This is a genomic window from Streptococcus sp. 2579 (assembly GCF_013277195.1).
GTDB lineage: Bacteria > Bacillota > Bacilli > Lactobacillales > Streptococcaceae > Streptococcus.
In genome coordinates this window covers 1-84718 of the sequence record NZ_VMMM01000006.1, presented here as the reverse complement: position 1 = coordinate 84718, position 84718 = coordinate 1, and the positions used below count along the sequence as shown (strand labels likewise).

Below are 84718 nucleotides of genomic sequence, written 5' to 3'. Positions count from 1 at the left end.
GCTCTTTGATTTTCATTGATTGTTAAATCATTTTATTTTCAAAGTATATCTTTTTTAGGAACAGAAAGCAAGAAAAATTTGACTGAAAGTGTCTCAGCCGATTGGAAAGGCGCGCTTTAGGCTAGAAAACATCTTATTTTCCAGATTGAAAAAAGGCTTTCTTTCTGCTATAATCGTATAAAATACTTACTTTAGGAGTTCTTATGAAAGTTGTTAAATTTGGAGGTAGCTCTCTTGCCTCTGCTAGTCAATTAGAAAAAGTTTTAAACATCGTAAAAAGCGATCCAGAGCGTCGTTTTGTAGTTGTTTCTGCACCAGGAAAACGCAATGCTGAAGATACTAAGGTTACGGATGCCTTGATTAAATACTACCGCGACTATGTTGCTGGTAACGATATTAGCAAGAGCCAAAGCTGGATTATCGATCGCTATGCCGCTATGGTTAGTGAACTAGGTCTTAAACCAGCTGTGCTAGAAAAAATTTCTAAAAGCATTCGTGCCTTGGCCACTCTTCCTATTGAAGAAAATGAATTTCTCTACGACACTTTCCTAGCAGCCGGTGAAAATAACAATGCTAAATTGATTGCTGCCTATTTTAACCAAAATGGTATTGATGCACGCTATGTGCACCCTCGAGAAGCTGGTATTGTGGTCACAAGTGAACCTGGTCACGCTCGCATCATTCCATCAAGTTATGACAAGATTGAAGAATTGACAAATGCAAATGAAGTCCTTGTCATTCCTGGTTTCTTTGGAGTTACCAAGGAAAATCAAATCTGTACCTTCTCACGTGGAGGCTCTGACATCACTGGTTCTATCATTGCTGCAGGGGTTAAGGCCGATCTCTATGAAAATTTTACGGATGTTGATGGTATCTTTGCAGCCCACCCTGGTATTATCCACCAACCACACTCGATTCCTGAGTTAACCTACCGTGAAATGCGTGAGTTGGCCTATGCAGGATTCTCAGTTCTTCATGACGAAGCTCTTCTTCCTGCCTACCGAGGAAAAATTCCTCTAGTTATCAAGAATACCAACAACCCTGACCATCCAGGTACTCGTATCGTTCTAAAACACAGTAGTGATGAATTTCCAGTTGTGGGAATTGCTGGTGACTCAGGCTTTGTCAGCATTAATATGTCTAAATACCTTATGAACCGTGAGGTTGGATTTGGACGCAAGGTTCTGCAAATCCTTGAAGATCTTAACATCGGTTGGGAACATATGCCAACCGGTATCGACGATCTTTCAACCATCCTCCGTTCTCGCGAACTAACTCCTATCAAGGAAGAAGAAATCCTGCGTCAGTTGGTTCAAAAGGCTGAAGTAGACCATGCAGAAATCGAACACGACCTTTCAATCATTATGATTGTTGGAGAAAAAATGAAGAGTCATATCGGAGTAACTGCTACTGCAACTCGCGCTTTATCTGAAAATAAGATCAACATCCAGATGATGTCTCAAGGTTCTAGTGAAGTTTCTATCATGTTTGTTGTCAATAAAGACCAAGAGAAAGCAGCTATCAAAGCCCTCTACAATGCCTTTTTCGGTGAAAGTAAGGAAGACTAATCATGGCCCAATCGCTTAATAAAACAGTGCTTCTCAGCACGACAGGCACTTCCTACCTCTCTATAGCTGGGAAAGTTGGGAAATTCCTTGTCGGAGATCAGGCCTTGGAATTTTACCCAGATGTCAATGTCGAACAATTTATCCAGATTCCTTGGAGCCATATCAATCAGATTGGAGCCAATGTCACTGGACGAAAAATCAGTCGCCACTTCGAAGTCTTTACAGACAAAGGAAAATTCCTCTTTGCTTCAAAAGACTCAGGTGCCATTCTCAAAATTGCACGCGAAAATCTGGGAAATGACAAGGTCGTCAAACTTCCTACCCTGATTCAGACAATTAGCCAAAAATTTAAAAATCTATTTGCAAAAAAGTAGAAACTTTAGTATAATCATAGCAACGGATAAGTAGGTTATCTTCTTCTTTCAGAAAGTCTGCGGGTGCTGCGAGCAGATAGGAGGGATAGGTGAAATTCTACCGTTGGTAACAATTACATAAACAATCAAGTGCACACCTGTGAAGTTGGATGGAACCGTGGCCCTGCCACTCCAACGCTTTGTCAGGTGTGCTTTTTTCATAAAGGAGTTCTTATGTTAGATATCAAACGTATTCGTACAGACTTTGATGCTGTCGCAGAAAAATTGGCTACACGTGGTGTAGATGCTGCTGTCTTGAATGAGATGAAAGAAATCGATGCTAAGCGTCGTGACATCTTGGTCAAGGTTGAAACTCTCAAGGCAGAACGTAACACAGTTTCTGCTGAGATTGCCCAAGCTAAGCGCAACAAGGAAAATGCAGATGACAAGATTGCTGCCATGCAAACTCTATCTGCTGAAGTCAAAGCCTTGGATGCTGAATTGGCAGAAATAGATGCTAAATTAACAGAATTTACAACGACTCTTCCTAACATCCCAGCTGACAGTGTTCCTGTTGGGGCTGATGAAGATGACAATGTGGAAGTTCGCCGTTGGGGGACTCCACGCGAGTTTGACTTTGAGCCAAAAGCTCACTGGGATCTCGGTGAAGACCTTGGTATCCTTGATTGGGAACGCGGTGGTAAGGTAACAGGCGCTCGCTTCCTCTTCTATAAAGGCCTCGGTGCTCGTTTAGAACGTGCTATCTACAACTTTATGTTGGATGAACATGGCAAAGAAGGCTATACTGAAGTCATCACACCTTACATGGTTAACCATGACTCTATGTTTGGTACTGGTCAATATCCAAAATTCAAGGAAGATACTTTTGAATTGAGCGACAGCAATTATGTCCTTATCCCTACAGCTGAAGTTCCTCTGACAAACTACTACCGTGATGAAATCCTTGACGGCAAAGACCTGCCAATTTACTTCACTGCTATGAGTCCATCATTCCGTTCTGAGGCTGGTTCAGCTGGCCGTGATACTCGTGGCTTGATTCGTTTGCACCAATTCCACAAGGTTGAAATGGTCAAATTTGCCAAGCCAGAAGAATCTTACGAAGAATTGGAAAAAATGACAGCCAACGCTGAAAATATTCTTCAAAAACTCAACCTTCCATACCGTGTCGTTGCTCTCTCTACAGGAGATATGGGCTTCTCAGCTGCTAAGACTTACGACTTGGAAGTTTGGATTCCAGCACAAAATACCTACCGTGAAATCTCAAGTTGTTCAAACACAGAAGATTTCCAAGCCCGTCGTGCCCAAATCCGTTACCGTGATGAAGCAGATGGCAAGGTGAAATTGCTCCATACCTTGAATGGTTCTGGACTTGCAGTTGGACGTACAGTGGCTGCTATTCTTGAAAACTACCAAAATGCAGATGGTTCTGTGACCATCCCAGAAGTTCTTCGTCCATACATGGGTGGAGCTGAAGTCATCAAACCATAAAAAATAAGGTTTAGCTATTTCTAGCTAGACCTTTTTTCGTAACCAAATCAGATAAGCGCCTAATACAAAGAGTAAAATAATTAAGCAAATAGCGGTTTCAGCCACTACCAAATAATCCAAAAATGGAAGTTTCAAGATTCCCTGAGCCATCTTAAGCGAAGTAGCTGTGATAATGGTCGGGAAAGTGAGGGCTGAGAAGGCTGGTTGAAAGCCTTGCTTTAAAATATTGGGTAGGCGAGTCAAAACAAAGAAAAAGAAAGATTGAGAAGACAAGATCATGACAATCAAGAGCCAAGTCGGTAGACTGGCTCCTCCAACTCGAACTAGAGAAGCCAAGAGTAGAGAGAAGGGAGCGCAATAGATTCCTTCTTGTCCAAGCAAGGCTAGTGGGAGTGGATGTTTCTTTAAATCGCTATAAATAAGGGGATAGAGATAGAAGGTCAAGAGAAAACCAAAACTCAAGGTCGCATAGGCAATTTCGATGATGCCTACCAGAGGATAGGTCAAGGCAGCCACCGCTATCCCCACATAGAGAACCGTCCAGCTAGGAGTCGCATGAACCCTACGACCTGGACAGGCAAACTTGATGGTGAAATCAGCAATCAAGGCCAAGTCCAAGAAAAATGAAAACCACCAGAGCCCTTGCGCTACCAAAGGAAGATGAGGGAATACGCGAAAGACATAAGTTGATAAAATCATCCCAGCCATGGGAAAGGTTGCCATCCCTGATAAAAGAGGGGGCTTGGTCAATTCTTGCTTGGTTTCCTTCCAATTAAAGAGATGAAGAATCAGAAAGTAAATCCACAAAATCAAACCTGTCAGACTCAACAGATGGGACAGAACCGGCAACGTATCTAAAATAAGATTTCCAGCTCCTGCCAAACCTAGCAAACAACCTGAAAATACTAAGGGGAGTTTTTTCATCCTAACCTCCAATAATCATGTTAGTTTCAGTATATCATAAAAGTGCTTAAATGAGGACTTAATACTCATCGAAAATCTCTTCAAACCACGTCAGCTTCTATCTGCAACCTCAAAACACTGTTTTGAGCAACCTGCGGTTAGCCTCCTAGTTTGCTCTTTGACTTTCATTGAGTATTAAAAAAAAAAAAACGAAGTCCGATTATTTCAGACTTCATTTTACTCAGATATGAATTAAGCATAAGGTTGCAATTCTGGGTTAATTGGGGTATTAGCTAGATTGTTGGCATAGTTACAGAGGCTTGCTAGACTGACACCAAGAACCACATCCAAGGCATTTTGTTGGCTATAACCAGCTTCTAAAAACTCAGCTAAGGCTTCATCTCCTACACGACCCTTGGTATTGATAACTGCCAAGGTAAACTTAGCTAGGGTGTCCAATTTAGGATCTGTTTCAATTGGAGTACGATTGCGAAGGGCTTGAAGCAGATCATCATTCATCTGGATTTGTTTGATTGAAAAGGCTGTGTGACCTGCAACACAGAAGGCACAACCATTGGTCACGGCTGCCGTGATTTGCACGACTTCGCGCTCAACGGGTGTCAGGCTATTGCGACGGTTGATAGCTCCGACAGTACGATAAGCCTCTAAAGCAGTCGGTGCATTAGCCAAGAGACCGATTAGGTTGGGAATATAGCCATTGTTATCTTTTTCTACTGTTTCAAGAACCTCTTTCACTTCTGCTGGCGCTGATTCTACTGTATGAATTGTAAATGTTGTCATCATAAAACCTCTTTTCATGTTGTTGAAATCTAGTCTATCACAGATTCTATACCTTGTATAATATATATTTTAAATTACACTGATAGAAATTTTTTATGAAAGCAAAAAATCACACGCGGTGTGTGATTCCATTATTTATCAAAATACTTTTTAGTTTCAGCAATAACGACTGGCGACAAGACCAAGAGGGCAATCAAGTTTGGCAGAGCCATCAAGGCGTTGACAATATCTGCGATAATCCAAACCATATCCAACTCGATAAATCCTCCCAGCAAGACCATGAGCACAAAAACCACACGGTAGAGCCAGATAAAGCGAACCCCAAAGAGGAACTCAAAACAGCGTTCTCCATAGTAGTTCCAACCTAGAATCGTTGTAAAGGCAAAGAGAACAAGGAAGATGGTTAAGAGGGCAGGTCCAAAGTGTGAAAAGACTGTTGAGAAGGCTGACTGAGTCAAAGCCACTCCATTCAAGTCACCACTCCAAACACCAGTTACCAAGATGGTCAAACCAGTCAGAGTACAGATAATGAGGGTGTCAATAAAGGTTCCTGTCATGGAAATCAAACCTTGCTCTACTGGTTCATTTGTCTTAGCCGCAGCAGCTGCAATGGGAGCAGAACCCAGACCAGATTCATTTGAGAACACACCACGCGCCACACCATTTTGAATAGCCATCCGAACGCTAGCACCAGCAAATCCACCTACCGCAGCAAGGGGATTAAAAGCTGAGGTAAAGACTAAAGCAATTGTAGAAGGAATTTTCCCGATATTAAAGAAAATAACTGTAAGAGTTCCTAAGATATAAATGATAGCCATAAAAGGCACAACAGTAGTTGAAACCTTTGAAATGGACTTGAGTCCGCCAAAGACTGCAATCGCTACAAAGACAGACAAGACGAGAGCAGTGATAGCTGGCGAAATAGTCGTTGTATTCTGGATAGATTCTGTAATCGAGTTAACTTGAGTGAAGGTTCCGATTCCCAAGAGAGCAACCAGTACTCCTGCTACTGCAAACAAAACAGCAAGTGGACGCCACTTTTTTCCCATCCCTAGAAGGATATAATGCATGGGACCTCCCGCTACTGCACCATGGTCGTCCTTGGTGCGGTATTTGATGGCCAAGAGTCCTTCCGCATACTTGGTAGCCATTCCAAAGAAAGCCGCCATCCACATCCAAAAGAGGGCTCCAGGCCCCCCCACCTTGATAGCCGTCGCAACCCCTATGATATTCCCTGTTCCAACGGTTGATGCCAAGGCTGTACACAGAGCTGCAAAACTGGATACATCCCCATGTCCCTTATCCTGGATAAAAATAAGCTGAAAGGCCTTGGGCAGACGCAAAACCTGCAAGAGTCCTAGCCGAATAGTTAGGTAAAGCCCTGTTCCGACCAATAAAATCAAGAGGGGCGGTCCCCAAGCAAAAGCATCGATTGATTTAAGCAATTCTAACATTTCCTTCTCCTATCTTTTCAACCCCAAAAGAAAGAGCACATGCAAGATACATGTACTCTGGAATGCTTAGATAAATGCTAAAAAGCGGTCTATCCTAGCTCTGTCCTTTTACCTGAGAGTTTGAGCAGTTGCCTGCCTTGCCCCTTCGGTGCCTTTACGGTCTCTCCAGAGTTCCGTCCATTTACAGTCATGGAAAATCAAACGATTCCCCACTTCTATTAAACTTCATTCGGTGTTGGTATTTAATTGATTCTTATTTTACAAAAAATGTTGGCTTTTGTCAATGTGTTTATTAGTAAAAATTAGTTCAACAGTTTTTACTTTATAAAGTCCAGAATACTGCTATCCTTTAAAAGTGACAATAGTTGCGCCACTCCCTCCAGCATTTTGTGGGGCATAGCCGAAACTCTTGACATGTTTGTTTCTTTGTAGGTATTTGGTGACACCTTCACGGATGACACCTGTTCCAATACCATGAATGATATCAACTTGAGCCATATTATTAAGCAAGGCTTGGTCGATAAAGGCATCTAGCTCATTCATGGCCTCTTCATAACGTTTGCCTCGAAGGTCCAGTCTGGCTTGTGGGCCACGACCAGAAGTTCGTTTCACGACATTGACCTGTTTCTTCTTGACTTGCTTTTCTTGCTGGGCTTGAACAAGGTCAAACTCTTTCTCTTCCAAGGTCATCTTAATCAAGCCAACTTGGGCTTCCCAACGGCCATCCTTAAGTTGACTGGTCAGGGTACCACGCTGTCCATAACTGAGAACAACGATATCATCTCCCACCTTTGGAGCACGTTTTTTCTTGGCCTTTTGAAGGACCTTGTTTTTAGACAAGTCCACTTTTTCAGGAGCCAATTTTTTCAGCTTGGCCTTGGCTTCAATGATTTCATGAGGTTTGAGCTGGGACTTACTGTGGAGATTTTTGAGAATCTGGTCACTCTCACTGAGGGCCATGGCCACAATCTCAGCAGCCTGTTCACGCGCCTTATTAAGCTCGGTTTCCTTTTCACGATTGAGTTCATTGTAGAGTTTTTTTAGCGCACGATTCATCTTGAGATTTTCTTGCTCCACCTCACGGATATTGTCCAAGCGTTTGCGACTCTCTAACGTCTGCTCTTCCAGTTGCTCAATAATCCGATTGACATCATTGTCCTGATCGACCTGCTGGCTTGCCTCCCCTACAATAACTTCAGATAAGCCTAAACGTTTAGCAATTTCAAAGGCATTGCTTCGGCCAGGAACTCCCTGCATAAAGCGATAGGTCGGGCGTAGAGTTGCAGTATTAAACTCCATGCTGGCATTTTGCACAAAGGCTGTCTCAATACCGTAGGCCTTGAGTTCCGGATAGTGGGTAGTCGCCATAGTCTTGACTTGACGCAGGCGAAGGTCCTCCAGAATAGCCATGGCAAGGGCGGCTCCCTCTTGGGGATCTGTACCAGCCCCCAACTCATCCAAGAGCAAGAGCGAATGCTGGTTGACCTTACCAAGAATATCCACAATATTGGTCATGTGGCTAGAGAAGGTAGACAAGCTCTGTTCAATAGACTGCTCATCGCCAATATCGGCAAAGATTTCTTCAAAAATACCAACACGACTTCCCTTATCTGCTAAAATCGGCAAACCTGACTGAGCCATAACCTGCGTCAATCCCAGAGTTTTAAGCATGATGGTCTTCCCGCCCGTATTGGGACCTGTAATGACAATGGCTGTTAAATCTTGGCCAAAATGGACATCATTTGCGACGGCATTTTTGACCAAAGGATGACAGACATGGAGCAGTTGAATCTCTTGATTTTCTGACAGCTGAGGAACGACTGCTTGCCTTTCTTGGATAAAGCGTACCTTGGCACGAATCAAGTCCAGATGGCCGATAATCCAAGCGTCATTAGCAATCTCAGCCGCATGAGGTCGGACACGCTCAGAAATTTCTTGAAGAATTCGAAGCATTTCATAGCGCTCATCTGCTCGCAGACTAGCAATTTCCTCGCTCAGTTTGACCACCTCACGGGGTTCGATATAGACGGTGTTTCCGCTGGCAGAAATATCATGAACAACACCTGCAATCTTATTGCGGTAGGTATTTTTAACTGGTAAAACCTGACGGCCATTTCTGCTGGCAACGATTCCTTCCGTCAACATCTGCGACTTTTGCTTGAGCAAATCTTGCAAGACATCGCGTACCTGACTCTCACTATCATGGATTTTTCGACGGATGCGCGCCAATTCTTCACTGGCAAAATTTTCAATAAAACCTGCATCATTAAAGGCTTGGAGATTTCCTTGTAATTGCGGAAAATCGTGTAATTTCTCAAACCAAAGGGCTAACTCTTCCAAGCTGACATTTTCCAGATTGGCATAAAAACTTTGCAGTTCTCGGCTAGCAAGAAGCACGCGCTTCAAGAGGAGGAACTCCTCGATATTGAGATCTGCCCCCATCTCCAACCGCTTGCAGACTCCTGCGATTTCCTTAATTGCGAGAATGGTAAAATGCGGTTGCTCGATAAAGAGAGCCTGCATTTCCTTCATCTCAGCAAAAGCCTGTTTAATTTTATCTGCCTTAGCAGTCGGAGCCAGCTGTCTCAATTGCTCCAAGCCCTGCTCGGTCAACAAATGGGGTTCAAACAAAGCCTTGACCTTATTGAACTCTAATGTTTCTAATATTTTCTTATTCATCTTTATTTCCTTGTCTTTGAATGTCTAGGTGTGGTAGCTTTTTATATTCTGATAGATTCGAGTCAAATCTGTAAACAAAGGGCTAGGAAAACTCCTGCCCTTTTTATCCGATTAAATTTGTCACCCAGATTTGTTTGAGCCAACTAGTTGTTACTGGTATGCTCTGGATGATGTGTTTTGCGACGATACTCTTTTCAAGAGGATTTTGTATAGCTGCCATGGGAATGGTTGCTAGTATGGTCAAGGCCATTTGCAAGACAAATAAGGTCACCAACATGGACAAGATCCCTGCTGAAACTTGGAACAACTTGCCACCCAGTTTTTTACTAGGAATTAAGTGTAACAAGAGACCAAGTAAACGACCGATGCTATAGACAATCCCAAATACAAGCAAGTAGCCGATACCTGCGTAAAAGACCTTATCCAACTGGAAAAGTTGATCCGATGGGAAAAAGAAAGTTCCCTGACCTTCCTGCGGATTTGCATAAGGGAGCAGCAAATGAAATTGCTCTCCAATTCCCTTGTAAAACTGGCCGGCCACAAAAGCCGATGCCATGGCTGAAATCAGGTAATAAACCTGTAAGAGCAGGCCTCTCCGATAGCCGATATAAAATCCCCAAGCCAAGACCAATAGAAGAAGGAGTGAAATCATAAGGAATCCTCAATCTTGCTCTGTTCTTGCTTGCAAGTCACAAGCTTGTGACGGAGTTCTTCTAATTCTTGCTCCTTATCATCAAATTCAATCTCACGGCTGAGCTGAGTTGATAAACAGTTGACTGCCAACAAAAGAGCGATTGTTTCATCGTCTGCACTAGGCATTTGTTCTTTAATTGCTTGGTATTTTTCTGTCGCAACCTTGGCGATTTCCTCCATAAAAAGGTTATCATGCTCGCTTGTCAAAGTTAATGATTTTTTCCCGAATGTAAATTTGAATCGATTTAGATTTGCCATAAAATTCACCTCACGATATTATACCAAAATTCGCTAATTTTGTCAGTTTTTACAAATTTGCCTGCTTTTATGGTACAATAGAAACTATGGCAAGTATAACACTCACACCAAGTGAAAAGGAGATTCAGGCTTTTCTTGAACACTATCAAACCAGTCTGGCTCCCAGCAAGAATCCCTATATCCGCTACTTTTTGAGGCTACCCCAAGCAACGGTTTCTATCTATACTTCTGGAAAGGTCTTACTTCAGGGTGAAGGGGCTGAGAAATACGCTCGTTTCTTTGGCTATCAAGCTGTAGAGCAAACCAGCGGACAAAATCTCCCTTTGATTGGGACAGATGAGGTAGGAAATGGTTCCTACTTTGGTGGACTTGCAGTTGTGGCTTCCTTTGTCACACCTGACCAGCATACCTTCTTGCGAAAACTCGGTGTAGGGGATTCCAAGACTCTGACCGACCTAAAAATCCGTCAGATTGCCCCTATCCTCAAAGAAAAAATCCAGCACCAGGCACTGCTTCTCTCACCAAGCAAGTACAACGAGGTCATCGGAGACCGCTACAATGCTGTTTCGGTTAAGGTTGCCCTCCATAATCAGGCTATCTATCTCCTCCTTCAAAAAGGCATCCAGCCCGAGAAAATTGTGATTGACGCCTTTACCAGTGCTAAAAATTATGACAAGTACTTGGCGCAAGAGGCCAATCGTTTCAGCAATCCTATTAGCCTAGAAGAAAAGGCCGAGGGCAAATACTTGGCCGTCGCAGTTTCTTCTATCATTGCGCGTGATCTCTTTCTAGAAAATCTTGAAAATCTGGGACGAGAACTGGGCTATCAACTTCCAAGTGGAGCTGGAACGGCTTCTGATAAGGTAGCTAGCCAGATTTTACAAGCCTATGGTATGCAGGGACTCAACTTCTGCGCCAAACTGCACTTTAAAAATACTGAAAAAGCGAAAAAACGCTTAGAAAGGTAAATTATGAATTCATTTAAAAATTTCTTAAAAGAGTGGGGATTGTTCCTCCTGATTCTGTCATTACTAGCTTTGAGCCGTATCTTTTTTTGGAGTAATGTCCGCGTAGAAGGACACTCCATGGATCCTACCCTAGCGGATGGCGAAATTCTCTTTGTTGTCAAACACCTCCCTATTGACCGTTTTGATATCGTGGTGGCCCATGAGGAAGATGGCAATAAGGACATCGTCAAGCGCGTGATTGGAATGCCTGGCGATACCATCCGTTACGAAAATGATAAACTTTACATCAATGATAAAGAAACGGACGAACCTTACCTAGCTGACTACATCAAACGTTTCAAGGATGACAAACTCCAAAGCACTTACTCAGGCAAGGGATTTGAAGGAAATAAAGGAACTTTCTTTAGAAGTATCGCTCAAAAAGCCCAAGCCTTCACAGTTGATGTCAACTATAATACTAACTTCAGCTTTACTGTCCCAGAAGGAGAATACCTTCTCCTCGGAGACGACCGCTTGGTTTCGAGCGATAGCCGTCACGTAGGTACCTTTAAAGCAAAAGATATCACAGGGGAAGCTAAATTCCGCTTCTGGCCAATCACCCGTATCGGAACATTTTAAGAGACCTAAGAGGCCGAGAATCACCAATCTCAGCCTCTTCTTCTATCGTGAGAATATGATTATTCACTATCCAGTTTGATTAAGATAGAAACAAAGTTATACTCAATGAAAATCANNACTGACGAAGTCAGTAACATATATACGGCAAGGCGAAGCTGACGTGATTTGAAGAGATTTTCGAAGAGTATTAACTCTCACCTATTCATGCAAAGGAATTTTATGGAAGTTTATTTTTCAGGAACCATTGAACGGATTATTTTTGAGAATCCCAGCAATTTTTATCGCATCCTCCTCCTAGAAATCGAAGATACGGACGCAGAAGATTTTGATGATTTTGAAATTATTGTCACCGGCACCATGGCTGACGTGATTGAGGGAGAAGACTATACTTTTTGGGGGCAAATTGTCCAGCACTCCAAGTATGGGGAACAACTGCAAATCAGCCGATATGAACGCGCAAAACCAACTAGCAAGGGCTTGGTCAAGTACTTTTCAAGTAGCCATTTCAAGGGAATTGGTCTCAAGACAGCTCAGAAAATTGTGGATACCTATGGCGACAATACCATTGACGAAATTTTGCAACACCCAGAAAAGCTAGAAAGTATCTCAGGACTCTCTGCCAAAAATCGCGAGGCTTTCGTCTCCACTCTTCGTCTCAACTACGGAACGGAGATGGTTTTGGCTAAACTAGCCAACTACGGCATTCCCAACAAACTAGCCTTTCAGATTCAAGACTTTTACAAGGAAGAAACCCTTGATGTGGTTGAAAATTATCCCTACCAACTGGTTGAAGATATCAAGGGTTTGGGCTTTACTATTGCTGACCAATTAGCGGAAGAACTAGGCATCGAAAGTCAAGCCCCTGAGCGCTTCCGTGCCGGTCTGGTTCATAGTCTTTTTCAGGCCTGTATGGAAACAGGGGACACCTATGTTGAAGCACGGGATTTGCTGGAACAAACTCTTACTCTCCTTGAGTCTTCCCGCCCCGTGGAACTGGATCCCAGCCAAGTGGCCCAAGAGCTCTCCTACCTGATTGAAGAAGACAAGGTCCAGCAGATTGATACCAAGATTTTTGACAACAGCCTCTTTTTCGCGGAGGAAGGCATCCGCAGTCACTTGGTTCGTATCCTTGAAAAAGGAAAACAGAAGAGCCAGGATTTAGAAACCATTCAAAAACATATCACTACTGTCGAGGAAGAGCTGGGAATTGAGTATGATAGCATTCAAAAACAGGCTATTTGTGATGCTATCCAGAATAAGGTCTTTATCCTGACAGGTGGACCTGGTACTGGTAAGACAACTGTTATCAATGGGATTATCGCTGTTTATGCCCTTTTAGAAGGACTTGACCTCAGGAAGAAAAGCAACCTGCCGATTCTTCTTGCTGCTCCAACTGGACGAGGCGCTCGCCGCATGAATGAATTGACAGGCTTGCCTAGCGCGACCATACACCGCCATTTAGGAATGACAGGTGACGATGATACCAGTCATCTGGAAGATTATCTGGATGCCGACTTTATCATCGTGGATGAATTTTCCATGGTGGATACTTGGCTGGCCAATCAACTCTTCTCAAACATCTCTTCTAACAGTAAAATCCTCATCGTGGGTGACAGCGACCAGTTGCCTTCTGTCAGCCCTGGACAAGTTCTAGCTGACCTCCTTCATATTCCTTTGATTCCTCAGACTCGTTTGGAAAAAATTTACCGGCAAAGCGAAGAATCAACCATCGTCACCCTAGCTAGTCAAATTCGACAAGGCATCTTGCCAGCCGATTTCACCCAGAAAAAAGCTGACCGTTCCTACTTTGAAATTGCTAGTGGCCATATTCCTGCTACGATTGAGAAAATCTTAGGCGCTGCCCTCAGAAGTGGCATTCCTGCCCGTGATATCCAAGTTCTGGCTCCCATGTACCGAGGGACAGCAGGGATTGATGCCATCAACCAGCTCATGCAAGACCTGCTCAATCCACCACAAAAAGACCAACTCAGTTTTGAAGCTCCCCAGTGTCACTATCGTAAGGGCGACAAGGTCATTCACTTGGTCAATGATGCTGAAATCAATGTCTTTAATGGAGATTTGGGAGCTATCACAGACCTGATTCCGGGGAAATACACCGAGTCGAAACAAGACGAGATTGTCATTGATTTTGATGGCAACGAGGTCTCTTACCCACGTAATGAATGGTACAAGATTCGCCTGGCCTATGCTATGAGTATCCATAAATCACAGGGAAGTGAGTTCCCTGTTGTCATCCTACCGATTACTAGTGCTAGTAGGCGTATGCTGGAGCGCAATCTCATCTATACAGCCATTACACGTGCCAAAAGCAAGCTTATCTTACTAGGTGAATTACAGGCCTTTGACTATGCTACCCAGCACATCGGAACTGCCCGAAAAACCTATCTGATTGAACGCTTCAGTGATCTACTGGAGAATGTTGAAGAAAAGCAACAAGCTATCTCTGAAACTGCCACATCAAGTGCATCTGAACAATCCTACATCCTAACCGAAGAAAACTGGGATAGCATCCCAGCCATGATTGGGATTACAGACGCAGAGCTCAAAGAGATTTTTGGAAAATAGTGCATAAGAAATCCCACCTAATCAGGTGGGATTTTTGTTTATTAAGATTATTTAACTGTTGCTGTGCTTGTGATCAATTCAACAGCTTTTTTGATTGTGATATCATGTTTCAACATATCGGCTGAAAGCAAGCTTTGTACTTGTGCAACTTCCATGTTGTAGTCTGCAGCCAATTGCTCGATTTCTTTTTGGATTTCTTCTTCTGAAGCGTCAAATCCTTCAGCTTTCGCAACTGCTTCGATAACAAGGTTAGTCTTAGTACGTGACTCAGCTTCTACTTGGTATTGATTGTGAAGGTCTTCTTGAGTAGTTCCAGTGATTTGGAAGTACATGTCAGGGTTGATACCTTGACGTTGCAAGTTTCCAAGGAATTCGTTTACTGAACGGTGAACTTCTTCGTGAATCATTTCTTCTGGAAGTTCTACGATTTCAGCGTTTTCTACAGCTTTATCAATTGCTGCACCTTCTACTGCATCTTTGTAAGCTTCTGCTTTAGCTTCAGCCAATTCCTTGCGGTATTTTTCTTTCAATTCAGCAAGTGTTTCAACTTCTTCATCGATGTCTTTTGCAAGCTCATCGTCAAGAGCTGGAACTTCTTTAGCTTTTACTTCGTGGATAGTTGTTACGAATTTAGCTTCTTTACCTGCAAGGTCTTCTGCTTGGTAGTCTTCTGGGAATGTTACAACTACATCAACAGTTTCACCAGCTGAGTGACCTACCAATTGATCTTCGAAACCAGGGATGAATTGACCTGAACCAAGTCCAAGTGAGAAGTTTTCACCTTTTCCGCCATCAAATTCAACACCGTCGATAGAACCAACGAAGTCGATAACAACAGTGTCGCCATTTTCAGCAGCAGCTTCCTTGATAACCAATTCAGCCAAGTTGTTGCGTTCACGTTCGATACGCTCTTCAACGTCAGCGTCAGTTACTTCTTTTTCTACATCAACTGATACTTCAAGGTTTTTGTAGTCACCCAATTTTACTTCAGGTTTTGTAACAACTTCAGCAGTGATAACCCAGTCTTGACCTTTTTCCATTGAAGTTACGTCAATTTTTGGTTGAGCAACCACTTCAAGACCAGCTTCTTTTACGGCTGCTTCATAAGCGTTTGGCAAAAGAGCGTTCATAACGTCTTGGTAAAGTGACTCTTCACCAAATTTTTTGTCGAAGATAGGGCGTGGAAGGTGACCTTTACGGAAACCTGGAACATTAAGAGATTTCTTCACTGAGTTGAAGACACGATCCAATTCTGGTTTGATTTGGTCTTGAGAGATAGTGAAAGTCAAGACACCACGGTTTGTTTCTTTGTTTTCAAATGATACAGACATTCTGTCATTTCTCCTTAAAATTTTTTAAATACAGTCTATTATAACATAAACGAGCGAATTTTTTCAAGTAATGACTGCGCTTTTCAATCATGCTGGAAGTATGGTTTCTTCTTGTTTTTCTTTAGGTTTCGAATATAATCTTATAAAAGATGTTTAGTGATGGCTGATTACAGTAAAAAACGAATCGCCCACACATCCCTCATTAGGCGATTCGTTTTGTATTATTTAACCACAAGAACCTTGTAATATTCATACTTATTTGGCTGTGTAATCTTAATTTTTTGACCATAGAAACCATCGATTTCTTTATCAAAATAATCTGAAAATCCTGATGGCAAGCGTTTCATCTTAAGAACCTCACCAGATTGGTCTGCATATACAAGGAAATGATAGTGGGTTGTAGACATACCGTCATCAATCAATACAAAGTAACCTGTTTTAAGCTTACCTTGTCCATTATCTAAATGGTATAGTTTATTGTTATTGATTGTGAAGTTAGTAGATGGAAGTCTAAGTCGTACACCTGGGTCTTCTAGATAAAGATCATTGCCAACTTTTTTGATTTCTGATCTAGTTGTCATCTCTGGAAGTGGTAATACTCTACGACCATCTGCTCCAAAGTAATATCGACCTGGTAGATTTTGGAAATTACGAATAACAGCTTTAGGATCAATTTCTTGTCCTTCTTCTTTATTATCTACTAAAGCTAAGATTGTATTTGAAACTTCATCCCCATATTTGTCGGAAAACTTCTTGATTTCAGGCTTGATATACCAAGTGTTTTTAGCCACGATAACATCAGTAAAGTTATTTCCGTCAAATTTTGATGTAATCAGATACTCATATCCATCACCTAAACGGACAATATCATCATCTTTATAAGGGCTATTTTGTAAAGTGAACATATGGCCATCCTTGCTGAGAATATAGCCTGTGCCATCACTAGAATTTACAACTCTATCAGAGGCCATTGCACCTGATTGTTCGAAATAATACCAATTATTATCTATGCACTCCCAACCTGTCTGCATAGAACCACTAAAACGAAGATAGTACCAAGTAGACCCTTCTTTGTACCATCCAGTGCGCATGGCGCCACTATCTGCTAGGGAGTACCATGTGCTACCTTCTTTGTACCATCCAGTACGCATAGCCCCGCTATCTGCTAGTGAGTACCATGTATTACCTTCTTTGTACCAGCCTGTCTGCATGTTACCAGAACCGTCGAAATGATACCAAGAGCCAGCATTTTGCACCCACTTATTTTTAGCTAGGCTGCCATCTTGAGAAAGATTCCAATCAGCGCCATTTTTAACCCAAGTATCTGCAGCCTGTGCTTGGTTGATTGACAAAAGCAGACCAGCACCTGCAAGCAAACCAAGTGTGAGTAATTTAGATTTTTTCATAGCCATTTCCTCCTTTATTGAATAGCTATAGGAGGACTTACCCTCTTTATTTAGCTATATTCTAATACTGTTCATTATGAAAGATTAGACAATATTACCAATATCTACGGATTGTATTTTGATCCATTCCGTATTGATTCATATAAGAAACTTTCTGACCTTCAATTGGGGCATGAACAACTTTTCCACCTCCAACGTAGATACCTACATGTTGATTTGAACCTCGGTCGGTATTGTACAATATTAAATCTCCAGGAAGTTGTGAGCCACTATATATAAATTTCCCTCCTTCAGCTTGTTCTCCAGTTGTTCTACCAATATAAATATCGAACTTAGCATGAATAGCCATCGTAAATCCTGAGCAATCTACACCCTTATCCAAGTCTGCCCCACCCCAAACATATGGGATTTTACCTACAAAGGTTTCTGCACACTCAGCGATTGCCTGCCCCTGATTTTCTACGCAAACACCGTTAGGTCTGAAGAAATAAGGTTTCCCATTAACTCTATTGTAATCAGTTAGTATGGAACCATCATTTGAAAGATAGTACCAATTACCATCTGGGTTAATCCACTCATTTGATTTCATCCAACCTTGATCATCAAAATAATACCATTTCTTATCTAAGTATTCCCAATGTTTAGCATACCCACCTGAAGTATATTTGAACCACCAGCGACCATCTGTTAGCATCCAAGTTCCTTTATCATCTCGGTTTTGATTAAATGCTATTTTTTCTTGATTACTTTCTTCTTGAGTTAATTCTCTAGGAGAAAATCCTACCAACTTAACTTGTTCTGCATCTTCAACCTTAATTTTACCTTCTTTAACAAGTTGATCAATTGCTTCTTTCTCGCTTGTATACTGTGAAGTTGTTTGTGATGTAGTCACTTTAGTGGTAGACGTTGTAGTTTCTGCACTAACTACATAAGTAGTTGATAACAAAGCTCCTGAAGTAAGTAATAAAGCTGCATAAGTAATATATTTTTTCATGACAAAAATCCTTTCTTCAAAATTCCTTAACGCTCTAGTGACCTTATTTTGATAATTTACGGAGACATGATTTTAACCTCCTTTTGGATTTTTTATACTTTATAATATATATGTTAATCTAAATATTTCTAACTCTATTCTACTCCTCTATAAAATGAATGTCAACAAATAACATAAAAATATTGTGAAAAAATTATTTTATCACGCTAGAGGTGCTTACTCGTTTCTTTGGTACTAAATCAAGTCATTTCTCCAACATTATTTTATATAACTACTAAAACTCTTCATGCCCTACCAAATGATGCTGAAAGGCATAGACCGCAGCTTGTGTACGATCGCTAACCTCAAGTTTGGCAAGAATGTTAGACACGTGCGTCTTGACCGTCTTGAGAGAGATAAAAAGTTCGTCTGCGATGCGCTGATTTTCGTAGCCCTTGGCGATGAGTTGGAGAACATCTCGCTCACGCGCAGTCAGGTCCTCATGTAGTTCTATGTGATTGCGGTGGTATTCGACCTTCTTGCTGACCTCTTGTTCAATAGCCAGCTCGCCAGCAGCCACCTTACGGACGGCATGGAGCAGTTCGTCTGCACTAGAAGTCTTGAGCATATAGCCTTTGGCACCAGCATTCAAAACCGGCATTATTTTTTCATTGTCCAAGTAAGAAGTCACAATCAAAATCTTGGCTTCAGGCCATTCTTTGAGGATGGCCAAAGTCGCGTCAATTCCATTCATTTCGGGCATGACGATATCCATGACAATAACATCTGGACGCAATTTCAAGGCTAAGTCAATACCCTGAAACCCGTTGGACGCTTCCCCTACAACTTCTACATCATCTTGGAGGTCAAAGTAGCTTTTCAAGCCCAATCGGACCATTTCATGGTCATCTACTAGTAAAATTTTCATCTTCACTCCTTTATCATTCCTTATCGAGCAGGGGAATACGGATATCAACTGCCAGTCCTTGCTTGGGAGCTGTTAATAACTGAATCGTCCCTGCCATATCTTCAACCCGCTCTTTGATATTGCGTAGTCCATAACTCAAGTCGTCTAAACTCCCTAACTGAAAACCAATCCCATTGTCCACCACCTTCAGTTGAAATTCAACATCTGTCTGATAGAGATAGACATCCAGACAAGATGCCTGGGCATGGCGAAGGGTATTGCTAATCAACTCTTGCAGGATACGGAAGATATGCTCCTCGATTTTCTTAGGCAATTTCGTCACGTTTTGCTTGAAACCAACCTTAAGATCACTCTTGTCCTCAAGCTCTTTTAAAAGGATTTGAATTCCTTCAACCAGACTCTTCTGCTCCAGCTCAACTGGTCGCAAATGCAAGAGTAAGACTCTCAAGTCCTTCTGGGCAGTTTCTAAAATAGCTGTGATACTCTGCAACTGGGTCTGCATCTTTTCTCTATCCGGTTTCAAAGCCTGCTGGCTGACACCTGATAAAATCATGTGAGCCGCAAACAACTCCTGACTGACGGTATCATGCAAATCCCGAGCAATTCGCTTCCGTTCCTTCTCGATGATTTCCTCTTCCTGAGCAAGACTCTGATTTTCAACTTTTTGAAGAGCTTCTGTCAAGAGGTTAAGTTTACCTGACAAGGACTTGAAACTGGCATCCAAATCTGGATCTGCAAGCTGAACCACTTCTTGCCCTGCCAACAAACGCTTGAGATTAGCCTGCATTTTTCTTAGAGAAAGCTCTTCGATACCTCGCCAAAACAGGGCCAAGAGACAGGTCATGGACATGCTGAAGACCAATAACAAAAAAACAAATTTTTCTGTTTTTTCGACATCGTGCAAGAAAATAGACCAGTCAAAGTCAAGGATGTCCATCAAGCTGTGGGAGAAAAACAAGACAAATAATAAGGAGGTGAGAGCAATGATTATATAAGCTTGTTTTTTCATCCTCTAACCACCTCAACATCCCCAATCACAGTAGTCAAGAAAATCTTGACACTCTTATTACTCTTGAGATAGTCTTTCGTTTCCTGATGATAGTGTTCATTGCGGAGAGCACGCTTGGGCTGATTGAAAAAAGTCAAATCCCCATAGAGACAGTTAACACTGAGACTAACTTCTACATCTACGGGCACAATGATTTTAGTTGTTCCTACCATCTTTCTGAGGATAATGACATTGTCATGATTGGTTAGGATGACCCTCTCCAGATGAATAGTGTCCTTGCCCATGAGACGAAAGAGATTGATATCATCAAACTGGCAAGTCTGGTAGCTTGAAAAATGATGAAGATTTCCAAACCAACGATTTTTCTCCTTCTTAACCGTCACCACCTCTTCAAACACCAAATTGGTTTGCTCTTTTTCCTGATTCATCATTGGATAAAGAAGAAAGAGGCTATAGATAACCGCAACAAAAATAGCTAGAATCACAAAGGGATTGAGCATGACGATGAAAAAGAAGAGAATGGTTGCCACTACTAAAAGAAGATTATTTCCCTCTTTACCAGTGTAATAGCGAATCAAAAGTAAAAAGAGGAATAGAATCAGCAGAAAACGTGAAAAATGCTCTGAAACCATCAAAATCAGAGCTCCTGTCAAAAGACAGGCTTCGATAAATAAAAAGATTTTAAATTTTCTCATAGGTTCATCCTCTCCCTTCTATTTTATCACAGTTCAAAAAAGTCACCTCGGTCTGAAGATGGAAAAAAGGCGGTGGTTACGCCTTTTTCATCTGATTTTTTGCTTCTTTTAATTTTCCATAAAGAAGATAGTCTACTTTTTGCAGATCTGCTATGGTGGCACAATTAAGAGCACACATAATCAAGCGTAGATCTTCTTTCCAACCTTGGACAATGCCAATCACTTCTTCGACTGAATAGGTTTCAACCAATTCCAGAACTGTTCGAGACAGTCCTACAGCCTTGGCACCAAATACCAAGCACTTAATCATATCCAGCGGATTCCGAACCCCTCCGCTAACCAAAAGTTCGACCTTGTCTTTCCAGTCTTGGGCATTGAGAAGGGCTTGCATAGTAGACTGGCCCCATTGATTGAGATAATCACGCTGACCACTGCGACGATTTTCGATATAGGCAAAGCTGGTACCACCACGACCTGACAGATCAACAGTTCGAACGCCTAGTTCATAGGCTCTTTCGATGGTCTTGGAATCCATTCCAAAGCCCACTTCCTTGAGGACAATCGGAACAGGGATTTGCTTGCTATAGTCTGCTAGATTCGATTGCCAGCTTCTGAACTTCCTTTCTCCCTCAGGCATGAGCAATTCCTGCATGACATTGACGTGCACTTGTAGGAGAAGAGGATTCATTTCTTCTACCGTCTGAAGTCCTAACTCGACAGGCTTGTCTAATCCAATATTGGTTCCAAGAAGGAGATTTGGATAACCAGACTTGACAGAAAAAGAGGCATCTGTTGGATCCTTGAGGGCTGCGCTATAAGATCCTGTCACAAATAAAATCCCACAGGCTTCCGCTACCTGAGCCAGCTTTTGATTGATTTCTCTTCCCTTATCGCTTCCACCCGTCATAGCATTGATATAGAAAGGAAAGTCCCACTTGCGACCTGCAAATTCTGTCGACAGATCGATTTCATCCAGGTCGTAAAGAGGCAAGGAAGAATGAATCAGCTCCACCTCATCAAAGCTATTATAGGAACTTTTCTGCTCAAGAGCATAGCGGATATGCTCGTCCTTACGATTTGTCGTCATGCCCTATCCTTTCTTGATATAAGAGCTCAATCCCCAGATTGGCCCAACGATTTTTTAGGGTTTCAGTTGAGTGCTCATCAAAACTCAAGGCGATGCCACAGTCACCACCACCAGCGCCGCTACTCTTGGCAACAGCCTGCAAATCTTGACTAGCTTCTTTCAACTGTCTAAGCGAAGGCGTGTAAATATCTGCGCTCAAGCCTTCTAAGAGCTTGCTGGCTACTTCTACTTGCTCGATAACTTTTTCGGCTTTCCCCTGCTCCAAGGCTTCTACCAAAGTAGCCACCATTTCTTTTGAGGAACTTAAAAAATTCTGATTGATGTTTTGCTTGATTTGCTTGACCATATCACTAGATACGGCCACTTCCTTGGTCCATCCCACTAGGAAATCACATTCTAGGGCTGGTTGCACTTGTGAGATGGAAAAGCCCCAATCACGCTCCAAAACTGTCGCCAAGTTTTCCACTTCCAACCAAGTAGCCACTTTCTGGCGATCAAATGACTGGTAAAGAACCAAATCCTCTGCCACGATACAGGCAAGGTCTCCCATAGAGCCATTGTCACCTCGCTTGAGCAAGACAGCGCTGGCTAACTTGAACAAGAGATCATGATCAACCGAAAGCTTATACAGAGCTAGCAGAGCCTTGATGACCAAAACAACGACGCTACCACTAGAGCCTAGACCAAACTTTTTCCCTTCTCGTTCCATTTTTCCTCGAATTTCCAAAGAAAAAGGTCGCAAGGTTTGCCCACGATCAGCGAGGAAGTCATTCATCAAAGCAATCGTTTCTTGAATCAAACTGTAGTCAGGATTGGGCGTCAAGTCCACTGCGAAATCAAACAGATCTGAATAGATACGGTAACTATCAGAAAAAGCAATCTTGCCCTTCATATAGATGGGAATGGCCTTTATCAAGGCCAACTGCTCTGGCTCTAAAATAGCATATTCGCCTGCCCAATAGAGCTTTCCGCAAGTTTTAACAGCAATCATCTTGGCTCAAATCCTTTGTTTTTGACACAATCAAGCGATAACGTTGACCGAAGATTTCTGATAAATGCTCCAAGTCTTTCTCCTGACAAAGGACCTTGACATTGGGACCAGCATCCATAGTAAAGTAGCAGGCTTCCCCTTGCTCGCGAAGCTGACGGACAAAGTCCATAGCCTCATAAGAAGCATCCGTCAGATAAGAAAAGGCTGGTGATGCTGTTTTGGTCGTAGCGTGCATAGCTAGGGCATTTTCCTCCGTTAACTCCCCAACCTTGGGAAAGTCATTTTCCTTGAGATAAACCAGCATATCCTGATAATCCTTCTCAGACTGACGCACCCAGTCATCAAAGGTCGTCGATGTTTCCACACAAAGTTTCATCCCGTCACGGCTAGAAATTGGTTTTTTCTTGTCTTCTAGCACCAACATCATCATAGCTAGCTTCAAGTCTGTCTCTACCGGGTAAATCTCTCCGCTATCCTTGTCCCAGGCTCCTAGCGGTCCATAAAAACTCCGAGAAGAAGAGCCTGATGCAAACTTAGCCTCCTGTGCCAACTGACTTCTATCCAATCCAAGCTTGAAATAAGCATTACAAGCCTTGACCAGGGCGGACAAACCACTAGAACTTGAGGACAGACCCGCCGCGGTAGGCATATTGTTCTGAGTATCAATACGGACAAAGCCCTCACCATCTGGACGATAACGATCAATAATCTTACTCATCTTGGCATGCTCCGCCTCATTTTGTAGCTGACCATTGATATAAAAGGCATCAGTTGTCGCATGGGCTGGTAGAGGTGACAAAGTCGTCTCTGTGTACATATTTTCCAAAGTCAGAGAAATACTGCTAGTAGCAGGTACCATCTCTTTTTCTTTTTTCTTTCCCCAATATTTGACAATAGCAATATTTGCGTAAGAACGTACTGTTACAGGCTCTCTATCCATGTCTGAACAGCTCCTTTCTCTTCTAATCTTTCTGCTAGTTCTTGTGCGTGTGTCAAATTGTCTGCCAAGGCTATGATACAGCCTCCAAGCCCACCACCACTCATTTTGGCACCCAGAGCACCATGGTTAAGAGCTGTTTCAACCAGATGGTCTGCCTCAGGGCTACTGACCCCAATTTCTTTTAAATGTAAATGTGCTTGACTGAGGATTTGCCCTAGTCCTTCAGCATCTTTTTGTGAAATCGCTTTTTCTGCTTGCTGGGTTAATTCTCCCAAGGCATGCAAAAACGGTAGGGCATCCTTGCCCTTACTTTGAACCACTTGGATGGCTTCACGAGTGTGACCATAAACGCCCGTATCTGCAATGACCAAATAGGCGGATAGATCCATCTCAAGCTCTGTAAATCCAACGTTTTTAATAAAGCGAATAGGTTGGTCACTGAGACAGGTCTTGGCATCCAAACCACTCGGATTCATATGGGCAATCATCTCAGCCCGATTGACCAAGATTTCTAGTACATCATGAGGTAGTTCTGCCTTATAGTAGTCAAATACCGCACGAATGGCCGCTATGCTGATAGCTGCTGACGAACCCATTCCCCGTTTTTCAGGGATAGCCGAGTCAATCTCACAGCGAATGCAGGCTTCTTTGATATCCAAATACTCGAGCGAGGCATAAACCGCCATAGACAAGGTATCCTCCTCATAGAGGCGCCAAGGACTCGCTGCAGGAACCACCTTACAAGTCACCTCCACCTCTAAAAGAGGCAGGGAAATGGCAGGATAGCCATAAACGACCGCATGCTCCCCTATTAAAATAATCTTACTATGTGCCTGACCGACACCAACTTTTTTTGTCATATTTTCCTTTTACTAGACGAAAAAGCCGTCTCATTTTTTCATACAAGTATTGCTTCTCTCCTATCTATTTTATTATATTTTCACAAAAAAAGCGATTGTTTCCATTCACAATCGCTTTTCCCATTATAAGGATATATTTACATCATTTTATTATTTAAACGATTTTTATCATATCCTATTCTTCTCGTTTTTTAGAAAATACCGTCAAAGCACCTAGGAGAGATAAGCCACCTAGAGCTACCAACCATTCATCTTGTTGACTACCTGTCTGAGGTAGTTCATCCCGCTTGTGCACTTCAGTACTTCCTTGATCCCAATTCTCTGAAGGAGTTGGGCTTGGTTTTGGTTCCGGTTTAGGCTCTGGCTTAGGCTCCGGTTTTGGTTCTGGCTTAGGCTCTGGTTTTGGTTCAGGTTTTGGCTCCGGCTTCGGTTCTGGCTTAGACTCCGGCTTAGGCTCTGGTTTTGGCTCCGATTTTGGTTCTGGCTTAGGCTCTGGTTTCGGTTCTGGCTTAGGAGTCGGTGCGTTAGCCACGAATACCCATGTTCCTACAAACTCTACATCTGCTTTATTTACTACTTTATTTTCAGCATCGTAACTCTTGAATACCCATTTACCATCGTTTTCTGCATCTACGTACTCTTTAGTTGTCGGTTGTGTTGGTGTTACATTTGCTTTATCTGCATAACGATTTTGGTCTGTTGGTTTATAGCCTTCGATTGCTGCTGGCAATGTCTTACCCGGGGTTCCACTTTCAAATTTGTAGGTTACACCGTATTTATTAGCTTCGAATACCCATGTTCCTACAAACTCTACATCTGCTTTATTTACCTGTTTATTTTCAGCATCGTAGCTCTTGAATACCCATTTCCCATCATTTTCTGTATCAACATACTCTGTTTTTGTTGGTTGAATTGTTGTTACATTTGATTTATCTACATAACGGTTTTGGTCTGTTGGTTTATAGCCTTCTATTGCTTCTGGCAATGTCTTACCTGGTGTTCCACTTTGGAATTTGTAGGTTACACCGTATTTATTAGCCTCGAATACCCATGTTCCTATAAACTCTACATCTGCTTTATTTACCTGTTTATTTTCAGCATCGTATTTTTTAAATACCCATTTACCATCATTTTCTGTATCAACGTACTCTTTAGTTGTTGGCTGAATTGTTGTTACATTTGATTTATCTACATAACGGTTTTGGTCTGTTGGTTTATAGCCTTCTATTGCTTCTGGCAATGTCTTACCTGGTGTCCCACTTTCAAATTTGTAGGTTACACTGTATTTATTAGCTTCGAATACCCATTTTCCTATAAACTCTACATCTGCCTTATTTACTGCTTTATTTTCAGCATCGTAGCTTTTGAATACCCATTTTCCATCATTTTCTGTATCAACATACTCTGTTTTTGTTGGTTGAATTGTTGTTACATTTGATTTATCTACATAACGGTTTTGGTCTGTTGGTTTATAGCCTTCTATTGCTGCTGGCAATGTCTTACCTGGTGTCCCACTTTGGAATTTGTAGGTTACACCATACTTATTAGCTTCGAATACCCATGTTCCAATGAACTCCACATCTGCTTTGTTTACTTGTTTTTTAGCTTCATCATAATCTTTGAAGACCCATTTCCCATCGTTTTCTGCATCTATATACTCTGTAGTTGTCGGTTGTGTTGGTGTTACATTCGCTTCATTTTCGTAAGTAGCTGTATCTTTTGGCTTATAGTTTTCGATTACTGCTGGTAATACTTTTCCCTCTGTTCCACTTTGGAATCGGTAGGATACATTATAAAATGTAACATAACCTAGTTCTAAAACGTTAGCTTCTACTTTGTCAATAGGTAAATTTGTAGCTGAATTAAACCAACCGATTTTACCTGCATTTGGGTGAACATTACCCTCAACAGAACCTGTTACTTTTAAAACTGTTGTACCATTTGTATCTGCTAACTCTTTGGCTTTTTCTTGATTAATACGAACAACCATCTGATTGATTTCTTCATCACTCTTATTAGGGAATAAAGCTTTAAGTTCTGTTGATGTAAGAGAGCGAAGTGTCATATTGCGCATAATTGTTTCAGCAACAGACTTCCCTTCATCCGGTTTTACTACACTCTCAGCTATACGCTCATTACGTTCACCTTCCGGTCTATTACTATCATTTCCGTTTAAAGATCTAAGAATCATTCTAAATGTTATATTATGGTTACCTTTAGTTTCAACACCAAATGTGACTCTAGGGTCCGTATTACTAACGATTGAATTAAAGCTATCTTTTGCATTTCCTAACGCTGTTCCATCTTTTGAATACACATTTAAGATTTCCTTCGTTCCATCTTCCTTAATTCCAAGAGCATATAAAGGTCTCCATGAATAACCATTAAACTCTGCATATAATTTTTCCGGAACAACTAAATCTTTGTCTAAATTCACATTTAAGTCTACATAGGTGTAAGTTTTTCTCCTTTCGCCCAATTCAAATTGATTCCCTTTATATGAATTAGATAAAACAGGACCAACATATCCTATATGAGGATTTCTATACACAGTCATCGCTGTAGTTTTATCCATTTCAAACTCAGCTTTTAAAACCACTTCATTCACTTTTGTAGTATCATTATTGTCCGGTTTATACTCATCGATGATACGACGTGTATTTTTTTCTTTATCTTCTGTGTCTTTGTTTAACTTAGTATTGGGTAATACATCATCCGATTTTACATTTGTATCAATATTAACCTTATTATCGTTAATTTTAAATTTATTCATTCCACCTATAATCGCAAATCCCATAGAAAATTTATCTGTAGGGAAAGGCTCATCTTGATCATTTAAACTGGCATAAACACCATACAGCTTGGAATCAGCTTTCAATCCATCTGGAAAGGCAGTGGCTAAAGTGTCTTCTGGGGAGAACAGTCTTGCTCCTTCTGCAATTTTTCCATCTACAGGCGGCTTGTCAGACCAACCAAGAAAAGTTTTTGCAGCAGCACGGAAAAGACCGGTATTTGGTAAGGGACTCCCTAATTTATCTGTAGCATTCTTATATGTATTTTCAGTATCTTTTTTTTCGTGTGATTCACTTGTCCATTGACCGATAAGACTTACTTTACCATCATAATTTGCTGGTTCTGTTGCTCTTTCAAGCCCTCTAGGTTTCTCATTATTATTTCTTGCTTCAACATTATCTTCTGGCTTAATAGGCCCATTTTCTGTTAATGCAGCTCTATTATTTCCATTACTCTCAGTTGATGCAGCTGTATTTGTATCTGTATTTGTATTTTCTATTTCTGTGTCACCAGTATTAGCACCAGAAGTGCCTAGTGTGCTTGTTGTACTTGCTGAACTTGCTGAACCTGGTGTACTTGGTGGGGCTGGTGTGCCTGATACTGGTTCACCTGCTCCTGGTCCATCCGCTTGCACAGTCGCCACACCAGTTGCAAAAAATAATACCGAAGCTACTGCTACACTAGCTACTCCCAAATGATGCTTTCTAATAGAATAGCGTAAAACTTTTTTCCCGTTTTCTTCACATTTTCTTGACTTAAAGTTCATTTTCAACCTCATTTCTTTTTTACAAATGGGTACTTATACCCCCCCCCTTAAATATTTAAGTATTTAAAGAAGGTTCGATTTTTAAGCCTAAAATTGTAATTGTTGTGATGCTTTCAAAAAAACACTTGATATTACACTAACATTATATACCTTTTTCTAAAACATGTCATGTAAAACTGGGCAAAACTCAATTTTGTTAAAAATAAGTAAATCTTTCCACAATAAACCGCATATTATCAAGGTTTTGCCAATTTTTTGACGCCTGATAATATGCGGTTTTCTGATTTTAAAAACTTTTTATCCAGTATCACTTCGTGAAGCTGCACTCTTACTTAAAATTTATCTCAAATTACAAAATACTATCATTATTTATTGAACCCATTCGCCATTATAATTGACAGAATAGCCATCTACAGTCGTATTTACTGCCAAAGTACCTGAGCTATAGGCGTAATACCATTTACTACCGATCTGGAACCAGCCTGTCGCCATAGCTCCTGATGAACGGAGATAGTACCACTTGTTGCCAAGGTTTTGCCAACCCGTTTTCATATCACCATTTGACTGGTCTAAGTAGTACCAAGTTGAACCTTCCTGATACCAACCAGTTGCCATGGCCCCCGATGAACGAAGGTAGTACCACTTATTACCTAGATATTGCCAACCTGTTCGCATAATGCCAGTTTCTGGGTCTAGGTAATACCATGGAGCAGCTTTTAATTTATCTTCATCATATGTAAGAGGAAAATCCTTAGCCCAACCACGTGCTAGCTCCCCAACAGTCAATCTGTTGATGCGAGAATCAAAGCCACCATCCTTCAGTAAATAATACCAGTGCCCCTCATCATAAACCCAACCAGTTTTTAAGGTGTGATAACTACGTTGATCTTCAAAATAATAGACTCGTTTCTCTGCTGGACTATTATATTGTTCCCCATGATGCTTGTTGACATTTGTAGCTGTTTTTGCTTCTAAAACTTGCTTACCAACAAATTCTTGTAGTACCCCATCTTGACCAAAGTAAAACCAATCTGGTCTAAAAGCAATATCTTGCCTTATAGAAGAACCAATCGTAACCCCTTCGTGTGGAGCAGGTATATATTGCCAGCCGACAACCATCTCTCCAGATAAAGGATCAAAATAATAGTACTTACCATCAATCACTCGCCAGTCCGTTTCTTTGAGGTTCCCCTTCTTGTAGTAGGTTCTACCATTTTCTTGGACAAATTGCCAACCTTCTGAATCAGCATCATCCGCCAATACTGTACTTGTCGCTAGCAGACTGAAGAAAAAGATTGCTAATGCGATTGACATCAATTTTTTTATTATTTTCATTAGACCTATCCTCCATAACTGATTGTAGCAAAGACCCGACTGCATGTCAATATATAGAAAACCTCCAAAAAAAGCAGTTACACAACTGCAACTGCTTTTCTATTCTTGCATGGTGTAACCAACACCACGCACGGTTTTAATGTAGCTTTTTTGACCTTTTACATCAAGCTTGCTACGTAGATAACGGATATAGACATCCACGATATTGGTCTCTGTCGCACTTTCGTACTTCCAAACACTTTCCAATAACTGCTCACGAGTCAAGACTTTCTTGCTTCCCATAAGAGTAGCCAAGAGGTCATACTCACGACGCGTCAGAGCAATCATCTCCTCGCCACGATAAACGGTATGATGTTCTACATCCATACGCAGATTGCGGTAAGACGTTGGAACCTTCATCTGACTACAGTGTTGATCGATAAAGTCCCGACCTCGGAAAATCGCTGAAATACGAGCTACCAAATTGTCAATAATAACTGGTTTATAGATGTAAGAAACGGCAAAGCGTTGGATTGTCTCAAGCTGGTCTTGCAATTCTTCACGATGGTCCAAGACCATGATGACTGAAGCTGGCTTAGTCCGACTCAGCTTGTCTGCAAAATCCTGGGCTGTCATATCCCCCAGATGAGCATTCAATAAAATCAAGTCATAGTCTGTCTGAAGAGCCACGGAGAGGGCTTTTTGCCCCTCCTCAACCTGATCAACTCGGTATTGCTCTTTTTGGAGTTCCAAACTTAAAAAGTGAGCTAGATTTCGTTCTTTCTCAAGTAATAAAATCCGTTTCCCCATGGCAGACCTACTTATTTTTCGTCATACCAAGAGTAGTGGAAGGTTCCTTCTTTGTCTTTACGTTGGTAAGTGTGGGCACCAAAGTAGTCACGTTGCGCTTGGATCAAGTTAGCTGGAAGGTCAGCTGAACGGTAGCTATCAAAGTAAGTAATAGCTGCTGAGAAAGTTGGCACTGGCACACCAGCTTGAACTGCAAGAGCTACGATATCACGCACTGCTTGTTGGTACTTAGCAGTAACATCCAAGAAGTACTCATCCAAAAGAAGGTTAGCAAGATCTGCATCACGGTTGTATGCATCTGTAATCTTTTGCAAGAAACGAGAACGGATGATACAGCCATCACGCCAGATAGATGCGATGTCCGCAAATGGCAAGTTCCAGTTGTTTTCTTTAGAAGCTACACGCAATTGAGCAAAACCTTGTGCATATGAAATGATTTTTGAGAAATAAAGGGCTTGACGGATCTTTTCAATCAACTCAGCCTTGTCTCCTTCAAAGTTGAAAGCAGCTGGTTTTGGAAGAACCTTGCTAGCATGTACACGTTCTTCTTTGTATGTAGAGATGTAGCGAGCAAATACTGACTCCGTGATGAGTGACAATGGCACACCAAGATCAAGTGATGATTGGCTAGTCCATTTACCAGTTCCCTTGTTACCTGCAGCGTCAAGTATGTAGTCTACGATTGGTCCATCTTGACCTTCATCGTCTTTACGGCTCAAGATATCAGCTGTGATTTCGATCAAGTAGCTGTCCAATTCTCCCTTATTCCACTCAGTAAAGATTTCAGCCATGTCTTCTGCAGAAAGGCCTAGCAAGTGTTGCATCAAGTCATAGCTTTCTGCGATCAATTGCATATCACCATACTCGATACCATTGTGAACCATTTTCACATAGTGACCAGCTCCGTCAGGACCGATGTAAGTCACACATGGTTTGCCATCTTCTGGTGCTTTAGCTGAGATTTCTTCAAGAACATCCGCAACCAATTCATAGGCTTCTTTTTGTCCACCAGGCATGATAGAAGGACCTTCAAGGGCACCTTTTTCACCACCAGAAACCCCAGTACCGATAAAGTTGATACCTGAGTTTGCCAATTCTTCATTACGACGGATTGTATCTTTGTAGAAAGTGTTTCCTCCATCAATCAAGATATCACCCTTGTCAAGGTGTGGAAGAAGGGCTTGGATAGTAGCATCTGTACCAGGTCCAGCTTGAACCATCAGCATGATACGACGAGGTTTTTCGATTGAGTTTACAAAACTTTCAACATCATAGCTTGGTACAAAGTTCTTTTCAGGATGGCAAGCAATTACATCTTCAGTTTTTTCTTTACTACGGTTGTAAATAGCAACTGTGTAACCACGAGATTCAATATTAAGGGCAAGGTTACGACCCATTACGGCCATACCTACGACACCAAAGTTAGCTTTTGTCATTTGACACTCCTCTTGTTTGATTTGTTTTATTTTATCATTTTTACTTTTGAAAAGAAAGAATTTTGTAACGACTGCTTAGTAGTCCAAGTCATCCGCATGACCAGCGCCATTTCCGACAAAGTAGCCTGTCTTACAGTTAAGGGTAAAGAGATAGGTTCCATCTGGCTTGTAGAGGTTGTAATAACCATTGCCATTAACGATATTGACACGTTCAAGGATATATTGGTCTCCAGTGATATAGCCACGTGAACGTGAAGTCGCTAGAATTTGTTCCAAGACACCATCCGCGAAATCCCAGGCAGAGTTGTTACTATCATCAATAGCAGACTGGTTATAGGCAACACGACTGGCACTTCTTTGAACAGCAACTCCTGCACTCGAGAGACCCATATTGACTTCACTATGAGAACTTCTAGTTTCATTTGATGCCGTATTTGAACTACTTGGGCTTGTCTCACTAGTCGTATTTGAGCTTGCTTGACTAGAGCTTGAGCTACTAGTTTCACTTGAACTTGAGCTAGAAGTACTTGTTTGCTGGCTCTTACCAAGGCTGATAGCCTTATCTAGCACTTTATCAAGCTCCGTATTTCCAGTTTTAATATCTGTAAATTTAGCATCCGATTTGGCTTTGGCATTGGTATCCAAGACACCATCCACAATAGCTGGTTTTTCAAATTGTGCATTGACGTCTTGAATGGCCTTGATTTGCGTTGCTAGACTATCATATTTAGATTTGGCAAGCGTATGTTCACGACTACCTTCCAGTTTATCAAGTAAGGTCTTGAGTTGACTCAACTTATCAAACTGGCTATTTTTCAAAGCCGTTTTATTGCTGTCTGTGTAGAAGGCGTCATAAAGTGTATTAAAATCATCCACATCCGATTGATTGGCTGTAGTTGATTGAGAAGTTTCAATCTCCTTGGTCGAGCGATTCACTTGACGATAGACATAATAAGCACTGACACAGATAATTATTGATACAAGCGCCAAAGCGGTTAAAACAAAGCCTTTTTTGCTTTTCTTTTCTGAGTCTTCTTGTTCCAGACGAGAAAGACTCTGCTCCTCTTCCACTTCTTCAGTCATTTCTGTTGGATTTTCATCCTCTAGCAATAGAGGATCCAAGTCTTGCTCCTCATCGTCCAGAGGCAAGGGTGGTAAGATGTCTTCAGAAGATGGAACTTCCTCCGAAGAAGCTTCTGACTCTTCTACAGCCTCACGCACTTCTTGGATTAAATCATCCAGACTCTGAGTTTCAACTAGCTCCTCTTTTTTGTATTGACGAGTCGCAAACTTATCCGCCTCAATTTCATCTCTGTGTTGCTTAACATACTTGTCCAAAATGGAATCCTCAGGCAAGACTCCTGCTTCCACTTCCTCATTTTTACGAATAGCTTGACCAACTGTTAGCTCTTTTGCTTCATCAAAATCAAATTGCGGTTCTTGACCTTCTTTTTTATGACGATTTCGTCTTTTCTTACTCATGAGTATCCCTTTCTATTTTACCTCTTGCCGTTTGACACGCTGACCAAAATATTGATACAGATCCACTTTCAAGGTTCCGTTGTATAACTTACGCTTCTTATCTGCTTGGCTACCATACTTACTTTCAAAAGCTTCATCACTAGTCAGGATAAATTTGCTCCAAGTTTTCAGTGGTGCAAATACCTGACCCATCTCAGCATAGAGCTTGGTCACCCCTGCATCATCTGATAAACGCTCCCCGTAAGGCGGATTGGAGATAATCACACCATTGATTTTATCGGAACGCAAATCCTGCACGCGCATCTGCTTAAAGGTAATGTCCCCTGCAACACCAGCTGCCTGAGCATTGGCCTTAGCAATTTCCACCATGCGAGCATCAATATCACAGCCCATGATATCCAGTTCCAACTCACGATCTACTTTCTTAGCCGCTTCTGTACGCACTTCCTGAATCAAGCGATCGCTGACCCAGTTCCACTCCTCAAAGGTAAAAGAGCGACGAAGTCCTGGTGCCATCTTTCTGGCAATCATAACTGCTTCAATACAGAAAGTCCCCGAACCACAGGTCGGATCAATCAAAGGCTTGTCTGGATACCAGTTAGAAAGTTGTAAAATAGCTGCTGCCATGTTTTCCTTGATAGGAGCGCCACCCTTTTCGGTACGATAGCCACGTTTAAAGAGACTGGAGCCTGTCGTATCAATCATGACAGTTGCCACATCTTTGAGAATAGAGACCTCAATCTTAAACTCTGGGCCATTCTCCATCAAAGGAACCCCTTCTGGGCGGGCGTAGTGTTTCTGTAATTTCTTGACAACAGCTTTCTTAGAAATAGCCTGTACACTTGGCTCATTGTGAAGTTTGGACTTAACACATTTGGCTTTTGAAATCGGGAACCGAGCTCCGAGTGGTAAATAATGTTCCCAATCTAAAGCAAAAACTCCCTGAAACAGTTCTTCAAACGTCTTAGCTGGGAAGGTTCCTACGATAATTTTGATACGATCTGCTGCCCGAAGCCAAAGGTTGGTTTCGATAATCGCTCTCACGTCTCCTTGAAAACGAACACGTCCATTTTCAACCTGACAATCGTAGCCCAGCTCTCGTACTTCTCGTCCTACAACAGCTTCAAGTCCTGCTGCCACAGTTGCAATTAAATTAAATTCTTTTTTCATGTTACAGTCTTGCAAGACCTTTCTATATGTCCACTTTAAAAAATGAGGTTGAGAAAATTTCTCAGCCCCAACCTATATGCAATTTTCTATAAGCCATGTTTTGTTCCAGAAGTGACTAGGACCACTTCCTTCGATAATCATCTGTCTACCACTAACAGCTCTAGCTGATAGCAGTCAGAATACTACGTTCGTTTCCGCGTACTCCATGCCCCGACCAAAATTTGGGTTGCTAGCTTGAGGGGTTTACCGCGTTCCACTCTCTCTGTTTCCAGAAAGACTCCGTCACTGTGGCACTTTCAAGCTTACTCTGACTTATCCAAGGACTTAGCCATTTCAACTGCCGTAACGATTTCTCGTCCCTAGGCTTATGGTTTCGCCTAGCACAAACACTACAGGCATCACAGCCTGTGCTAGCATGGACTTTCCTCATGAGAAGCAATTCTCCTCACGCGATTATCCAAAAATTGCATGTAACAAGACCTGAATTACAAATCAGTATTGTCTAAAATTTGTTTACCAAAAACTTCTTTTTCAAGACGATTCAAGCGTTTCAAAATATCAAAATTCGTCATAGAAGATGAAGCTGCCACATCAATTGGATCTGGGTGACTAGGACTTGGAGCCGAACTCACTTGCGGTTTACGAATTAATTCTTCCTTCAAATCCGCAATCTCCTGACGAAGTGACTTGACCAAGGCAGCATAGGTTTCATAGTCCTTGATGACATCGTCTAAAAACTCATCAACTTCTACCTTACTATAGCCACGGACTTCACGCCCAAACTCTTGTTCAAAAATATCTTTTGCTGAAAAAATAATACTTGCCATGTCTCTCTCCATTCTCGCTTGCTAGTATTATTATATAAAAAAAGGCAAACAAAAATCAAGGTCAAAGCTTCAATTTTCGGAAAAATTTTCAGCAAGTTCATTTAATTGATCAAATGTTAATCTCTTTATAAAATAGTCCTCTTGATTTTTCATCTTTTGGTAAAAATAAGCTAGTTTCGTCTCATTTTCTTCATCATAAAAAAGATAGGAACTAGTCGTGTTTTCCAGTAAAAACTGCTGGTAATCTCTTAACTGCCCCTTGTGTTCATAGCGAGGATAGGCATATTTGACAAAGTCTACCTGCTTAAAACGACTCAGTTTCATCTGATTGCCTTCATTCCAATTTTCCCCATGGGTTTCAAAAGCAAAAATGGTCGCCAACTGGAAACCGTATTCGGTCTTCATTTCCTGAGCAACCTCTAAAACCCAATATTCAAAACCCAAACTTCCTGTAAACACAAGCCAAGACAACCCATCTGCTGCCATAGCCTCTAAATCTTTACGTATCGCTTTTTTAATCAATTTAAGACGAGGATCCTTGTCAGAAAACAAACCCAAATCAAAAGCAGAATAGCCTAAAACCAAAGCTGTAGCCATTTTTAACCCTTTCTGTGCAAATTTATGGTATAATAGAGTGATGTTATTGTACCAATAAGGAGAATTATGGTCAACTATCCACATAAACTTTCATCACAAAAAAGACAAACATCTCTTTCTCAACCCAAAAATTTCGCAAATCGAGGAATGTCTTTTGAAAAGATGATCAATGCTACCAACGACTACTATTTGTCTCAGGGCTTGGCTGTTATACACAAGAAACCAACCCCTATTCAAATTGTACGAGTGGACTATCCACAGCGAAGTCGTGCTAAGATTGTTGAAGCCTATTTTCGACAAGCTTCAACGACGGACTATTCTGGCGTTTATAATGGATATTACATCGACTTTGAAGCCAAGGAAACAAAACAAAAACGTGCGATTCCGATGAAAAATTTCCATCCACATCAGATTCAGCATATGGAACAAGTCCTTGCCCAACAAGGAATCTGCTTTGTCCTTCTTCACTTTTCTTCTCAGCAAGAAACCTACTTATTGCCGGCATTCGATTTGATTCGCTTCTATCATCAAGATAAGGGACAAAAATCAATGCCACTTGGATATATTCGAGAATATGGATATGAAATCAAGGCTGGTGCCTTCCCTCAAATTCCTTATCTCAATGTTATCAAAGAACATTTATTAGGTGGTAAAACAAGATGAACAAACCAACGATTCTGCGCCTAATCAAGTATCTGAGCATTAGCTTCTTAAGCTTGGTTATCGCAGCCATTGTCTTAGGCGGAGGAGTTTTTTTCTACTATGTTAGCAAGGCTCCTAGCCTATCCGAGAGTAAACTAGTTGCAACAACCTCTAGTAAAATCTACGACAATAAAAATCAACTCATTGCTGACTTGGGTTCTGAACGCCGCGTCAATGCCCAAGCTAATGATATTCCCACAGATTTGGTTAAGGCAATCGTTTCTATCGAAGACCATCGCTTCTTCGACCACAGGGGGATTGATACCATCCGTATCCTGGGAGCTTTCTTGCGCAATCTGCAAAGCAATTCCCTCCAAGGTGGATCAACTCTCACCCAACAGTTGATTAAATTGACTTACTTTTCAACCTCGACTTCCGACCAGACTATTTCTCGTAAGGCTCAGGAAGCTTGGTTAGCGATTCAGTTAGAACAAAAAGCAACCAAACAGGAAATCTTGACCTACTATATAAATAAGGTCTACATGTCTAATGGCAACTATGGAATGCAGACAGCAGCTCAAAACTACTATGGTAAAGACCTCAATAATTTAAGTTTACCTCAGTTAGCCTTGCTGGCTGGAATGCCTCAGGCACCAAACCAATATGACCCCTATTCACATCCAGAAGCAGCCCAAGACCGCCGAAACTTGGTCTTATCTGAAATGAAAAATCAAGGCTACATCTCTGCTGAACAGTATGAGAAAGCAGTCAACACACCAATTACTGATGGACTACAAAGTCTCAAATCAGCAAGTAATTACCCTGCTTACATGGATAATTACCTCAAGGAGGTCATCAATCAAGTTGAAGAAGAAACAGGCTATAACCTGCTCACAACTGGAATGGACGTCTACACAAATGTAGACCAAGAAGCTCAAAAACATCTGTGGGATATTTACAATACAGACGAATACGTTGCCTATCCAGACGATGAATTGCAAGTCGCTTCTACCATTGTTGATGTTTCTAACGGTAAAGTCATTGCCCAGCTAGGAGCACGCCATCAGTCAAGTAATGTTTCCTTCGGAATTAACCAAGCAGTGGAAACAAACCGCGACTGGGGATCAACTATGAAACCGATCACAGACTATGCTCCTGCCTTGGAATACGGTGTCTACGATTCAACTGCTACTATCGTTCACGATGAGCCCTATAACTATCCTGGGACAGATACCCCTGTTTATAACTGGGATAGGGGCTACTTTGGCAATATCACCTTGCAATACGCCCTGCAACAATCGCGAAACGTCCCAGCCGTGGAAACGCTAAACAAGGTCGGACTCAACCGTGCCAAGACTTTCCTAAATGGTCTCGGAATCGACTACCCAAGTCTTCACTACTCAAATGCCATTTCAAGTAACACAACCGAGTCAGACAAAAAATATGGAGCAAGTAGTGAAAAGATGGCTGCTGCTTACGCTGCCTTTGCAAATGGTGGAACTTACTATAAACCAATGTATATCCATAAAGTCGTCTTTAGTGATGGGAGTGAAAAAGAGTTCTCTAATGTCGGAACTCGTGCCATGAAGGAAACGACAGCCTATATGATGACCGACATGATGAAAACTGTCTTAGTATACGGAATCGGACGTGGAGCCTACCTACCTTGGCTTCCACAAGCAGGTAAAACAGGTACTTCTAACTATACTGACGAAGAAATTGAAAAGTATATCAAGAACACTGGTTACGTAGCTCCAGATGAAATGTTTGTAGGGTATACCCGCAAATATGCAATGGCTGTATGGACAGGCTATTCTAACCGTCTGACACCACTTGTAGGCGATGGCCTTACGGTCGCTGCTAAAGTTTACCGCTCTATGATGACCTACCTGTCTGAAGGAAGCAATCCAGAGGACTGGAATATGCCAGATGGCATCTATCGAAATGGGCAGTTTGTTTTCCAAAATGGAGCAAGACCGACTTGGACTGAAACGACATCCCAATCATCTTCAACCGAAAGCTCATCAACAAGTGCAGAAAGCTCTACTAGTCAAGCACCAGTAACAAGTCCTGATGCTAGTACTAATGGTCAAAATCAAGCACCAAATGCACCAGGAGCCAATCAAAATCCAGCTCCACAGACTCCTCAAGTCCAACAACAACCACAACAGTAAACGAAAAATCCTGAGAACTCTAAACTCAGGATTTTTTCATTGTCAAAATGAAATACAGAAATCAAGTACATTTTCCCACAATAAAACGCATACGATCAAGGCTTTCACCTGACAATATGCGTTTTGCTTTTAAGGACTTTTTGCTCAGTCTCTTTTTGTTTTATTTGACATGTTTGGCAAGTTCTTCTTGCGCTTTTTTATTGGATTCTGCTTTTTCTTTCATCCATTTTTCTTGAGCTTTTTGGTATTCATCTGCAGTAACTGCCTTGTCTTGAATTTCAAGGTATTTATACAAGACTGGGTCACTTGTACCTTTATTTCCTGACAATGCAAATGGTATTGTAAATGGTACCATCTTAGACAAGATTGGACGACCAGTTTTAGAAGTTGTTGGGATGATCAAAGCACTGTCGGTCAACCAAGCTTGGGCAGCAGCATATTTTTCATAGCGTTTAGCAACGTCTATAGCCTCATCACCAGCCTCAGTAACCAATTTTTCGTAGTCATATAGACCTACTTTTTTAGCAGCTACATTATCTTCCCCTGAGTCAAATCCTAAATATGTTTTAGTACTTTCTCCTACAGAAGGTTTGATAATATCGAGATAAGTTGATGGATCGGCAAAGTCTGGACCCCAACCGACATTATCTGATAAATCCCAGTCTTCGCCAGCAGCATTTTCAGCAAATAGAGTTACATTAAGCAATTCATCTTTTTGCAATTGTTGGATATCAATAACGACATTATCAGTTCCTAAAGTTGCTTCCAAGGATTGTTTCATAGATTGGACGCGCTGAACTTTTGTAGTTGCTGTCTGATCAACAGGCATATCTAGGTGAATTGGGAATGTCACACCTTCTGCTTGTAAAGCTGATTTAGCTTTAGCAAATTCAGCCTTGGCTTTTTCTGGATTGTAGAGACCATCTTGTGAATCGGCAAGGTTCACATCCTTCCATTCATCCCCATAAGTCACCAATTTTTCTTTGACCATATCGCCAAAGTTTTTCCCATCTGCTTGAACAAATGTTGGTGGCACAAAGAGATTGCGCAAGATTTTGCTTGCTCCAGTTTCTCCATTCAACTGAGAGGCATAAGCTGTACGGTCAAAACCAAAGGCAATAGCCTGACGGAAATCCTTGTTTAAGAGAGCCTTTTTAGTAGATGTCTTTTGTTCTTCGCTAGTCTTAGATGTGTGCTTATAAGATTGACGATCAATATTTGTTCCCACTAGATAAGTCGTAGAGTCTTGTTGAGTATAGACAATATTGTCTTTCATACTCTTCTCGAGCTCTGCGAAACTTGCACTTGTTGGATAAAGACGAGCTGCTGTAAGGCTACCATCTTTAAAGTTTTCTGCTGGTTTGCTGGTATCTTGCCCATCCCAGAATGACAATTTAACTTTGTCAATATGCACATTGTCCTTATCCCAGTAGTTCGGATTCTTCGCAAATTCAACAGAGGATTTAGTCACAATGGATTTCAACAAATAAGGACCGTTATACAAGAGACTACTTGGATCCGTAGCTTTGGCAAAATCATCCCCTTTTGAATTCAAAAACTCTTCATTGACTGGCGCAAGCACACCCATGGTTGTTTTTGAGTTCCAAAAAGTTTCAGGTTTGTTCAAGGTGTATTGGATTGTTTGGTCGTCAAGGGCTTTAATCCCGACTTGAGCGAAGTCTGTGATTTCACCTTTGGCATAGGCATCCAGACCTTTGATTGAATCCTGTACCAAGTAAAGGGCTTCTGCTTTCTTATCTGTTGCATATTTAAGTCCTGTTACAAAGTCCTGAGCCTTAACAGGAGCGTACTCTTCTCCCTCAGATGTATACCACTTGGCATCTTGACGAATCTTATAAGTATAAGTCAAGCCATCCTTAGAGACCGACCAGTCTTCTGCCAATGAAGAAACAAGGTTCCCGTATTTATCATTTTCAAGCAATCCATCGATCACATTACTAGTAATCTCAGAAGTTGCTGCCTTACCAGTTGTCAAATAGTTGAGATTATCCGGATGTGTCTCGTAGGTAAATGCAAAGGTTTTTTCACCTTGAGCGCCTGAACCCCCAGAACAAGCAGCTAAAACACCAGCTGCTAATAAGGTTACTCCCGCAAGAGCCAATACTTTTCTTGTTTTCATAGTATTCTCCTTTGTTTTTTTATTCATTATAGACTCTTTTTCAAGTCCTGTCAATAGAATTTTCTGAATTTTAAGAGTTATTTGTTATATTTGATATATTCTGAAAAATAAAATTGTTCATTTATGCCAAAAAAGCCAACAGAGATTCTCTTCTGATAAGCAGAAAAGAATCTTGTTGACCTTACTTCTAAAAATCTTAAGTAGCAAAGATTCTAAAATAACGGAATCCTTGCATTATTGTCCCAACTCTTCCTCGACCACTTCCAAAGCCCGTTCAATGACCACATGCATGTCGTAGTATTTATAATCAGCCAAACGTCCGCAGAAAATGACCTTATCATTCTGTGCCGCTTCTTCCTGATATTTGGCAAAAATAGCATTGTTTCTCTCATCATTGATTGGATAATAAGGCTCATCCCCACGTTTCCAATCAGCTGGGTATTCACGAGTAATGACCGTTTTAGCTTGTGCTCCGTACTCAAAATGTTTATGCTCAATAATACGAGTATAAGGAATTTCTCGCTCTGTATAGTTTACAACTGCATTTCCTTGATAGTTCTCTTCATCAAGAACTTCATGCTCAAAACGAAGACTACGGTATTCTAACTCACCATGTTTATAATCAAAGTATTGGTCAATCATCCCCGTAAAGACAACTTTTTCAGCAGAAGCTTCTAATTCCTGACGATGGGCAAAAAAGTCAAGGCCAAGTTCTACTTCTACATCTTTCAGCATATTTTCGATGATAACGTTATACCCCCCAATTGGAATACCTTGGTAACGGTCATTAAAGTAGTTATTATCAAAAGTCAAACGAACTGGTAGACGTTTGATGATAAAGGGTGGAAGGTCAGTCGCAGAACGCCCCCATTGCTTTTCAGTGTATCCTTTAATCAACTTTTCATAAATATCTGGACCGATCAACTTGATAGCCTGTTCTTCCAAGTTTTTAGGTTCAACGTCCTTCATGTGAGCCGTTTGCTCAGCAATCTTATCTTTGACCTCTTGAGGAGTTTTTGTCCCCCATATAGCATAGAAAGTATTCATATTGAAAGGTAGATTATAAAGGCTACCCTTGTAATTAGCTAGAGGCGAGTTGATATAATTGTTAAACTCAGCAAATTGATTCACATAATCCCAAACTTTTTTACTAGAAGTATGGAAGATATGAGCACCGTATTTATGAACATTAACTCCTTCTACATTCTCACAGTAGATATTTCCACCAATGTGGTCACGTTTATCAATAACTTTTACTTTTTTTCCACGCTTAGTCGCCTCATAAGCAAAAATTGCTCCCGACAAACCAGCACCAACGATTAGATAGTCGTACATAGTCTCTTCCTTATCATTTACCTCTCATCTCCTTAACTATAGCAAAAGAGAGGATCTTTATACTCTTCGAAAATCTCTTCAAAGCACGTCAGCGTCCATCTGCAACCTCAAAACAGTATTTTGAACTGACTTCGTCAGTTCTATCTACCACCTCAAAGCTGTACTTTGAGCTAACTTCCCAGTTACTCTTTGATTTTTATTGAGTATTCGTTTCAATCTATTTTAGCACAAAACAAATCATTTCTCAGTTTTCAATAGCCGAGTGATTTAAAAAGACAAGCACCAAAACTGATGTTTGTCTTTATGATTTTGCTTGAAAAGGCTATTTCTAACTATTTAACATGTTTTTCTGCTTCTTTTTGAGCTTTTTCGATTGCTTTTTTGCTTTCTTGCTCCCATTTGGTCTTAGCTTCTTCAAACTGTTTGGTCGTCACAGTGTCTTTTTGCAGTTTCATGTACTTGTAGTTATTGCCATCACCCTTGATACCAACCAATGAATACCCTCTTGTAAATGGCGTTACTTTGGTTACAGATGCTGTACCACCACTTGACATGGCTGACATAATCAGAGAATTGTCAATCATCCAAGCCTGTGCTTCAGCATATTTTTCATAGCGTTTGGCTACATTTTTATTTTCACTATCTGCATCTTTGAGCATCTTAGTGTAGGTATCCAGACCTAGGCTAGTGATTTTTTCCTTGTCTTCCTTGGCATCTAGTCCAAAAATCTTGAGGTAGAATCCATCCTCTGCATTGAAAGGATTGAGATAAGTTGATGGATCTTGGTAGTCACCTACCCAACCATCAAAGTTCAAATCATAGTCACGATCAGCTGCTGTTGGCGCTAAGAAGGCTACGTTATTAAAATCATCTGTTGAAAGTTGCTGAACATCAATGACAATGTTATCATCACCCAAAACTGACTCAAGGGTCTGCTTAACTGAGTTCATACCTGTTACGGCATTTTTACTTGTTTGATCAACAGCTACATCCAAGTGAATTGGGAAGGTCACACCTTGACTTGTCAATTCTTTTTTAGCTTCCGCAAATTTTGCTTGGGCTTTTTCTTTGTTGAAATAGGCATCCTGAGCATCTGCTAGGTTTATACCTGACCATTCTGTGCCATAGTTGACCAATTTAGAAGCGACTACTTCTCCAAAGGTCTTGTCTCCAACTTGGACAAATGTAGGAGGCACCAAGGTGTTCCGAAGGGTCTTGCTAGCCGCCTCTTCTCCATTTGACTGGGCAGAATAGGCTGTGCGGTCCAAGGCAAAGTTCACTGCTTGGCGGAAGTTCTTGTTCAAGACGGCTGTCTCAGTCGACTTCTTCTGCTCATCTGTCGTTTTAGATGTATGGTTGTAGGCCTTACGATTGACGTTGAAATTGAAATACCAAGAGGTCTTGTCCTGCAAACTATAAATGATATTATCCTTATATTTCTCCTTTGTCTTGGCGAAGTTAGAACTATTTGGATAAACCCCAGCGATTGAATAAGCTCCACTTTCAAAGTTACGGATAGTCAATTCTTGGTCTGAACCATCAAAATAAGCCAATTTCACATGTTCAATTGATACTTTGTCATGATCGTAGTAATGCGGATTCTTCACATACTCGATAGATGATTTTGATGTGAAATCTTTTAACAAATAAGGTCCGCTGTAGAGAATACTACCTGGAGATAGGGTCCCAAAATCTTTCCCTTTTGAATTTAGAAACTCTTCATTTACTGGGAAAAGAATACTGTTGGTTGTTTTTGAATTCCAGTAAGGTTCTGGGCGCACCAAAGTATACTCAACAGTCTGATCGTCAATGGCCTTCACACCAACCTTAGAAAAGTCAGAATCCGTTCCTGTAACATAATCATTCAAGCCCTTGATCGAGTTTTGAATCAAGTCAATGGCCTGTGATTTATTATCCACTGCGTACTTGATACCTGTCACAAAATCCTGTGCCTTGACTGGGGCGTACTCTTCACCGTCAACCGTGAACCATTTGGCATCTTTTCTCAGTTTATAGGTATAAGTCAGACCGTCGCTTGAAACAGACCAGTCTTCTGCCAAAGATGGAACTAGGTTTCCGTGATTGTCATTTTCAAGCAAACCATCAACTAGGTTAGTAATAATAGCTGTATTATCAGCGTAGTAGTCTAACAAGTAGTTAAATGTAGTTGGATTTCCACTAAAGGTTGATGAGTAAGTTTTTGTATCTGAACCTGATTGTCCGCAAGCAGCTAAAAGCAAAGCAGCCGCAAAAGTCAGGCCTGTACTAAGGACACGCTTTTTTGTATTCATCTTCTTTCTCCTTTATGTCAGTTTTTATAACATAAGTTTATTTTACCAAAATAGCCAGGATTTGTAAAGTTAATTGAATTTTGAGAATGAAAGTTTATAAACCTTGGTTATAAAAAAACAAAGGATTTCTGTCTTTCATACAGTCCTCCCTTGTTTTTATGCGATTTATCATTTAAATATCAATAAATTAACTGATAACCTAACGAAAGCAGGATTCTCATTCACATTATTTTATGTGCTTTTCTAAATCCTTTTGATACTGAGCATTCGATTCCAGTTTTTCCTTTTGCCACTTTTTGAAGGCCGCATCATACTCTTTAGTTGTCACAATATCATTTTGAAGTTCCATTCCTTTAAAAATAAATGGATCCCCCTTAATACCGACCTGTGAATAAGCTTTGGTAAATGGAACAGTACGACTAACCATAGGAGAGCCCCCTGAAGAAGCAACTGGAATAAGAAGTGAACTATCAGTAACCCAAGCCTGTGCTTTGGCATACTTTTCGTATCGTTTATCAAGATTACTTGTCTCAGAAGCCGCATCATCCAAGAGCTTCTTGTATTCATCCAAGCCAACTTTCGCCACAACTTCAGGATCCTTGCCCTTTGTTATACCTAGATGTTTCAAGGCAGAACCCTTCTTAGCATCTAAAATATTGAGATAGGTTGCTGGATCTTGGTAATCTGGTCCCCAACCTGTTCCGTTCAAATCATAATCTTTTTGGGTTGGAACTTTAGCTTGAGAAGTAATACTTTCCTTCTCATTATCTGTCATTTGAAGAACATCTATAATGACATTCTCCGTTCCAAGCGTTTCTTCAATTGATTGTTTTAGCGAATTGGTTTGTTGAACCGCAACTACATCTGTCTGTTCTACTGGCACATCCAAATGAATCGGGAAACTCACTCCCTTAGCTTGCAATTCTGACTTCGCTTTTTCAAATGCAGACTTGGCCTTTGTTGGATTGTAAATTGTATCCTTACCATCTGTGAGAGTCACATCTTTCCACTGTTCTCCATATTTCAGTAGTTCATCCTGAGCCAGTTGTCCGAAGGTCTTCCCTGCTACTTGAACGTAATTATCTGGCACTAGACTATTACGAATAATCTTATCCGCACCCTCTTCACCGTTTAATTGAGCTGTATAGGCGTGGCGATTGAAGGCAAAATTAAGAGCCTGACGGAAGTTCTTATTGAGAAGAGCTTCTTTTGTTGATGTTTTTTGTGACTCATCTGTTTTAGCTGTTTTATTGTAAGACTGGCGGTTTACGTTCACAGTGAGGTAGTAGCTTGTTGCCTCTTGTGGACTATAGACAATCTTATCTCCGTACTCTTTCTTAGTTGACTCAAAGTTTGAGCTTGCTGGAAAAAGACGTGCAGTGGTATAGGCACCTTGTGTAAAGCTACGAATTAAGGATTCTTGATCTGAACCATCATAGAATGTTAATTTCACATTATCAATCTTGACATTTTCCTTATCCCAATAGTTAGGATTTTTTTCATATTCAATCACAGATTTAGAAATCAAAGATTTCAAAAAATATGGGCCATTGTAAAGAATACTTGATGGAGTTGGCGCTCCGTAATCCTTACCTGTTGCATTCAAAAATTCTTCATTTACAGGAAGCATGGTTGCTGTGGTTACTTTAGAGTTCCAAAAACTTTCCGGGTTATTAAGGGTATATTCTACCGTATAATCATCAAGAGCCTTCACACCTACAGTTGAGAAGTCGTTTGTCTCACCACTAACATAAGCCTCCAATCCTTTGATGGATTTCTCGACCAAAGAAAGACCATCGGATTTTCCGTCTGCTGCATGTTTCAGACCTGTAACAAAATCCTGAGCTTTAACTTCCGCATACTCTTCTCCTTCTGAAGTATACCACTTCACACCTTTACGTAATTTGTAAGTATAAGTCAAGCCATCTTTAGAAACTGACCAATCTTCTGCTAGAGAAGGAATGAGATTCCCATATTTATCATTCTCTAAAAGACCGTCGACGACATTACCTATTACGTCAGAAGTTGAACTTTTACTTGTAAGGCTATAATCCAAGGATGATGGATCAACTGCATAAACATAAGAGAATGTTTTGGGAGCATCTGCATTCTTTTCACTTTTCCCACAAGCTGTTAAAAGAATGGCTGTGCTCAAGGTCACTCCTGCTCCTAAGAGCCACTTTTTCGATTGCATAAATAATCTCCTTCAAAATAGTATTTTCACTATTATACCCTATTTTTTTATAAATGCAAGACTTCTTGTAGAATTTGTTAGAAAATTCTAACAAATGTTTTTAAAAGAGTTTTTACACAACTTTTAGCAAAAAGAGGCTGGGAAAAAAAATCTTTAAAACAAAAAACGCATAATATCAGGTCAGTACAATGAAAACCTTGGTACTATGCATTTTATTGTGGGAAGATTTACTTCATTTTCTCCTGAAGTCGAGTTTTTGCCCAATCTCTCTCATTTTAGTCAGTCAATTCCACACAGAAAGCATCCCATGGAGCTAAGATTTGTTTTTCAAATGCTTCTTGAGCCGTGGTGTTTTCAATCAAGACAGATTTAGCTTTTCCTTCTACTGTCAAGTCTTGTTCTTCATTGGACAAGTTTGCCACAACTAGGAAACGACGGTCGCCATCTTTACGGATATAGGCAAAGACCTTGTCAGCCGTATCAAGCAATTCAAAGTCAGCTCGAACCAGCCAGCTGTTTTCCTTACGGATTTGAACCAACTTCTGATAAGTATAGAAAATAGAATCTGGATTTGCCAGCGCTTCTTGAACGTTGATTGCTTGATAGTTTGGATTGACTGCCAACCAAGGTTGACCTGTTGAGAAACCAGCATTTTTGCTCTCATCCCATTGCATAGGAGTACGGGCATTATCACGTCCGATAACACGGATACTGTCCATAATTTCTTGCATCGGAACGCCTTTTTCAAGAGCTTCACGCGCATAGTTGATAGATTCAATATCCTCTACTTGGTCCAGTGTTTCAAACGGATAGTTGGTCATCCCAATTTCCTCACCTTGGTAGATATAAGGAGTCCCTCTCATGAGATGAAGCAAAATTGCAAAGGCTTTGGCAGATTTTTCGCGGTATTCTTGGTCATTTCCCCAGATTGAGACGATACGAGGGAGGTCATGATTATTCCAGAAGAGGGAATTCCAGCCGTCCTCAACTCCTAATTCTGTCTGCCATTTGTTGAAAATCTCTTTTAACTTAGCGATATTCAGCTCTTTTTGATAGTGCCATTTAGGCTGACCTTCCTGATACTGAAGACCGATATGTTCAAAATGGAAGACCATAGACAACTCTTGCCCCTTTGGATCAGAGTAGAGCTTGGCAATCTCTGGCGTTGCTCCCCAAGTCTCCCCTACTGTCAAGAGATTCTTATCTCCAAAGGTCGCTTGATTCATCTCCTTGAGATAGGGATGGAGCATAGGACCATTATTGACTACTTTCTCGTCAGGAATTTTGCCAATCATGTCAATAACATCCATGCGGAAACCGCCAATGCCTTTATCAATCCAGAAATTCATCATCTCGTAAATTTTCTGTCGAAGTTTTTCATTTTCCCAGTTGAGATCAGGCTGTTTCTTGCTGAAAAAGTGGAGATAGTATTGACCTGACTTTTCATCGTATTCCCAAGCAGAACCACTAAAGATAGACTCCAAATCATTGGGCTCATCCCGCCAGATATAGTAATCTCGCTCAGGGCTGTCAGGATTTTCACAGGCCTCGACAAACCAAGCATGTTCATCTGAGGTATGATTGACCACCAAGTCCATGATGATACGAATATCACGCTTCTTGGCTTCTGCGATCAGTTGGTCCATATCCTCCATGGTTCCGAAAATAGCTGCAATCGCTTGATAATCAGCAATATCGTAGCCATTATCATCCATAGGGCTGTCATAAACGGGAGAAAGCCAGATCGCTGTGATTCCTAACTTAGCTAGATAGTCTAACTTACTGGTAATACCTGGCAAATCGCCAATTCCATCTCCGTTGCTATCCATAAAGCTCTTAGGATAGACTTGATAAACCACGGCATTGTGCCACCATTTTTCTTGCATCTTCTTACCTCATTATTTTCATAATCTACAATCTATGATAGCGCTTTTTAGAATTTTGTGCAAGCGTTTGCCTAATCTTTTTAATTTCTTTTTTGACTCCATAGTTTCCTAACTTCCAATTTTTTATTATAATAGAGGTCAGAGGTAAAAAAATGAAAAAACAAGCTTTTAGTTCTGAACAATATTTGAATCTACAGCGCGATCACATTTTGGAGCGCATTAACCAATTTGACGGCAAGCTCTACTTGGAGTTTGGTGGCAAAATGCTAGAAGATTTCCACGCTGCTCGTGTCCTTCCTGGTTATGAGCCTGACAATAAAATCAAGCTCTTACAAGAATTGAAAGAGCAGGTTGAGGTTGTGATTGCTATTAATGCTAGCAATATCGAGCATTCCAAAGCACGTGGTGACTTGGGCATTTCTTATGACCAAGAAGTTCTTCGCTTGATTGATAAATTCAATGAATTAGGGATTTTTGTCGGCTCTGTTGTCATCACACAGTACGCTGGTCAACCCGCTGCAGATGCCTTCCGCAACCAACTTGAGAAAAACGGAATTGATTCTTATCTTCATTATCCAATCAAAGGATATCCGACGGATATGGATCACATCATTTCTCCTGAAGGTATGGGAAAAAACGACTACATCAAAACCAGTCGTAACTTGATTGTCGTAACCGCTCCTGGACCTGGTTCTGGAAAATTGGCAACCTGTATGTCCAATATGTACCACGACCAAATCAATGGTATCAAGTCTGGCTACGCTAAATTTGAAACCTTCCCAGTTTGGAATCTTCCCCTTCATCACCCAGTCAATTTGGCCTACGAGGCTGCCACAGCTGACCTTGATGATGTCAACATGATTGACCCTTTCCATCTTCAAACCTATGGAGAAACCACTGTCAACTACAACCGTGATATCGAGATTTTCCCAGTGCTCAAACGTATGTTGGAACGTATCCTAGGAGAGTCTCCATACGCTTCTCCAACAGACATGGGTGTCAACATGGTTGGTTTCGCTATCACAGATAACGAGGCTGCCATTGAAGCCTCTAAACAAGAAATCATCCGTCGCTACTATCAGACTGTTCTTGATTTCAAAGCCGAAAAAGTGGGCGAATCTGCTGTCAAGAAAATCGAGTTGCTCATGAACGACCTCGGCATCACACCTACAGACCGTAAGGTTGCTGTCGTTGCCCGTCAAAAAGCAGAAGAAACTGACGGACCAGCTCTAGCCCTTGAATTACCAAATGGGGAAATCGTCACAGGTAAGAACTCTGAACTCTTTGGCCCTACAGCCGCTGCTCTTATCAACGCCATCAAGAAATCAGCTGACATCGCTAAAGAAGTAAAACTAATCGAACCTGAAGTTGTTAAGCCAATCCAAGGTCTTAAAATTGATCATCTCGGTAGCCGCAATCCACGCCTTCATTCAAATGAAATCCTGATTGCACTTGCTATCACAGCTACAGAAAATCCTGATGCTGCTCGTGCTATGAAAGAACTTGGCAACCTCAAAGGAAGCGAAGCCCACTCAACCATCATTTTAACTGATGAAGACAAGAATGTCCTTCGCAAATTAGGTATCAACGTAACCTTTGACCCTTACTACCAATACGACCGCTTGTATCGTAAGTAACGATTCGAACCTCTCCACTCTCGGAGAGGTTTTCTCTCTGCCTCAGGAGCCAGCTTTGTGTTATAATGAAAGAAGAAAACTGAAAGGATTTACCATGTCAAAAGAAGTTATTGTCGAAAGTTTTGAACTTGACCACACTATTGTTAAAGCACCTTATGTCCGCTTGATTGGGGAAGAAACAGGGCCAAAAGGAGACATCATCTCCAATTATGATATTCGCTTGGTGCAACCAAACGAAGACTCTATCCCTACTGCTGGTCTTCACACTATCGAGCACCTCTTAGCAAAACTCATCCGCACCCGCATTGACGGCATGATTGACTGTTCACCATTTGGGTGCCGTACAGGTTTCCACATGATTATGTGGGGGCGTCATACCAGCGCTGAAATTGCGGCTGTTATCAAGGATTCGCTCAAGGAAATCGCTGAAACTACTACTTGGGAAGATGTTCCTGGAACAACCATCGAATCTTGCGGAAACTACAAGGATCACAGCCTCTTTTCTGCTAAAGAATGGGCTAAACTCATCTTGGAACAAGGGATTTCAGACGATGCCTTTGAACGCCATGTGATTTAAACGTAAAAAAGAGGCTAGGCAAAAAAGTCTTTAAAACCAGAAAAACGCATAGTATCAAGTGTTAAAAATCTTGATATTATGCGTTTTATTGTGGAAAGATTTTCTAAATAGGAACTAAACAAATCTAAACCACTTCATCTAATCCTCTTTTATGCCATTATTTTCAATCAAAGTTAATTTTGATTTAATCTGTTTTGTAAAATACCTGTTCGGAGCTATTCGGAGCACTTTGTCCAGCTACGATTCTATTTTTGCTTAAATCAGAATCAACCCATTTTATAGTAATGCCAATTGGATAAACACTCATACCATATCCTGTAGGTCCTGAGCTCACACTAAAATCTATATGTCCATCGCTTCTCATTTTTGCCTTAATATTTGTACTTACTTACAAATAATTCAATCCCTTCAACACTGGCTTGACTTGCATTCGGTAATCTGTCATATGCTGTACCATTTGTGAAATAAGTGAGATTGGGGATTGTTTTAAATCCTACAGTTGTTTTGAAGTTATTCCAACTTGTCTTGTCTATATGCTCACTATCCAAGTAATACACAGTTGTCCCAGTTTTATCTACTGCTTCCGCAAGCTTTGGAACAAATTCTTGGCAATATGGGCAACTCTCTCTCCCTGTGTATAGGTAAAAGCTTTCTTGATGTTGTATTTTTTGTTCCACAGCCTCTAAACTTATCATTTGGAGTCTGTTCACAGCTATCTGGTAGTCTGTTTGAGGCAGAGTGGTTAAGTATGCTGTGAATGTGACGATTATAATAAGTAGTAGTGACAGTAGAGTAAGAACTTTTTTACTATTCATCACATCCGTATCCGTCTTTGTCTCTATCTAACCATGGACCATATTGTGGGTCACTAGCAGGTATGTTTACACGTCCTGCTTTTCGTGCTTCCGTACAGTTTTTGAACGGTCTTAAATTTGATTGTGGAGCAGGTGTAGACGATTGTGTAGGAGTAGTTGTAGTGTGAGATGAAGCTTGTTCTTGCTCTTTTTCTCGTGAAGATGCTTTCCTTTCCTCCTCTTTTGATTTGGAGGCTTCAATACTTGCTTTTTCCTCTTCTTGTGCTTTTTCTGTTTTTCTCACTTCACTGATTACTAACGAACCTTTATCGATTGAATCATATTTTTCTAAAGATACTGTATTTCCTGTATAGACCATAAGTTCATTCATTTTCACAGCTAGTGATTCAGGTGTACGAATAAGAAGCTTCTTGCCTGTTATGCTGTACTCACGATATTCATCTTTTTCTTCAATCCCAATTACCTCGGCTTCAACTTCGTAGAGTTTATCTGTGTTAGAGAGTTTATGTGCTACCTCTCTCAGTGCTTTGGCTCGCAGTATGATTTTAATTTGTGGTGTGTTTAGATAAGCATCTACAGCTATATGTCCAGTTGGAGACCATTTCTCTATTTTAGAGCTAGTTTCACTACTGGATGATGAAGTAGAGGAAGATGAACTAGACTGTTTAACTTGTGAAGACTGTTTGACAGAATCACTAGCCTTAGTTTGAACTTGTGAGTGTTTAGTGCTACCGCTAGTTAATAGTGTGAAGAACAGAATAAGGATAAACAATAGTACAATACTACCTATAATCTTTTGTTCTTTGCTTAATTCCTTAAGTTTTTTAAGCATATATATCCTCCTGATATTTAACTTTATTTAATGAAATAAAAGAAATGTTTCCTAATAGTTATAATTATATCACATAAATTTTAACAATAGAATATATTTTTAACAAATATTAAACTATAGAGAATGTAAACCTGATTGTTTAATCTATAAGATAGATAGTAGATTTAACTTAGGGGTGAAGGAATGGATGATATATTAGAAAATATAAGTAATCAGATACGAGACTTACGAGCTTCAAAGAAGATTACACAGCAAGAATTAGCAGAAAAAACAAATCTAAGCGTTCCTTATATCAGTCAGATAGAAAATAATCACAGAAATATCTCTTTGGAAACTTTTGTGAAGATTGTTGATGCTTTAGAAGTTTCATTGAGTGATTTTTTCTTACCTTATTCTGTGCCACAAGATACAGAAATGATGGAACTGTTATTGAAGATTCAGAAACACCCACAGCATAGGATGATTGTTCATAAGGTGATGGAAATACTTGATTTAAGCCAAGATAGCTAGTGATAAATTAAAAAGAACCTAAAGTGTAATTTATACTAAATCTATCTAATCGTAGACGGTTACGTTATTCAGATAAGGAATGAGGTATAGGTTGTAATTTTAGAATGATTTTTCTTTGTTGAAGAAATTGATTAAAAAACAAAAAGAAAATAGATAAGCACTGAATCTGAGTATCCAGTGCTTATCTATTACCTTAAAAAACGTGTTACCTCTTACTAGAATGTTAAAAGTACTCTAACGGTTATTGCTAGGATTGTCGCAAATATTGTTGCTCCTAATATCAAAGTAGCACTATCTTTCTCTCCTTTTTCTTTTAGAAGGCGATACATTACTGAGGGGATAACAGCAAAAACAGGGTGCCATACCAATATAGCAAAAACTCCAAGCCATGCATAAAGCTTAATATTTCTAACTGTCAGAAATCCTTTTTCTTCTTTTTTCTGTTCTGTGGGAACTTCACTAGACTTTTTAGTTATGATATAGGTTCCTTCAGATTGATATACCTCTACTATATCCCCTAGTTGTGGTACAAAATTAAAAGAAGTCTGTTCAACTTTTAGCAAAGTTCCATCATCTTTACCTAAATAGATTAGAGTTTCTTCGATTTTAATAACTTTATAAGTATTCATAACCTCTCCTAATTGTCATACATGTAAGCCACCATATAAGGCAGTGTTTTTGTAGCTTTAAAGACCGTTTCATAACTTTGTCTTCCTTGTGCTAGTCCGTACAATGTTATATGGTCATCTTCAGCTATAACTCTATTATTGTACTCCGAAGGAATAGAAACTAAGATAATTTTATCATAGTCATCATTTATAGCTACACGAAGAGTATAGGCTTTCCTATCTTCCATAGCTTGTAAAACTTTCCCATATACTCTTACTTTAGTATTTACGGCTACTTCATCATGATTCCAACTATTATAATCCACTTCACCATAATTTGCTTTATCATTGTCTACAGTAATCTTAGGTTTTGATGGTACTGAGGAAGATGAACTAGGGCTACTCTCTTTAGATGATGAAGGTGTAGTAGAGCTACTTGCCTTTGAAGACGATGAAGAGCTAGAACTATTCTTAGATGACGACGTAGAGGACTTAGAAGTGCTCTGTGATGTAGTCTTCTTTGAATTTGAAGGGGTATTATTTACATACTGAGCAAAAGCAATGGATAAAATAACAGTTAAAATACCTACAATAAAATATTTTATAGAACTTTCTTTATTAACTTCACTCTTCTTAATAGATGAAATAATAATAAATATAAGATTTAATACTATCATCAATACCGAAACTACAAAAAACAATATTGCTGTAGCTTTCAACATGCTTTCTCCCACATAGAAAGCAGCACTTAGGATTATCATAGCCAAAACTACAAATAAAATCAGATTTATCTTGCTAACTAATGATATTTCTTTAGCCTCTGATTTTTTAACTGGGGTACTTTCATTACTTACTTCAACCTTTATAGCAATATCACCATAAACCTCTACATAATCACCCATTTTAGGCTCAAAGTCACAAGATTCAATAGGAATTTCCTTTAAACTTCCATCTTCATAACCTATGTACACTGTGTTCTCAGTTATCTTTAAAATTTTTCCTTTATTCATACTTTACCTTTTATCAGTGAAATTTGTCTTTATCTATCTGGTAAGGTCTTATATCTCCTTGTAGTCTCACTATATAATAATCTTCATATTCAACTACCTGTGAGACTATCCCTGTAACCTTAACAGATTCAAATTCTTCAGTATCTAAATTCTGTTCTACAGTCCAAAAATAGATTTCATCTCCAATTTCAATACGGTTTAGAGAACTTCTACATCCTGACAGCAAAATAAGAAATGTGATTACTAAAAGAAATTTTAATAACCTCTTAGCTTTTCCTAACTGTACTAACATTATTTATTTTGTATTCTAACTCCTGAATACTCTTTATATAGTGATTTTCTATGACTTTTGTTTAATGTATAAGTCATAGTAATAGTTATAGAGTCAACTTTTTTAGTTTTATCACTAGCTGTCCATTGTATCTTGTAAATAGACTTATCTTCAAGACCAATAGCAACAATAGCTTCATTTTCTTTTAATTCATTTTTATCAGCATTGTTTGGGAAATAATACTCCCGCTCACTTTTATTAAATTTGTCAGCGTCTTCTTTGAAATCTATATAACCAAACCCCTCAAAACCAACTAGTTTTTTATCCTTACTTATAGTTATAAGTCCTAAATCTGTATTATAGCTTCCCTCAATCATTTCAATTTTACTTAATTCTTTCTTGCTACAACCAGCCAATACAAAAAGAATAGACAATAATATAACTCCCAATATTTTCTTTTTATTCATAAAAAGCCTCCTGTTTTATATTTATGTTTAAAATATTATTAAACACTACCCTAATTATACCACAAATAAATATACTTTAGTTAATATTTTTTAAATTATTTTTAACTAAAGTAAATAAAAAATATACTCTTAACCTATAAATAGCAAGACTTATCACAGAGGTTAAAGCTATGAGAGTTATTCTACATTCTGTGCCACAAGATACTGAGATGATGGAACTGTTATTGAAGATTCAAAAACACCCACAACATAAGAGGATTGTTCATAAGGTGATGGAAATACTTGATTTAAGCCAAGATAGATAAGCGTAAATAAAAAAAACGAATAAACTAGTTTTCTGAAAATCAGAATTCTGTTTTATTCGCTTTTTTGTTTCATCTATTTATTCTCAGAATTCATAACAAAGAATTCCAAATACTCTTCTAAATTCAAATATCAATCTACATTGCAATATCTTGCCTCAGATTTGTTACTGACTTTGTCAATATTATCTAAAAATGAAGTCACCCCTAGTTCTATTTTGATTTTTCTTGAGTATCAAATCCAAAATCTTTTTACCCAGCCTTTTCTTTTTCTCCTCAAAATTTTCTCTTAGGCTTTTTCTCGAATGACCAAAACACCATCTTCCATATCTGCTTCCAGATGTTTGGCATCTAGATGATCCAAGTGGAAATCTGTCACCTTATCACGAATTTCTTGTTCAACCACGCGACGGAGAGGACGAACACCCATGACTTCGTCATAGCCTTCTTCTGTGATATAGTCTTTAGCCACTTGACTGACTACCAAATCAATGTCTTTCTTAGCCAAGGTTTGGTTGACTTCAGCCAACATCAAGTCCACAATCTTAGAAAGGTCTTCCTTCGTCAAGTGTGAGAACTCGATAACTGCGTTAAAGCGGTTAAGGAATTCTGGACGGAAGAATGGTTTCAAACGATCCATCAATTCTGGTTTATCCGCATCTTCTGTCAAGTTAGCTTCATAGCCAAATCCAGCATTTGATGTCGCAATAATGACAGTGTTCTTGAAGTTCACCGTATTTCCTTGACCATCTGTCAAACGACCATCATCTAGAACTTGGAGGAGAAGGGTAATGACTTGAGGATCAGCCTTTTCAATCTCATCCAAGAGAATGATAGAGTATGGATTGCGACGAACACGTTCTGTCAAGGTATTGCTATTGTCATCATAACCCACATAACCTGCTGTTGTACCGATTAGCTTAGAAACAGCTGTGCGGTCGCTGTATTCAGACATATCCAAACGGATAATCGCATCCTTGGTTCCAAACATATCTAGCGCCAATTGCTTAGCTAACTCAGTCTTACCAACCCCAGTAGGACCTACAAAGAGGAAGCTACCGATTGGACGATTGCCTTCATCAAAACCAGCACGGTTACGACGGATAGCACGAGCTACAGCTTCTACCGCCTTGTCTTGGCCGATCACCTTGTCTTGCAGACGATGAGCCATATCTTTCAAACGTTCGATATCTGAGGCTCCCATTTGTGACACTGGGATACCCGTCATTCGTTCTACAGATTCAGCCACATCGTTGACACTTGCAGTCACCTTCATATCTTCTGTGTGGTTTTCGATTTTCTTTTCTAATTCTGCAATACGTGTTTTATAGTTTAGAGCTGCTTCAAAGTCTTCTGCCTCAACAGCTTTTTCTTGCTTGTCTTTTTCCGCCTCAATTTCCCGTTCAACAGCATGCACATCTGTTACTGGATGTTGAGCTGCCAAGTGAGCAGCCGTTACATCGACAAGGTCAATAGCCTTATCTGGCAAGCTACGTTGAGGAATGTATTGAACAGAATAATCCACTGCTGCTTTCAAGACTTCATCTGGCAAGATGACATTGTGGTGTTGTTGATAGAGATCACGAATTCCTTGAAGAATTTTATATGTATCCTCTGCTGAAGGAGCATTGACCTTCACTTCGTTGAAACGACGAGCAAGAGCGGCATTCTTCAAGATGGTGTTACGGTATTCGTCTTGAGTCGTTGCCCCAATAACGGTCAATTCACCACGAGAGAGAGCCGGCTTGAGAATGTCCGCAAGCCCTTTAGAACCACTGTCTCCACCCGTGCTACCAGCACCAAGAATTTGGTGAATTTCATCAAAGAAGAGAATAATATTTCCTGCTTCTTTCACTTCATTGACTAAATTTTGGACATTTTCTTCAAAGCTACCACGGTATTGAGTACCAGCCTCAAGACCTGAGATATCAATGGAGATAATTTCCTTGTTCTTAATGGCAGCTGGAACATCGCCATTCACAATGGCTTGTGCTAGGCCTTCGACAACGGCTGTCTTACCAACACCTGCATCTCCAACAAGTACAGGATTATTTTTGGTACGGCGTGAAAGGATTTCAGATGTTTCTTGAATTTCCTTGTTTCGTCCGATAACAGGATCCAACTTGCCCTCGCGAGCTTCCGTTGTCAAGTTTCGACCTAGTTTAGCAAGGACACCGTCTTGTTTCATACCTGAAGCCTGTTGTTGCATTGGTCCATCAGCTTCTGCATTTCCTGGCAATTGACCCGTTGCACGATAGTGAGCAAATTCCTCAGGTGTCACTTCACGACCATTAATCAAGTAGCGACGGTTTTCAGAACTGTATCCTCGCATACCACCCATCAATTGGTTAAATAAATCATCCATGTTGTTAAAATTATTAAAGTTGTTGTTCATATTCTTTACCTCTTTTTGTTTACTTAGTTATGATTACTGATATTGACTATCTTTGACCTTTGTTTTAAAAAATTTAGACTAGCTAAATCGCTACTCTACGTACTATTTCTGGTTTTTCTTTTTCAAGCAGGAGTAGACTATCTTTACTTCTGAATATTTCTAGATTAAACATAGACCCCACCTCTTTCTATTTTACTTTAAATAAGTGTTCTAGTAAGGCTTTCATTTACCTTACGTTCATAATATACTACATTAGTCAGAAAAGGTCAAGGATTTTGACTTTAATTGACCAATATTTTTTAAAAAGCAAAAACACCCTGAAACATCAGGGTGCTATTCTTACATCAAATATAAAATTGCTAGGGTCAAAAGACTCGCTAGAAGCCCCACTCCCCAAAAGAAGAAATCAACCTTCCATTCACTCCAAGGATTTCCTTTACCAGAAAATCCTCCAAGCTCAAAATGGTGATGGACAGGCGTCATACGGAAAATACGTTTGCCACCAGTCAGTTTGAAATAACTGACTTGCATCATGACCGAAGTTGTTTCAAAGACATAAACAATTCCAATAATCAAGAGAGTCCATTCTTGGTGGAGGGCCATAGAGATAGCTGCCAGCATTCCACCGAGAGCCAAACTTCCCACATCTCCCATAAAAACCTTAGCAGGCTTATGGTTAAAGACAAAGAAACCAAGCAAACCACCAATCACGGCAAGAATTACTAGAAGAATATCCATCTGACCTTGCACATAGGCAATAACTCCATAGGCAGACAAGCTAATCACAACGGAAATACTAGCTAGACCATCAATTCCGTCTGTCAAGTTTACTGCATTTGAAAAACCGACTAGCCAGAAAAGAGCAAAGAAAATATAGAAAAATCCCAAATGAACTGGATAACCAAATACAGAAAGCATATCGCCACCGCGCTCATAGAAAAGGTAGAAGATAACTCCGCCTAGAAGCTGAAGAGCCAATTTTTGCTTGGGATTTAGCCCCTCATTGATTTTGCGGAAAACCTTGAGAAAGTCGTCCAAAAATCCGACAAGTCCATAAAGGACCAAGATGAACAAAATCATTCCTACATTATTGCTGAATTGGTTACTAAATAGGGCAAAAAAGAAAGCAACCAAAACAGAAGCAATTAAGAAAACCAAACCTCCCATAGTTGGCGTGCCAGCTTTTGCCTGATGCTGTTTGACATCCTCATGCATCTGCTGGCCTGTAATTTGCGCCTTTCTATAAAATTGGATAAAGGCTGGAATTCCTACCAAAGTTAGTAAAAATGTCACAATTCCAGCACTGATGGAAATAAACATATTAGTCTCCTAAAGTTAATGTAATTTTTTTAATGTCCTTGATGGCTGTATTAGCACGAACATCCTGCTTCTGCACAGTAGAGCCTAAACCTTCAAATACAAGTTCTATATTTAACCACTTAGAAAAAGCTTCTGCGGTTGCTTTTGTCCAACCATACATATCTGGAACTTCCTCTGCTTTATCAGATAAGAGGAGAACTTGCTGGTTAGGTGCAAGATCTGTCCCTTCTTCTACAGATGATTCTTTAATCTTTGTTCCTGTTCCTACAACGATTGGTTGCACAATATTGCGACGTAAGGCTTCCGCCAAATCACCGGGTGAAATATCCTTGATGCTAGGCATGGCATAAGCGCTTTGATTGGTTACCTGATCTAACGTTTTAGCGGTAGATTGCAGGTTAAGGGAATCTTTCATAGCCACCGCTCTTTCCAAGATAGGATTGGCAAATTCTCCCAACTGGATACCTGAATAATGTTCAGGTTGTTGAACCGTTACATACAAGATAAAATCAGGATTTTCAGCAGGGTTCATCGATACAGCCGAAAAAATGTAATTGGTCGTACCAACTAAGTAACCTCCATTTTTCTCATCGGCAATCTGGGCTGTACCGGACTTGAGGGCAACATTTTGACCAGGAACAGTTACAGTTGGCTTGCCTGTGCTGTGGTTATGCATGGTTCCATAAACTGGATCTGTTCCTACCAAAACCATGTTGGTTCGAGTTAGACTGGCTGCATCTTTAGAAACAGGATTTCCTACAATCTCTTTTTGAGATTTCCGAACAGATTGGTCATTTGGGTCATACAAGGCACTGATAAATTTAGGTTCTAGCATGACTCCATCATTGGCAATAGCCGTGAAGGCACGAATCATTTGCGTCTGGGTCACTGAAATCCCTTGTCCAAATGAACTCTGAGCAATATTTACGATATTGTCAGCCGGAAGTTGACCTGCATATTCATCCGTCAAACCAAAACGAGTCGGAACACCGAATTTAAAGCGATTTAGATAATCAAGCCAGGTAGCATCTCCCATCTTTTGCTCAAGGAGGGTCATCCCAACGTTACTTGAGAGTGCAAAACCTTGAGAAAAAGTCATCATTCTGCCACCAGTCAATCCTTCATTGACGTCCCAATCTCGAATCGTGACATCTGCAATTTTTAACTCACTACTATTGAAGACTTCTCCTCCTGGAAAGGTATTATTATCAATAGCAGCAGCGAGCGTCATAACCTTCATGGTTGACCCCGGCTCATAGTTACTTTGATAGAGGATATCACGCCAAACAAAGTCCTTGGTAAGTCCTTCCTTAGTATCGGCATCAAAGGTTGGTCTCTGCGTCGTTGCAAGAATCTCCCCCGTTTTAGCACTAACCAAGGTAGCCGTCATATACTTGCCTTTTACTTTTTCTTGAAAGGCATTCATCTGTGTCTCCATGAAGGACTGAAGGGTGCTGGAAATAGTCGTATAAACATCCTTGCCATCTACTGTTTGTTGGGAAACTTGTTCTGTTCCGGGGACAATATTACCCAGACGATCCTTTTCATAGGTAATGATACCGTCTTTCCCTGCAAGAATACTATTCAAGGAACTCTCCATCCCAGAAGTTCCCAGCAAACTCTTGCTGCCATCTTCATTTTCATGGAGCTGAGCTAGTCCGATAAAACTAGAAGCAAATTGTCCGTTTGGGTAACTACGATTGGGACTGGTTGTAAAATCAATCCCCTTGACCTCTGCAGTTTCCAACTCTTTTTTGATAGCCATCATATTGGCATAGGTAATCCCATTGCCCTTCGAACCAAAGGAAACTTGCTTGAGATTAGGTTGCGAGAGTTGCTCTCTTACATAGGATTCTTCCATGTCCAGATACTTATGAAAGACCTCTGCCACCTTGTTAAATTGTGTTTTTTCTACGTAGAGAATCTTACCCGTTGCTGACTTATAGTTCTCATCAATGACCGCATAGACATTATAAGATGTCGCATCCTCAGCAATCGGGACTCCATTTCGGTCATAAATAGTCCCACGTTTGGCAGGAACTGTACGGGTGGTTTGATGAACCTTCTTAGCTTCCTTCGCTAAATCTGTTCCAAAGCGAGTGCCCGTCCCAATAATGACTGCAAAATTGACTAAAAAAACGGCAAAAACAAAGACAGATAATAAACTCAGACTTTTTCCAACTCTGCGTCTGTTTTCAGCCGGCGATTTCCGATTTTTGGTCGCATAACGGATTACTTTTTTTGTCCACTTCATATCTTACTCCGCTATTCGAATATTTTCATTGTTTAATTGCAAATCGTGTGAATTGGCAATTTCTTTCAAACGTTCTGCACGTAATAGTTCATTGACCTCTTGCTTGGCATCGTCCAATTCGGTCTTCTTTTCCTCTATTTGCGCATTGATTTTTGTCAAATCATTCTGCACTTGCAAGAGCTTGGTCTGCATAAAAATAATACTAATGGCTACAATAAGAGTGGTTACAGCAATGGAAAAGTAAAAAGCTTTTTCCACACGCGAAAACCGTTTAAGTTGCATCTGTAGTATTTGACCTGTTTTTTCCATTCTTTCTGCCATCTTTTTTCCTCTTACTTGTGAATTTTTCTGGCCACGCGCAACTTGGCTGAGTGCGAGCGGTTATTGGCTTCTAATTCTTCTGCACTTGGCAAGATTGGCTTACGGGATACCAATTCCATCTTGGGCTTGAGATCATCTGGGATGAAAGGCAAGCCTTTTGGAACTTCAACTGTTGAAGCTTCCTTGAATAACTGCTTGGTCAAGCGGTCTTCCAAGGAATGAAAGGTAATCACTGAAATCCTACCATCCAGAGCCAACATATCCATAGCCTGCTGGATGGACTCATCTGCCGCTCCCAGTTCATCATTGACTTCAATTCGGATAGCCTGGAAAATCTGCTTAGCAGGATGACCCTTCTTCTTGAGTTCCTTGGCAGGTTTGGCCGACTTGATAATCTCTGCTAACTCAGTCGTAGTCTCGATTGACTTGACTTCCCGAGCTTGTTCAATCTTACGCGCAATCTGTTTAGAGAATTTGTCCTCGCCATACTTGAAGAAAATACGAACCAAGTCATGATAGTCATAGTGATTCACCACTTCATAGGCTGTCAGACTAGCATCCTGATTCATCCGCATGTCCAGTGGCGCATCCTTTTTATAAGAAAAACCACGCTCACGCTGGTCCAATTGAGGACTAGACACTCCCAAGTCATAACAAATTCCATCAATTTCTTGAACACCAGCTTCGCGCAAACGTGCCTGTAAATGACGGAAGTTATCCTTGATAAAGGTCACCATTCCCTTCTCAATGTAGGGTGCCAAGCGTTTTTGCGCATTGTCAATGGCATTCTGGTCCTGATCAAAGGCATAGAGATGGCCCTTTTCACTTAATTTACTTAATAAATACTCGCTATGGCCTGCTCCACCCAAAGTCGCGTCAACGTAGATACCGTCAGGTTTTACGTCGAGCATATCAATCGTTTCGTGGAGCAAGACCGTTACATGATGAAATTCTTTTGTCATATCCTATCTATTTTACCACAAATCCGACCAGCTTGCACTAGTCAGACAAATAGGCCAAAAACAAGTAAGATTTCTTTAAGAAATATGTCAAATATGCTTGACATTCACTCTATAGAAGAATATAATGTAGTCAAATATATGCGACACAAATTAGAAAGGAGACCAGATGAATCGTGTGAAAGAATTTCGCAAGGAATTGGGTATTTCCCAGCTCGAGCTAGCCAAGGATATCGGTGTCTCGAGACAAACCATCAATATGATTGAAAACGACAAGTACAATCCAACCCTGGAACTCTGTCTCAATCTCGCCCGCAGCCTCCAAACTGACCTCAACAGTCTCTTTTGGGAGGATAATTTTTAAAAAAGGAGCCAACTTATGAAAAAAGAAACCTTCACTGAAAAACTGATCAAGCGCACATACGGTATTTCTGATCCCCTTGACGAATACAAACGACGCGAGGCTGATCGTATCGGCAATCAAGTCTTTATCTTCCTCTTTTATCTGATGATTTTCGGCAATCTTATTCCGCTCGTTCTGGCCTATAAATATCCTCAACTAGTGGCTCTAGTCTATCCTCCTCTAATTTTAGTGATTGCCCTCATTGCTGCTGGCTATCTCACCTACCAAATGCAAAAAACAGGGATTACAACTATTGAACCAGATATGCTGAGTGAGAAAGAAAGTAAGCAACTACACTACCCAGGTCTTAAAGCAGGTTTGTTCTTTGGTCTATGGATGTTTTTTATAACTCCTCTTCTCAGTATACTCATAGGTGAAAGTCAGGACTATTTTCATTCTCTCCTCACTATAAGAAATGGTGTATCAAGCATTCTCGGTTCTATCTTCTTCGGAGCAAGCATACAGTTCTTCATCTCCCGTCGCATTGCAAAAGCCAAGAAAAATCAAGATGAGAACTAGGAGGTGCCCTATGAAAAAAGAAAAGAAACAATCACGTTATCCTGGTCTGAAAGCAGGTTCGATTTATGGAACAGTGATATTTTTTATAATTCCACTAACAAGTGAAAATCCAAATTTTATCACTTCTCTTCTAAATACAAAACATATTTTTAAAACTATACTGGGAGCTTTCTTTTTCGGAGTGATGATGCATATTGTCGACTCACTTCGTATTGCAAAAGCTAATACTCTTCGAAAATCAAATTCAAACCGCGTCAACGTCGCCTTGCCGTACTCAAGTACAGCCTGCGGCGAGTTTCCTAGTTTGCTCTTTGATTTTCATTGAGTATAAAAAAGACCAGGATTAGGAGGTACCTATGAAATCATTACTAACTTTACTTACCTATCATCTTTTGTTCAGTTCTCTGCTCATCTTCATCATCATTTCAGGGAACTTGCCAATCAGAGAGATATTCCTCGTGCTAGTCTTTATTCCAGCACTTAACAAAGGACTGACTTATCTAAAGATTGACTCCCCAAAAACGCGCATACTCAACTTAGCACTATACTTTATAATTCTATCTTTTCCACAACTGATGCTCATCTCAAGCGGTTGGAAATATTATTTACTGTTCACTATCGCTATCCTTTCTTCTATCACTTATCTTTATTATCTCTATCAACTCGTAAAAGAAAGTCAGTAAAACCACTCATTTAGGAGGTTACTAACATGAAAAAAGAAGACTTCACCACTCGCCTACTTCGAAATCTCTTTCACATTCAGGGCCCTTTTGATGAATGCCGACAAGAGATTATCTACAAGGCTTGTGCCCGTTCTATGGTTCAAATCGTTTATTCTTCCTTCTTTCTCTTCTTGTTTTATCTGTTATTTGGACGCTTCATAGAGGCCGTTCGCTATGCCATGCCCTACGTTTACACTGGACTCATTTTTTTCATTACTTTAAAAACTCAAAGAGCCGTCAAAGAACTCCATCTGGAAAAAGATGACAAGTCAGAAATCATCCTCAAAACCTACAGCAAAGCCCAAATCAAATTTCGAAGCTGGGTTGTGTTTATCGGTCTTCAGATTGTCCTCTTTACCCTACTCATCTTTCATAAAGTCTTCGTTCAGCAGATGTCCCTTCCAGATTTTGTGAAATTGCTCATGCAATTTGATAAAAGTGATCCTTTCCTGATGTATGGCCTGATTATCGGTAGTATTTTCGGAACCCTGACATACGGATTTCTATCATTACAGGAGGAGAAAACTCCTAAAAATACCAAACAGAAGGAGAAAAGCAAGCAATGACTTCACTATACGATTTTTCAGTCTTGAACCAAGACAAGCAAGAAACTCCACTAAATGCCTATCGTGGGAAGGTTCTTTTGGTTGTCAATACTGCTACCGGATGTGGTTTAACGCCCCAGTACCAGGGACTTCAAGAACTCTATGACCGCTATGAAAAACAAGGCTTTGAGATTTTAGACTTCCCTTGCAATCAGTTTATGGGACAAGCACCAGGCAGCGCAGAGGAAATCAACGCCTTCTGTAGCCTACACTATCAAACCACTTTCCCACGTTTTGCCAAGATCAAGGTCAACGGTAAGGAGGCAGATCCCCTCTATGTGTGGTTAAAAGACCAGAAATCTGGCCCACTAGGAAAACGAATCGAATGGAATTTCGCTAAGTTTCTCATTGGTCGTGATGGGCAGGTCTTTGAACGCTTCTCTTCAAAAACAGACCCCAAACAAATTGAAGAGGTCATACGAACCCTACTATAATTTCACAATCTCACTATGATTAGGTTTCCTTTAACCTGATGAATAGTGAGATTTTTTGATTGGCTTTGACTTATACTCTTCGAAAATCTCTTCAAACCGCGTCAACGTCGCCTTGCCATATGTATGGTTACTGACTTCGTCAGTTTCATCTACAACCTCAAAACAGTGTTTTGAGCTGACTTCGTCAGTTTCATCNNACAGTGTTTTGAGCAGCCTGAGGCTAGTTTCCTAGTTTGCTCTTTGATTTTCATTGAGTATTAAATAGAACAAATGAATAAATGTCTACTAGGAATATCATAAACATCATGAATTTTCATCAAACAAAAAGGACTTAGCTCTATGCAATACAGAACTAAATCCTTTGAATAAATAATTGATCTAACTTTTAGAATCCCTACAGAAATTCCAGTTTTTCTCTATTTGATACCAGACATTAGTTTTTCAATACGCGGAACGTAGAAGAGTAAGATAATACTGAATACAATCGTAATTCCTCCAACAATTCCATAGTAAGCGACTTCAGTTTCGCTTGTATAAAATTTTACAATTTGAGCATTGATAGCTTGGGCAGCTGCATTACTCAAGAACCAGATAGACATCATTTGTGCTTGGAAAGATTTTGGTGCTAGCTTAGTAGTGACTGATAGACCAATAGGCGAAATCAACATTTCCCCCACAATCACAATAGCCCAACTCATAATCAACCAGAAAGGACTGACCTTAACATCTGTCCCAAAGAACATCCCTGGTAACATCATCCACAAGAAGGATAAACCTGCTGCTAATAAACCGTAAGCAAATTTCTTAGAAGAGGACGGTTGCTTTTTACCCATTTTCCCCCACAACCATGCAAAAATCGGCACATAAATCATAATGAAAAGTGGATTGATACTTTGGAAAAAGCTAGATGGGAAATGAATCTGATTCCCAAATACATTAAAGTAAAGTCGAGTTTGATCATCCGCAAATAGAGCGAGAACAACAGACCCCTGCTCCTCAATAGACCAGAAGAGTACTCCAGCGATAAATAAAGGAATGTAGGCAAATACTCGGGATCTCTCAGTAGCAGTTATTTTCTGACTAGATAAAATTTTAAAGAAATAGTAGATTGGAATGATTACCGCAATTACTGTAAAGATATTAACAATCATATCCACGTTAAACTGGTGAGTAAAGACTAAACCTATAACCACAAGAATAACCATGACAAGTGTAATCAGCAAGCGTTTAATCAAGGTCTGCCGGTCCTTCTGTGAAAGTGGATCAGTAGGGTAAAGACTTGATTCAGGCAGGTATTTCTTCCCATCTAAAACATACTTCACCAGACCAAAGAACATCCCAATGGCAGCTAATGAGAAACCTAGATGGAAATTGACTTCCTGACCTAGATAACCTACTAAATAAGGGGCAACGAAGGCACCTAAGTTAATACCAAAGACAAAGATACTAAAACCTGCATCCCGTCTATCATCCTCTTTCTCATAAATTCCCCCCACCATATCTGAGATATTGGGTTTTAAAAATCCAGTTCCAAAGATAATCAAGGCAATAGAAAGATAGAGAGCCACTTGTCCAAAAGGTGTTGCCAAAGCAATATGCCCTAGCATAATCAGAATCCCACCGTAAAAGACAGTCTTACGGCTTCCTAAAATACGGTCACTGACAAAACCACCAATAACCGAGGACAAAAATACCAGCGAGCCATAAATCGCCATAACCGATGCAGCTGTGGTCTTATCCATCCCCAACCCACCATCTTGCACACTATAGTACATATAGTAAAGTAGGATAGCTCGCATCCCATAGTAAGAAAAGCGTTCCCACATCTCTGTAAAGAAGAGGGTGGACAAGCCCATAGGATGTCCAAAAAATGTTTTCTGTTTTTCCATATATACTCTCCTTAAAAATATAATAACTTATTTTACAGAATTTTCAAACGAATGTCAAACAAATTATGTTTATTTTAGAAAATTTTCTGAAAAAATCACACGTCTCATACTTAATTCCACCATAAAAATCCATTTCAGACTAACTTCCACTTCGATCAGGCAAGTGGAAGTTACTTTGAAAAATCACCTTTAAAAATTTGCTCTTGTTTAGTTTAAAAATGTTTCAAACCTTGAAACATACTTATCCTTTCCTCTTCAGTAAACAAAAAACATCCCTATGCCAAACTTGTAATTACTAAAATACAAGTCAATAAGCATAGAGATGTAAAACTATTACACATTAAATAATAGAAATTATGTACGAAATTTCTCAATTAGTTTTCGCTAGTAAATATCAATTCCAACAAACGCCCTCTCAATTCCTTATCCTGATGATGCAAGATATTCATTAAGTCATGAGAATTTTTGGCATTGATGAATTGATTTAACAATCTATCTTTTAATTCATATGGAAGAGAAGCCGTCTTTAGTAGTCTAAAAACTTCATCATTTAGAGATGGTGTTTTATTATCTTTCCATTCAAAATTAGCTGTATCATTCTTATTTGGCAATTCAATTATAGACACATTCGTTCCTTTAAAATGAATTCTATGTTTTCTATTGCTTGGAACGATACTAGAATCTCCTTGTAATGTTAGCTCTACCATCCCCATTTCCCAGTCGATTGATAATCTTGTTTTATATCTTTGACCATTTTGATCTTCAATCATTTCAAAAGAATGTTGTTTGCCTGGGAATACATACCAATCTACAACTTCAGGTAACTCAACACCCATATCTATCTCAGAACCAACCAAGGGAATGATTGCACCACTTTTTGCAAACACAGGTATAGTTGAAAGGTCTCTATAAACACTCAACTTCACACCACCTGTATATTTTTTCTCTGAAAAGAAGTCATACCATTCACCTTCAGGGAACCATACATCCACTTTTGCAGATTGGAATGCCAAATCCATCTTCTCTACAATGGGAGCCACCATCAGTTCTGTTCCAAAAAAGTATTGATTTGGAACATTATAGCTCTCATCATTCTCTGGGTAGAAATAATAGATTGGGCTGATTAATGGGGCACCTTCCTCGTGTGTCTTTACATTCATGGTATATAGATATGGAATCATCTGATGTCTCAAACGAAGGTATTTCTTCATAATCTTAGATGTTGTTTCTGAAAAAAACCAAGGTTCTTTACTATTAAAGGGACTTCTAGAACTATGTAAGCGAGTTATCGGACTAAAAACGCCAAACTGTAGCCATCTAGTTTGTAGCTCCTCGTCATAATCCCCCAGCATGTGTCCACCGATATCATGACTCCACCAACTATAACCGATATTAGATGCTGTCGCTGTAAAATAAGGTTGAAATCTTAAGGAATTCCAACTAATAATAGTGTCCCCTGAAAAACCAACAGGGTAGCGGTGACTACCAGGACCTGCATACCTTGATAAAATTAAGCCACCTTCTGCATTTTTACAACTATCCTGATAGTGATAATGGTTCAAAAGCCACAGTGGATCCAACATACCTTGAGTCCCTTGTTGCCAGTCAATCCACCAAAAATCTACTCCCTGCTTTTCTAGCTTATAATGAACATCTTTAAAGTAGGCTTCTCTAAAAGATGGATTAAAAAAATCAAAAATAGCAGGTTCTTCTAGTTCTACATTTAACCCCAATCGTTTAGCAACTTGAGAATAAGCTTCTTCATAAGCCCGTATACCATCAGCAGGATGGACATTTAAAGAGAGTTTTAACTTTCTATCATGAAGTTGTTGCAATAACTGTTCTGGATTAGGTATTAAGTTTTTATTCCAACTATATCCTGTCCAGCCACTTCCAAAACGAGCTGGAATTTCAGTTATATGCCAATCCATATCTAACACACCGATAGATAATGGAATTTTCTCTGTTTCAAATCTATCTATTAAATCCAAGTATTCATCCGACGTATAAGGCCAATACCTACTCCACCAATTACCTAAAGCATATCTTGGCAACAAGGGTGTTGAACCAGTCAAATGGTAAAAGTCTCTGATTGCTCCTCTATAATCATGCCCATAGGCAAAGAAATAGAGGTCAATTTGATTTTCTCTCTCAATATAACCAGACTGTTCATCCCAAATAAATCCTTTAGAATCATCCAATAAGGCTATACCATTTCGGCTAATAATTCCATCTTCTAACGAGATTGCTCCATCTGCCTCATCCAGAGTCCGAGCTGTTCCTTTTAACGTTTCAATAGATTCACCAAAATACCAGCGACTACCATATACGGCAAAATTTCCTTTTAATTCTATAAATAAATTTTCGGCGTTAAATTCTCCTTTATTAAAGTGCAGATGAAAATAGTCCGTCATAATATCTAGTACGTTTGATGTCTCGATATAATCTAACGAAACTTGGCCAAAATCTCTATTATAGATAAGTTGTGTCGTTCTATCCTCAAAACTTCCAGTTTGAGAGTATTCTAACCTTACTAGCTTGTCTGTTAATACAGAGATTCGATAAAACTCTCCCTTAAAAATTTTCAATTTGTTTTCCTCCTTTTAGTAAATTTCTTTACCTTATCAAACATTTTATTTGTTATCGTTACATTCATCAATCCGCAAAAAGCAAATCCCCCAAATGTAAATACGTAAATAGCTGTTAAAACTCGTTCTGGACTACTAAAACTCATATACAGTACAGAAATATTAAATAAAACCAACATGATAGCTTGTATTGGATTTAAAATACAAATTAATACGCTATTTACAATACTATTTTTTAGATTATCTTTAAATAGACCAATATAGGGAAAAATAACACTCATCAAAAGTATTATAACAAATAAAAAGGGCAACACTAACAATAAACTATACTCTGAAAATAAACTTGAATAGCCCCAAAGACAATAGTTCACATATAAAAGTAATTCTATTAGGAGGATAAACAACCAAATAAAAGTTGACTGTTTAAAATTTTGTCTAAAGATCCGAAAATAATGATAAGCAATATCGGTATCTTTACCTTTTAAAATACGATACCACATTGTCGTAAGAGAAGTTAGTGATGCCCCAATTGTAACTATTGGAATACAACTAACAATAAATAGAGTATTTAAAATAATTAAATCTGTCAAAAAAGTTAAAATTCTAACCACTTTTCCATCTAATGAAAATAATTTTTGCATAATATATTCTCCATAAAATCAATCGTCTTAACTCTATATTTTAATGTCAGTTGCACAAAAATATTACCTAAATTATTTAAAAAATATTTCCAAATTTCTTTAAAAATTAGAATAAAGGAAGCGAGATAATTTGATGTTATCAGTCTCGCTTCCTGTAATTAGCTAGTCCCTTGTTTATACAACCAAGAGTTCATATAAAGTATTACTCTTTGACTTCTTTTTGGTAACGATTATATGCTTCCTGTTGAATCTTCATAAATTCGTCCAATCCCATATTCTTAAGAGTTTCTTTGTATGAGTCCCATTCTTTTTCTATGCCGCCTTCAACTACCCATTTAGATGCTTGTTGTTTGACATAAGATTCAATACTCACATAGATTGATGATAATTTGTTAAGTTCTTCTTGTGAATAAATCACATTAGGGTAAGCTGGCAACGCAAATTGTTTCAAATCTTGGTCCATCTTCAATTTCAATCCATCACCTTGTGTTTGATCGATTTCTACGCGACTATTGATATCATCGCTTACGTATTTAGGACCAAAATCTCGAAGTGAATTAATCCATGCCCATTCATCAGCTGATTTACCATCTTTAGGAGGTAACACTTTAAACTTATCACCATTCTTTTCAGTAGCTATTCCAAATGATCCATAGAAATTCTGAATACTTGCTTCATCTGTATATAATTTATCCAACCATTTCAATAATTTAGCAGGATTTTTACTCTTATTTGTAATCAAAATTTCATTTCGACCATAGTTGTAATGATCTGGATCAGAAAAGACATATTGTTTACCATCCATACCTTTTAAAGCAGGTAGAGCAATATATTCACTTGAATGTAAGCCAAACGTTGCATCTGCTGTCCAACCACTAGAAACACCTACTCTAGATACTCCCTTATCCATACGTTTTGCTACACTCATAGAGGTATCTTCTGTAAAGATTTCCGGATCAATCAAACCTTTTTTATAAGCTTCATGCATTGCTGCAATCCCTTGTTTATAACTTTCTTCTGTACGAAGGTAGACTGGTTTTCCATCTTTTACAGACATTTCATATGTATTATCTGCACCTAAACGATTATTGAACGGAAGAATATATGAGAATGTTGGATCAAAGTTTCCTGCTCCAAATGGAATTTCATCAGACGCGTCTCCATTTCCGTTCGCATCTTTATCCTTAAATTCTTGTAGTACTTTTACTAAATCATCATACGTTTCTGGAACCTTTAATCCTAAATTATCTAGCCACTTTTTATTAATAAATAGCTGATTAGCTACAGTAGGACGCATCGGTAATTTTTTAGGCAGGCTGTAGATATGACCATCTGGTGAAGTAATCATCGCTTTAATCTTAGGTTCTTTCTCCATAGCCTTAGTTAAATTTGGCATGTTTTCCTTGATTAAATCTTCCAATGGAATAAATAAAGATTGGTTCTGAGCAATTTCTGAATCTGTAAAAGCATTTGAACCTAAAAATGCATCTGGTAAATCTCCACTAGCAACCAACACAGATTTCTTATCTGCCCAATCTGCAGCTACAAGTGTATCCCATTTAACATCGATACCTGATTCTTTGGCAGAATCAGTTAGAAAACCTTTATGATAATCTTCCCCCCAGTCAGACCAACGAACAGTTGTGATTTTATAAGAATCTTCTCCAGACTTATCATCCTTATTCGCATTATTAGAATTTGCACAGGCTGTTAAGCCAGCAAGTGTAACTGTTCCTAAGAACAAATATGTAAATGATTTATTTTTCATGTTTTTCTCCTATTCTTTCAAGGCGCCAATCATTACGCCTTGATTAAAATATTTTTGAACAAAGGGATATAGCAACATTATCGGAGCGGTTGAAATAACAATTGCTGCATATTTCATCATATCGGCTTTGATACGAAGATCTGATGCAACTTCTCCTGTTGCTTGCGATTGTAACATTTGATTACTAATTAGTAAACGTCGTAAAATTAATTGCAATGGTTGTAAATTTTCATTCGTTAAATAAATTAAAGCATTAAACCACGAATTCCAAATACCAACTGCAGTCCAAAGTCCAATAACTGCTATAATAGCTTTTGATAACGGAACAACTATTTTAATAAAATAACGAATTGTACCACATCCATCAATTTGCGCAGCCTCCCACATCCCGTCTGGAATACTATTATTAAAGAAAGTTCTAGCAACAATAATATTGTATGATGAAACTGCAAAAGGGATTACCATTACCCAAAATGTATCAATCAAGCCTACATTCTTTACTGTTAAGTAGGTAGGAATCAAGCCACCTGATACGAACATAGGGATTATGTATAGAATACTCATCCACTTTCTACCAACTAATTCTTTTCTAGATAAAGCATAACCAGCTGGAATATTGACTACTAAAGCAACCAAGGTACCAACAACAGTATATAAAATTGTATTTAGATAGCTACGCAAAAATAAAGGTTGTTGAATAAGACGTAAATATCCATCTAATTTCCATTCTCTTGGAATAAACCATACCTTCCCGTTTGCAACATCTGAAGGATTACTAAAAGATGCAATCACTACAAACCATAACGGATAAACAATTAACAGGATAAGGAAAATTGCTAAACCATAGGTAACTATATCAAATAATAATTCAGAGTTTGTTTTTCTTGATTTATGAAACCATTTCACCTTGAGCACTCCTTCCTTTAAAAAAGACCCGTTCTAGTATATCTTTTTGAGAACCAGTTAACAGATAACAAAATTATTAGATTAACTACCGTGTTAAATAACCCTATAGCTGTCGAATAACTATACTGAAAGTTCACCATACCAACTTTATAAACATAGGTCGAAATTATCTCACTTCCTGCTAAATTAAGAGGATTCTGTAGTAGTAACACTTTCTCAAACCCTACACTTAATAAACTACCTGCTCTTAATATTAATAAAATCATAGCAGTCGGCAAAAGCAATGGTAATTCTATATGCCGAATTTTTTGTAACCTAGAGGCACCATCCATAGTTGCAGCCTCATAATATGTAGGATCAATTGCAGAAAGCGCCGCCAGATAAATAATACTATCCCAACCAATATGTTGCCATACATCACTCCAAACATAAACACCTGCAAAATGACTAGGTTTTGATAAAAAATCTGGAATAGTGATTCCAACAGACTTAAATACATTCGCTAACAAACCACTAGTAGGAGATAAAAATAAGATAATCATCCCACACATAACCATTGTAGAGATAAAATGAGGTAAGTAAGTTGTCACTTGAAATATTTTTCTAAATTTCCCAACTCTTAACTGATTACTAATGATAGCTAGTATAATAGGTAAGGGGAATCCTACTACAATACTATAAAGTGAAATTTTTAATGTATTGAACATAGTTGTCCCGAATTGGAATGATGAGAAAAATTGAGTAAAGTACTTAAATCCTACCCACTGACTAGCAAAGATACCATTGGCTGGTGAATAGTCTTTAAATGCAATAATTAGTCCCAACATGGGAATATAGGAAAATAAAATCAATAGCAATATTGAAGGAAAAAGTAATATATATAACGGAATACTATGCTTTAATTTTATTTTATGAAGTTGAGATGCTACTTTCATGTTTTTCCTCCTATTTGATTTTCTACGATTATTTTACACCATATAGAATTCCCTTAATAGAACTTTTTGGACTAGGTTTATCAATTTTTCAGTTTTTTAATTTTAAAAACTATTACTTTTCCGACATCTTGATAAAACATATCTGTTTTGTTACATGATATCGTATTTTCAAAGTGCTATAATTTTAAGAGGAGAATAGTATATGAAATTAAATCACGACTTATCAAAAAAACATTCCATTCATTTTTTCTTTAAACTCCTACTTGTACTACTATTGATAAATATTTTAATCAATATTGCTATGAGTAACATAACCAGAAATTTTATTAAAAACCAAAATATAGTACACTTACGTAGTTCAATTGAAATTTATGCTGATTCTGTTAATGAGAAATTACATTCTGTAGAACGCTTTATGTACTCAACAATAACGCATAATGAATCTTTAGAGAACTTAAATCATGTACAAACGTTTCTTGAGTATCAAGAAAATCTTAAAAAAGTTCAAACTAGCTTTGCAGAGTTTGAATATCAAAATGAAACTCATATGACATTCTTATTAGAAACCGATAGTACTGATTATTTTATAAATGTCTCCAATCTTTATATTCCATATGAAGATTATCTACTGTTAAAATCAAATCTAAAATCATTGCGTAGTGATATAAGTGACCGTAAATGGAAAAATGTAACTACTAAAAACAGCGAATACTTAGTTAAATCTGTTCATTACGAAGGAAAAATCATTTATGCCGTCATATCTTCAGAAGATATCCTAAAACCTCTCAAAAAACTCAATATTGGAAATAATGGTAAACTTTCCCTAAAAGAGCCTAACAATATACCCTCCGAAAACTACCTGATTCATGCTCAAAATGAAAAAACGCATTTACCTTTCGATATTTATGTTTTAGTCGATTATGTCGAAGTCTTTAGAAATATCACACTCTTAGAAGTATTTTTATCAGCTGTTCCTATCATTATCACCATTTTATCAATCATCATTATCCTGTATATTCGTCAATGGATGATTAAACCAATAACAAGACTCACTGAACGGCTCTCTCAACTTGGGGGCTCCATCCCCCCTTCTGAATTTTTTATATCTGAAGGTATACTAGAAATTGATAAGGCAAATGATAAACTTAATAAAGTAATATTTGACATGCAAGAATTAAAAATACGAGAATACCATTCACAACTAGAACTTAAGAAGATTGAGCTTAATTATCTTAAGAACCAAATTCGTCCGCATTTCTACTTAAATATGTTATCAATGATTCATAGTATGCTTCAAACAAAAAACTATAAAGAAATTGAAGAGTTAACTATCCTAACTTCAAATTATCTCCGTCATTTATTTATGGCTAATCAAGATTTTTCAGAACTTAAAGATGAAGTTCAGCATATTAAAGATTATTTAGAAATACAACAAATTCGATATGGAAATAGCATCTACTTTTCACTAAACTACAATGATGACCTACAAAATACTCTTATCCCATCATTACTTTTACAAACATTTATTGAAAACACAATCAAACACGGTTTTTCATTTCAGGATTTATTTACAATTTTGCTATCGATAAAAAAAGTAAAAACTGAGAACTCAGATTATATTCAGATTTGTATCGAGGATAATGGTCCAGGTTTCTCTGAAGAAATTTTATCAAAACTAAATCAGAAACAGTCTCTAATAACAGAAGATGGACATCATATTGGGATCACAAACACCATCGAACGTTTAAATCTTCTCTATCCTAATGACTATAGTATTGCATTTGAAAATAATGAAGAAGGTGGGGCTAAAATTCTTTTACTTATTCCATACAAGATTATAGACGGAGGTTATAATGAACATCTTATTAGTTGATGACGATCGTTTTATCATTGAAGCTTTACGAGAGAAAATAAATTGGGCTAAACTACACATTGACACTGTTTATGTTGCCTATAGCCTCACTCAAGCTCAAAATATTATTAGAGAGAATCCTATTGATCTCATGATAAGCGATATAGAAATGCCTCAAGGTAGTGGCCTCGAACTCTTATCTTGGATTAGAAATGAAAAATATGATATAAAAACAATTTTTTTAACCAATTACGCCGACTTCAACTATGCTCAAAAAGCAATTGAATTACAAAGCTTCGAATACTATCTAAAACCCATTAACTTTGAAAAATTAGAATTTATTATTCAAAAAGCCATTAGTAAAATTGAGAATCATAACTCAAACGGGAAAAATGATGCACTTTTACAAATAGAAGATAATTTCTGGTATGATTACCTTAGAAAACCTCAAATTTCTCGCATTGATGAGCTAGAAAACATAGCAAGCAAACAAGGTTTTATTCTTAAAAAACACCAATATTTTTTCCTTGCAGTTTTAACAATCAATCTTAATGAAGAAGATTATTCTGCAGAAACTCCATCATGGACTTCTCAACTAAAAAGAGAACTTCAAAGAATTTCACAACCTTCTTATAAGCTGATAAGTTTGTTCAAGATGGAAAGCCAGGTTGATCAATATGTTTGTCTCTTTAGAGTAGACTCATCCAAACGTAGTGACAAATTGGCATATGAAATTCATTCTCAAATTTCTAATAATTTTAGTAAATACTCAAACATTATATATAAAAGCTGCCACAAACTATCCGATATTTTATTTCATACCAAAGAACTCTACACTTATAATGAACAATATGTTTCTTATTGGAATACTATTACATGTGTTCCACATAGTTTTCCAACTTCCTTTAAAACAGAAACTCTTTCAATTACTTTTTTAGATAGCTTAAGTGAATACGAATTAAGAGAAAAAATTAATTCACTTGCCTATAATTCTCAAATTCCTACTTTCACACTACAGCAAATTTTACTAGATTGGATTCAACAAATAGGAATATATCTAGATCAAAATGGAATCTCGGCACATAAATTATTCCAAAACAGCACTCATGATTTCTTATTCCAACGACGCTTTCATTCAATTGAATCTTTTCAGGATTACTTTGATTATTACTGGTCGCATGCTAAGAAATTTGCAACAAACATTGAAAACCAGAAAAATAGTATTCAACGCATTGTCGAATACATAGATCATCACTACTATGAAGATATAAATCGTTCTATATTAGCAGATATGGTTTATCTCAGCGCAGATCATTTGGCTAGAATTTTTAAAAAAGAAACTGGAGAAACTCTTGTTAAATATATAACGGATAAGCGCATTAATGCTGCTAAATCTCTCCTATCTCAAACAGATATCTCGATATCACAAGTATCCTGTCAAGTAGGGTATGATAATTATTCTTACTTTACTAAAATTTTTAAACAAAGGACTGGACTTTCTCCTGGAGATTACCGTAAAACTTATCAAAACAAAATGTAAGCAATCTAAATCATTGAAATGATAAGTAAAATTCAAGGTCTGTAGTAATTTTTGAAATTCTACAGTTTTTCCAAAGATAGCCCCATAAACTTATTTGAAATTGCTAATAAGGTAACTTCTTAAAAAGTCAGTTTGAGAAAAACAGCCCGTAAATATTTCTAGGATGAAACGTATACTATCAAGCTTTTACACGCCTGATAGTATGCGCTTTTTATTTGAATACTTGCTACAAAACCTCACAAGATTTACTATCATGCCATACCAAAATGGACTATTTTTTAATTGCAGAAAAACACTATTTCTAAATACTTAGAAATAATCAAACGAATTAAATATTATTTATAAATATTTGAAAATAATCTTTATTTGTATTATACTATCTTTGAGGTATCTATTATGAACTATATTAAAAGACCACATTATTTAGACTTTTTAAGAAGACATCGTGACCGACAAATCATTAAGGTTGTGAGTGGAGTTAGACGAGCTGGTAAATCTGTTCTCTTTCAACTCTATAAAGAAGAGTTACTAGCAACTGGGGTAGACGAGGATCAAATCATATCCATCAATTTTGAGGATCTGAGTTACTATGACCTCCGACATTTTCAAACATTATACGCTTATATAAAAGATCAATTAGTTAGCGAGAAAACATACTATATCTTTTTAGATGAAATTCAACATGTTGAGAAATTTGAACTGGTAGCAGATAGTCTATTCATCCTACCAAATGTTGACCTCTATTTGACTGGATCAAACGCCTACTTTATGAGCAGCCAATTAGCAACAAACTTGACTGGTCGGTATGTTGAGATAGAGGTCCTTCCTTTGTCATTTGAAGAATACCTATCAGGTCAATCTCTCTCAGAGAATCTGAATACAACAGAAATTTTTAACAATTATCTCTTTAGTGCTTTCCCTTACTTATTGCAAACATCATCTTACGCTGAAAAAATTGACTATCTCAGAGGAATATATAACTCAATACTGTTAAATGATATTGTCACTAGATTGGGAAATCCAAATCCTACTATTATTGAGCGCATTGTCCGAACCCTTCTCAGTAGTACAGGTAGCTTAATATCAACAAATAAGATTCGCAATACCTTGGTCAGCCAAAATGTTTCAATATCCCATAATACTTTAGAAAATTATTTGACAACTTTGACAGATAGTTTACTTTTTTATTCTGTTCCACGTTTTGATGTAAAAGGCAGAGCATTATTGCAACGCTTAGAAAAATATTATCCCGTTGATTTAGGTTTACGACATCTCTTATTACCAGACCACAAGGAAGACATTGGGCATATCTTGGAAAATATTGTATATTTGGAATTAAGACGTAGATATTCACAAGTATATGTTGGTAATTTAGATAAGTATGAGGTTGATTTTGTTGTTGTAACTGATCTTGGCCACTACGCTTATTATCAAGTCAGTGAAACAACACTTGCTCCAGAAACACTAGAAAAAGAACTTAGACCACTAGAAGCCATTAAAGATCAATTCCCAAAATATCTATTAACAATGGATACGATTCAGCCAACAGCAAATTACAATGGAATTGAAAAGAAAAATATCATAGATTGGTTACTAGAAAAATACTGAACCTATAAATTGATACACAAGAAAAACACTCCTGTCAAAATCTAGTGAAACTATGAACAGGAGTGTTTTGTTATGGCCGAAAAAGCTTATTCAGTAGAAACTAATACTAGACTAAAAATCAATGATGGAAACTCTTGATTTCTATACAAAAAAGACATCCAAGAGAAAATTCTTGAATGTCTGTAAACGTTAATATACTCATATTGATTAACGTTTACAGACAACTGACCTTGTCAGGTTGCAGCCACATTTATAAGCGACTAAAGTCTCAACAACTGTGTCAATTGTTCCAATTTCCATGAAAACATCCTAAATCATTGAGCTAATGGCTTGAGGTTTAGAATTTTTTATATTTATATTTCATATCCAATTCTTGATAAATATAATATCTCAGCACTTCTTGAAGAAACAATTTTGTTTCATACATCTCCCTGATATCTGTTATCATTTCTGGATAGTTATCTTTCGAATCACCATGAGTATAGTAATTTCGTGTTTGAATTAATTTTATTATTAGTAATTCTCTCTCACTATTCGAAAAAATTTTAGACAGATTAAGCTCATCAATTGAATCGAATAAATTTTTTAAACGTTCGGCAAGGTTAGGCTCTTTTTGATTAAATTTCAATTTATTTCTAAATTTTCTTCTTACCTCTTCTAAAAGATGTGTGTTTATAAAGTCAAACAAAGATTGTCTAGCTTTTTCTTCAACATCAGATAAACATTTCGGATTTTTAAAATTCTTAAAATTTCTAGAGTAAACTTCCAAATTCCTAATAGCATCAACCAACTGATCTTCCAAATATAAATCACCATGAAGATTTTTTGAAAATTGTCTCACTATAAATTCAAGTTCCTCAGATTTATCAAACCAATGATTTAAAATATGTTCAAAATTATCTTCTAATGCCCTCAAAGAAATATCTTGCTGAGAATACGATTTCCATTTTTGGGATTTTCTAGAATGCTGAACAAAGAATTTGCCTTTTATAAGTGGCATACGCTTACCATCTATCATTTTATAAAGAACAAGAAATTCAATATTAGTAAAAGACAATGGTATATTTGATAAAATCTCAATAAATTCCTTAAACTTATGTGAAGCTTGATAAAATTCATCAAAATATCTTATATTTAAATCAGCTGAAATAAGTTTAATAAAATAATCACTGGTAAATGACGTAGTTGTATATGAAGAATGGAGTATTGCCACATCTTCAAAGTTCATTCCTAGTGATCTTATTGACACTTTTGTTGGTTGATATTCACTTACTGCACTTTCAAAAATAGTTTGATTGTCTCTATATTTAACAGTTACCAATGATTTTTCAATCCATTCCTCAATATGTTCAAAGCTAAAATTATATTCCTTGATTTTTTCAGAATCTAATTCATTAATTAAATCTTTAAAGGCCTCAGAACTATAATCAAAATTTCCAAGCTCATTATAAAATACACTGTAAATTTTAAAATTTTTTACTCTATATCTAGTTATCGGAAATCCAGGAGATGAGGAATGTACCATTGGTTCACCATAAGTATTTAAAATTAAAATATTACCATTACTGGAGAAACCATATATCTTTTCCAAACACTTACCAAAACCGAATGAAATACCTGATTCCTCTTCAAATCCACCAAATAATTCTAATACAATTTCACTAGAAGAATAATGTAAAATACCGCTCAAGTTATCCTTACTAACTATATCGTCGGAACGTTCTGAAAAATACCCTTTTATTTCAAACTCTTTATTCCAAGTGTAATCTTTAAATTTCATATTATCCTTTCTGATTGCTTTTCAAAAATCTTCACAACTTTCTAAACTATGATTTTTATGTCGGTACTACCTTTTAATTGTATTAGACCAGCTTCCAATTCTCATCATTCGAGTTATCAATCAGAGTATTTCTTTTATTACTCAATAATTCATCACTCACAAAATATTGCCCTAGTCTCTCTACAAAACCACAATTCTGACAAGTATATAGATAATCTTCTTTTATTTCCCTCACTAAATTGATATTGAACTTATATATCCTCCCGCATTCTTCACATGTCATGCTAAGATTATCACCATTAAATATGAAATCAAAAATACTTTCTAATTCTTTATTTTCTTCTCCAGATAAAGCTAAAATTATCTTTAAATTTCTAATATACCGGTTAAGGGTAACTATTTCTAAATCAATATCAAAATATTTCTCAAATATAGCAATAGCTACTTCTACTAAATAAATGAGAATGTAGGGTGTTTTCTCATAGAACAAATGCCAAAAATCATCCCAAATCTTATCATCAGAAAATATAAAATTAAGATTTCGCTTTTCCGTAGGATAATTTTTATTCTTTGTCACCAAATGAATAGATTGATCAAATACACTTGTTAAACTATTTTCTGCCTTTCGATTATATATAATGTCATATAGTAATTCAGGATCAAGTAATTCTCTACTAAAATCCAAAAAACCATTTTCATACTGAATCGATTCTTTTGCTTTTAAAAGTAGGTCAATAACAAATTCTTTTTTACCCTTCAAATCACTTACGTCATATTCCCTAAGCTCTCCATATTGTATTTTTTCTAAGAAATCATGTGGTTGAACCAATATCCAACTTAAATAAAATAAATTATCTTGAAAAGGTTTCCTAGCAAGAGAAAATGCAACAGTAACTTTTCCCCTCTCTATACAACTCAGAGATTCAAATAGGTAGTAATTTAAATCACGTAAAATTGAAAAAAAGATGTGAGGTATATATACATATTCAGAAATATCTAAATCTTTTTGTCTATCTAGTTCATCAAACAAGTCAATTTCATCATTTATCTCATTAGTAAATCTAAAAGATAGACTGGATAATTGATATTTATCAGCTTTAACTAAAATATCAACTAGTATATCATACAAATATAGCATTAATTGATGACGTTTTCTATACTTAGTTGGTAATAATTCTGATATGTGAGATTTAGCCAATATTACTTTCCTCAATTCTTTTTAACTCTACATAACTATATTATACTCTAAAAGTACTCAGTCTTTATCTAGAAGGTTCCTATATAACTTAACAATTATTTTAAGTGTAAACCTAGAAAAGCACTTTGCAAATAGCTTTGAAATATTGATATAATCGTATCAATTAACGTTTTAAAGCAACTGACTTTGCCCTCCCAGTCATATTATAGTGTCGATATAGCAAAAGGAAACACCAACAAGCCTTTACATGCTGACTATCTGAACAATAAAATGAAAAGCATTAGAAAGCGACATAAAGAGCTGGCACATGCTACACTTCATAAACTACGACATACAGGTACAACTCAAATTTATGTCAATACTCCTAATGTAGTTCCTATGGCAGTTGGTGAATTTGCTTTAAAGTCTCTAAAACAATAAGGTAAAAATAAGGTAAACTTTGAGGTAAGCTTTTCAAAAAAATACGAAAAAAGCACCCATAAGGTAAACTTTTGAGTGCTTTGAAACGTTGATATGATCGTATTGATTAACGTTTACTAAATTGTGATGCTTTACGAGCTTTCTTAAGACCTGGTTTCTTACGTTCAACTTTACGTGAGTCACGTGTAAGAAGTCCTGCGCGTTTCAATGAATCGCGGAAGTCTGGGTCTACTTGAAGAAGGGCACGAGCGATACCGTGACGGATAGCTCCTGATTGACCAGCGTATCCACCACCTACAACGTTAACGAAAACGTCGTATGAACCTACAGTTGAAGTAACTGCGAATGGTTGGTTGATGACAAGACGAAGGTCAGCGTGTGGGATGTACTCTTCAACATCTTTTTTGTTAACAGTGATTTTACCAGTTCCTGGAACAAGGCGAACGCGTGCAACAGCGTTTTTACGACGTCCAGTACCTGCATATTGTGCTTGTGACATACTTTATTGTTCCTTTCCTTAGATAAGTCCTGAAATATCAAGAACTTCTGGTTGTTGTGCAGCGTGAGTGTGCTCAGCTCCAACAAATACTTTCAACTTCATACCTTGAGCGCGTCCAAGAGTATTGTGTGGAAGCATACCTTTAACTGATTTCTCTATCAAACGTACTGCATTTTTAGAACGAAGTTCACCTGCAGAGATTTGTTTCAATCCACCTGGGTGGTTTGAGTGAGTGTAGTAGATTTTATCAGTTGCTTTTTTACCAGTCAATTTAACTTTTTCAGCATTGATAACAATCACAAAGTCACCTGTATCAGTGTGTGGTGTAAATGTTGGTTTGTTTTTTCCGCGAAGTACGCTAGCAACTACTGCAGAAAGACGTCCAAGTGGTACATCAGTTGCGTCAACTACGTACCATTTACGTTCAACTTGGCCTGGTTTAGCCATAAATGTTGTTTTGTTCATGATTTCTCCTATATATAGTTCGATTTTTGTTTACGGTGATGGGTGTTCCTTCCCATCGAAAAGTATTTGGAAGGTTCCGGGGCCTTTCAAATGGGGTAAACAATACCGCCTACTATAATACCAAATTTCACCCCTAAAAGTCAATAGATATGAAAAATATTTTTCTAAACGTAACTTCTCAAAGTAACTTCCACTTGCCTGACCAAAGTGGAAATTAGTCTAAAACGGATTTTTATGGTGGAATTAAGTGTGAGACGTTTGAGTTAGAAATGAGGTCTACTATGACAAAACATAAACACCTTGCCCTTTCAGACCGTAATGATATCCAATTAGGCTTAGAGCGCGGTGAAACCTTCAAAGCTATTGGACAGTCCATTCTAAAAGACCCAACTACTGTTTCTAAAGAAGTCAAACGAAATAGACAAGTTAGAGAATCTACTTGTGATAACCTTCCTTGCCCTCTACTCGACAAAGCTCCCTTTGTCTGTAATGGATGCCCTAAAAGAAGACAGAATTGTGGCTATCAGAAAATCTTCTACCTTGCTAAACAAGCTCAAAAACAATACGAACAAACTCTTGTTGAATCTCGTGAAGGAACTCCCCTCAATTCCAAGACCTTCTGGGACATGGACAAAGTCATTTCTAATGCGTAACTTCTCAAAGTAACTGAAAGTTATATAATCAAGTTAATTTGGGAATTTACCTATTAACTTCGGGAGATTTTTAGGATTTTTTCCTTATTTCTCCCTGTAGCTAAAATCCTTTTCAAAAAATCACCTTTTCTTGATTTTTAATCCTATTTGCTGTATGATAAGGGAAAAGAAAGGGGGCAAAAATATGGCTTTTACCAATACCCAGATGCGGTCTGCTAGTTTTGGCATTGTTACCAGCTTGCCTGATGATGTCATTGATTCTTTTTGGTATATTATTGACCACTTCTTAAAAAATGTCTTTGAATTGGAAGAAGAACTTGAGTTTCAATTGCTCAATAACCAAGGAAAAATTACCTTCCACTTCTCAAGTCAACACCTCCCCACAGCCATTGATTTTGACTTTAATCATCCTTTCGACCCTCTTTATCCCCCGAGAGTTCTGGTTTTAGATATGAATGGTAGAGAGACTATCCTCCTCCCAGAAGAAAATGACCTATTTTAATACTCAATGAAAATCAAAGAGCCAATTAGGAAGCTAGCCGCAGGTT

Annotated in this window: 71 protein-coding genes, 1 other RNA gene, 2 pseudogenes and 1 riboswitch; of the genes and pseudogenes, 23 read left to right on the top strand and 51 right to left on the bottom strand. The window is 38.7% G+C overall.

The window, feature by feature from the left end:
* Positions 1 to 203: 203 nt before the first annotated feature.
* From HT725_RS03295 to serS, 3 genes are all read left to right on the top strand, one after another.
* Positions 204 to 1568 (top strand): aspartate kinase, encoded by a 1365-nt coding sequence (locus HT725_RS03295; RefSeq protein WP_173253069.1) that lies wholly within the window; start codon positions 204 to 206, stop codon positions 1566 to 1568.
* A 2-nt stretch (positions 1569 to 1570) separates the two neighbouring features.
* A complete protein-coding gene (locus tag HT725_RS03290; protein ID WP_173253068.1) occupies positions 1571 to 1942 on the top strand; it encodes a DUF956 family protein in 372 nt (123 codons plus the stop codon).
* Positions 1943 to 2155: 213 nt separating this feature from the next.
* Positions 2156 to 3430 (top strand): serine--tRNA ligase, encoded by a 1275-nt coding sequence (gene serS / locus HT725_RS03285; RefSeq protein ID WP_000884231.1) that lies wholly within the window; start codon positions 2156 to 2158, stop codon positions 3428 to 3430.
* Positions 3431 to 3454: 24 nt separating this feature from the next.
* Here serS and HT725_RS03280 read toward each other — a convergent pair whose 3' ends face one another.
* From HT725_RS03280 to zapA, 6 genes are all read right to left on the bottom strand, one after another.
* Positions 3455 to 4354 (bottom strand): TDT family transporter, encoded by a 900-nt coding sequence (locus HT725_RS03280; protein ID WP_173217957.1) that lies wholly within the window; start codon positions 4352 to 4354, stop codon positions 3455 to 3457.
* 231 nt (positions 4355 to 4585) lie between these two features.
* On the bottom strand, positions 4586 to 5134 hold the full coding sequence (locus HT725_RS03275; RefSeq protein WP_000206767.1) for a carboxymuconolactone decarboxylase family protein: 549 nt from the start codon (positions 5132 to 5134) through the stop codon (positions 4586 to 4588).
* Positions 5135 to 5265: 131 nt separating this feature from the next.
* Entirely contained in the window at positions 5266 to 6588 is a 1323-nt protein-coding gene (locus tag HT725_RS03270) for a sodium:alanine symporter family protein (RefSeq protein ID WP_112444382.1), read from the bottom strand.
* Positions 6589 to 6678: 90 nt separating this feature from the next.
* A riboswitch (glycine riboswitch) is annotated at positions 6679 to 6767 on the bottom strand.
* A 163-nt stretch (positions 6768 to 6930) separates the two neighbouring features.
* Positions 6931 to 9267 carry an endonuclease MutS2 gene (locus tag HT725_RS03265; protein ID WP_173217959.1) on the bottom strand — a complete coding sequence of 779 codons (2337 nt, stop codon included), beginning with the start codon at positions 9265 to 9267 and terminating at the stop codon, positions 6931 to 6933.
* Between the two features lie 103 nt (positions 9268 to 9370).
* Positions 9371 to 9919: a CvpA family protein gene (locus tag HT725_RS03260; protein ID WP_000624512.1), complete on the bottom strand. Its 549-nt coding sequence runs from the start codon at positions 9917 to 9919 to the stop codon at positions 9371 to 9373.
* On the bottom strand, positions 9916 to 10218 hold the full coding sequence (gene zapA, locus HT725_RS03255; protein ID WP_000002019.1) for a cell division protein ZapA: 303 nt from the start codon (positions 10216 to 10218) through the stop codon (positions 9916 to 9918). Before zapA ends, HT725_RS03260 begins: the two co-directional genes overlap by 4 nt.
* A gap of 86 nt (positions 10219 to 10304) precedes the next feature.
* On the opposite strand from zapA, the gene rnhC reads away from it, so the two are divergent.
* From rnhC to HT725_RS03240, 3 genes are all read left to right on the top strand, one after another.
* Entirely contained in the window at positions 10305 to 11186 is an 882-nt protein-coding gene (rnhC, locus tag HT725_RS03250) for a ribonuclease HIII (protein ID WP_173217963.1), read from the top strand.
* A 3-nt stretch (positions 11187 to 11189) separates the two neighbouring features.
* Positions 11190 to 11804, top strand: a complete 615-nt coding sequence (gene lepB / locus HT725_RS03245; RefSeq protein WP_001083986.1) for a signal peptidase I — start codon at positions 11190 to 11192, stop codon at positions 11802 to 11804.
* Positions 11805 to 12023: 219 nt separating this feature from the next.
* A complete protein-coding gene (locus HT725_RS03240) occupies positions 12024 to 14390 on the top strand; it encodes an ATP-dependent RecD-like DNA helicase (protein ID WP_173253067.1) in 2367 nt (788 codons plus the stop codon).
* Positions 14391 to 14437: 47 nt separating this feature from the next.
* Here HT725_RS03240 and tig read toward each other — a convergent pair whose 3' ends face one another.
* The 19 genes from tig to HT725_RS03145 all read right to left on the bottom strand — a co-directional run bounded on the left by tig (position 14438) and on the right by HT725_RS03145 (position 35805).
* Positions 14438 to 15721 carry a trigger factor gene (gene tig, locus HT725_RS03235; RefSeq protein WP_173253066.1) on the bottom strand — a complete coding sequence of 428 codons (1284 nt, stop codon included), beginning with the start codon at positions 15719 to 15721 and terminating at the stop codon, positions 14438 to 14440.
* Positions 15722 to 15942: 221 nt separating this feature from the next.
* Complete coding sequence (locus HT725_RS03230; RefSeq protein WP_173253065.1) at positions 15943 to 17127, bottom strand: N-acetylmuramoyl-L-alanine amidase family protein; 1185 nt, start codon at positions 17125 to 17127, stop codon at positions 15943 to 15945.
* A gap of 94 nt (positions 17128 to 17221) precedes the next feature.
* Positions 17222 to 18121, bottom strand: coding sequence for a C40 family peptidase (locus HT725_RS03225; RefSeq protein WP_173253064.1), 900 nt, complete (start codon positions 18119 to 18121; stop codon positions 17222 to 17224).
* Between the two features lie 274 nt (positions 18122 to 18395).
* Complete coding sequence (locus tag HT725_RS03220) at positions 18396 to 19028, bottom strand: response regulator transcription factor (RefSeq protein WP_020902971.1); 633 nt, start codon at positions 19026 to 19028, stop codon at positions 18396 to 18398.
* Between the two features lie 13 nt (positions 19029 to 19041).
* Positions 19042 to 20037 carry a sensor histidine kinase gene (locus tag HT725_RS03215; RefSeq protein ID WP_173253063.1) on the bottom strand — a complete coding sequence of 332 codons (996 nt, stop codon included), beginning with the start codon at positions 20035 to 20037 and terminating at the stop codon, positions 19042 to 19044.
* Positions 20034 to 20732, bottom strand: a complete 699-nt coding sequence (gene liaF / locus HT725_RS03210; RefSeq protein WP_173253062.1) for a cell wall-active antibiotics response protein LiaF — start codon at positions 20730 to 20732, stop codon at positions 20034 to 20036. The genes HT725_RS03215 and liaF overlap by 4 nt, the downstream gene beginning before the upstream one ends.
* A 76-nt stretch (positions 20733 to 20808) precedes the next feature.
* The gene (gene fni / locus HT725_RS03205) at positions 20809 to 21819 is read right to left on the bottom strand and encodes a type 2 isopentenyl-diphosphate Delta-isomerase (RefSeq protein ID WP_173253061.1); all 1011 of its coding nucleotides are present in this window, start codon (positions 21817 to 21819) and stop codon (positions 20809 to 20811) included.
* Positions 21803 to 22810 carry a phosphomevalonate kinase gene (locus HT725_RS03200; protein ID WP_173253060.1) on the bottom strand — a complete coding sequence of 336 codons (1008 nt, stop codon included), beginning with the start codon at positions 22808 to 22810 and terminating at the stop codon, positions 21803 to 21805. Before HT725_RS03200 ends, fni begins: the two co-directional genes overlap by 17 nt.
* The gene (mvaD, locus tag HT725_RS03195) at positions 22797 to 23750 is read right to left on the bottom strand and encodes a diphosphomevalonate decarboxylase (RefSeq protein WP_173253059.1); all 954 of its coding nucleotides are present in this window, start codon (positions 23748 to 23750) and stop codon (positions 22797 to 22799) included. The genes HT725_RS03200 and mvaD overlap by 14 nt, the downstream gene beginning before the upstream one ends.
* The gene (gene mvk / locus HT725_RS03190; RefSeq protein WP_173253058.1) at positions 23732 to 24610 is read right to left on the bottom strand and encodes a mevalonate kinase; all 879 of its coding nucleotides are present in this window, start codon (positions 24608 to 24610) and stop codon (positions 23732 to 23734) included. The genes mvaD and mvk overlap by 19 nt, the downstream gene beginning before the upstream one ends.
* Before the next feature lie 175 nt (positions 24611 to 24785).
* Positions 24786 to 28169: an SHIRT domain-containing protein gene (locus HT725_RS03185; protein WP_173253057.1), complete on the bottom strand. Its 3384-nt coding sequence runs from the start codon at positions 28167 to 28169 to the stop codon at positions 24786 to 24788.
* 369 nt (positions 28170 to 28538) lie between these two features.
* The gene (gene cbpF / locus HT725_RS03180) at positions 28539 to 29504 is read right to left on the bottom strand and encodes a choline-binding protein CbpF (RefSeq protein WP_173253056.1); all 966 of its coding nucleotides are present in this window, start codon (positions 29502 to 29504) and stop codon (positions 28539 to 28541) included.
* A 99-nt stretch (positions 29505 to 29603) separates the two neighbouring features.
* A complete protein-coding gene (locus HT725_RS03175) occupies positions 29604 to 30293 on the bottom strand; it encodes a response regulator transcription factor (protein ID WP_173253055.1) in 690 nt (229 codons plus the stop codon).
* 11 nt (positions 30294 to 30304) lie between these two features.
* Positions 30305 to 31729: an NADP-dependent phosphogluconate dehydrogenase gene (gndA, locus tag HT725_RS03170; RefSeq protein WP_000158781.1), complete on the bottom strand. Its 1425-nt coding sequence runs from the start codon at positions 31727 to 31729 to the stop codon at positions 30305 to 30307.
* Between the two features lie 75 nt (positions 31730 to 31804).
* A complete protein-coding gene (mapZ, locus tag HT725_RS03165) occupies positions 31805 to 33211 on the bottom strand; it encodes a mid-cell-anchored protein MapZ (protein ID WP_173253054.1) in 1407 nt (468 codons plus the stop codon).
* A 12-nt stretch (positions 33212 to 33223) separates the two neighbouring features.
* The gene (locus tag HT725_RS03160; protein WP_173253053.1) at positions 33224 to 34381 is read right to left on the bottom strand and encodes a class I SAM-dependent RNA methyltransferase; all 1158 of its coding nucleotides are present in this window, start codon (positions 34379 to 34381) and stop codon (positions 33224 to 33226) included.
* A gap of 84 nt (positions 34382 to 34465) precedes the next feature.
* Positions 34466 to 34846, bottom strand: an RNA gene (gene rnpB, locus HT725_RS03155) — RNase P RNA component class B.
* A 20-nt stretch (positions 34847 to 34866) separates the two neighbouring features.
* Positions 34867 to 35208, bottom strand: a complete 342-nt coding sequence (gene gpsB / locus HT725_RS03150; RefSeq protein WP_173253052.1) for a cell division regulator GpsB — start codon at positions 35206 to 35208, stop codon at positions 34867 to 34869.
* Positions 35209 to 35277: 69 nt separating this feature from the next.
* Positions 35278 to 35805 (bottom strand): DUF1273 domain-containing protein, encoded by a 528-nt coding sequence (locus HT725_RS03145; protein ID WP_173253051.1) that lies wholly within the window; start codon positions 35803 to 35805, stop codon positions 35278 to 35280.
* Between the two features lie 66 nt (positions 35806 to 35871).
* Between HT725_RS03145 and recU the strand changes: the two genes are divergently transcribed.
* On the top strand, positions 35872 to 36468 hold the full coding sequence (gene recU / locus HT725_RS03140; protein ID WP_000248777.1) for a Holliday junction resolvase RecU: 597 nt from the start codon (positions 35872 to 35874) through the stop codon (positions 36466 to 36468).
* On the top strand, positions 36465 to 38621 hold the full coding sequence (gene pbp1a / locus HT725_RS03135) for a penicillin-binding protein PBP1A (protein WP_001040008.1): 2157 nt from the start codon (positions 36465 to 36467) through the stop codon (positions 38619 to 38621). Before recU ends, pbp1a begins: the two co-directional genes overlap by 4 nt.
* A 160-nt stretch (positions 38622 to 38781) precedes the next feature.
* Here the strand turns inward: pbp1a and HT725_RS03130 are convergent, their stop codons facing one another.
* The 5 genes from HT725_RS03130 to HT725_RS03110 all read right to left on the bottom strand — a co-directional run bounded on the left by HT725_RS03130 (position 38782) and on the right by HT725_RS03110 (position 48467).
* On the bottom strand, positions 38782 to 40761 hold the full coding sequence (locus HT725_RS03130; RefSeq protein ID WP_173253050.1) for a peptide ABC transporter substrate-binding protein: 1980 nt from the start codon (positions 40759 to 40761) through the stop codon (positions 38782 to 38784).
* A gap of 234 nt (positions 40762 to 40995) precedes the next feature.
* Positions 40996 to 42096, bottom strand: coding sequence for a UDP-galactopyranose mutase (glf, locus tag HT725_RS03125; RefSeq protein ID WP_173253049.1), 1101 nt, complete (start codon positions 42094 to 42096; stop codon positions 40996 to 40998).
* 332 nt (positions 42097 to 42428) lie between these two features.
* A complete protein-coding gene (locus HT725_RS03120; protein WP_173253048.1) occupies positions 42429 to 44387 on the bottom strand; it encodes a peptide ABC transporter substrate-binding protein in 1959 nt (652 codons plus the stop codon).
* Positions 44388 to 44613: 226 nt separating this feature from the next.
* Entirely contained in the window at positions 44614 to 46581 is a 1968-nt protein-coding gene (locus HT725_RS03115; protein ID WP_016399094.1) for a peptide ABC transporter substrate-binding protein, read from the bottom strand.
* 275 nt (positions 46582 to 46856) lie between these two features.
* Entirely contained in the window at positions 46857 to 48467 is a 1611-nt protein-coding gene (locus HT725_RS03110; RefSeq protein WP_173253047.1) for an alpha-glucosidase, read from the bottom strand.
* A 152-nt stretch (positions 48468 to 48619) separates the two neighbouring features.
* On the opposite strand from HT725_RS03110, the gene HT725_RS03105 reads away from it, so the two are divergent.
* Both HT725_RS03105 and HT725_RS03100 read left to right on the top strand, forming a co-directional pair.
* Complete coding sequence (locus HT725_RS03105) at positions 48620 to 50104, top strand: DUF1846 domain-containing protein (RefSeq protein WP_173253046.1); 1485 nt, start codon at positions 48620 to 48622, stop codon at positions 50102 to 50104.
* Positions 50105 to 50198: 94 nt separating this feature from the next.
* A complete protein-coding gene (locus HT725_RS03100; RefSeq protein ID WP_000032547.1) occupies positions 50199 to 50681 on the top strand; it encodes an S-ribosylhomocysteine lyase in 483 nt (160 codons plus the stop codon).
* Positions 50682 to 51052: 371 nt separating this feature from the next.
* Here HT725_RS03100 and HT725_RS03095 read toward each other — a convergent pair whose 3' ends face one another.
* Positions 51053 to 51496 (bottom strand): thiol-disulfide isomerase, encoded by a 444-nt coding sequence (locus tag HT725_RS03095; protein WP_173253045.1) that lies wholly within the window; start codon positions 51494 to 51496, stop codon positions 51053 to 51055.
* Entirely contained in the window at positions 51489 to 52328 is an 840-nt protein-coding gene (locus HT725_RS03090; RefSeq protein ID WP_173253044.1) for an excalibur calcium-binding domain-containing protein, read from the bottom strand. The genes HT725_RS03095 and HT725_RS03090 overlap by 8 nt, the downstream gene beginning before the upstream one ends.
* A gap of 183 nt (positions 52329 to 52511) precedes the next feature.
* Between HT725_RS03090 and HT725_RS03085 the strand changes: the two genes are divergently transcribed.
* Positions 52512 to 52838 carry a helix-turn-helix transcriptional regulator gene (locus tag HT725_RS03085; RefSeq protein WP_173213424.1) on the top strand — a complete coding sequence of 109 codons (327 nt, stop codon included), beginning with the start codon at positions 52512 to 52514 and terminating at the stop codon, positions 52836 to 52838.
* 215 nt (positions 52839 to 53053) lie between these two features.
* On the opposite strand, the gene HT725_RS03080 is transcribed toward HT725_RS03085, so the two are convergent.
* The 9 genes from HT725_RS03080 to rsmH all read right to left on the bottom strand — a co-directional run bounded on the left by HT725_RS03080 (position 53054) and on the right by rsmH (position 62748).
* Positions 53054 to 53467: a hypothetical protein gene (locus HT725_RS03080; RefSeq protein WP_173226273.1), complete on the bottom strand. Its 414-nt coding sequence runs from the start codon at positions 53465 to 53467 to the stop codon at positions 53054 to 53056.
* Between the two features lie 8 nt (positions 53468 to 53475).
* Positions 53476 to 54456 (bottom strand): hypothetical protein, encoded by a 981-nt coding sequence (locus tag HT725_RS03075; RefSeq protein ID WP_173226271.1) that lies wholly within the window; start codon positions 54454 to 54456, stop codon positions 53476 to 53478.
* A 13-nt stretch (positions 54457 to 54469) separates the two neighbouring features.
* A complete protein-coding gene (locus tag HT725_RS03070) occupies positions 54470 to 54748 on the bottom strand; it encodes a hypothetical protein (RefSeq protein ID WP_016399101.1) in 279 nt (92 codons plus the stop codon).
* A complete protein-coding gene (locus tag HT725_RS03065) occupies positions 54748 to 55194 on the bottom strand; it encodes a hypothetical protein (protein ID WP_173226269.1) in 447 nt (148 codons plus the stop codon). Before HT725_RS03065 ends, HT725_RS03070 begins: the two co-directional genes overlap by 1 nt.
* 591 nt (positions 55195 to 55785) lie before the next feature.
* The gene (locus HT725_RS03060) at positions 55786 to 57891 is read right to left on the bottom strand and encodes an ATP-dependent Clp protease ATP-binding subunit (RefSeq protein ID WP_173253043.1); all 2106 of its coding nucleotides are present in this window, start codon (positions 57889 to 57891) and stop codon (positions 55786 to 55788) included.
* Positions 57892 to 58230: 339 nt separating this feature from the next.
* Positions 58231 to 59211 carry a phospho-N-acetylmuramoyl-pentapeptide-transferase gene (gene mraY, locus HT725_RS03055; protein ID WP_173253042.1) on the bottom strand — a complete coding sequence of 327 codons (981 nt, stop codon included), beginning with the start codon at positions 59209 to 59211 and terminating at the stop codon, positions 58231 to 58233.
* Between the two features lies 1 nt (position 59212).
* Positions 59213 to 61465 carry a penicillin-binding protein PBP2X gene (gene pbp2X, locus HT725_RS03050; protein WP_173253041.1) on the bottom strand — a complete coding sequence of 751 codons (2253 nt, stop codon included), beginning with the start codon at positions 61463 to 61465 and terminating at the stop codon, positions 59213 to 59215.
* A gap of 3 nt (positions 61466 to 61468) precedes the next feature.
* Entirely contained in the window at positions 61469 to 61786 is a 318-nt protein-coding gene (ftsL, locus tag HT725_RS03045) for a cell division protein FtsL (RefSeq protein ID WP_000840840.1), read from the bottom strand.
* A gap of 11 nt (positions 61787 to 61797) precedes the next feature.
* Positions 61798 to 62748 (bottom strand): 16S rRNA (cytosine(1402)-N(4))-methyltransferase RsmH, encoded by a 951-nt coding sequence (gene rsmH / locus HT725_RS03040; protein WP_173253040.1) that lies wholly within the window; start codon positions 62746 to 62748, stop codon positions 61798 to 61800.
* Between the two features lie 166 nt (positions 62749 to 62914).
* Between rsmH and HT725_RS03035 the strand changes: the two genes are divergently transcribed.
* From HT725_RS03035 to HT725_RS03015, 6 genes are read left to right on the top strand one after another with little or no spacing between them, the layout of a single operon-like run.
* On the top strand, positions 62915 to 63109 hold the full coding sequence (locus tag HT725_RS03035) for a helix-turn-helix transcriptional regulator (RefSeq protein ID WP_001082471.1): 195 nt from the start codon (positions 62915 to 62917) through the stop codon (positions 63107 to 63109).
* A 15-nt stretch (positions 63110 to 63124) separates the two neighbouring features.
* On the top strand, positions 63125 to 63667 hold the full coding sequence (locus HT725_RS03030) for a DUF3278 domain-containing protein (protein ID WP_173253039.1): 543 nt from the start codon (positions 63125 to 63127) through the stop codon (positions 63665 to 63667).
* Between the two features lie 10 nt (positions 63668 to 63677).
* On the top strand, positions 63678 to 63992 hold the full coding sequence (locus HT725_RS03025; RefSeq protein WP_173253038.1) for a hypothetical protein: 315 nt from the start codon (positions 63678 to 63680) through the stop codon (positions 63990 to 63992).
* 31 nt (positions 63993 to 64023) lie between these two features.
* Positions 64024 to 64350: a hypothetical protein gene (locus tag HT725_RS10195; protein WP_240149605.1), complete on the top strand. Its 327-nt coding sequence runs from the start codon at positions 64024 to 64026 to the stop codon at positions 64348 to 64350.
* 26 nt (positions 64351 to 64376) lie between these two features.
* A complete protein-coding gene (locus HT725_RS03020) occupies positions 64377 to 64955 on the top strand; it encodes a DUF3278 domain-containing protein (RefSeq protein WP_173253037.1) in 579 nt (192 codons plus the stop codon).
* Positions 64952 to 65428 carry a glutathione peroxidase gene (locus tag HT725_RS03015; RefSeq protein ID WP_173253036.1) on the top strand — a complete coding sequence of 159 codons (477 nt, stop codon included), beginning with the start codon at positions 64952 to 64954 and terminating at the stop codon, positions 65426 to 65428. The genes HT725_RS03020 and HT725_RS03015 overlap by 4 nt, the downstream gene beginning before the upstream one ends.
* 416 nt (positions 65429 to 65844) lie before the next feature.
* Here HT725_RS03015 and HT725_RS03010 read toward each other — a convergent pair whose 3' ends face one another.
* The 6 genes from HT725_RS03010 to HT725_RS02985 all read right to left on the bottom strand — a co-directional run bounded on the left by HT725_RS03010 (position 65845) and on the right by HT725_RS02985 (position 74155).
* Positions 65845 to 67317 (bottom strand): peptide MFS transporter, encoded by a 1473-nt coding sequence (locus tag HT725_RS03010; RefSeq protein ID WP_173253035.1) that lies wholly within the window; start codon positions 67315 to 67317, stop codon positions 65845 to 65847.
* A gap of 374 nt (positions 67318 to 67691) precedes the next feature.
* Entirely contained in the window at positions 67692 to 69905 is a 2214-nt protein-coding gene (locus HT725_RS03005) for a TIM-barrel domain-containing protein (protein ID WP_173253034.1), read from the bottom strand.
* Entirely contained in the window at positions 69902 to 70546 is a 645-nt protein-coding gene (locus tag HT725_RS03000) for a YesL family protein (RefSeq protein WP_045612273.1), read from the bottom strand. Before HT725_RS03000 ends, HT725_RS03005 begins: the two co-directional genes overlap by 4 nt.
* 202 nt (positions 70547 to 70748) lie before the next feature.
* Positions 70749 to 72314, bottom strand: coding sequence for an extracellular solute-binding protein (locus HT725_RS02995; RefSeq protein ID WP_164226506.1), 1566 nt, complete (start codon positions 72312 to 72314; stop codon positions 70749 to 70751).
* 9 nt (positions 72315 to 72323) lie between these two features.
* Positions 72324 to 73220: a carbohydrate ABC transporter permease gene (locus tag HT725_RS02990; protein ID WP_000870790.1), complete on the bottom strand. Its 897-nt coding sequence runs from the start codon at positions 73218 to 73220 to the stop codon at positions 72324 to 72326.
* A gap of 17 nt (positions 73221 to 73237) precedes the next feature.
* Positions 73238 to 74155 (bottom strand): ABC transporter permease subunit, encoded by a 918-nt coding sequence (locus HT725_RS02985; RefSeq protein WP_000861540.1) that lies wholly within the window; start codon positions 74153 to 74155, stop codon positions 73238 to 73240.
* Between the two features lie 202 nt (positions 74156 to 74357).
* Here HT725_RS02985 and HT725_RS02980 point away from each other — a divergent pair, with 202 nt between their 5' ends.
* The 3 genes from HT725_RS02980 to HT725_RS02970 all read left to right on the top strand — a co-directional run bounded on the left by HT725_RS02980 (position 74358) and on the right by HT725_RS02970 (position 79155).
* Positions 74358 to 76028 (top strand): histidine kinase, encoded by a 1671-nt coding sequence (locus HT725_RS02980; protein WP_173218022.1) that lies wholly within the window; start codon positions 74358 to 74360, stop codon positions 76026 to 76028.
* A complete protein-coding gene (locus HT725_RS02975; RefSeq protein ID WP_173218024.1) occupies positions 76009 to 77547 on the top strand; it encodes a helix-turn-helix domain-containing protein in 1539 nt (512 codons plus the stop codon). The genes HT725_RS02980 and HT725_RS02975 overlap by 20 nt, the downstream gene beginning before the upstream one ends.
* Before the next feature lie 396 nt (positions 77548 to 77943).
* Positions 77944 to 79155, top strand: a complete 1212-nt coding sequence (locus HT725_RS02970) for an ATP-binding protein (protein WP_173218026.1) — start codon at positions 77944 to 77946, stop codon at positions 79153 to 79155.
* Between the two features lie 337 nt (positions 79156 to 79492).
* On the opposite strand, the gene HT725_RS02965 is transcribed toward HT725_RS02970, so the two are convergent.
* Both HT725_RS02965 and HT725_RS02960 read right to left on the bottom strand, forming a co-directional pair.
* Entirely contained in the window at positions 79493 to 80935 is a 1443-nt protein-coding gene (locus HT725_RS02965; RefSeq protein WP_173218028.1) for a HEPN domain-containing protein, read from the bottom strand.
* An 82-nt stretch (positions 80936 to 81017) separates the two neighbouring features.
* Positions 81018 to 82133, bottom strand: a complete 1116-nt coding sequence (locus HT725_RS02960) for a hypothetical protein (RefSeq protein WP_173218030.1) — start codon at positions 82131 to 82133, stop codon at positions 81018 to 81020.
* Positions 82134 to 82355: 222 nt separating this feature from the next.
* Between HT725_RS02960 and HT725_RS02955 the strand changes: the two are divergent.
* Positions 82356 to 82553 (top strand): annotated as a pseudogene (locus tag HT725_RS02955) (site-specific integrase); the annotation flags it as partial.
* A gap of 106 nt (positions 82554 to 82659) precedes the next feature.
* Here HT725_RS02955 and rpsI read toward each other — a convergent pair.
* Both rpsI and rplM read right to left on the bottom strand, forming a co-directional pair.
* Positions 82660 to 83052 (bottom strand): 30S ribosomal protein S9, encoded by a 393-nt coding sequence (gene rpsI / locus HT725_RS02950; protein ID WP_000075973.1) that lies wholly within the window; start codon positions 83050 to 83052, stop codon positions 82660 to 82662.
* 18 nt (positions 83053 to 83070) lie between these two features.
* Entirely contained in the window at positions 83071 to 83517 is a 447-nt protein-coding gene (gene rplM / locus HT725_RS02945) for a 50S ribosomal protein L13 (protein WP_001044624.1), read from the bottom strand.
* 281 nt (positions 83518 to 83798) lie between these two features.
* On the opposite strand from rplM, the pseudogene HT725_RS02940 reads away from it, so the two are divergent.
* Together HT725_RS02940 and HT725_RS02935 are read left to right on the top strand one after the other, a co-directional pair.
* A pseudogene (locus tag HT725_RS02940) lies at positions 83799 to 84164 on the top strand (helix-turn-helix domain-containing protein); the annotation flags it as partial.
* A gap of 190 nt (positions 84165 to 84354) precedes the next feature.
* Entirely contained in the window at positions 84355 to 84672 is a 318-nt protein-coding gene (locus HT725_RS02935) for a DUF960 domain-containing protein (RefSeq protein WP_173234219.1), read from the top strand.
* The last annotated feature ends 46 nt before the right edge of the window (positions 84673 to 84718 follow it).

What these genes read in the sequence shown, in the direction of transcription:
- gndA (WP_000158781.1), bottom strand. Translation starts at nt 31,729, where the DNA reads ATGACAAAAGCTAACTTTGGTGTCGTAGGTATGGCCGTAATGGGTCGT.
- HT725_RS03270 (WP_112444382.1), bottom strand. Translation starts at nt 6,588, where the DNA reads ATGTTAGAATTGCTTAAATCAATCGATGCTTTTGCTTGGGGACCGCCC.
- zapA (WP_000002019.1), bottom strand. Translation starts at nt 10,218, where the DNA reads ATGGCAAATCTAAATCGATTCAAATTTACATTCGGGAAAAAATCATTA.
- HT725_RS03015 (WP_173253036.1), top strand. Translation starts at nt 64,952, where the DNA reads ATGACTTCACTATACGATTTTTCAGTCTTGAACCAAGACAAGCAAGAA.
- HT725_RS03070 (WP_016399101.1), bottom strand. Translation starts at nt 54,748, where the DNA reads ATGTTAGTACAGTTAGGAAAAGCTAAGAGGTTATTAAAATTTCTTTTA.
- mapZ (WP_173253054.1), bottom strand. Translation starts at nt 33,211, where the DNA reads ATGAGTAAGAAAAGACGAAATCGTCATAAAAAAGAAGGTCAAGAACCG.
- mraY (WP_173253042.1), bottom strand. Translation starts at nt 59,211, where the DNA reads ATGTTTATTTCCATCAGTGCTGGAATTGTGACATTTTTACTAACTTTG.
- gpsB (WP_173253052.1), bottom strand. Translation starts at nt 35,208, where the DNA reads ATGGCAAGTATTATTTTTTCAGCAAAAGATATTTTTGAACAAGAGTTT.
- HT725_RS03025 (WP_173253038.1), top strand. Translation starts at nt 63,678, where the DNA reads ATGAAAAAAGAAAAGAAACAATCACGTTATCCTGGTCTGAAAGCAGGT.
- glf (WP_173253049.1), bottom strand. Translation starts at nt 42,096, where the DNA reads ATGTACGACTATCTAATCGTTGGTGCTGGTTTGTCGGGAGCAATTTTT.
- HT725_RS03185 (WP_173253057.1), bottom strand. Translation starts at nt 28,169, where the DNA reads ATGAACTTTAAGTCAAGAAAATGTGAAGAAAACGGGAAAAAAGTTTTA.
- HT725_RS03030 (WP_173253039.1), top strand. Translation starts at nt 63,125, where the DNA reads ATGAAAAAAGAAACCTTCACTGAAAAACTGATCAAGCGCACATACGGT.
- HT725_RS02995 (WP_164226506.1), bottom strand. Translation starts at nt 72,314, where the DNA reads ATGAAAAATAAATCATTTACATATTTGTTCTTAGGAACAGTTACACTT.
- HT725_RS03120 (WP_173253048.1), bottom strand. Translation starts at nt 44,387, where the DNA reads ATGAATACAAAAAAGCGTGTCCTTAGTACAGGCCTGACTTTTGCGGCT.
- rplM (WP_001044624.1), bottom strand. Translation starts at nt 83,517, where the DNA reads ATGAACAAAACAACATTTATGGCTAAACCAGGCCAAGTTGAACGTAAA.
- HT725_RS03095 (WP_173253045.1), bottom strand. Translation starts at nt 51,496, where the DNA reads ATGAATAGTAAAAAAGTTCTTACTCTACTGTCACTACTACTTATTATA.
- HT725_RS03115 (WP_016399094.1), bottom strand. Translation starts at nt 46,581, where the DNA reads ATGCAATCGAAAAAGTGGCTCTTAGGAGCAGGAGTGACCTTGAGCACA.
- HT725_RS03085 (WP_173213424.1), top strand. Translation starts at nt 52,512, where the DNA reads ATGGATGATATATTAGAAAATATAAGTAATCAGATACGAGACTTACGA.
- HT725_RS03295 (WP_173253069.1), top strand. Translation starts at nt 204, where the DNA reads ATGAAAGTTGTTAAATTTGGAGGTAGCTCTCTTGCCTCTGCTAGTCAA.
- fni (WP_173253061.1), bottom strand. Translation starts at nt 21,819, where the DNA reads ATGACGACAAATCGTAAGGACGAGCATATCCGCTATGCTCTTGAGCAG.
- HT725_RS03275 (WP_000206767.1), bottom strand. Translation starts at nt 5,134, where the DNA reads ATGACAACATTTACAATTCATACAGTAGAATCAGCGCCAGCAGAAGTG.
- HT725_RS03230 (WP_173253065.1), bottom strand. Translation starts at nt 17,127, where the DNA reads ATGAAAAAATCTAAATTACTCACACTTGGTTTGCTTGCAGGTGCTGGT.
- liaF (WP_173253062.1), bottom strand. Translation starts at nt 20,732, where the DNA reads ATGAGAAAATTTAAAATCTTTTTATTTATCGAAGCCTGTCTTTTGACA.
- HT725_RS03290 (WP_173253068.1), top strand. Translation starts at nt 1,571, where the DNA reads ATGGCCCAATCGCTTAATAAAACAGTGCTTCTCAGCACGACAGGCACT.
- rpsI (WP_000075973.1), bottom strand. Translation starts at nt 83,052, where the DNA reads ATGTCACAAGCACAATATGCAGGTACTGGACGTCGTAAAAACGCTGTT.
- HT725_RS03090 (WP_173253044.1), bottom strand. Translation starts at nt 52,328, where the DNA reads ATGCTTAAAAAACTTAAGGAATTAAGCAAAGAACAAAAGATTATAGGT.
- HT725_RS03035 (WP_001082471.1), top strand. Translation starts at nt 62,915, where the DNA reads ATGAATCGTGTGAAAGAATTTCGCAAGGAATTGGGTATTTCCCAGCTC.
- HT725_RS03280 (WP_173217957.1), bottom strand. Translation starts at nt 4,354, where the DNA reads ATGAAAAAACTCCCCTTAGTATTTTCAGGTTGTTTGCTAGGTTTGGCA.
- serS (WP_000884231.1), top strand. Translation starts at nt 2,156, where the DNA reads ATGTTAGATATCAAACGTATTCGTACAGACTTTGATGCTGTCGCAGAA.
- HT725_RS03000 (WP_045612273.1), bottom strand. Translation starts at nt 70,546, where the DNA reads ATGCAAAAATTATTTTCATTAGATGGAAAAGTGGTTAGAATTTTAACT.
- recU (WP_000248777.1), top strand. Translation starts at nt 35,872, where the DNA reads ATGGTCAACTATCCACATAAACTTTCATCACAAAAAAGACAAACATCT.
- HT725_RS02970 (WP_173218026.1), top strand. Translation starts at nt 77,944, where the DNA reads ATGAACTATATTAAAAGACCACATTATTTAGACTTTTTAAGAAGACAT.
- HT725_RS03060 (WP_173253043.1), bottom strand. Translation starts at nt 57,891, where the DNA reads ATGAACAACAACTTTAATAATTTTAACAACATGGATGATTTATTTAAC.
- HT725_RS03010 (WP_173253035.1), bottom strand. Translation starts at nt 67,317, where the DNA reads ATGGAAAAACAGAAAACATTTTTTGGACATCCTATGGGCTTGTCCACC.
- rnhC (WP_173217963.1), top strand. Translation starts at nt 10,305, where the DNA reads ATGGCAAGTATAACACTCACACCAAGTGAAAAGGAGATTCAGGCTTTT.
- rsmH (WP_173253040.1), bottom strand. Translation starts at nt 62,748, where the DNA reads ATGACAAAAGAATTTCATCATGTAACGGTCTTGCTCCACGAAACGATT.
- HT725_RS03130 (WP_173253050.1), bottom strand. Translation starts at nt 40,761, where the DNA reads ATGAAAACAAGAAAAGTATTGGCTCTTGCGGGAGTAACCTTATTAGCA.
- pbp1a (WP_001040008.1), top strand. Translation starts at nt 36,465, where the DNA reads ATGAACAAACCAACGATTCTGCGCCTAATCAAGTATCTGAGCATTAGC.
- HT725_RS03175 (WP_173253055.1), bottom strand. Translation starts at nt 30,293, where the DNA reads ATGGGGAAACGGATTTTATTACTTGAGAAAGAACGAAATCTAGCTCAC.
- ftsL (WP_000840840.1), bottom strand. Translation starts at nt 61,786, where the DNA reads ATGGCAGAAAGAATGGAAAAAACAGGTCAAATACTACAGATGCAACTT.
- HT725_RS03065 (WP_173226269.1), bottom strand. Translation starts at nt 55,194, where the DNA reads ATGAATAAAAAGAAAATATTGGGAGTTATATTATTGTCTATTCTTTTT.
- HT725_RS03110 (WP_173253047.1), bottom strand. Translation starts at nt 48,467, where the DNA reads ATGCAAGAAAAATGGTGGCACAATGCCGTGGTTTATCAAGTCTATCCT.
- HT725_RS03080 (WP_173226273.1), bottom strand. Translation starts at nt 53,467, where the DNA reads ATGAATACTTATAAAGTTATTAAAATCGAAGAAACTCTAATCTATTTA.
- mvk (WP_173253058.1), bottom strand. Translation starts at nt 24,610, where the DNA reads ATGACAAAAAAAGTTGGTGTCGGTCAGGCACATAGTAAGATTATTTTA.
- HT725_RS03100 (WP_000032547.1), top strand. Translation starts at nt 50,199, where the DNA reads ATGTCAAAAGAAGTTATTGTCGAAAGTTTTGAACTTGACCACACTATT.
- HT725_RS02985 (WP_000861540.1), bottom strand. Translation starts at nt 74,155, where the DNA reads ATGAAAGTAGCATCTCAACTTCATAAAATAAAATTAAAGCATAGTATT.
- HT725_RS02965 (WP_173218028.1), bottom strand. Translation starts at nt 80,935, where the DNA reads ATGAAATTTAAAGATTACACTTGGAATAAAGAGTTTGAAATAAAAGGG.
- HT725_RS03220 (WP_020902971.1), bottom strand. Translation starts at nt 19,028, where the DNA reads ATGAAAATTTTACTAGTAGATGACCATGAAATGGTCCGATTGGGCTTG.
- HT725_RS02975 (WP_173218024.1), top strand. Translation starts at nt 76,009, where the DNA reads ATGAACATCTTATTAGTTGATGACGATCGTTTTATCATTGAAGCTTTA.
- HT725_RS03215 (WP_173253063.1), bottom strand. Translation starts at nt 20,037, where the DNA reads ATGAAAAAACAAGCTTATATAATCATTGCTCTCACCTCCTTATTATTT.
- lepB (WP_001083986.1), top strand. Translation starts at nt 11,190, where the DNA reads ATGAATTCATTTAAAAATTTCTTAAAAGAGTGGGGATTGTTCCTCCTG.
- tig (WP_173253066.1), bottom strand. Translation starts at nt 15,721, where the DNA reads ATGTCTGTATCATTTGAAAACAAAGAAACAAACCGTGGTGTCTTGACT.
- HT725_RS03200 (WP_173253060.1), bottom strand. Translation starts at nt 22,810, where the DNA reads ATGATTGCTGTTAAAACTTGCGGAAAGCTCTATTGGGCAGGCGAATAT.
- HT725_RS03225 (WP_173253064.1), bottom strand. Translation starts at nt 18,121, where the DNA reads ATGAAAAAATATATTACTTATGCAGCTTTATTACTTACTTCAGGAGCT.
- pbp2X (WP_173253041.1), bottom strand. Translation starts at nt 61,465, where the DNA reads ATGAAGTGGACAAAAAAAGTAATCCGTTATGCGACCAAAAATCGGAAA.
- HT725_RS03265 (WP_173217959.1), bottom strand. Translation starts at nt 9,267, where the DNA reads ATGAATAAGAAAATATTAGAAACATTAGAGTTCAATAAGGTCAAGGCT.
- HT725_RS02980 (WP_173218022.1), top strand. Translation starts at nt 74,358, where the DNA reads ATGAAATTAAATCACGACTTATCAAAAAAACATTCCATTCATTTTTTC.
- HT725_RS03020 (WP_173253037.1), top strand. Translation starts at nt 64,377, where the DNA reads ATGAAAAAAGAAGACTTCACCACTCGCCTACTTCGAAATCTCTTTCAC.
- HT725_RS03160 (WP_173253053.1), bottom strand. Translation starts at nt 34,381, where the DNA reads ATGAAAAAAGAATTTAATTTAATTGCAACTGTGGCAGCAGGACTTGAA.
- HT725_RS03240 (WP_173253067.1), top strand. Translation starts at nt 12,024, where the DNA reads ATGGAAGTTTATTTTTCAGGAACCATTGAACGGATTATTTTTGAGAAT.
- HT725_RS03075 (WP_173226271.1), bottom strand. Translation starts at nt 54,456, where the DNA reads ATGAATAAAGGAAAAATTTTAAAGATAACTGAGAACACAGTGTACATA.
- HT725_RS03260 (WP_000624512.1), bottom strand. Translation starts at nt 9,919, where the DNA reads ATGATTTCACTCCTTCTTCTATTGGTCTTGGCTTGGGGATTTTATATC.
- mvaD (WP_173253059.1), bottom strand. Translation starts at nt 23,750, where the DNA reads ATGGATAGAGAGCCTGTAACAGTACGTTCTTACGCAAATATTGCTATT.
- cbpF (WP_173253056.1), bottom strand. Translation starts at nt 29,504, where the DNA reads ATGAAAATAATAAAAAAATTGATGTCAATCGCATTAGCAATCTTTTTC.
- HT725_RS10195 (WP_240149605.1), top strand. Translation starts at nt 64,024, where the DNA reads ATGAAATCATTACTAACTTTACTTACCTATCATCTTTTGTTCAGTTCT.
- HT725_RS03145 (WP_173253051.1), bottom strand. Translation starts at nt 35,805, where the DNA reads ATGGCTACAGCTTTGGTTTTAGGCTATTCTGCTTTTGATTTGGGTTTG.
- HT725_RS03105 (WP_173253046.1), top strand. Translation starts at nt 48,620, where the DNA reads ATGAAAAAACAAGCTTTTAGTTCTGAACAATATTTGAATCTACAGCGC.
- HT725_RS02935 (WP_173234219.1), top strand. Translation starts at nt 84,355, where the DNA reads ATGGCTTTTACCAATACCCAGATGCGGTCTGCTAGTTTTGGCATTGTT.